Origin of the sequence: Streptomyces sp. NPDC059874 (genome assembly GCF_042731135.1) — a bacterium.
In the GTDB taxonomy this organism is placed as follows: Bacteria; Actinomycetota; Actinomycetes; order Streptomycetales; family Streptomycetaceae; genus Streptomyces.
This window is the reverse complement of sequence record NZ_JBHWJY010000019.1, coordinates 1-113030: the sequence shown is the minus strand read 5'-3', so window position 1 is coordinate 113030 and position 113030 is coordinate 1. Positions and strand designations below refer to the sequence as shown.

At 71.9% G+C, this 113030-nt stretch carries 104 protein-coding genes and 1 riboswitch; of the genes, 65 read left to right on the top strand and 39 right to left on the bottom strand.

The genetic code is table 11. The annotated features are described in order from the left end of the window. Positions 1-40 precede the first annotated feature (40 nt). Positions 41-802: an endonuclease/exonuclease/phosphatase family protein gene (locus ACFV9H_RS14100; protein ID WP_385397440.1), complete on the top strand. Its 762-nt coding sequence runs from the start codon at positions 41-43 to the stop codon at positions 800-802. Positions 803-1152: 350 nt separating this feature from the next. On the opposite strand, the gene ACFV9H_RS14095 is transcribed toward ACFV9H_RS14100, so the two are convergent. Together ACFV9H_RS14095 and ACFV9H_RS14090 are read right to left on the bottom strand one after the other, a co-directional pair. Then, the gene (locus ACFV9H_RS14095) at positions 1153-1719 is read right to left on the bottom strand and encodes a hypothetical protein (protein WP_385397416.1); all 567 of its coding nucleotides are present in this window, start codon (positions 1717-1719) and stop codon (positions 1153-1155) included. Beyond that, entirely contained in the window at positions 1712-2491 is a 780-nt protein-coding gene (locus tag ACFV9H_RS14090) for an alpha/beta hydrolase (RefSeq protein WP_385397438.1), read from the bottom strand. Before ACFV9H_RS14090 ends, ACFV9H_RS14095 begins: the two co-directional genes overlap by 8 nt. Positions 2492-2648: 157 nt before the next feature. On the opposite strand from ACFV9H_RS14090, the gene ACFV9H_RS14085 reads away from it, so the two are divergent. Genes ACFV9H_RS14085 through ACFV9H_RS14075 form a run of 3 tightly spaced genes read left to right on the top strand, consistent with a single transcriptional unit; the run spans position 2649 to position 5347 of the window. Further along, positions 2649-3392 (top strand): lysophospholipid acyltransferase family protein, encoded by a 744-nt coding sequence (locus tag ACFV9H_RS14085; RefSeq protein WP_385397414.1) that lies wholly within the window; start codon positions 2649-2651, stop codon positions 3390-3392. Positions 3393-3452: 60 nt separating this feature from the next. Then, entirely contained in the window at positions 3453-4667 is a 1215-nt protein-coding gene (gene macS, locus ACFV9H_RS14080; protein ID WP_385397412.1) for a MacS family sensor histidine kinase, read from the top strand. After that, positions 4667-5347, top strand: coding sequence for a response regulator (locus ACFV9H_RS14075; RefSeq protein WP_385397410.1), 681 nt, complete (start codon positions 4667-4669; stop codon positions 5345-5347). The genes macS and ACFV9H_RS14075 overlap by 1 nt, the downstream gene beginning before the upstream one ends. On the opposite strand, the gene ACFV9H_RS14070 is transcribed toward ACFV9H_RS14075, so the two are convergent. After that, a complete protein-coding gene (locus tag ACFV9H_RS14070; RefSeq protein ID WP_385397408.1) occupies positions 5344-6744 on the bottom strand; it encodes an RNA-guided endonuclease InsQ/TnpB family protein in 1401 nt (466 codons plus the stop codon). The genes ACFV9H_RS14075 and ACFV9H_RS14070 overlap by 4 nt on opposite strands. A gap of 146 nt (positions 6745-6890) precedes the next feature. Here ACFV9H_RS14070 and ACFV9H_RS14065 point away from each other — a divergent pair, with 146 nt between their 5' ends. Further along, a complete protein-coding gene (locus ACFV9H_RS14065) occupies positions 6891-7919 on the top strand; it encodes a 6-phosphofructokinase (RefSeq protein ID WP_385397406.1) in 1029 nt (342 codons plus the stop codon). Positions 7920-7997: 78 nt separating this feature from the next. Continuing rightward, positions 7998-8990 (top strand): 2-hydroxyacid dehydrogenase, encoded by a 993-nt coding sequence (locus ACFV9H_RS14060; RefSeq protein WP_385397404.1) that lies wholly within the window; start codon positions 7998-8000, stop codon positions 8988-8990. Positions 8991-9140: 150 nt separating this feature from the next. Here ACFV9H_RS14060 and ACFV9H_RS14055 read toward each other — a convergent pair whose 3' ends face one another. After that, the gene (locus ACFV9H_RS14055; RefSeq protein ID WP_385397436.1) at positions 9141-11009 is read right to left on the bottom strand and encodes an anthranilate synthase family protein; all 1869 of its coding nucleotides are present in this window, start codon (positions 11007-11009) and stop codon (positions 9141-9143) included. 329 nt (positions 11010-11338) lie between these two features. Between ACFV9H_RS14055 and ACFV9H_RS14050 the strand changes: the two genes are divergently transcribed. Together ACFV9H_RS14050 and ACFV9H_RS14045 are read left to right on the top strand one after the other, a co-directional pair. Next, positions 11339-12703, top strand: coding sequence for a class II 3-deoxy-7-phosphoheptulonate synthase (locus ACFV9H_RS14050; protein ID WP_385397402.1), 1365 nt, complete (start codon positions 11339-11341; stop codon positions 12701-12703). Between the two features lie 177 nt (positions 12704-12880). Further along, positions 12881-13162, top strand: coding sequence for a bacterioferritin-associated ferredoxin (locus ACFV9H_RS14045; RefSeq protein WP_385397400.1), 282 nt, complete (start codon positions 12881-12883; stop codon positions 13160-13162). A 25-nt stretch (positions 13163-13187) separates the two neighbouring features. Here ACFV9H_RS14045 and bfr read toward each other — a convergent pair whose 3' ends face one another. Continuing rightward, a complete protein-coding gene (bfr, locus tag ACFV9H_RS14040) occupies positions 13188-13664 on the bottom strand; it encodes a bacterioferritin (RefSeq protein WP_272257196.1) in 477 nt (158 codons plus the stop codon). 185 nt (positions 13665-13849) lie between these two features. Between bfr and ACFV9H_RS14035 the strand changes: the two genes are divergently transcribed. Beyond that, on the top strand, positions 13850-14482 hold the full coding sequence (locus ACFV9H_RS14035) for a sulfite oxidase-like oxidoreductase (RefSeq protein WP_385397398.1): 633 nt from the start codon (positions 13850-13852) through the stop codon (positions 14480-14482). 48 nt (positions 14483-14530) lie between these two features. Here the strand turns inward: ACFV9H_RS14035 and ACFV9H_RS14030 are convergent, their stop codons facing one another. From ACFV9H_RS14030 to pknB, 3 genes are all read right to left on the bottom strand, one after another. Next, positions 14531-15139 (bottom strand): DUF4396 domain-containing protein, encoded by a 609-nt coding sequence (locus tag ACFV9H_RS14030; protein ID WP_385397396.1) that lies wholly within the window; start codon positions 15137-15139, stop codon positions 14531-14533. 92 nt (positions 15140-15231) lie between these two features. Continuing rightward, positions 15232-16089 (bottom strand): deoxyribonuclease IV, encoded by an 858-nt coding sequence (locus ACFV9H_RS14025; protein ID WP_385397434.1) that lies wholly within the window; start codon positions 16087-16089, stop codon positions 15232-15234. Between the two features lie 9 nt (positions 16090-16098). Beyond that, positions 16099-18006 carry a Stk1 family PASTA domain-containing Ser/Thr kinase gene (gene pknB, locus ACFV9H_RS14020; RefSeq protein WP_385397394.1) on the bottom strand — a complete coding sequence of 636 codons (1908 nt, stop codon included), beginning with the start codon at positions 18004-18006 and terminating at the stop codon, positions 16099-16101. Positions 18007-19063: 1057 nt separating this feature from the next. On the opposite strand from pknB, the gene ACFV9H_RS14015 reads away from it, so the two are divergent. Beyond that, entirely contained in the window at positions 19064-19237 is a 174-nt protein-coding gene (locus tag ACFV9H_RS14015; RefSeq protein ID WP_385397392.1) for a hypothetical protein, read from the top strand. Positions 19238-20005: 768 nt separating this feature from the next. Here the strand turns inward: ACFV9H_RS14015 and ACFV9H_RS14010 are convergent. The 3 genes from ACFV9H_RS14010 to thiO are packed head-to-tail and all read right to left on the bottom strand — an operon-like array spanning position 20006 to position 22202. Then, positions 20006-20800: a thiazole synthase gene (locus ACFV9H_RS14010; protein WP_385397390.1), complete on the bottom strand. Its 795-nt coding sequence runs from the start codon at positions 20798-20800 to the stop codon at positions 20006-20008. A 5-nt stretch (positions 20801-20805) separates the two neighbouring features. Beyond that, entirely contained in the window at positions 20806-21006 is a 201-nt protein-coding gene (gene thiS, locus ACFV9H_RS14005; protein WP_385397388.1) for a sulfur carrier protein ThiS, read from the bottom strand. Next, positions 21003-22202, bottom strand: coding sequence for a glycine oxidase ThiO (gene thiO / locus ACFV9H_RS14000; RefSeq protein ID WP_385397386.1), 1200 nt, complete (start codon positions 22200-22202; stop codon positions 21003-21005). The genes thiS and thiO overlap by 4 nt, the downstream gene beginning before the upstream one ends. 63 nt (positions 22203-22265) lie before the next feature. Further along, a riboswitch (TPP riboswitch) is annotated at positions 22266-22377 on the bottom strand. A gap of 81 nt (positions 22378-22458) precedes the next feature. Between thiO and ACFV9H_RS13995 the strand changes: the two genes are divergently transcribed. The 5 genes from ACFV9H_RS13995 (at position 22459) to ACFV9H_RS13975 (ending at position 26907) form a co-directional block, all read left to right on the top strand. After that, positions 22459-23679: an NAD(P)/FAD-dependent oxidoreductase gene (locus ACFV9H_RS13995; protein ID WP_385397384.1), complete on the top strand. Its 1221-nt coding sequence runs from the start codon at positions 22459-22461 to the stop codon at positions 23677-23679. Positions 23680-23884: 205 nt separating this feature from the next. After that, positions 23885-24250 carry an Rv2175c family DNA-binding protein gene (locus ACFV9H_RS13990; RefSeq protein ID WP_385397382.1) on the top strand — a complete coding sequence of 122 codons (366 nt, stop codon included), beginning with the start codon at positions 23885-23887 and terminating at the stop codon, positions 24248-24250. A gap of 112 nt (positions 24251-24362) precedes the next feature. Then, a complete protein-coding gene (gene thiE / locus ACFV9H_RS13985; RefSeq protein ID WP_385397380.1) occupies positions 24363-25001 on the top strand; it encodes a thiamine phosphate synthase in 639 nt (212 codons plus the stop codon). A 79-nt stretch (positions 25002-25080) separates the two neighbouring features. Next, complete coding sequence (gene metF / locus ACFV9H_RS13980; protein ID WP_385397378.1) at positions 25081-25995, top strand: methylenetetrahydrofolate reductase [NAD(P)H]; 915 nt, start codon at positions 25081-25083, stop codon at positions 25993-25995. A 42-nt stretch (positions 25996-26037) separates the two neighbouring features. Continuing rightward, on the top strand, positions 26038-26907 hold the full coding sequence (locus ACFV9H_RS13975; RefSeq protein WP_385397376.1) for a hypothetical protein: 870 nt from the start codon (positions 26038-26040) through the stop codon (positions 26905-26907). A 34-nt stretch (positions 26908-26941) separates the two neighbouring features. On the opposite strand, the gene ACFV9H_RS13970 is transcribed toward ACFV9H_RS13975, so the two are convergent. The 5 genes from ACFV9H_RS13970 to ACFV9H_RS13950 all read right to left on the bottom strand — a co-directional run bounded on the left by ACFV9H_RS13970 (position 26942) and on the right by ACFV9H_RS13950 (position 31131). Next, positions 26942-28378: a phytoene desaturase family protein gene (locus ACFV9H_RS13970; RefSeq protein ID WP_385397374.1), complete on the bottom strand. Its 1437-nt coding sequence runs from the start codon at positions 28376-28378 to the stop codon at positions 26942-26944. 23 nt (positions 28379-28401) lie between these two features. After that, complete coding sequence (locus ACFV9H_RS13965; RefSeq protein WP_385397372.1) at positions 28402-29031, bottom strand: DUF4126 domain-containing protein; 630 nt, start codon at positions 29029-29031, stop codon at positions 28402-28404. A gap of 83 nt (positions 29032-29114) precedes the next feature. Further along, positions 29115-29516: a DUF3040 domain-containing protein gene (locus ACFV9H_RS13960; protein ID WP_328790804.1), complete on the bottom strand. Its 402-nt coding sequence runs from the start codon at positions 29514-29516 to the stop codon at positions 29115-29117. A 274-nt stretch (positions 29517-29790) separates the two neighbouring features. After that, on the bottom strand, positions 29791-30549 hold the full coding sequence (locus tag ACFV9H_RS13955; protein WP_385397370.1) for a methyltransferase: 759 nt from the start codon (positions 30547-30549) through the stop codon (positions 29791-29793). A gap of 87 nt (positions 30550-30636) precedes the next feature. Next, the gene (locus tag ACFV9H_RS13950) at positions 30637-31131 is read right to left on the bottom strand and encodes an SAV_6107 family HEPN domain-containing protein (RefSeq protein ID WP_385397368.1); all 495 of its coding nucleotides are present in this window, start codon (positions 31129-31131) and stop codon (positions 30637-30639) included. 194 nt (positions 31132-31325) lie between these two features. Here ACFV9H_RS13950 and ACFV9H_RS13945 point away from each other — a divergent pair, with 194 nt between their 5' ends. The 3 genes from ACFV9H_RS13945 to ACFV9H_RS13935 are packed head-to-tail and all read left to right on the top strand — an operon-like array spanning position 31326 to position 34880. Beyond that, entirely contained in the window at positions 31326-32165 is an 840-nt protein-coding gene (locus ACFV9H_RS13945; protein WP_385397366.1) for an ATP-binding cassette domain-containing protein, read from the top strand. Next, entirely contained in the window at positions 32137-34224 is a 2088-nt protein-coding gene (locus ACFV9H_RS13940) for a YhgE/Pip family protein (protein WP_385397364.1), read from the top strand. The genes ACFV9H_RS13945 and ACFV9H_RS13940 overlap by 29 nt, the downstream gene beginning before the upstream one ends. A 29-nt stretch (positions 34225-34253) precedes the next feature. Next, on the top strand, positions 34254-34880 hold the full coding sequence (locus ACFV9H_RS13935; protein ID WP_385397362.1) for a TetR/AcrR family transcriptional regulator: 627 nt from the start codon (positions 34254-34256) through the stop codon (positions 34878-34880). A gap of 443 nt (positions 34881-35323) precedes the next feature. On the opposite strand, the gene ACFV9H_RS13930 is transcribed toward ACFV9H_RS13935, so the two are convergent. The 4 genes from ACFV9H_RS13930 to ACFV9H_RS13915 all read right to left on the bottom strand — a co-directional run bounded on the left by ACFV9H_RS13930 (position 35324) and on the right by ACFV9H_RS13915 (position 40810). Beyond that, a complete protein-coding gene (locus ACFV9H_RS13930) occupies positions 35324-37738 on the bottom strand; it encodes a transglutaminaseTgpA domain-containing protein (RefSeq protein ID WP_385397360.1) in 2415 nt (804 codons plus the stop codon). Next, the gene (locus ACFV9H_RS13925) at positions 37735-39111 is read right to left on the bottom strand and encodes a DUF58 domain-containing protein (RefSeq protein ID WP_385397358.1); all 1377 of its coding nucleotides are present in this window, start codon (positions 39109-39111) and stop codon (positions 37735-37737) included. Before ACFV9H_RS13925 ends, ACFV9H_RS13930 begins: the two co-directional genes overlap by 4 nt. Then, complete coding sequence (locus tag ACFV9H_RS13920; RefSeq protein ID WP_385397356.1) at positions 39111-40121, bottom strand: AAA family ATPase; 1011 nt, start codon at positions 40119-40121, stop codon at positions 39111-39113. Before ACFV9H_RS13920 ends, ACFV9H_RS13925 begins: the two co-directional genes overlap by 1 nt. Before the next feature lie 137 nt (positions 40122-40258). Beyond that, complete coding sequence (locus tag ACFV9H_RS13915) at positions 40259-40810, bottom strand: beta-class carbonic anhydrase (RefSeq protein WP_385397354.1); 552 nt, start codon at positions 40808-40810, stop codon at positions 40259-40261. A 340-nt stretch (positions 40811-41150) separates the two neighbouring features. Here ACFV9H_RS13915 and rsmH point away from each other — a divergent pair, with 340 nt between their 5' ends. The 16 genes from rsmH to ACFV9H_RS13835 all read left to right on the top strand — a co-directional run bounded on the left by rsmH (position 41151) and on the right by ACFV9H_RS13835 (position 59444). Beyond that, complete coding sequence (rsmH, locus tag ACFV9H_RS13910; protein WP_385397432.1) at positions 41151-42080, top strand: 16S rRNA (cytosine(1402)-N(4))-methyltransferase RsmH; 930 nt, start codon at positions 41151-41153, stop codon at positions 42078-42080. Then, positions 42077-42622, top strand: a complete 546-nt coding sequence (locus ACFV9H_RS13905) for a hypothetical protein (protein WP_385397352.1) — start codon at positions 42077-42079, stop codon at positions 42620-42622. The genes rsmH and ACFV9H_RS13905 overlap by 4 nt, the downstream gene beginning before the upstream one ends. A 324-nt stretch (positions 42623-42946) precedes the next feature. Next, the gene (locus ACFV9H_RS13900) at positions 42947-44902 is read left to right on the top strand and encodes a peptidoglycan D,D-transpeptidase FtsI family protein (protein ID WP_385397430.1); all 1956 of its coding nucleotides are present in this window, start codon (positions 42947-42949) and stop codon (positions 44900-44902) included. 36 nt (positions 44903-44938) lie between these two features. Then, a complete protein-coding gene (locus tag ACFV9H_RS13895; protein ID WP_385397350.1) occupies positions 44939-46645 on the top strand; it encodes a UDP-N-acetylmuramoyl-L-alanyl-D-glutamate--2,6-diaminopimelate ligase in 1707 nt (568 codons plus the stop codon). Then, positions 46642-48066, top strand: coding sequence for a UDP-N-acetylmuramoyl-tripeptide--D-alanyl-D-alanine ligase (gene murF / locus ACFV9H_RS13890; protein ID WP_385397348.1), 1425 nt, complete (start codon positions 46642-46644; stop codon positions 48064-48066). Before ACFV9H_RS13895 ends, murF begins: the two co-directional genes overlap by 4 nt. Continuing rightward, a complete protein-coding gene (mraY, locus tag ACFV9H_RS13885) occupies positions 48063-49133 on the top strand; it encodes a phospho-N-acetylmuramoyl-pentapeptide-transferase (RefSeq protein WP_385397346.1) in 1071 nt (356 codons plus the stop codon). Before murF ends, mraY begins: the two co-directional genes overlap by 4 nt. Continuing rightward, positions 49115-50740 carry a UDP-N-acetylmuramoyl-L-alanine--D-glutamate ligase gene (gene murD, locus ACFV9H_RS13880; protein ID WP_385397344.1) on the top strand — a complete coding sequence of 542 codons (1626 nt, stop codon included), beginning with the start codon at positions 49115-49117 and terminating at the stop codon, positions 50738-50740. The genes mraY and murD overlap by 19 nt, the downstream gene beginning before the upstream one ends. A 70-nt stretch (positions 50741-50810) precedes the next feature. Next, on the top strand, positions 50811-52172 hold the full coding sequence (gene ftsW, locus ACFV9H_RS13875; RefSeq protein WP_385397342.1) for a putative lipid II flippase FtsW: 1362 nt from the start codon (positions 50811-50813) through the stop codon (positions 52170-52172). A gap of 6 nt (positions 52173-52178) precedes the next feature. Beyond that, positions 52179-53273: an undecaprenyldiphospho-muramoylpentapeptide beta-N-acetylglucosaminyltransferase gene (murG, locus tag ACFV9H_RS13870; protein WP_376660691.1), complete on the top strand. Its 1095-nt coding sequence runs from the start codon at positions 52179-52181 to the stop codon at positions 53271-53273. A gap of 16 nt (positions 53274-53289) precedes the next feature. Further along, entirely contained in the window at positions 53290-54129 is an 840-nt protein-coding gene (locus tag ACFV9H_RS13865; RefSeq protein ID WP_385397340.1) for a cell division protein FtsQ/DivIB, read from the top strand. 277 nt (positions 54130-54406) lie between these two features. Next, positions 54407-55612 carry a cell division protein FtsZ gene (gene ftsZ, locus ACFV9H_RS13860; protein WP_385397338.1) on the top strand — a complete coding sequence of 402 codons (1206 nt, stop codon included), beginning with the start codon at positions 54407-54409 and terminating at the stop codon, positions 55610-55612. Continuing rightward, positions 55609-56340, top strand: a complete 732-nt coding sequence (gene pgeF / locus ACFV9H_RS13855; RefSeq protein ID WP_385397336.1) for a peptidoglycan editing factor PgeF — start codon at positions 55609-55611, stop codon at positions 56338-56340. Before ftsZ ends, pgeF begins: the two co-directional genes overlap by 4 nt. After that, positions 56340-57059: a YggS family pyridoxal phosphate-dependent enzyme gene (locus ACFV9H_RS13850; RefSeq protein WP_385397334.1), complete on the top strand. Its 720-nt coding sequence runs from the start codon at positions 56340-56342 to the stop codon at positions 57057-57059. The genes pgeF and ACFV9H_RS13850 overlap by 1 nt, the downstream gene beginning before the upstream one ends. A gap of 149 nt (positions 57060-57208) precedes the next feature. Then, entirely contained in the window at positions 57209-57826 is a 618-nt protein-coding gene (locus ACFV9H_RS13845; protein WP_385397332.1) for a cell division protein SepF, read from the top strand. Positions 57827-57886: 60 nt separating this feature from the next. Next, positions 57887-58183: a YggT family protein gene (locus ACFV9H_RS13840; protein WP_073774433.1), complete on the top strand. Its 297-nt coding sequence runs from the start codon at positions 57887-57889 to the stop codon at positions 58181-58183. A gap of 82 nt (positions 58184-58265) precedes the next feature. Further along, positions 58266-59444, top strand: a complete 1179-nt coding sequence (locus ACFV9H_RS13835) for a DivIVA domain-containing protein (protein WP_385397330.1) — start codon at positions 58266-58268, stop codon at positions 59442-59444. 231 nt (positions 59445-59675) lie between these two features. On the opposite strand, the gene ileS is transcribed toward ACFV9H_RS13835, so the two are convergent. Further along, positions 59676-62822, bottom strand: a complete 3147-nt coding sequence (ileS, locus tag ACFV9H_RS13830) for an isoleucine--tRNA ligase (protein WP_385397328.1) — start codon at positions 62820-62822, stop codon at positions 59676-59678. 616 nt (positions 62823-63438) lie between these two features. Between ileS and ACFV9H_RS13825 the strand changes: the two genes are divergently transcribed. From ACFV9H_RS13825 to ACFV9H_RS13805, 5 genes are all read left to right on the top strand, one after another. Further along, positions 63439-64230 (top strand): TraR/DksA family transcriptional regulator, encoded by a 792-nt coding sequence (locus ACFV9H_RS13825; protein WP_385397326.1) that lies wholly within the window; start codon positions 63439-63441, stop codon positions 64228-64230. A gap of 145 nt (positions 64231-64375) precedes the next feature. Then, positions 64376-64936 (top strand): signal peptidase II, encoded by a 561-nt coding sequence (gene lspA / locus ACFV9H_RS13820; RefSeq protein WP_385397324.1) that lies wholly within the window; start codon positions 64376-64378, stop codon positions 64934-64936. Between the two features lie 17 nt (positions 64937-64953). Then, positions 64954-65895, top strand: a complete 942-nt coding sequence (locus ACFV9H_RS13815; protein ID WP_385397322.1) for an RluA family pseudouridine synthase — start codon at positions 64954-64956, stop codon at positions 65893-65895. A gap of 44 nt (positions 65896-65939) precedes the next feature. Continuing rightward, positions 65940-66362 carry a GNAT family N-acetyltransferase gene (locus ACFV9H_RS13810; protein ID WP_385397428.1) on the top strand — a complete coding sequence of 141 codons (423 nt, stop codon included), beginning with the start codon at positions 65940-65942 and terminating at the stop codon, positions 66360-66362. 274 nt (positions 66363-66636) lie between these two features. After that, positions 66637-68229: a Na+/H+ antiporter gene (locus tag ACFV9H_RS13805; protein WP_385397320.1), complete on the top strand. Its 1593-nt coding sequence runs from the start codon at positions 66637-66639 to the stop codon at positions 68227-68229. A gap of 2 nt (positions 68230-68231) precedes the next feature. On the opposite strand, the gene ACFV9H_RS13800 is transcribed toward ACFV9H_RS13805, so the two are convergent. Further along, positions 68232-68723 (bottom strand): SRPBCC family protein, encoded by a 492-nt coding sequence (locus tag ACFV9H_RS13800; RefSeq protein ID WP_385397318.1) that lies wholly within the window; start codon positions 68721-68723, stop codon positions 68232-68234. Between the two features lie 64 nt (positions 68724-68787). Between ACFV9H_RS13800 and ACFV9H_RS13795 the strand changes: the two genes are divergently transcribed. Next, on the top strand, positions 68788-69375 hold the full coding sequence (locus ACFV9H_RS13795) for a TetR/AcrR family transcriptional regulator (RefSeq protein WP_385397316.1): 588 nt from the start codon (positions 68788-68790) through the stop codon (positions 69373-69375). 44 nt (positions 69376-69419) lie between these two features. Here the strand turns inward: ACFV9H_RS13795 and ACFV9H_RS13790 are convergent, their stop codons facing one another. Continuing rightward, positions 69420-70466 (bottom strand): mechanosensitive ion channel domain-containing protein, encoded by a 1047-nt coding sequence (locus ACFV9H_RS13790; protein ID WP_385397426.1) that lies wholly within the window; start codon positions 70464-70466, stop codon positions 69420-69422. A 64-nt stretch (positions 70467-70530) separates the two neighbouring features. On the opposite strand from ACFV9H_RS13790, the gene ACFV9H_RS13785 reads away from it, so the two are divergent. Next, positions 70531-71100: a dienelactone hydrolase family protein gene (locus ACFV9H_RS13785; RefSeq protein ID WP_365175409.1), complete on the top strand. Its 570-nt coding sequence runs from the start codon at positions 70531-70533 to the stop codon at positions 71098-71100. Between the two features lie 87 nt (positions 71101-71187). Here ACFV9H_RS13785 and ACFV9H_RS13780 read toward each other — a convergent pair whose 3' ends face one another. From ACFV9H_RS13780 to ACFV9H_RS13760, 5 genes are all read right to left on the bottom strand, one after another. After that, positions 71188-72135, bottom strand: a complete 948-nt coding sequence (locus tag ACFV9H_RS13780) for a zinc metalloprotease (RefSeq protein WP_385397424.1) — start codon at positions 72133-72135, stop codon at positions 71188-71190. Positions 72136-72395: 260 nt separating this feature from the next. After that, positions 72396-74057, bottom strand: coding sequence for an alkaline phosphatase D family protein (locus ACFV9H_RS13775; protein WP_385397314.1), 1662 nt, complete (start codon positions 74055-74057; stop codon positions 72396-72398). 128 nt (positions 74058-74185) lie between these two features. Further along, the gene (locus tag ACFV9H_RS13770; RefSeq protein ID WP_385397312.1) at positions 74186-74980 is read right to left on the bottom strand and encodes a DsbA family protein; all 795 of its coding nucleotides are present in this window, start codon (positions 74978-74980) and stop codon (positions 74186-74188) included. 79 nt (positions 74981-75059) lie between these two features. Next, entirely contained in the window at positions 75060-75752 is a 693-nt protein-coding gene (locus tag ACFV9H_RS13765) for a hypothetical protein (protein WP_385397310.1), read from the bottom strand. Between the two features lie 49 nt (positions 75753-75801). Continuing rightward, on the bottom strand, positions 75802-77127 hold the full coding sequence (locus ACFV9H_RS13760) for a DUF2252 domain-containing protein (protein ID WP_385397308.1): 1326 nt from the start codon (positions 77125-77127) through the stop codon (positions 75802-75804). 167 nt (positions 77128-77294) lie between these two features. On the opposite strand from ACFV9H_RS13760, the gene dnaE reads away from it, so the two are divergent. Continuing rightward, positions 77295-80837: a DNA polymerase III subunit alpha gene (gene dnaE, locus ACFV9H_RS13755; protein ID WP_385397306.1), complete on the top strand. Its 3543-nt coding sequence runs from the start codon at positions 77295-77297 to the stop codon at positions 80835-80837. Positions 80838-80919: 82 nt separating this feature from the next. On the opposite strand, the gene ACFV9H_RS13750 is transcribed toward dnaE, so the two are convergent. Further along, on the bottom strand, positions 80920-81084 hold the full coding sequence (locus ACFV9H_RS13750) for a hypothetical protein (protein WP_385397304.1): 165 nt from the start codon (positions 81082-81084) through the stop codon (positions 80920-80922). 207 nt (positions 81085-81291) lie between these two features. Between ACFV9H_RS13750 and ACFV9H_RS13745 the strand changes: the two genes are divergently transcribed. The 4 genes from ACFV9H_RS13745 (at position 81292) to ACFV9H_RS13730 (ending at position 85252) form a co-directional block, all read left to right on the top strand. Then, positions 81292-82602 (top strand): NYN domain-containing protein, encoded by a 1311-nt coding sequence (locus tag ACFV9H_RS13745; protein WP_385397302.1) that lies wholly within the window; start codon positions 81292-81294, stop codon positions 82600-82602. Between the two features lie 28 nt (positions 82603-82630). Next, the gene (locus tag ACFV9H_RS13740; protein WP_385397301.1) at positions 82631-83668 is read left to right on the top strand and encodes an ABC transporter ATP-binding protein; all 1038 of its coding nucleotides are present in this window, start codon (positions 82631-82633) and stop codon (positions 83666-83668) included. Positions 83669-83751: 83 nt separating this feature from the next. After that, entirely contained in the window at positions 83752-84567 is an 816-nt protein-coding gene (locus ACFV9H_RS13735) for an ABC transporter permease (RefSeq protein WP_385397422.1), read from the top strand. A 34-nt stretch (positions 84568-84601) separates the two neighbouring features. After that, positions 84602-85252 carry a hypothetical protein gene (locus ACFV9H_RS13730; protein WP_385397299.1) on the top strand — a complete coding sequence of 217 codons (651 nt, stop codon included), beginning with the start codon at positions 84602-84604 and terminating at the stop codon, positions 85250-85252. A gap of 471 nt (positions 85253-85723) precedes the next feature. Here ACFV9H_RS13730 and ybaK read toward each other — a convergent pair whose 3' ends face one another. From ybaK to ACFV9H_RS13715, 3 genes are read right to left on the bottom strand one after another with little or no spacing between them, the layout of a single operon-like run. Beyond that, positions 85724-86218: a Cys-tRNA(Pro) deacylase gene (ybaK, locus tag ACFV9H_RS13725; RefSeq protein ID WP_385397297.1), complete on the bottom strand. Its 495-nt coding sequence runs from the start codon at positions 86216-86218 to the stop codon at positions 85724-85726. Beyond that, positions 86218-86955 (bottom strand): LON peptidase substrate-binding domain-containing protein, encoded by a 738-nt coding sequence (locus tag ACFV9H_RS13720; RefSeq protein ID WP_385397295.1) that lies wholly within the window; start codon positions 86953-86955, stop codon positions 86218-86220. Before ACFV9H_RS13720 ends, ybaK begins: the two co-directional genes overlap by 1 nt. Before the next feature lie 34 nt (positions 86956-86989). Next, positions 86990-88585 (bottom strand): oxidoreductase, encoded by a 1596-nt coding sequence (locus tag ACFV9H_RS13715; RefSeq protein WP_385397293.1) that lies wholly within the window; start codon positions 88583-88585, stop codon positions 86990-86992. A 124-nt stretch (positions 88586-88709) separates the two neighbouring features. Between ACFV9H_RS13715 and hisD the strand changes: the two genes are divergently transcribed. The 8 genes from hisD to hisF are packed head-to-tail and all read left to right on the top strand — an operon-like array spanning position 88710 to position 94435. Beyond that, complete coding sequence (hisD, locus tag ACFV9H_RS13710; protein ID WP_385397291.1) at positions 88710-90032, top strand: histidinol dehydrogenase; 1323 nt, start codon at positions 88710-88712, stop codon at positions 90030-90032. Then, positions 90029-91141, top strand: coding sequence for a histidinol-phosphate transaminase (locus ACFV9H_RS13705; RefSeq protein WP_385397289.1), 1113 nt, complete (start codon positions 90029-90031; stop codon positions 91139-91141). Before hisD ends, ACFV9H_RS13705 begins: the two co-directional genes overlap by 4 nt. Next, positions 91138-91731, top strand: a complete 594-nt coding sequence (gene hisB, locus ACFV9H_RS13700) for an imidazoleglycerol-phosphate dehydratase HisB (RefSeq protein ID WP_030155936.1) — start codon at positions 91138-91140, stop codon at positions 91729-91731. The genes ACFV9H_RS13705 and hisB overlap by 4 nt, the downstream gene beginning before the upstream one ends. A 2-nt stretch (positions 91732-91733) precedes the next feature. Then, on the top strand, positions 91734-91901 hold the full coding sequence (locus tag ACFV9H_RS13695; RefSeq protein WP_329386683.1) for a hypothetical protein: 168 nt from the start codon (positions 91734-91736) through the stop codon (positions 91899-91901). Further along, a complete protein-coding gene (hisH, locus tag ACFV9H_RS13690; RefSeq protein WP_385397287.1) occupies positions 91898-92542 on the top strand; it encodes an imidazole glycerol phosphate synthase subunit HisH in 645 nt (214 codons plus the stop codon). The genes ACFV9H_RS13695 and hisH overlap by 4 nt, the downstream gene beginning before the upstream one ends. Continuing rightward, on the top strand, positions 92542-93279 hold the full coding sequence (gene priA / locus ACFV9H_RS13685) for a bifunctional 1-(5-phosphoribosyl)-5-((5-phosphoribosylamino)methylideneamino)imidazole-4-carboxamide isomerase/phosphoribosylanthranilate isomerase PriA (RefSeq protein WP_385397285.1): 738 nt from the start codon (positions 92542-92544) through the stop codon (positions 93277-93279). Before hisH ends, priA begins: the two co-directional genes overlap by 1 nt. After that, complete coding sequence (locus ACFV9H_RS13680) at positions 93276-93683, top strand: RidA family protein (RefSeq protein WP_385397283.1); 408 nt, start codon at positions 93276-93278, stop codon at positions 93681-93683. The genes priA and ACFV9H_RS13680 overlap by 4 nt, the downstream gene beginning before the upstream one ends. Then, on the top strand, positions 93680-94435 hold the full coding sequence (gene hisF / locus ACFV9H_RS13675) for an imidazole glycerol phosphate synthase subunit HisF (RefSeq protein WP_385397282.1): 756 nt from the start codon (positions 93680-93682) through the stop codon (positions 94433-94435). The genes ACFV9H_RS13680 and hisF overlap by 4 nt, the downstream gene beginning before the upstream one ends. Positions 94436-94657: 222 nt before the next feature. Here the strand turns inward: hisF and ACFV9H_RS13670 are convergent, their stop codons facing one another. Beyond that, a complete protein-coding gene (locus ACFV9H_RS13670; protein ID WP_385397281.1) occupies positions 94658-95290 on the bottom strand; it encodes a TIGR03085 family metal-binding protein in 633 nt (210 codons plus the stop codon). Between the two features lie 84 nt (positions 95291-95374). On the opposite strand from ACFV9H_RS13670, the gene hisI reads away from it, so the two are divergent. The 11 genes from hisI (at position 95375) to lgt (ending at position 104521) form a co-directional block, all read left to right on the top strand. Further along, positions 95375-95737: a phosphoribosyl-AMP cyclohydrolase gene (gene hisI, locus ACFV9H_RS13665; protein ID WP_385397280.1), complete on the top strand. Its 363-nt coding sequence runs from the start codon at positions 95375-95377 to the stop codon at positions 95735-95737. Positions 95738-95756: 19 nt separating this feature from the next. After that, complete coding sequence (locus ACFV9H_RS13660) at positions 95757-97247, top strand: anthranilate synthase component I (RefSeq protein ID WP_385397279.1); 1491 nt, start codon at positions 95757-95759, stop codon at positions 97245-97247. 14 nt (positions 97248-97261) lie between these two features. Then, positions 97262-97954 carry a TIGR02234 family membrane protein gene (locus ACFV9H_RS13655; protein WP_385397277.1) on the top strand — a complete coding sequence of 231 codons (693 nt, stop codon included), beginning with the start codon at positions 97262-97264 and terminating at the stop codon, positions 97952-97954. A 126-nt stretch (positions 97955-98080) separates the two neighbouring features. Further along, the gene (locus ACFV9H_RS13650; protein ID WP_385397275.1) at positions 98081-98332 is read left to right on the top strand and encodes an HGxxPAAW family protein; all 252 of its coding nucleotides are present in this window, start codon (positions 98081-98083) and stop codon (positions 98330-98332) included. 50 nt (positions 98333-98382) lie between these two features. Then, entirely contained in the window at positions 98383-98862 is a 480-nt protein-coding gene (locus ACFV9H_RS13645) for a DUF2752 domain-containing protein (protein WP_385397273.1), read from the top strand. A 161-nt stretch (positions 98863-99023) separates the two neighbouring features. After that, positions 99024-99833: an indole-3-glycerol phosphate synthase TrpC gene (trpC, locus tag ACFV9H_RS13640; RefSeq protein ID WP_384595552.1), complete on the top strand. Its 810-nt coding sequence runs from the start codon at positions 99024-99026 to the stop codon at positions 99831-99833. Positions 99834-99842: 9 nt separating this feature from the next. Continuing rightward, a complete protein-coding gene (trpM, locus tag ACFV9H_RS13635) occupies positions 99843-100055 on the top strand; it encodes a tryptophan biosynthesis modulator TrpM (protein ID WP_385397271.1) in 213 nt (70 codons plus the stop codon). 196 nt (positions 100056-100251) lie between these two features. Further along, positions 100252-101502: a tryptophan synthase subunit beta gene (gene trpB, locus ACFV9H_RS13630; protein WP_385397269.1), complete on the top strand. Its 1251-nt coding sequence runs from the start codon at positions 100252-100254 to the stop codon at positions 101500-101502. Further along, positions 101499-102329 (top strand): tryptophan synthase subunit alpha, encoded by an 831-nt coding sequence (gene trpA, locus ACFV9H_RS13625; RefSeq protein ID WP_385397267.1) that lies wholly within the window; start codon positions 101499-101501, stop codon positions 102327-102329. The genes trpB and trpA overlap by 4 nt, the downstream gene beginning before the upstream one ends. A 175-nt stretch (positions 102330-102504) precedes the next feature. Continuing rightward, on the top strand, positions 102505-103395 hold the full coding sequence (locus tag ACFV9H_RS13620) for a DsbA family protein (protein WP_385397265.1): 891 nt from the start codon (positions 102505-102507) through the stop codon (positions 103393-103395). 88 nt (positions 103396-103483) lie between these two features. Next, positions 103484-104521, top strand: a complete 1038-nt coding sequence (gene lgt, locus ACFV9H_RS13615; RefSeq protein WP_385397263.1) for a prolipoprotein diacylglyceryl transferase — start codon at positions 103484-103486, stop codon at positions 104519-104521. A 728-nt stretch (positions 104522-105249) separates the two neighbouring features. Here the strand turns inward: lgt and ACFV9H_RS13610 are convergent. From ACFV9H_RS13610 to ACFV9H_RS13585, 6 genes are all read right to left on the bottom strand, one after another. After that, positions 105250-106065: an HpcH/HpaI aldolase/citrate lyase family protein gene (locus ACFV9H_RS13610; RefSeq protein ID WP_385397261.1), complete on the bottom strand. Its 816-nt coding sequence runs from the start codon at positions 106063-106065 to the stop codon at positions 105250-105252. Continuing rightward, positions 106062-107258, bottom strand: coding sequence for a CaiB/BaiF CoA transferase family protein (locus ACFV9H_RS13605; protein ID WP_385397259.1), 1197 nt, complete (start codon positions 107256-107258; stop codon positions 106062-106064). Before ACFV9H_RS13605 ends, ACFV9H_RS13610 begins: the two co-directional genes overlap by 4 nt. After that, a complete protein-coding gene (rbsK, locus tag ACFV9H_RS13600) occupies positions 107255-108166 on the bottom strand; it encodes a ribokinase (RefSeq protein WP_385397257.1) in 912 nt (303 codons plus the stop codon). Before rbsK ends, ACFV9H_RS13605 begins: the two co-directional genes overlap by 4 nt. Then, on the bottom strand, positions 108163-109563 hold the full coding sequence (locus ACFV9H_RS13595) for an ADP-ribosylglycohydrolase family protein (RefSeq protein WP_385397420.1): 1401 nt from the start codon (positions 109561-109563) through the stop codon (positions 108163-108165). The genes rbsK and ACFV9H_RS13595 overlap by 4 nt, the downstream gene beginning before the upstream one ends. Before the next feature lie 437 nt (positions 109564-110000). Continuing rightward, positions 110001-111146, bottom strand: a complete 1146-nt coding sequence (locus ACFV9H_RS13590; RefSeq protein WP_385397255.1) for an ADP-ribosylglycohydrolase family protein — start codon at positions 111144-111146, stop codon at positions 110001-110003. Beyond that, a complete protein-coding gene (locus ACFV9H_RS13585; RefSeq protein ID WP_385397418.1) occupies positions 111143-112321 on the bottom strand; it encodes an ADP-ribosylglycohydrolase family protein in 1179 nt (392 codons plus the stop codon). The genes ACFV9H_RS13590 and ACFV9H_RS13585 overlap by 4 nt, the downstream gene beginning before the upstream one ends. Between the last annotated feature and the right edge of the window lie 709 nt (positions 112322-113030).

Below are 113030 nucleotides of genomic sequence, written 5' to 3'. Positions count from 1 at the left end.
CCCCTTGGGGGAGCGGCGGGCGGCCGCATATCTTGCGGGCATGGACCAGTTGCTGCCCTCGCTGCCGAAGTCCCGTACGGAGCCCGACGGTTCTGCCGTGATCCGGGTCCTCAGCTACAACATCCGCTCGCTGCGCGACGACGAGGACGCGCTGGCCAGGGTCATCCGGGCGTGCGAGCCCGACCTGGTCTTCATCCAGGAGGCGCCGCTGTTCTTCCGGTGGCGCAAGCACGCCGCCAGGCTCGCCGCGAAATCCGAACTGGTGGTGCTGAGCGGCGGGGCGACGGCGGCCGGGCCGCTGCTGCTGTGCTCGCTACGGGCCTTCGTGGAACGCACCGAGGACGTGCTGCTCCCGCTGACCCCCGGCCTGCACCGGCGGGGCTTCGCCACGGCGGTGGTCCGCTTCGCGGGGGCCCGGGTCGGGGTCGTCAGCACCCACCTGTCACTGGACACGGCCGAACGCGGGGCGCAGGTGGAGCTCCTCCTGGACCGGGTCGCGTCGATGGACGTGCCGTACGCGATCGCGGCCGGTGACGTGAACGAACCCGCGGGGGGCCCGGCCTTCAGCCGGCTCTCCGAGACCCTCCAGGACTGCTGGACTGTCGCCCCGTGGGGCGGCGAACAGACCTTCCCGGCGGCGGCGCCGGACCGGCGGATCGACGCGGTGTTCGCGACGCGGGGGGTGGAGGTGCTGGCCTGCGGTGTCCCTGCGGGCCTGCCGGGGATCTCCTCCGCGGACCTCGTCTCGGCCACGGACCACCTCCCGGTCCTGGCCGCCCTCCACCTCCCCGCTGCGCGGTAGCCCCACAGGTCCGGCGCGCCGCCGCTGCGGGGGCGCTGCCCCCGGACCCCCGCGCCTCAAACGCCGGCGGGGCTGGAATTGCCGCTGCGCGGCAACCCAGCCGCGCCGGGCAGGCGGCATCAGCCGAAATCCAGCCGCTCCGGCGTTTGAGGAGCCGGGGGGGGAGCCCCGGTCTTTGAGCCGCGCCAGGCAGGCGGCATCAGCCAAATCCAGCCTCGCCGGCGTTTGAGGCGCGGGGGTCCGGGGCGGAGCCCCAGGGCCTCGGGCGGAGCCCGCGGGTGCTTGCACGGGTCCGGGCGGAGCCCGGGGGGCAATTCCAGCCCCGCCGGCGATTGAGGCGCGGGGCCGGCCTACACGACGGCGCCGCGCCCCGGGTCGTCGTCATCGTCGTCGCCCTGCGCCATCCGCCCGACGAGCGTCGCGAAACCGCCCAGGAAGCCGCCGATGCCCAGCGTCGTCAGCCACCAGGTCATCTCCCACTGCAGCAGCACCGCCAGGAGCAGCAGTACCGGGCCGCCGACCACCGCGAGCCACGCGAACTTCGACGTGGTGTCCGCCTCCGGCAGCTCGGGGTCCGGGGGGACGAAGTGGGCCTCGTCCTCCGTCGGCTCTGCCGGCGTGTGGTCCCGCGGACCCGAGCCGGGGCCCGTGCCCATGCCGACGCCCGGGGCGAAGACCACCGAGCTGCCCAGAGCCGGCGCGGCCGGGGGCTCGGGCTCGGCCTCGGCCTTCGGCTCCGCGTCCGGCGGCAACGGCTTCACGTCCTCCTCCGGCAGCAGCAGGTTCTCGATCGGCCGGAACGGCCTGGCCCCCGGCGGGTCCGGCGGCTCCTGCCCGTACCCGGCGACGATCGCCGCCCACGCCGCTTCCTCGTCCAGCGGCGGAACTCCGCCCGACTGTTCCTCGTGCTCAGCCACCCGCCTCCGCCCCCTCCCTGCCCACGCTCTCCGCCAGCCGGCCGACGAACGCAAAACTGTCCGCGAAGATCCGCTCCGCGTCGTGGTCCAACGTCGCGACGTGGTAGCTCTGTTCCAGCAGGGTCTCGGTGACGTCCCTCGAAGAGATCCGGGCCAGGATCCGCGCCGAGTCGACCGGCGGTACGACATGGTCCCGCGGGCTGTGCAGCAGCAGCACCGGCTGCGTCACCTGCGGCAGCTCGGCGTCCACCATCTGCAAGAACTTCCGCAGCGAGTGCGCGGCGCGGGTCGGGACCCGGTCGTATCCGACCTCCTCCGAGCCCGGCTTCGCGATGTCGCTGGCGATGCCCGGCGTCGACCGGATGAAGTGCTTGGCGACCGGAAGGGCGACGGCCAGCGGGTCGTGCACCTTGTTGGCGGGGTTGACCAGGACGAGGCCGCTGATCGCGTCCCCGTGCTTGGACGCCAGCCGCAGGGTGAGCGCACCGCCCATGGACAGCCCGAAGACGAAGACCTGCTCGCACCGGTCCAGCAGCTCGCGCAGCGCCCGGTCCACCTCCGCGTACCAGTCCTGCCAGCCCGTGAGCTGCATGTCCTGCCAGCGCGTCCCGTGCCCGGGCAGCAGCGGCAGGGACACCGTGAGCCCCTTCCCGGCGAGATACTCGGCCCAGGGACGCAGCGACTGCGGGGAACCGGTGAAGCCGTGGCAGAGAAGGACGCCGACCTCTCCGCCCTCGTGGCGGAACGGCTCGGCTCCAGGGAGGACGGGCACCAGGGTCTCCTTGATCATGATTTACATCAGGTGGGTGCGTTGCTCTGTGTGACTTCACCGTACGCGACCGGGCCGGCACCGACCAGGGTCGTCGGGGCCGCTGCCGGGGGAGCCAGGGGATAAGGTCTGTTCGACAGGACACAGGAAGGTTTTCGAGTTGATCTACGGCGCAATGAAGTTCTCCATCGGCGGGTCCCTGAAGCTCGCTTTCAGGCCGTGGGTGGAGGGCCTGGAGAACATTCCCGCCGAGGGGCCGGCGATCCTCGCGAGCAACCACCTGTCCTTCTCCGACTCCTTCTTCCTGCCGGCCGTGCTGGACCGGAAGGTCACCTTCATCGCGAAGGCGGAGTACTTCACCTCCCCGGGCGTCAAAGGCAAGCTGACGGCCGCCTTCTTCAAGGGCGTCGGCCAGCTCCCGGTGGACCGCTCCGGTGCCCGCGGGGCCGGCGAGGCCGCCATCAAGAGCGGCATCGAGGTCATCGAGCGCGGGGAGCTGTTCGGTATTTACCCCGAGGGGACGCGTTCACCCGACGGTCGGCTCTACCGGGGCAAGCCCGGCGGGCTGGCCCGGGTGGCCCTGGCCACCGGCGCGCCCGTGATCCCCGTGGCGATGATCGACACGGAGAAGATCCAGCCGCCCGGCAAGGTGGTCCCCAAGCTGATGCGCCCCGGGATCCGGATCGGCAAGCCGCTGGACTTCAGCCGCTACCGCGGCATGGACGGCGACCGCTTCATCCTGCGCTCGGTGACCGACGAGGTCATGTACGAGATCATGAAGCTGTCCGGCCAGGAGTACGTCGACATCTACGCGACGGCGGCCAAACGACAGATCGCCGACGCGGAGAAGGCCGAGAAGGCCGAGAAGGCCGAGAAGGGCGACCAAGGCGACAAGACGGAGTAGGGCGGGCGGCGTTACCGCCCGCGGCAAGGGAAACGGCAGCGGCGGGGCGGGGTGGGGAAGATGGCGAAACGCGAACGCGTCGTGCGCATGTCGGTCGAGCAGCCGCTCTGGCGCGCCCTGACGGCGTACCGACTGCTGACCATGCTCTACGCGGTGCTGCTGTTCGCCTCCGCGTACAAGCGGTTCGACCAGCCCCGGGTCGCGATCGGCTACCTCGCCGGCCTCGCCGTGTGGACCCTCGCCACCTCCTCCAAGGTGGCGAACGCCGCCAGTTGCACCAAGCGCTTCCTCTGCGCCGACCTCACCGTCGCGCTCGTCGGGATAGTGCTCACCCCGGTCGCCGACACCCACGCGCGGATCGCGGCGGGCGGCCCCACCCTCCCCAGCATCTGGACCGCAGGCTCCGTCCTCGCCTTCGCCCTCAAGGGCGGCTGGCGTTGGGCCGGCTTCGCCTCCACCTTCGTGGCGGTCGCCAACATCGCCATCCACGGCGGCGACCCCACCCGGGACACCCTGCACAACGTCCTGCTCGTGTGGGTCGCCTCCATCGCCATCGGCTACGTCGTCGAGGTCGCCCGGGCCAGCGAGGCCACCCTGGCCCGCGCCCTGGAGATCGAGGCCGCCACCCGCGAGCGCGAGCGCCTCGCCCGCGACATCCACGACGGGGTCCTCCAGGTCCTCGCCATGGTCCAGCGGCGCGGCACCGAACTGGGCGGCGAGGCCGCCGAGCTGGGCCGGATGGCGGGCGAACAGGAGGTGGCACTGCGCACCCTGGTCTCCAGCGGGCTGGTGCACCCCTCCCGGATCTCCCGCGACGAGTCGCTCGGCGCGCTGGTGGACTCGTACGAGGTGGAGGAGCCCGGCGCCGACGAGGGCGAGGTCGATCTGCGGACGCTGCTCGCCCCGCACGCCGGATCCCGGGTGAGCTTCGCCGAACCGGGCACCCCGGTCGAGCTGCCGGTGCCCGCCGCGAAGGAACTGGCCGCGGCGGTCGGCGCCGCCCTCGACAACGTGCGCAAGCACGCCGGGGAGGGAGCCAGGGCCTGGATCCTGGTCGAGGACTGGGGCGACGAGGTGATCGTGACCGTCCGCGACGACGGCCCGGGCATCCCGGCGGGCCGGCTCGACCAGGCCGAGGGCGAGGGACGGATGGGCGTCGCCCTGTCCATCCGCGGCCGGCTGCGCGACCTCGGCGGCACCGCCGAGCTGGTGTCCGTCCCCGGACAGGGCACCGAAGTGGAACTGAAAGTACCCAGGGGGAGGACGGGCAAGTGATGAACGAGACGAGCGGGCTGCAGGAGATCAAGGTGATGGTCGTCGACGACCATCCGATGTGGCGGGACGCGGTCGCCCGCGACCTGGCCGCTGCGGGCTTCGACGTGGTGGCCACCGCCGGCGACGGTCCCGAGGCCGTCCGCCGGGCCGGAGCGGTCACCCCGCACGTCCTGGTCCTCGACCTCAACCTGCCCGGCATGCCCGGCGTCCAGGTCTGCAAGGAACTGGTCGGCGCCAACCCGGCGCTGCGGGTCCTCGTCCTGTCGGCGAGCGGCGAACACGCGGACGTCCTGGAGGCGGTGAAGTCCGGCGCGACCGGCTACCTGCTGAAGTCGGCCGGCGCCCAGGAGCTGATCGACGCCGTCCGCCGCACGGCCGCGGGCGACCCGGTCTTCACCCCCGGCCTGGCCGGACTCGTCCTCGGCGAGTACCGCCGCCTGGCCACCGACCCGGCGCCGACCGCCTCGGACGACCGGCACGCCCCGCAACTGACCGACCGGGAGACCGAGGTACTGCGACTGGTGGCCAAGGGGCTGTCGTACAAGCAGATCGCAGAGCGGCTGGTCATCTCCCACCGCACGGTGCAGAACCACGTCCAGAACACCCTGGGCAAGCTCCAGTTGCACAACCGCGTGGAGCTCGTCCGGTACGCCATAGAGCGCGGCCTCGACGACGCCTAGCCCGCCGATAGCCGGTCGAACATCGCACTTACTTCCTGTACTTCCCCGTCTGAGTGAACGGGTGTATGCAACGCCTGCGATTCCACCGGAATTGACCCCTCCAGCGCCCTTGCCGTGACCTGCGTCACCACTAGCGTGACTGTCATGGCGAAGGGAGATGCATTGACCTCCTCCCCTCCCTTGAGGAAGGGGATTCCTGCCCTTGCGGGCGGGGCTTCCTGCTTCACCGCGGACTGCCCCGGCCGAGAGGAGGACTCCCGTTGAGGTCTTGCGCCCGCTCCACAGGCAGTAACCGCCAGTCCGGCGGCCAGGAGATTGACTGCGGCGTTCCCATCTCGATCATGGTTCGTCCCGCAGTTCGTGCACATCCACTCGCGGACGTTGAGGGGCATCTCGTCGACGATGGTTCCGCAGACCGAGCACATGCGTGTGCTGGGGAACCATCGGTCGAGGATGATCAGCTCGCGTCCGTACCAGGCGGCCTTGTACTCCAGCATGTTCCGCAAGTCGCGCCACGCTGCATCGGTGATAGCGCGGGCGAGCTTGTGGTTCTTGACCATGTTGCGGACAGCCAGGTCCTCGATCACGAGCGTTTGGTTTTCGCGCACGAGTCGAGTCGTCAGCTTGTGCAGGTTATCCCGGCGACGGTCGGCGATCCGGGCATGGATCCTGGCCACCCGTGTTCGGGCCTTGGCCCGGTTGTTGCTGCCCTTCTCTTTCCGCGACAAGGCACGCTGGGCGCGCGCCAGCTGCGCCCGGTCCGTGCGTTCGGGTTTGGGGTTGGCGATCTTTTCTCCGGTCGAGAGGGTGATCAGGGACGTCAGTCCGGCATCAATCCCAACCGACGCCGTGGCAGCGGGCATCGGAGTCGGAGCGGCGTCGCAGAGCAGGGACACGAACCAGCGCCCGGCGGGGTCGCGCGAGACCGTGACAGTGGTTGGTTCCACACCTGTAGGCAGCGGCCGCGACCATACGACGTCCAAGGGCTCCGCCATCTTGGCGAGCGTGAGTCTGCCATCGGCGTAGCGAAACCCACTGCGTGTGTACTCGGCGCTCCCCTGTGCCTCCCGCTTCGACTTGAAGCGTGGGTACTGCGACCGCTTCCCCCAGAACCTGACGAAGGCCGCCTGCAGGTGCCTGAGCGCCCGCTGGAGTGGAACGGAAGACACCTCAGCCAGGTAGGCGAGTTCATCGGTCTTCTTCCAGACGGTGAGCAGTGCCGATGTCTGGGCATAGCCCACCCGCTTCCGGCTCGCCGTCCACGCGTCGCTGCGGACGGCGAGGGCCAGGTTGTAGACCTTCCGCACACACCCGAACGTTCGCGACAGCTCAACCGCCTGCGCGTCAGTCGGATAGAAGCGGTACCTGAATGCCTGCTTCACGGAGAAAGTACCCACGGCCCGGACGCTAGAGCCGGTCAGGTTTCGAACACAAGCACAGGTCAGAGCATCGTGCAGCGGCACGCCGCCGCTGCACGGCTCCGAATCGAAGATGCGTTTCCTTCCCTGGCCACAGCCGGGGCTTCCACACAAGGAGAGTTGGGATGAAGGTCGGAGTGCTGACCGGCGGCGGCGACTGCCCCGGGCTCAACGCGGTGATCCGGGGCGTCGTCCGCAAGGGCGAGCAGGAGTACGGCTACGGGTTCATCGGATTCAAGGACGGCTGGCGGGGCGCGGTCGAAGGCGCCACCGTCCCGCTGGACATCCCGGCCGTCCGCGGCATCCTGCCCCGCGGCGGCACCATCCTCGGCTCCTCGCGCACCAACCCGTTCAAGGTGGAGCACGGGGTGCGGCGGATCAAGGAGAACCTCGTCAAGTACGAGGTCGACGCGCTCATCGCGATCGGCGGCGAGGACACCCTCGGGGTCGCCGCCAAGCTGTACGAGGAGTACGGAGTCCCCTGCGTCGGCGTGCCGAAGACCATCGACAACGACCTGTCGGCGACGGACTACACCTTCGGCTTCGACACCGCCGTCGGCATCGCGACCGAGGCCATCGACCGGCTGCACACCACCGCTGAGTCGCACATGCGCGTCCTGGTCGTCGAGGTCATGGGCCGGCACGCCGGCTGGATCGCCCTGCACTCCGGGCTCGCGGGCGGCGCCAACGTCATCCTGATCCCCGAGCAGCGCTTCGACATGGACCAGGTGTGCGCCTGGGTGACCTCCCGGTTCAAGGCGAGCTACGCGCCGATCGTGGTCGTCGCCGAAGGGGCCATGCCCAAGGACGGGGACATGGTGCTGAAGGACGCCACCAAGGACTCCTTCGGGCACGTGCGGCTCTCGGGCGTGGGCGAGTGGCTCGCGAAGGAGATCGAGGCGCGGACCGGCAAGGAGGCCCGCACGACGGTGCTCGGCCACATCCAGCGGGGCGGCACGCCCAGCGCCTTCGACCGCTGGCTGGCGACCCGGTTCGGGCTGCACGCCATCGACGCGGTGCGCGAGAGGGACTTCGGCAAGATGGTCGCGCTCAAGGGGACGGACATCGTCCGCGTGCCGATCGTCGAGGCCACGGCGAAGCTGAAGACGGTGGACCCGGCGCTGTACCAGGAGGTCGGCGTCTTCTTCGGCTGAGCCGAGGGCCGGGCGGCGGCCGGGAGCCATGGGTCGTATGGTGACAAACGACCCATGGTCCGACCTGCGGGAGCAAGCGTGGAGATCCTGGCCTTCGGTGTGACCGCCGACGAGAAGCCCCTCCTGGAGGAGGCCTTCGCGGGGCAGCACGAGGTCCGCTGCCTCGACGTCTTCCTGAGCGAGGACACCGCACCGATCGCGGCCGGGTACGAGGTCGTGTCGTCCAGCGTGAACGCCGACCTGAACGGCCGGGTGCTGCGCGTCCTGGCGGCGGGCGGGACGAAGATGATCGCCCAGCGGTCCACCGGCTTCAACAACATCGACCTCGACGTGGCCCGGCAACTGGGCATGACGGTCAGCCGGGTCTCCTACTACTCGCCCTACTCGGTGGCCGAGTTCGCCTGGGCCCTGGCGATGGCCGTGAACCGGCGGATCGTCCGCGCGTCGAACCGGACCCGGGACTTCGACTTCCGCCTGAACGGGCTGATGGGCCGGGACATGCGCGGCCGCACGGTGGGCGTGCTCGGCACCGGCAAGATCGGCGAGGCCTTCACCCGGATCGCGCACGGCTTCGGCATGAACCTGCTGGGCTGGGACGTGGCGCAGAACCCGGCCTGCGTGGAGCTCGGCATGAAGTACGTGGACAAGGAGGAGCTGTTCGCCTCCTCGGACCTGATCAGCCTGCACGTGCCGCTGCTGGAGTCCACGCACCATGTCATCGACGGGGCGGCGCTGCGGCTGATGCGGGACGACGCGATCCTGGTGAACTCCAGCCGAGGCGGTCTGGTCGACACGGACGCGCTGGTCTCGGAACTGCGCGCGGGCCGCTTCGCGGGGGTCGGCCTCGACGTGTACGAGGCCGAGGCCGGGGTGTTCTTCCTGGACAAGTCCCTGGTGGCCGTGGAGGACGACACCCTGGCCCGGCTGGTGACCTTCCCGAACGTGGTGGTGACCTCGCACCAGGCGTACTACACGACGGACGCGGTGGGTCAGATCATCGACACCACGGTCGCCAACGTGGCCGACTACTTGGCGGGCCGCCGCTCCGAGAACACCCTGGTTCCTTCCTGACGCCGCGGGGTACGGGTGCCGCTGCGCGGAGCAGGTCCCCTACCCGCCCTTCCACCGTTCCCCGGGCTCTGCCCGGACCCGGTCCTCAAACGCCGGACGGGCTGGAACATCCAGCCTCGCCGGCGTTTGAGGCGCAGCGGCTGCGCCGGCCTACGCCGGGGCGGGGGTCGTCACGCCGGCCACCAGCTCGCGCAGCAGCTCCGCGCCGCGCAGGGTGAGAACCGACTCCGGGTGGAACTGGACCCCCGCGAACCCGCCCGCCGCGGAGCGAAGGGCGTGGACCTCGCCCGTCACGGGGTCACGGGAGACCTCCACACCATCAGGCTCGGCGCCGGCCTCGCACCGCGCGGTGTACGTGTTGTAGAAGCCGACCACCTCCTCCACCCCGAAGAGATCGATCCGCGTCTGCGCCCCCTGCGCCGGCTCCGCCTTGCGGATCAGCGGCAGTCCCAGCTCCGCCGCCAGCAGCTCGTGGCCCAGGCAGACCCCGAGCAGGCCGCCCCGGTGCGCGGCGAGGAGATCGGCCGCCAGCGCCCGCAGCATCCGCATCTTGGGGTCGGCCGCGTCCGCCGGGTTGCCCGGGCCGGGGCCCAGCACGATCGGGCCCTCCCAGGCCAGGGCCGCGGCCCGAAGGCCCGGATCGTCGTAGCGGCGTACGGTCACCTCCAGCCCCGCCACCCGCAGGACGTGGGCGAGCATCGCCGTGAAGGTGTCCTCGCCGTCGATCACCAGCGCGTGGCCGGTCGGCGCGGAGGGCTGCTCCTGCATCCGCAGCCAGAACGGCGCCAGGTCGGCCCGCCGCGCGCGCAGCGCGGCCTGCACCCGGGGGTCCTCGGCCAGCCGGGCCCCCTCGAAGGCCGGGCGGGGCGCCGCCGGCCGGACCCCGAGCGCCGCCAGTACCCCGGCGGCCTTCGCGTGGGTCTCCGCGACCTCGCCCGCCGGGTCGGAGTGCCGCACGAGCGTCGCGCCGACCGGCACCCGGAGGGTTCCGTCGGGGGCGATGTCGGCGGTGCGGATCAGGATGGGGGAGTCGAGGGTCTGAGAGCCCGCGGGGTCGAGGCCCAGCAGGGCCAGCGCGCCCGCGTAGTAGCCGCGGCCCCCGCTCTCGTACCGCTCGATCACCCGGCAGGCGTTCTGCACCGGCGAGCCGGTCACCGTCGCCGCGAACATCGTCTCGCGCAGCACCTCCCGTACGTCCAGCGAGGAGCGCCCGCGCAGCTCGTACTCGGTGTGCGCGAGGTGCGACATCTCCTTCAGGCGCGGTCCGACGACGACCCCGCCCCGGTCGCCGACCGTGCACATCATCTTGAGCTCCTCGTCGACCACCATCGACAGCTCCTCGGTCTCCTTGCGGTCGCCGAGGAAGGAGAGCAGCGAGTCCACGGTGGGACCGCCGGCCGGATGGCGGTACGTCCCGCTGATCGGGTTCATGACGACCGTGCCGCCGGACATCCGGACGTGCACCTCGGGGCTCGCGCCCACCAGCGTCCGCTCCCCGGTGTGGACCACGTACGTCCAGTACGCGCCCCGCTCGCCCTCCAGCAGTCGCCGGAACAGGGCCAGGGCGTCGGCCCGGCCGAAGCCGTCGATCCGGCCCTCGTAGGTGCGCCGGATGACGAAGTTCGCGCCCTCCCCGCGGCCGATCTCGTCCTCGATGACCCGCTCGACGGTGGCCGCGTACTCCTCGTCGGGGACGTCGAAGCGGCCCCCGTCGACCCGTACGGCGTGCGCGGGCAGCGCGGCCAGCGCCTCGGACAGCGGGATCTCGTACGCCTCGTCGGCGACGAGCACGCTCAGCGGCGTGCCGTCGTCGCGTACGTCGAATCCGCGCTCCCGGATCTGCCGGAAGGGGACCAGGGCGAGGGTGGGCAGCTCCCGGACGGGGAGGTCGGCGAGGCGCTCGGCCTCGTGGACGGGGCCGAGGAGCACCTCGACGGTGGCGTGGTCGCGGCCGGGGGTCCGCCGGCGCAGCAGGGCGAACGGCGGGCAGGAGTCGTCGAGCAGTCGGCTGATTGCCATGGACATGGGGCGGGTCGTCCTTCCGGTGGGAGGAGCGGCCCCGCGTCCCTGAAGAAACGCGGAAGGCCGCCCCTCGGGGCGGCCTTCGCGTCGGTAATGTCGTTTACGTACGCGTGAGGAGTGGGCCGCCGGGAGCGGGCCACCACCAGTTCTGGTTCGAGTGCGCGTACATGGTGGGCACCTTAGCCCAGATCGCCCTCCAGGCGCTGGATGTGTCTCATGACGCGGGATGAACCATGGATTCCGTATTTTTGGGCTCCGTCAACCTTCGAGTCACTTCTGTCTCACCAGTTGGTCGCAAGGCTGGACGGGACGAATGACGCCGTAATGTGTACGAGGTGACCGTGAACGCAGAAACCCAAGCCCTCGCCGCCAAGGCGACCTGGCGAGACCTTCCCGCGGCGCAGCAGCCTTCGTACCCCGATGCCGAGGCACTGCGCGCTGTCGTCGCGGACCTCGAGTCGTATCCGCCGCTCGTCTTCGCGGGCGAGTGTGACCAGCTGCGCGCCCGCCTGGGAGCCGTCGCCAAGGGCGAGGCGTTCCTGCTGCAGGGTGGCGACTGTGCCGAGGCCTTCGACGCCGTGTCCGCCGACCACATCCGCGCCAAGCTGAAGACGCTGCTCCAGATGAGCGCCGTCCTGACGTACGCGGCCTCCGTGCCCGTCGTCAAGGTCGGCCGCATCGCGGGCCAGTACTCCAAGCCGCGCTCCAAGGACACCGAGACCCGCGACGGCATCACCCTGCCGACCTACCGCGGTGACTCCGTCAACGGCTTCGCCTTCACCGAAGAGGCCCGGATCCCGGACCCCGAGCGGCTGAAGCGCATGTACCACGCGTCGGCCTCGACGCTGAACCTGGTGCGCGCCTTCACCACCGGTGGTTACGCCGACCTGCGCCAGGTGCACGCCTGGAACCAGGACTTCGTGAAGTCCTCCCCGTCCGGGCAGCGCTACGAGCAGCTCGCGCGGGAGATCGACAACGCGCTGAACTTCATGAAGGCCTGTGGCACCGACCCGGCCGAGTTCAAGGCCGTCGAGTTCTACGCCTCCCACGAGGCGCTGCTGCTCGACTACGAGGGCGCGCTGACCCGTACGGACTCCCGTACCGGCAAGCTGTACGACACCTCGGGCCACATGGTCTGGATCGGCGAGCGCACCCGCCAGCTGGACCACGCGCACATCGAGTTCTGCTCGCAGATCGCCAACCCGATCGGCATCAAGCTCGGCCCCACGACCACGGTGGACGAGGCGCTGACGTACATCGACCGCCTGGACCCCGAGCGCGAGCCGGGCCGGCTGACCTTCGTCGTCCGCATGGGCGCCGACAAGGTCCGCGACAAGCTCCCCGAGCTCGTCGAGAAGGTCACCGCGTCCGGTGCGACCGTCGCCTGGGTCACCGACCCGATGCACGGCAACACCTTCGAGGCGGCCTCCGGCCACAAGACGCGCCGCTTCGACGACGTCCTGGACGAGGTCAAGGGCTTCTTCGAGGTCCACAAGGGCCTCGGTACCCACCCGGGCGGCATCCACGTCGAGCTCACCGGTGACGACGTCACCGAGTGCGTGGGCGGCGGCGACGAGATCTTCGTCGACGACCTGCACCAGCGCTACGAGACGGCCTGCGACCCGCGGCTCAACCGCAGCCAGTCCCTGGACCTGGCGTTCCTGGTCGCGGAGATGTACCGCGACCAGTAAGCGCGAGCAGTAGGCGCGATCTTCAATACGGAGCTTCGTACGACGATGGGGCGCGGATCGATGTGATCCGCGCCCCATCGTCGTATCCAGGTCTTTTAGGTGACCCTAACTTTGGGTACGGTTAGGTAAGCCTCACCGATCTAGGGGATGGCTGGCCCGACCATTCCGCTCAGGGAGGTGAACCGCGTGTACGTCTGCTCTTGTTTCGGGATCACCGACAAGCAGGTCAAGGACCACGCGGCTGCCGGGGCCTGCACCCCGCGCCAGATCGCCTCGGCCACCAAGGCCGGCACCGACTGCGGCTCCTGCGTGCGCACCATCCAGGGCATCCTCGGCCGCGGCGCGTGCCCGCGTCGGGAACTGCTGGAGAAGGGCAACGCGGCGGCCGTCCTCGCCGCCGACCCGGAGCTGGCGCCCGCGGCGCCGGCGCCCGCGCCGGAGCTGGTGGAAGCCGCCTGACGGCTGACGGTTGCCGGCTCGGCTGCTAGCTGGGCTGCTCGATCAGCTGCGCGATGTACAGCGGCTCGCCCAGGGACTCGATGAGCTCCAGCTGGGTGTCGAGGTAGTCGATGTGGTGCTCCTCGTCCTCAAGGATCTCCTCGAAGAGCCGGGCCGAGGTGACGTCGCCCTTGCCGCGCATGACCTCGATGCCCCGCTTGAGCCGGTCGATCGCCTCGACCTCGACCTGGCGGTCCGCCTGGAACATCTCCGTGATGGTCTGGCCGACGCGGACGTGGAAGAGGCGCTGGTAGTTCGGCAGACCGTCGAGCATCAGGATGCGCTCGGTGATCTTGTCCGCGTGCTTCATCTCGTCGATGGACTCTTCACGCGTGTACTTGGCGAGCTTGGTCCAGCCCTTGTTGTCCTGGATGCGGTAGTGCAGCCAGTACTGGTTGATGGCCGTCAGCTCGCCGGTCAGCTGCTCGTTCAGAAACTCAAGGACCTCGGGGTCGCCCTGCATCGCAGAGGCTCCTTCCAGGCAATGTCAGCTATGTGACGGAGTAGGTTCGCGCATCCTTGCACCGGTGCTGGGGGCCGTCCAGTAAGTGCCTCCTTAGTGGGAGTTACCGTGACTTGCCCGAATCAGCGCGTGCGCGGGCCCGGACCTGGTCATGACCACCCCGCCAAGTCTGTCACCATGGAGTCATGGGTCAGCCGGAAAGCCGGGAATCTCCGGGAGCAGAGCAGCCGGAGCTCCCTCCGGGGCAGCGGCTCCAGCGGGGCTGGCCGGTCACCCACTACGGGCCCGTACCCAAGTTCAAGCCCGAGCGCTGGGAGTTCCGCGTCTTCGGCGCGACGGCCGACGGTGACAAGCACTGCTGGAACCACGAGGAGTTCACGGCCCTGCCGTTCGACTCGGTGGTGGCGGACCTGCACTGCGTGACGAAGTTCAGCATGCAGGGCGCCGAATGGGGCGGTGTGCTCGCCCGTACCGTGCTCGCCCTGGCGCCGCCCGCGCCGCAGGTCACACACGTGATGGTGTGGGCCGAGTACGGCTTCAGCTCCAACATGCGGCTGGCCGACTTCGCTTCCGAGCGGACCGTCTTCGCCACCCACGAGGGCGGTGAACTGCTCACCGCCGAGCACGGTTTCCCGGTGCGGCTCGTCGTCCCGCACCTGTACGCCTGGAAGGGCCCCAAGTGGGTTCGCGGCGTCGAGTACATGACCGCCGACCGCCGGGGCTTCTGGGAGGAGCGGGGTTACCACAACATCGGCGACCCCTGGCGCGAGCAGCGCTACTCGTACCAGGAGGAGCCGGGGGACGGCCCCGAGCTGTAACCGCGCTTCGTCCCCGGGGCTCTCGGAATCGCCCGATGGTGGTACTGCTCAGTGGTGGTACTGGTGGACGACGGCGTGGCCCTTGCCGCGGCCGATCATCCACTTGTTGACCGGGACCGTGATCACGAAGGCGGCCGCGAGCGCGATCGCGAGCACCGTCCAGAACAGCGGCGACGACAGGTGCGCGTCCATCGCGCCCGGCCACAGGGCGATCACTCCGTTGTCGATCAGCTCCATGACGGCGATCGAGAGGGTGTCGGCGGCCAAAGCCACCCGAATGGCCGTACGGAAGTCGACGCCGGCGGCGAGGATCCCGCGCAGGGTGAGCGCGTAGCCGAAGAAGAACGCCAGCACGATCGCCAGGACCATGGTGGGGACGTTCCCCCACCCGAGCGCGGTGCCGATGATCATGCCGAGCACCTCGCCGATGGCGCATCCGGTGAGGCAGTGGAGGGTGGCCTTGGCGGCCATGGCCCAGCTGACCTTGCCGTGGTTGCCGTGACCGGCATGGCCGGCGTGGCCGGCATGACTGCCGTGATCGCCGTGGTCGCCGTGGCCGTGCTCGCCGTGGTTGCCATGACCGTGCTCGCCGGGCTCGCCGGGCTGCTCGTGTCCGTGGTGCTGGTGGTGCTCGTGGTGCGCGTGCGCCTGCTCCATGACGACCCCCTCATGGGAAATGCCGGGTAGCGGTTCCGTCGATCTGACAGAACCGTATACCCCCCTGGGGTATTCCTCAAGGGATAAGTGGATCACTGCGAGCCGCGCAGCTCCTTCAGCAGCGCCACGTCCGCCGCATGCCCTTCCTTGCCGCCGGGCGTCTCGGTGATCAGCGGTACGCCGTCCATCGCCGGGTGCGTGAACAGCTCGGCGAAGGCCTCCCGGCCGATGTGGCCCTGGCCGATGTTGGCGTGCCGGTCCTTGTGGGCGCCGACGCCCTCCTTGGAGTCGTTCGCATGGACCAGCTTCAGCCGGCCCTCGCCGACCGTGTCGACGAGCAGGTCGAGGGTCTGCTTGGTGCCGCCGGGCTCCGCCAGGTCGTGACCGGCCGCGAAGATGTGGCAGGTGTCCAGGCAGATGCCGAGCATCGGATGGCGGTCGAGCGCTTCGAAGTACGGGCCGAACTCCTCGGCCGTCGAGCACAGCGAGGAACCCTGCCCGGCCGTGGATTCCAGCAGCAGGAAGGGGTCGTCCTCGTGCGTCAGCTCGTCCAGCAGCGGCAGCATGTGCTCCCTGACCTGGGCGTACGCCGCCTCGCGCGGGCGGCCTCCGGTCGCCGAACCGGTGTGCACGACCACCCCGAGCGCGCCGATCTCCCGGCCGCGCCGCAGCGAGTGGCGCAGCGACTCCACCGACTTCTCGACGGTCGCCTCGGTGTGGGAGCCGAAGTTGATCAGGTACGGCGCGTGCACGTAGGCCGGGATGGACTCGGCCGCGCACTCCGCCCGGAACCGTTCGTCCTGCGCCGGATTGCCGACCGGGGTGGCCCAGCCGCGCGGATTGGCGACGAAGACCTGGACGGCCTCGGCGCCCATCTCGCGGGCATAGGTCAGCCCGACCGAGGCGAGGCCGCCCGCGACGGGGACGTGCCCGCCCACTGGATTGCGTATCACTGCGGCTTACAGCCCCTTGGTCTTGATGGTGATCGTGCTGCCCTCGGGGGCGGTCTGCCCCGCCGGGACGGACTGGGCTTCCACGGTGTTGCTGAAGGAGAGGAAGGGCCGCTCCACCTTCACCTTGAAGCCCGCCGCTTCCAGCGCCTTGCGCGCCGCGTCCACGTCCTGGCCCGTCACGGCCGGGACCGGGAGCTGGCGGGGGCCCTTGGACACGGTCAGCGTGACCGTGTCGCCGGCCGCGGCCTGAGTGCCGGCGCCGACCGACTGGTTGGCGACCGTACCGGCCGCAGCGGGGGAGTTGACCTGCTCGGGGGCCGTCTCGACCTTGAAGCCGAGGCCCTCCAGACTCGCCTTCGCCTGGTCGACGGAGATCCCCACCACGCTCGGAACCGGCACCGGGCGGCCCTTGCTGACCACGAGCGCGACCGCCGTGTCGGGCGCCCGCTTCTCACCGCCCACCGGGTCGGTGCTGATCACCGAGCCCTGGGCGATGTCCTGGCTGAAGGCCTGCGTGACGATGCCGGGAGCCAGCCCGGCCTTCGTCAGTTCCTCCTTCGCCTCCTCCAGCGGACGGCCCTTCAGATTGGGCACGGCCACCACCTGGGGGCCGCGGGAAATGGTGATCGTCACGGCGCCGTTGCCCCGGATGCGCTTTCCGCCCGGCGGGTCGGTGTTCATCACCGTCCCGCGGTCGAAGGCGTCGCTGAACTTCCGGTCGACGCCCTTCACTCCGAGTCCGGCCGCGGACAGCTGGGAGCGGGCCTCGGCCTCCGTCTTGCCCAGGAGGTTGGGGACCTTGGTGAACTGGCCGGAGTTGATGTACCAGACGCCGGTGCCGAGGCCGAGGGCGAGCAGCACCCCGGCGATGACGAGGAGCACGCCGCGTCGCGGCAGGCGGGTGCCGGCCGGCCGGTGCGTCGGCGGTGGCGGGGGAGACATCTCCAGCCGGGACGTGTGGTGCACGGGCTGTTGCGTGGACACCGGGCGCGGGATCACGCCGGTGCGGTCCTCGGCGGACGACCGCTCCTCGGCCCGCGCCTGCGGCGGTACGGCGTCCAGCTCGGCGTCGCCGAGCAGCGCACGGGTCTCGCGGGCGAGGCCGAGCAGCGCGGCGGCGTCGTGCGGGCGCAGTTCGGGGTTGCGGGCGGTGGCCTGCGCGACGAGCTCGTCGAGCCCGACGGCGAGCCCGGGGACGGCGGCCGAGGGAGGCGGCACGTCCTCGTGGAGGTGCTGGTACAAGACCTGCGCGGGGGTGCCGCCGGTGTGCGGCTTGGCCCCGGTGAGCATCTCGTACAGCACGACACCGCAGGCGTAGACGTCCACGCGGGTGTCGGCGACGCCGCTCTCGATCTGCTCGGGGGCCAGGTAGGAGACCGTTCCGAGGACGGAGCCGGTGGTGTTCGTCACGGAGTCCACGGACCGGACCAGCCCGAAGTCGGCCACCTTGACCCGGCCGTCGTCGCCGATCAGGACGTTCTCGGGCTTCATGTCACGGTGCACGAACCCGGCCCGGTGGGCGGCGCCGAGGGCGGCGAGGACCGGTTCGAGGATGTCGAGCGCGGCCCGCGGCCGCAGCGCGCCGCGCTCGCGGAGCACGTCGCGCAGCGTGCAGCCGGACACGTACTCCATGGCGAGGAACACGTACGGCCCGTCCGTACCCTGGTCGAACACGGCGACCACGTTGGGGTGGGCGAGCCGCGCCACGGACTTGGCCTCCCGGATGAACCGGTCGACGAAGGCCGCGTCGGCGGCGAGGGCCGGGTGCATGACCTTCAGCGCGAGGACGCGGTCGAGCCGGGTGTCGACGGCCCGGTAGACCGTGGCCATGCCGCCGGCCGCGATGCGGGCGTCTACGCGGTAGCGGCCGTCGAGCACGCGCCCGACGAGGGGGTCATCCAGGGTCGTATCCACCCGCCGATTCTACGAGCCCACCGCGGCCCCCCGGCCGGGCCGGGTGGGCTTGAAGCGCAGCTGTGACGTGGGCGGGGGTACGGTCTCACGCGCGTGCGGGACTTCTCCCCCTCGGCCTCCCCGCCCCCGGCCGGAGTTCGCCCACCCGGCAGTCCTGTACGGCGGGGTCGGGGGCTTCGGGTGGCGGGGTCCGAGCCGGGCGGAATCAGAGAAGCCTTGGGGGTTTCCCGTCAGTCCCATAGTCCTTCCGTGTCGGGCCGGCCTGTCAAGGGCGCTCCTTCGTCGCGTCGCTTCGCGATGTCGCTGCGCTCCACCCTTGACAGACCGTCCCGCCACGGAAAGACAAGAGACTGCCGGGAAACCCCCAAAAGAACGGGCCGGTCCGAGATTTCAAGGACGGGGCGGTCAGCGATGTCCGGGCCGTCTGGCGAGGGGCCGATCCCGAGCCCGGGCCCTCCCACCCCACTCCCGGGACCGGGCAGGCGGCCAACCTCCCCCAAACCCCCACCACAAGCCCCTCGGGGGAGGGTGGGCGCGTCAAATCGCTACGCGCTCCTCATTGCTTGGCGTCCGACGATCGTCTGGGGCCGATACCCGCACCAAATGCCGACCACCAGCGCACCGGAACCCGACAAGCGCATCAGATCGCTACGCGCTCCTCACATCTCAGCGACCAACCACCGTCTGGGGCTGAGCACTACCGACACGGATTAAGTCGGCACCTTTGGTGACCGTCGCGATCTGTCAAGTCCCGAAAACCAGGGGCATGACGCGATCGCACTTACCCGGGCTTAATTGAGACTTGGGATCACGCAGAGCAGGTGACCCACCCGCATCGTGCGGGTCCCGCTGCCGAAAGGTCCGTGAACCAACACAGGCCCCATTCGGTTATCCATTTCCCCTGTCCCGCCGGAGGTGAATTCTCATGACTCATGCATCCCGCACACAGCGTCTAGCCATTCTTACAGCCTCGACCGCTCTGGCCGCAGCAGGCGCACTGCTGCCCTCCAACGCATTCGCCGCGCCAGCGGCGGCGCCCGCCCAATCCACAACCGCGATGGCACCCAGTCACGGCGATCACGGCTGGGACTGGGGCTACTGCTATCGGCACCGCCACGGCCAGCACCACAAGTGGGGCTGGGGTTGGGGCTGGCGCTACTGCTACAAGCACCACCACAACCACCACCATGGGCACCACCACAACCACGGCGGCTACGTCCATGGCTACTAAGGTAGACAGGCCAAAAGAAGTGCCAAACAACAATTGAATTCAAGGTCCGGGCTGGGTGGAAAATCCATCCAGCCCGGACCGCCGAATGTATGCGTCTCCTGGCGTGATCTGCCGACCAGCCCCAGACTGTGGTTGGTCGCTGAGATGTGGGGAGCGCGTAGCGATCTGATGCGCTTGTCGGGTTCCGGTGCGCTGGTGGTCGGCATTTGGTGCGGGTATCGGCCCCAGACGGTCGTCGGACGCCAAGCAATGAGGAGCGCGTAGCGATTTGACGCGCCCACCCTCCCCCGAGGGGCTTGTGGTCGGGGTTTGGGGGAGGTTGGCCGCCTGCCCGGTCCCGGGAGTGGGGTGGGAGGGCCCGGGCTCGGGGCTGCCCCCTGCCGCAGCGGGGCCGGACATCCCTGATGCACCCGTCCTTGAAATCTAGGACCGGCCCGTTCTTTTGGGGGTTTCCTGGCAGTCTCTTGTCTTTCCGTGGCGGGACGGTCTGTCAAGGGTGGAGCGCAGCGACATCGCGAAGCGACGCGACGAAGGAGCGCCCTTGACAGGCCGGCCCGACACGGAAGGACTATGGGACTGACGGGAAACCCCCAAGGCTTCTCTGATTCCGCCCGGCTCGGACCCCGCCACCCGAAGCCCCCGCCGCACAGGACTGTCCGGGCCCGCCCCACCCCCGCCCCACCCCCGCCCAGGGGTGTGCCCCGAGGGGGTAAAAGTCCCGCACGCGCGTGGACCCGTACCGCCCCCCGCCCCCCGCCCCCGCCCCCCTCAGAACGCCGGGCGTTCCGGGTCCAGTTCCGCGCGGCCTTCCGTGGGGGACGACGCTTCCGCGAAGCGCCGTTGGGGGATGCGGCCCGCGCGGTGGGCGAGGCGGCCCGCCGAGACGGCGTCGCGCATGGCCGCGGCCATCAGGGCCGGGGAGTGGGCGCGGGTCACCGCGGAGGCGAGCATCACGGCCGCGCAGCCGAGTTCCATCGCGAGGGCCGCGTCCGAGGCCGTGCCCGCCCCCGCGTCGAGGATGACCGGGACGCCCGCCCGTTCCGTGATCAGCTCGAAGTTGTGCGGGTTGCGGATGCCCATGCCCGACCCGATCGGGGACCCGAGCGGCATGATCGCCGCGCAGCCCACGTCCTCCAGCTTGCGGGCCAGCACCGGGTCGTCGTTCGTGTAGGGGAGGACGGTGAAGCCCTCGTCGACCAGGGTCTCGGCTGCGTCGAGGAGTTCGACGCCGTCGGGCAGGAGCGTGCGCTCGTCCGCGACGACCTCCAACTTGATCCAGTCCGTGCCCAGGGCCTCCCGTGCGAGGCGTGCCGTCAGGACGGCCTCGCCCGCGGTGAAGCAGCCCGCCGTGTTGGGGAGGACCGCGATGCCGAGCTTGGACAGGACCGAGAGGACGGAGCCCTGGACCGTCGGGTCCAGGCGCCGCATCGCGACCGTCGTGAGTTCGGTGCCTGACGCGATCAGTGCGCGCTCCAGCACGTCGAGGCTCGGGGCGCCGCCCGTGCCCATGATCAGGCGGGAGGAGAAGGTGCGGCCGCCGAGGGTGAAGAGGTCGTCTGCCATGTCGTTCAGCCCCCCTGCACCGCGGTGAGGATCTCGACCCGGTCGCCGTCGCCCAGCGCCGTGGCCGGCCACTGCCCGCGCGGGACCACGGTCTCGTTGAGGGCGGCGGCGACGCCGGAGGGGGCGGTGGTGAGGGTGGCGACCACCGTGTCGAGGGTGGTGCCGGCCGCGAGCTCGCGCGGCTCGCCGTTGACGGAGATGGTCATGCGTACGACTCCTGACGTGCGGCGGAGAACCGGCGGGGGGTGAAGGGGCGGGCGATCGGCGGTAGTTCGCCGGTGGTCAGCAGATCCGCCAGTACGTCGCCGGTGAGGGGGGTGAGGAGGACCCCGTTGCGGTAGTGGCCGGTGGCCAGGTGGAGGCCCGGCAGCTCGGTCGGGCCGAGCAGCGGGGCGTTGTCCGGGGAGCCGGGGCGCAGGCCCGCCCGGGTTTCGACCAGGGGGAGTTCGGTGATGCCGGGCACCAGCTCGTGGGCGTCGCGGAGGAGTTCGTAGACCCCGCCGGCGGTGACGGTGGTGTCCCAGCCGAGTTCCTCGCTGGTCGCGCCGAGGACGAGTTCGCCGTTCTCGCGAGGCACCAGGTAGACGTGGCTGCCGCGCACGACCGCCCGTACGGTCCGCGACAGGAACGGCCCGTACGCCGCGGGTACCGACAGCCGCAGGACCTGGCCCTTCACGGGGCGGACCGGCACGGCCGCCTCGGGCGGTACGCCCGGCAGCTTGCAGCTCAGCGAGCCGGCGGCCAGGACCACCTGGTGCGCGCGCAGCTCCGTACCGTCGTCGAGTACGGCGCCCGCCGCGCGGTCGGCGGTGACCAGCAGCCGTTCCGCGTTCGCCCGGTGGATGATCACCCCGGCCCGCTCGCAGGCGGCCAGCAGGGCGGCCGCGAGTCGGCGCGGGTCGACCTGGTGGTCGCCGTCGACGCGCAGGCCGCCGCGTACGCCCGGGGCCAGCATGGGCTCCAGGCGGCGGCACTCGCGGCCGGTCAGCCACTCGGACTCCAGGCCGCAGCGGCGCTGCAGGGCGTGCAGCTCGCGCAGGTGGAGCCGGTCGTCGGAGTCGAGGGCGACGGCGAGGGTGCCACAGGCGCGGTAGCCGATGTCCATGCCGCCGCTGGCTTCGGCGAGCTCGGCGGCGAACTCCGGATAGCGCTCCGCGGAGGCGAGGCCGAGGCCCAGCAGGGCCTCCTCGCCGTAGTGCAGCTCGGTGACGGGGGCGAGCATGCCGGCCGCGACCTGGGCGGCGCCGCCGCCGGGGGCCGGGTCGGCGAGCATGGTGCGCAGGCCGCGTGCGGCGGCCCGCCAGGCGGTGACCAGGCCGATGATGCCGCCGCCGATGACGAGGACGTCGGATCCCTGGGATCCCTGGGATCGCTTGGACCCCGTAGGCTCCGTGGATCCCATGGATCCCATGGATCCCGTGGATCCGCTGGGGGATCCGGTTTCGGGTCCCGTTCGAGATGAGTGCATGGGCGTCCAGCCCCTCCCTTCGCCGGCATGACCCGGATCAGGTTCGTACGGTCGGAGGCCGTCCAGCCTCCCTCTCAGCCCGGTGCGCCGGACTCCCGCGATAGGTACGGTGGCCAGACTAACCCGGCCGTCGACGGCGGGTAAGGCGGCACCTATTCCTGACGGACCGTCAGATGATTAGGGTGGCCGGGTGAGCGAGCAGACGGAGAAGAATCAGAGCGGCGTCGTGATCGTCGGCGCCGGAATGGCCGGTGTGCAGACCGCGGTCGCCCTGCGGGAGCAGGGCTTCACCGGCCCCGTGACCCTGCTGGGCGCCGAACCGCACCAGCCCTACGACCGGCCCCCGCTGTCCAAGGCGGTCCTGCTCGGCAAGGCCGAGGACTCGGCCTTCGACGTGGACTTCGAGGGGCTCGACATCGAGCTCAGGCTCGGCACCGAGGTCACCGGGCTGCGGGCCGCCGAGCGCGAGCTGGACACCGAGGCGGGCCCGGTGCCGTACGAGGTCCTCGTGCTGGCCACCGGAGCCGAACCGCTGACCCTGCCGGGTACCGAGGGCGTCCCGGGCGTGCACCTGCTGCGCACCCTCGACGACGCGGCCCGGCTGCGCCCGGTCCTGGCGGAGGCGCCCTCGGTCGTGGTCGTCGGGGCGGGCTGGATCGGCGCGGAGTTCGCCACCGCGGCCCGGGAGGCGGGCTGCGCCGTGACCGTGGTCGAAGCCGCGGACCGGGTGCTGGCGGGGGCGCTGCCGGAGGAGGTCGCCGCGCCGATGGGGCGCTGGTACGCGGAGGCCGGGGCCGAGCTGATCACCAGCGCGAAGGTCGCGGGGGTCGAGGCGGGCCGGGTGCTGCTGGCGGACGGCCGGGTGCTGTCGGCGGGCGCGGTGGTGGTGGGCATCGGGGCCCGCCCCGCCACCGGGTGGCTGGCCGGGGCCGGAGTCGAGCTCGGGCCGGACGGGTCGGTCACCGCCGACGCGTACCTGCGTACGTCCGTGCCGGACGTGTACGCGGTCGGCGACTGCGCGTCCTTCCCTTCGGGGCGGTACGGGACGCGGCTGCTGGTGCACCACTGGGACAACGCGCTGCAGGGGCCGAGGGCGGTCGCGGCGAACATCCTGGCGGGGGAGCCCGCGCAGGTCTACGACCCGGTCCCGTACTTCTGGTCGGAGCAGTTCGGGCGATTCGTCCAGTACGCCGGGCATCACGGCGGGGCGGATTCGCTGCTCTGGCGGGGGGAGCCGGGTGGGGAGACGTGGTCGGTGTGCTGGTTGCGGGGCGGGGCGCTGGTCGCGGTGCTGGCCGTGGGGCGGCCGCGGGACCTGGCGCAGGGGCGGCGGCTGATCGAGACGGGGGTGCCGGTTGACCCCGCCAAGGTCTGCGACCCCGGGACCCCGCTGAAGTCCGCCACTGCGTAGCGGCGCCGGAGTGTGCGGCGGGGGCGGGGTGCCGCTGCGCGGAGCTGCTCCCCGCCCCGCCCTTCCTCCGTTCCCCGGGCTCCGCCCGGACCCGGTCCTCAAGCGCCGGACGGGCTGAAAGATCGGGGCGCTGCCCCGGCAGTGGCCAGACCCGGACGGGTCGTCCGGTTACCGGCGGCGGAGCCGAGATGGCAGGCTTGGGGCTGTGACCGAGATTGACGCAAAGATCGATGCCCTTGTCCCCTCGTGGCTGTACCTTCCCGACATCGCGGAGGTGCTCGACATCGAGGTGACCCGGGTCCGCCAGATGGTCAAGGAAGGTCAGCTGCTCGCCGTGCGCCGTGGCGAGAACCGCTCCCTCCAGGTGCCCGCGCCCTTCATCGACGGCGACAAGGTCGTCAAGGGCCTGGTCGGTCTGCTGACCGTGCTCCGCGACGACGGCTTCTCCGACGAGGAGATCCTGGAGTGGATGTTCACCCCGGATCCGACCCTGCCCGGCACCCCCGCGCAGGCGCTGAGCGAGAATCGCGGCACGGAGGTGAAGCGCCGCGCTCAGGCGCTCGCCCTCTGACCTGATCGACTGATCGACTGATCGACCCGATCCGACCTGATCCGCATTCGCTCCACCGCGGTGTACGGGCCGCGTGTGCCCGTACACCGCCTCCACCACGGGGGGTACACCCATGCAGCAGCTGTCCGACGCCCGGCTCTACCTGTGCACGGACGCCCGCAAGAAGCAGGGTGACCTCCCCGAGTTCCTGGACGCCGTACTCGCCGGCGGCGTGGACATAGTCCAGCTCCGGGACAAGGGCATGGAGGCCGGGGAGGAGCTCGAGCACCTCCAGGTGTTCGCCGAGGCCGCGCGCCGGCACGGCAAGCTGCTCGCCGTGAACGACCGCGCCGACGTCGCCCACGCCATCGGCTCCGACGTCCTGCACCTCGGCCAGGGCGACATTCCGGTGCCGGCCGCCCGCGCCATCCTGGGTGAGCAGGTGCTGATCGGCCGTTCCTGCCACGCGGAGGCCGAGGTCGACGCGGCCGTCGCCGAGCCCGGCGTGGACTACTTCTGCACCGGCCCCTGCTGGCCGACCCCCACCAAGCCCGGCCGCTACGCCCCCGGCCTCGGGCTCGTCCGGTACGCGGCCTCGCTGGAACAGGACCGGCCCTGGTTCGCCATCGGCGGCATCGACGCCACCAACCTGGACGAGGTGCTGGACGCCGGAGCCACCCGCGTGGTGGTCGTCCGCGCTCTGACCGAGGCCGCCGACCCGGGCGCGGCCGCCGCCGATCTGGCCAAGCGCGTTCGGGCCCGTCTGGGCTAGGAGCGCCCGGGTGTCCAAAAACGTGTCCAAAAGACGGACACCACTTCGGGCTGCGCCACGCCCCGTCTAACCTGCCGGTATGGCCTTTGGTACCGCTTCCACCTGGTCGGACCGTGCACACACGGTCCGCGAACTCCTCGCGTCCGGGAGCTCCTACTCCTTCGAGTTCTGGGCCCCGAAGACCGAGAAGGGCGAACGCAACCTCTGGAACGCGCTGCGCCGGGTGGAGGCGGTGGCGCCCAGCTTCGTCTCCGTGACCTACGGAGCCGGCGGCTCCACCCGCGGCGGCACCGTCAAGGCCACCGAGCAGATCGCCTCGGACACCACCCTGACCCCCGTCGCGCACCTCACCGCCGTGGACCACTCGGTCGCCGAGCTGCGCAACGTCATCGGCCAGTTCGCCGACGCCGGGATCCGGAACATGCTCGTCGTGCGCGGAGACCCGCCGGGCGACCCCATGGGCGAGTGGGTGGCGCACCCCGAGGGCGTCCACTACGCCGCCGATCTGGTCCGCCTGGTCAAGGAGTCGGGCGATTTCTGCGTCGGCGTCGCGGCCTTCCCCGAGATGCACCCGCGTTCGACGGATTGGGACACGGACATCCGGCACTTCGTGGACAAGTGCCGCGCCGGTGCCGACTACGCCATCACCCAGATGTTCTTCGATCCGGAGAATTATCTGCGGCTGCGCGACAGTGTCGCGAAGGCGGGCTGCGAGACCCCGATCATCCCCGAGGTCATGCCTGTTGTGGCCATCAAGCAGCTCGACCGGCTGCCCCAACTCAGTAACGCGGTCTTCCCCGCGGACGTGAAAGAGCGCATGCTCGCGGTCAAGGACGACCCGGCCGCTGTACGCTCCATTGGCATCGAGTTCGCCACGGAGTTCTGCGCGCGGCTGCTGTCCGAGGGTGTACCGGGGCTGCACTTCATCACGCTGAACAATTCCACGGCGACTCTCGAAATCTACGAGAACCTGGGCCTGCACCAGCGGGCCTGACCGGCCGTACGCCATGGGCGGCCGTACCGAGAGGGGCCACGCATGGGAATGACGGTCCTCTACATCGCGTTCGGGATCGTCGCGCTGTGGTTGCTCGCCGAGGTCCTGATGCAGTACAAGGCCCGGCTCCGCTGGCGCCTGCTCGCCTTCGCGGGCTTCCTCGGCGTGGTCGCCGGGGTGATGCTGCCGTCGGTGCCGGTCATCGGCGCCGGCGCGGCCATGTTCGCCCTGGGCCAGACGCTCGTGACGCTCTCGTTCCGCAAGGGCTTCGTGGCCGGCTGGGCGCTGCGCCGCGGCGGGGAACCCGTACGGCAGTCCAGGCGGCGCCGGTCCGGCGGCCCGGTGCACCAGGACCCGTCCCTCCAGGTCACCGACCTGGAGTACGAGGGCCAGAGCCGCGGCCAGGACGCGGACCCGGAGGTCTACAGCCCGGAGCCGGTGCCCGAGGACACCGGCTCCTACGGGATCCAGAGCTTCGTGCCCGCGCAGCCCGGCCCCGACCCCACGCAGACGGCGGCCTTCGCCTCGCCGTTCACCACGGCCGAGCAGGACGCCCACCAGTACGCCGCGTACTACGACCCCTCGCAGTCCCAGGGCGGCCAGGGCGGCTACGACTACTCCGGCGGCTACCCGACGGGTGAGCAGCAGCAGGTCTACGCCGCCTACTCGGACCCGTACATCGGCACCGGCGGCGGGGTCGTGCCGCCGAGCGCCGACCCGTACGCCGGCTACGCCCCGTACGGGGACTACGGGCAGCAGCAGTACTCCATGGACACCCCGCCCGGCGGGGTGTGGGTCCCCCAGCAGCGGACCACCGACGAGTACGGGCAGCCGTATCCGGCGGAGGACCAGCAGCAGGGCTACCCGTACCCCTCCCAGGGGACCGGCGAGTACGAGCAGTACCGCTACTGAGGCTCCGCGAGGGGATTCCGCGGCTCGCCGGAGGTCACTGGGAGCCGCGGAACTCCGCGCCCTCCACGATCAGCCCGGCCACCAGGGCCCCCGTCATCCCGGCGTGCGGCAGTCCGCCGCCGGGGTGCGCCCAGCCGCCCGCCAGGTACAGCCCGGGCACGGCCGTGGTGTTGGCCGGGTGGAGCAGCCGGCCCCCGGCACCCGCGAGTGCGGGCGGGGGCACGGAGCCGCCCACCGCGCCCGTGGCCGCCTCGATGTCGGCCGGGGTGCGCACCTCGTGCCACAACAGCCGCTCCCGCAGCCCTGGAACGGCCTTCGCGGCGAGCTCCAGCAGTTCCTCGACCCCGGGCGCCTCCGGCCCGCACACGGCGCTCACGGTGACCGCCTGATGGTCCGCGTCGGGCCGGGTGGCCGGGTCGTCGGGGCACATCACGGTGACGTCCAGGGCGGGCCCGTGGACCGGTGTGCCGTGGACCAGCGTGCGGTGGACGGCGTCGGCCGGGCGGGCCCCGCGCAGCGCCAGCAGCAGCGTGACCCGGCTGGGCACGCCCTCCCCACGGGCCGGGACCGCGTCCGGGGGCCACGGCAGGGACCGGGCCGGCAGCCGCCGCGGGTCGATCCCGCAGACGACGGAGTCGGCCGCGACCTCGGTGCCGTCGGCCAGCAGCAGCCCGGACGCCCGGCCGGCGGGCGCCAGTACCTCCCGCACCTCGGCGCCGAAGACGAAGGCGACCTTCCGCTCCAGACAGCGCTCGTACACGGCGGTGGCCAGCGCCCGCATCCCGCCGCGCACGTACCAGCTGCCGAAGGTCTGCTCCATGTACGGGAGCACGGCCGCGGAGCCGGGTGCGGTGGCCGGGTCGATCCCGTACGAGCGGACCAGGCCCGTCAGCAGCTCCCCGAGCCCGCCGCCCAGCTCGCGCTCGGCCACCTCGGCGAGGGTCGGGGTCCGGCGGCGCAACAGGCCGCTCTTGCGCAGGGCGGGGTACGGGTCGCCGCCCAGCACCCGCCGGGCCTCGCCCGTGCGCAGCGGTTCCTCCAGCAGCGGGCGGCGGGTGGCGTCCCAGGCGTCCCGGGCGCGGCCCAGCACGCCGTTCCAGCGTTCGCCCGCACCTGGGCCGAAGGCGGAGTCGAGGGCGGCGGCGACTCCGCCGCGGGAGGCGCCCGGCAGGGTGACGTCGATGCCGTGGTGGGGGAGGACGTGCCGGACGGCGGGGTCCACCTGGACCATGTCCACGCAGTCCTCCAGGGACCGCTTGCCGGTCTTCACGAACAGGTCGCGGTAGACGGCGGGCAGGTGCAGCAGCCCGGGCCCGGTGTCGAAGGCGAAGCCCTCGCGCTCGTGTCGCCCGAGCGCTCCGCCGTACGTCGCCCCGCGCTCGTACACCGTCACCTGGTGCCCTGCCACGGCCAGCCGGGCCGCCGTCGCCATCGCGCCCATCCCGGCGCCGATCACCGCAATTCGTGCCATGCGGCCGAGCCTATCGAGCCGGGTCAGCGGGGCGGCGGGGCCCCGGTGACCTGACGGGCCTCGGAGGCCAGCCGCTTCTCCTCGCGGCGTTGGGCACGCCGGCGCAGGAAGCGGCGGATACGGGTCCAGAGGAAGATCAGCAGGGCCAGCCCGGTGGCCAGCAGGACGGCCGCGATGATCGCGGCGGCCTCCGGGTTGAACATCGCGAAGGTGATGAGAGCGCCCACACCGAGGTCCTCGGCGATGCTCATCGCCACATTGGTGAACGGCTCGGGCGAGGTGTTGATCGCCATCCTGGTGCCGGCCTTGACGAAATGGCTGGCCAGTGCGGTGGAGCCGCCGATGGCGCCGGCGGTGATGTCGGAGAGCGAGCCGCTCTGCCCGGCCAGCAGCGCGCCGATCACCGCACCGGACACCGGGCGGATCACGGTGTGGACGGTGTCCCATATCGAGTCCACGTACGGGACCTTGTCGGCGACGGCCTCGCAGAGGAACAGCACTGCCGCGACGATCAGCACGTCGGTGCGCTGCAGCGACGTGGGGACCTCGTCGGTCAGGCCGGTCCGGCCGAAGATGCCGAGCAGGAGGACCACGGCGTAGGCGTTGATCCCACTGGCCCAGCCGCTGGTGAAGACCAGGGGGAGCACACTCATTGGATCATCATGCCGCACGCGCAGCAGTAAGGGGACGGCCGCGCGAAAGCGACCGTCCCCTTAATCACGATGTCCGGGGCCTACTACTGCCCCTGCTCGTCACGGCGGCGCTGCCACCGTTCCTCGATGCGGGTCATCATCGACCGACGCTGCCGGTTGCGGCCGTGGGCCGAACCGCCTGCACTGCCGGAGACGGGCTGCTCGCCAGGCTTGGGTGCCTTGCGCCAACCGGTGACCACGAGAACCGTACATCCCAGCATGACGAGGAACCCCACCACGCTGATCCAGAGCACGTTCGGAATGATCACACCGGTCATGAGGAGCGCGATACCCACCACAATGCCTGCGACTGCCTGGTAGACCCGTCGCCGGGTGTACGTACGCAGTCCGCTTCCCTCAAGCGCTGTCGCGAACTTGGGATCTTCGGCGTACAGCGCTCGCTCCATCTGCTCGAGCATTCGCTGCTCGTGCTCCGAGAGCGGCACGGGAGTCCTCCTCATCCGTCGGTCGCGGGGGGTAGCGACCAGGGGTCCCCTTCAGGATAGGCGGGGAACCGCCCCCGTGATACCCGCCCTCTACGCCACGTTCCTAAAAAAGCACTGCCGGAAAGAACTGCGCGAACCGCACGGCTTGCGCGCGGCCACTGAGGCCGTTATTCCCCAGTGATCCGTCCGCCATGCCGGTCGGTGACCCGATCATACGGGGCCGAGCGCAATAGCGGAGGGTGTGTGGCCGACTCCATGCGCGGAAGATCGCAGATCAGGCCTGCTTGTCGCCCAGCACGTGCAGCTGCGTGGCGACCGCGTGGAAGGCGGGGAGCTCCGCGGCGGCCTCTTCCAGGCGCAGAAGGGCCTCCACCGCGCCCGGCTCGGTGTCCACCAGAACGCCCGGGACGAGGTCGGCGAAGATCCGTACGCCGTGCACCGCGCCGACGGCCAGACCGGCCCCGCCGACCAGCTCGGAAAGCTGTTCGGCGGTGAAGCGGCGCGGCACCGGGTCGCCGGAGCCCCAGCGGCCGGCCGGGTCGGTGAGGGCGGTACGGGCCTCCGTGAAGTGGCCGGCCAGCGCGCGGGCGAGCACGGCCCCGCCGAGGCCGGCGGCCAGCAGGCTGAGCGTGCCGCCGGGGCGCAGGGCCGCCACCGCGTTGGCCACGCCCTCGGCCGGGTCGTCCACGTACTCCAGCACGCCGTGACAGAGCACCACGTCGTACGCGTCCCGCTCGACGACCTCCAAGAGGCCCTGGGCGTCGCCCTGTACGCCGCGGACCAGGTCGGAGAGGCCGGCCTCGGACACCCGGCGCTCCAGCCCGAACAGCGCGTTCGGGCTGGGGTCGACCACGGTGACCCGGTGGCCCAGGTGTGCCACCGGCACGGCGAACTTGCCGGTGCCGCCGCCCGTGTCGAGCACGTCCAGCACTTCCCGCCCGGTCGCCTTCACCCGGCGGTCGAGGGCCTCCTTGAGGACCTCCCACACCACGGCGGTGCGAAGGGAGGCGCGGGGGCGGGAATTGTCCGACACGGCTGATGGCTCCTCGGCGCGCTAGGGAAGGGGTGAGCGTCAGTGCCCCACCCGGCCCCACCCTATTGCCTTACGCAGCCCGGCAGCTCATCCCGCGTCCGGACGCTCCGGACGCGGCCCCGGCACGGGCCCCGGGAGGGTCTGCGTCAGGGGTCGCAGGGCGAGCATGCGCTCCACCAGGCGCAGGAACATCGAGGCGGCGCGCACCAGATCGTCCGCCTGCCGGCTGCTCGCCGCGCCCGCTATCCCCGCCTCGGCCCGGGCCCGGCGCTCCGCGCCGGAGGCGAAGAGCGCGCTCCACTCGGCGAGCTCCGGCGCTATCTCCGGGAGCACCTCCCACGCGCTGCGGATCCGGGGCCGCCGCCGCGGGTTGACCGGTTCGGGCCGGCCCCGCGCGGCGAGCACGGCCGCGGCGGTGCGCAGCGCGGCGAGGTGGGCGGTGGCGTACCGCTCGTTGGGCCTGGTCAGCCGAGCCGCCTCGGCCAGGCCGCCGCGGGCCTTTTCGAGCAAGTCGAGCGCTGCCGGCGAAGCCGCCGACTTGCGCGGGACGGGATGGACAGGGGACGGGGACGGTGTGGCCATGACGAACCTCCTGTCAGTCGCGTTGCACGGTGCGTTGCTGCCTTGTCCTCATCGTGACGGGCCCCACTGACAATCGCGCTGACCTGCGCTTTCGCGGTCCTGGGTCGAGTAACTGCCCCCTCCTGCACCGCCGGTGCCCAAAGGGATGCTAGTTTTTGAACTGACCGGTCAGTTCAAAAAGAAGGGGGGACGGCGTGGACAGCCCGCACGGCGCGGCCGTCAAAGCCGAGAACTTCGGACTCAAGGGCCCGCGAGGTTGGGCCTTCCGGGGAATCGGCGTGGACGCGGCGCCCGGCTCGCTCATCGCGGTCGAAGGCCCCTCCGGCAGCGGCCGCACCTGCCTGCTCCTCGCTCTCACCGGACGGATGAAGGCCACCGAGGGCCACGCCGAGATCGGCCGGCACCGGCTGCCGAAGCGGATGACCGCGGTCCGTCGGATCGCCGCCCTCGGCCCGGTCACCGGTGTCAACGAGCTCGACCAGGCCCTCACCGTCGCCGAGCAGCTGCGCGAAGGCGCCCTGCTCCAGCGGCGCTACGAAGGTTCGGTCCGCGCCCTGCTGCGCCCCCGGGAAGAGCGCAGCGCCGCGGCCGGGGCCCGCATCGAGGCCGCGCTGGCCGCCGCCGGGCTCGACCTCGACACGCTGCCCAAGGGCGGGCGCACCTCCGTACGGGACCTGGAACGACTGGAGTCCGTACGGCTGTCCGTGGCCATCGCCCTGCTGGGCGAGCCGCGGCTGCTGGCCCTGGACGACCTCGACCTCAAGCTCTCGGACGCCGAACGCGACCAGGCCTGGGCCCTGCTCCGCGGGATCGCCGCCGCGGGCACCACCGTCCTCGCCGTGTGCAGCGAGGCCCCGGCGGACGCCACCGTCCTGCGGACCTGCCCACCCGACGCCGCCGGACCCGCGGCCGACGGCGAACCGAACACCACCGGTGACGACACCGGCAACGAAGTCGGCGACGACACCGACGAAGAATCCGACGAAGACACGAAGGGGGCGGACGATGCGCTCGCCGAAGCTGGCCGCGCTTGAGCTGAAGCGGTTCGGGCGGGGGAAGCTGCCCCGGGCCGCACTCGTCGCACTGCTCCTGCTGCCGCTGCTCTACGGGGCCCTGTACCTCTGGTCCTTCTGGGACCCGTACAGCCGCCTCGACAAGGTGCCCGTCGCCCTCGTCAACTCCGACAAGGGCGCCACCGTCGAAGGCAAGCGCATCGACGCCGGCGACGAGATCACCAAGAAGCTCCACGACAGCAAGACCTTCGACTGGCGCGAGGTCAGCGCCGAGGAGGCCGCCAAGGGTCTGGAGAACGGGACGTACTACCTGTCCCTCACCATGCCCGCGGACTTCAGCGAGAAGATCGCCTCCAGCTCCGGCGAGGACCCCGCCACCGGCGCCCTCCAGGTCCGCACCAACGACGCCAACAACTACATCGTCGGCTCGATCTCCCGCACCGTCTTCTCCGAGGTCCGCTCGGCGGCGTCCACCAACGCCTCCCGCGGCTACCTCGACAAGATCTTCGTCTCCTTCTCCGACCTCCACGACAAGACCGCCGAGGCCGCCGACGGCGCCGACAAGCTCAAGGACGGCGCGAGCAAGGCCCAACAGGGCGCCAAGGAGATCGCCGACGGCCTCGACACCGTCGAGGAGAAGAACGGCGAGCTCACCGGCGGGCTGAAGAAGCTCAACTCGGCCGCGGCCAAGCTGGCGACCGGCTCCAAGGACGTCGCCGCCGGCACCCAGAAGGTCGCGGACAAGGTCAAGGGCACCGCCTCCCAGGTCCGCCCCTACCTCGACAACCCCAAGGAGATCGCCGACGCGGCCCTCCTCGTCGCGGACACCGCCAAGGTCGTCAACAACCACCTCGACACCTTCGGCAAGAAGGCCCCCGCAGCCGCCAAGGTCAGCAAGCAGGCCGCCGCCCTCGCCGCCGACACCTACACCCGCACCTGCACGGGTTCGGCGCCGAGGCCCCTGCCCGCCGCCTGCGCCGACATGAAGAAGCTGAAGGACGCCAGCGCCGAGGCCGCCCTGCTCACCGGCGACATCGACACCCTGGTCAAGGACTCGGGCGGCGACCTGGCCACCCTGCGCAAGCAGCTCACCGACCTGGAGAAGCAGGCCCGCAAGCTCGCCGCGGGCGCCCCCGGCCTCGCCGGCAAGCTCGACCAGGCCGTCGCCGACGTGAACGCCCTCAACGACGGCGCCCACAAGGTCGCCACCGGCATGGCCCAGCTCCACGCCGGCCTGGGCAAGGCCACCGACGGCTCCGCGGCCATCGGCGAGGGCGTCGGCAAGATCGGCGACGGCGCGCACAGCCTCGACGGAGGCATCTACAAGCTCGTCGACGGCAACGCCGCCCTGGCCGACGGCCTGCACGAGGGCGTCGACAAGATCCCGGACTACGACGACCAGCAGCGCGACGCCCGCACCGAGGTCATGGCCGACCCCGTACGGCTCGCCAACCAGTCCCTGCACAAGGCGCCCAACTACGGCACCGGCTTCGCCCCCTACTTCATCCCGCTCTCCCTCTGGGTCGGCTCGATGGTCGCCTACATGCTGATCGCCCCGCTCAACAAGCGGGCCCTGGCCGCCGGTGCCTCGCCCTGGCGGATCGCCCTCGCCGGCTGGCTGCCCGTGGCGGGCCTCGGCGCGGCGCAGGTGGCCATGCTGATGTCCGTACTGCACTGGGGCCTCGGCCTGGAAATGGCCCACCCGGCCCTCACCATCGGCTTCCTGATGCTGGTCACGGGCTGCTTCGCGGCGATCGTGCAGTGGCTCAACGCCAAGTTCGGCGCGGCCGGGCGGATCCTCGTCCTCGCCGTGCTGATGCTCCAGCTGACCTCGGCGGGCGGCACCTACCCCGTCCAGACCAGCCCCGGCTTCTTCAACGCCATCCACCCGTACCTGCCGATGTCGTACATCGTCGAGAGCCTGCGCCACCTGATCAGCGGCGGGCCGCTCACCGTGGTCTGGCAGGGCTGCGCGGTCCTGGTGGCCTTCACGGTCGGCGCCCTCGCCCTCACCGCGCTCGCCGCACGGGGCAAGCAGGTGTGGACCATGGACCGGCTGCACCCCGAACTGAGCCTGTAGAGAGCTGTTGACCTGTGAGAATCAGCGCCATGGAAAGCAGCACCGGTACAAGCGCGGGCGGCGCCCGACGCCAGGCCACCCGGCAGAAGCTCTACGAGGCGGCCGTGACGCTCATCGCCGAGCAGGGCTTCTCGGCGACCACCGTCGACGAGATCGCCGAGCGGGCGGGCGTGGCGAAGGGCACCGTCTACTACAACTTCGCCAGCAAGAACGACCTCTTCGAGGAACTGCTCCGGCACGGCGTCGGACTGCTGACCGCGTCCCTGCGGGAGGCGGCGGAATCGACCGAGGCACGCGGCGGCACGCGCGTCGAGGCCCTCGACGGGATGATCCGGGCCGGTCTCGTCTTCATCGACCGCTACCCGGCCTTCACGCAGCTGTACGTCGCCGAGCTGTGGCGGACCAACCGGACCTGGCAGTCCACGCTCATGGTGGTCCGCCAGGAGGCGGTGGCCGTGGTGGAGAAGGTGCTGCGGGAGGGCGTCGAGCGGGGTGAGCTGAGCGCGGAGATCGACGTGCCGCTGACGGCGGCGGCGCTGGTCGGGATGGTGCTGGTGGCCGCGCTGGACTGGCAGTCCTTCCAGCGCGAGCGGTCCCTGGACGACGTCCACTCGGCGCTGTCGCTGCTGCTGCGGGGCCGGGTCAGCGGGCGGTAACCCCCCGGTCGGCGGTGCCGTGCGGGCCACGGAGCCCGTACAACTGGTGGGGCCGGCCGCGGCGACTGAGTATCCGTACCTAGAGGCGGATATGAGTACGCGCGCGGATGGGCCCCCACCTGCGCGGACGCCAGACTGGGGGCAACGGACGGAAGACCCGGTCCGCACCGCCGACACGGGGCTGCGGAGCGGGCCGGGTGTCTTCTCGTCCGGTTACGGGGGGCGGCGCGGCGAGGCTCGGGGGGATCGAGCCCCGCCGCGCCGTCGCGTCCGCGGGTCGCCGGGTGCGCGCCGCTCCTGGGGCTCCGCCCCAGACCCTCCCCCAGACTTCGTCCGGGGGGACCCCCGCGCCTCAAACGCCGGCGGGGCTGGAAATTGCTGCGCAAATGGAACGGTGGAAGGGCGGGGAGGGGCAGGCCGCCCGCAGGGCCCGCCCCCGCCCGTCAGCCGCGGCCGCGCAGAGGCAGCCGGAGGCGGACTGCCGTCAGGCGGGTCGAGACCGACGAGGTCACCGCCGTCCAGCGGCGTGACGCCGCCCACGAGAGACGGGCCGCCGAGCGCGGCAGCAGCAGTGCGCGCAGGCGCGAGCGGCGGGACACCGCGGACAGCAGGCCCGCACGGGCCAGGAGGACGTCCGAAGACAGCCCCGGGTACGAGACCTCCGCGCCCGGGGGCGCGTACAGCGACCGTTCCACCGCGCCCGCCACCCGGTGCACGGCGGCGGAAGCCTCCGCGTCCAGCCGCCCGAGGTCCGCCACGCGCGCAGCGGCCCGGCGTGGGGACAGCGCCCCGTCCGGCGCCACGCCCACGTCCCACGCCGCGTCGCCCAGCTCCCGCCAGGCCGCCAGCACCTCACCCGAGCCCAGCCGGCGCGCCCGCAGCCGGGTCCGCCACAGCAGCGGCAGCAGCGGCAGGCCCAGTACCGCAAGCGCGACCACCGCCCAGACCGCGATCGTCGCCGCCGAAGGCCCACCGCCACCGGAGGATCCCGCCGCCGGCGCGGCCGCACCGCACTCGCCGAGCTTCCTCAGCTCCGGCGGGCAGTCGTCCGCCGTCGACGGCGCCGGGGACGGCGCGGGCGTGTTCTGCGAGGGCAGCGGCGCCGGCGCCGACGGCTGGGGCGCCTGCGCCTGCGGCCGGGAGTAGTCCGGCACCGTGAGGCCGGACCGCGGCGTCGGCTCGAACCGGGTCCAGCCCACCCCCTGGAAGTACAGCTCCGGCCAGGCGTGCGCGTCCCGCATCGAGACGTTCACGCTGCCGTCCGCCTGCTTCTCCCCGGGCGTGAAGCCCACCGCCACCCGCGCCGGGATGCCCAGCGAACGGGACATCGCGGCCATCGAGAAGGCGAAGTGGACGCAGAAGCCCTCCTTGTCGGCGAGGAACCGCGCCACCGCGGCCGACCCCGTGCCCGAGGCGGTCTTCGTGTTGTAGCGGAACCCGCCGGTCACCGCGAAGTAGTCCTGGAGCTTGACCGCCCGCGTGTAGTTGTCCTTCGACCCCTGCGTCACCTGGCGGGCCGTCTCGGCGACCACCGGCGGCAGGTTGTCCGGCAGCTTCGTGTACTCGGCCACGATGCCCGCTTCGGGTTCCGGGGCCTTGGAGAGCTGCTGCGCCGTCGGCTTCAGCAGCAGGCTCCCCACGGTGTACATGGCGCCCTGGACGTTCTGGAACTTGTCCCGGCCCAGCTGGTCCCCGACCAGCGTCCGGCCCTCCGGCTCGAACCGCCACTTCCCGCCGATCTCCACCCGCGTCGCCGGGTACGGCATCGGCAGGTAGCGCTGGGTGTACGTGTCCGCCGCGGAGACGCTGGTCCGCACCTCGATCGCGCCCGCCCGGACCGCCGGGCTGAGCCCGGGCGGTGTCGGGAGCGGCTGCGGGACGTCGGTCAGCGCCCGTCCGGAGGCCTCCCACTTGACCCCGTTGAACTCGTCCAGCGCCAGGATCCGCAGGTACTGCTCGCTCTGCTGCGGATTGTCCGTGCGGTACTTCAGCACCACCCGGTTGTCCTGCGCGTTCAGGCTGCTCTGCAGGGACACGAGCGGGTTGACGGCCGAGATCGTCCCGCCCGCCCCGCTGCCGCCGCCCTCTTCGCCCCGCGCGCCCAGCAGCCCGCCGCCTAGCGCGGGCAGCGCCGCCGGCACCGCCAGTGCGATGCCCAGCGCCACCACGCCGATCCGCCGCCCGGTCCGCACCGGGGCCGTCGCCTGACCGCCCTCACCGCCGCCCAGGCCGGAGGCGGCCGAGACCCGCTCGCGCGGGGCCGCGCCGAAGACCCGGCCCCACTGGGCGAGCCGGTCGCGGCCCTCGGCCAGCAGCATCATCAGGAAGCCGCAGCCCGCGAGCAGGAAGGAGAACCAGGAGGCCTTCCCGCCGCCCGACAGGCCCGCGGCCACCGAGTACAGCGCGAGCAGGGGCAGCCCGGCCGCCGCGGCCGTCCGCGCGGTCACCGCCAGGGTGTCCACCAGCAGCCCGATGAGCAGCACCCCGGACAGCAGAAGCAGCCGGATGCCGTCGGTCAGCGGGGCCGGGATCGCGAACTCGCTCACGTCCTGGACGCCCCGCTGGAACAGCCCACCGAAGTCCGTGACCAGGTAGGCCAGCGGGCCCTGCCCGGTCGACTCGCCCTTGCCCAGGAAGAGGAACGCGAGCAGCACCAGGGACACCAGGGCCTGCGCGGCCACGGTCAGCGACCGGGCCAGCGGCACCCGCCGCGCCCCGGCCCCCACCGCGCTCTGCACGGCCAGCAGCAGCGCCGCCTGCAGCAGCCAGCCCGCCGACTGCACCAGCGGGGTCAGCGACCACGAGGTGAGCAGCGTCGCCAGTGCCGCGAACAGCGTCAGTCTCGCCCGCCCGCTCATCCGCGTCCTCCGGAGGTTCCCGTGCCGAGGGGGGTGCTCCCGGCCTGTCGCCACAGCTCGCCGAAGGCCACCCCGGGCGGGACGGCCACCGCCGTCCAGCCCGCGTCGCGCAGTCTGTGCAGCCTTTCCTCCAGGGAGGGCAGGTCGTGACGGAGCGCGGGCTCCCCGGCCCAGGTCGCCGAGTCCAGTACGAAGGCCACCGCGCTCCCGGCACGCTGGCGCAGCTTGGCCGCCAGCTCGGTCTGTACGTCGTCCAGGTCCCCGAAGAAGGCGATGAGGAGCCCGTCACCGCCGGCTCCGCCGAAACCGCCGCCGTCACCGGCGACGCGCACCGCGTCGTAGGCCCGGGAGATCCCCGCGCCGTCGGAGTGCCCGATGACCGCCAGGGTGTCCATCATCAGACCGGCGGCCTCCGCGGACTCCTGGCCGCCGGAGGAGAAGCCTCCACCGCCCTGGCCCGGCACCGAGTTCCCGGTGTCCGTGAGCAGCCGCACCGAGAGGCCCTGTTCCAGCAGGTGCACCAGGGTGGAGGCGGCCGCGGAGACGGCCCATTCGAAGGCGGAGTCGGGGCCCGCTCCCTCGAAGGCGACGTCCCGGGTGTCCAGCAGGACGGTGGCCCGGCTGCGCTGCGGCTGCTCCTCGCGGCGCACCATCAGCTCGCCGTAGCGGGCGGTGGAGCGCCAGTGCACCCGGCGCAGGTCGTCGCCGCGCCGGTAGGTGCGCGGGATCACGTCGTCGTCGCCTGCCAGGGCCAGCGAGCGGCGGCTGCCGTCGCCGTAGCCGGAGGAGTCGCCCGCCAGCCGGACCGGCGGCAGGGGCTCGGTGCGCGGGATGACGGTGAGGGTGTCGTACGTGCTGAACGAGCGGGTCAGCTCGACCAGCCCGAACGGGTCGGTCAGCCGAAGCTGGAGCGGTCCGAGCGGATAGCGGCCGCGCAGGTCGGAGCGGACCCGGTAGGACACCTCGCGGCGCCCGCCGGGCTCGACCCGGTCCAGGACGAACCGTGGGCGCGGGCCCAGTACGTACGGCACGCGGTCCTGGAGCATCAGCAGTCCGGTGGGCACGCGGGACACGTTGTCCATGCGCAGCTGCACCCGGGCCTCGGCGCCCGCGGGCACCCGGTTCGGGGTGAGCCGGCGGCTGCCGGAGACCCGGTGGCGGGTGCGGTGCAGGGCGTAGACGCAGATCAGCGGCAGGGCGGTGAGCAGCAGGCCGACCCGCAGCAGTTCGCCCTGGCCCAGGACGTACGCGCACACGGCGGCGGCGACCCCGGCGGCCAGGAACGAGCGGCCGCGGGTGGTGAGACCGGACAGGGAGGCGCGCAGCCCGCCGACGCCACCGCGGTCCGCGCCGCCGGGGGCACCGGCGCTCATCAGAAGCTCCGGATGCCCGCGCCGGGCGGCATCTCGCCGCCGGAGTGCGCGGCCGGTACGGGGGTGCGCTGCAGGATGTCGGCGACGACCTGCTCGGCGGTGCGCCGGTTCAGCTGGGCCTGCGCGGTGAGCAGCAGGCGGTGGGCGAGGACCGGGGCGGCGAGCGCCTGGACGTCGTCGGGCAGCACGTAGTCCCGGCCGGCGAGCGCGGCGGAGGCCTTCACGGCGCGCAGCAGGTGCAGGGTGGCGCGCGGCGAGGCGCCCAGCCGCAGGTCAGGGTGGCTGCGGGTGGCGGATACCAGGCCTACGACGTACCGCTTGACGGGCTCGGCCACGTACACCTCGCGGACGGCCTCGATCAGCTTGACGATCTCGTGGGCGTGCGCGACGGCCGTCAGGTCGTCGAGCGGGGAGAGCCCGCCGTGCACGTCGAGCATCTGGAGCTCGGCCTCGGGGCCGGGGTAGCCGACGGAGACGCGGGCCATGAAGCGGTCGCGCTGGGCCTCGGGCAGCGGATAGGTGCCCTCCATCTCCACCGGGTTCTGGGTGGCGACGACCATGAAGGGGCTCGGCAGCGCGTAGGTGGTGCCGTCGATGGTGACCTGGCGCTCCTCCATCGACTCCAGCAGCGCGGACTGGGTCTTGGGGGAGGCGCGGTTGATCTCGTCGCCGATGACGATCTGCGCGAAGATCGCGCCCGGCTTGAACTCGAACTCGCGGCGCTGCTGGTCGTAGATGCTGACACCGGTGATGTCGGAGGGCAGCAGGTCCGGCGTGAACTGGATGCGCTGCACCGAGCAGTCGATGGACTTGGCCAGCGTCTTGGCGAGCATCGTCTTGCCGACGCCCGGTACGTCCTCGATCAGCAGGTGCCCTTCGGCGAGGAGCACGGTCAGCGCGAGGCGAACGACCTCGGGCTTGCCCTCGATCACGCTCTCGACCGAGTGGCGCACCCGCTCCGCCGTGCTCGTCAGATCCGCGAGGCTCGCTCGGTCGTCATACGTCGTCACCTGTACTCCTCGGCCCAAAATGCGGGGCCGACGCCCTTGGCGCATGACCGGCCCACCCCAGAAAACGCGGACACCGGCCCGGGAGGTCCCGGGTGGCGTCTCCCCGCATTCTTGACGGCGTTACGGCCTTGTGTCACTCAAGAGCTCGGATCGATCTCCCGCAGGAGCCCGGTGTGTACGTCGAAGACGAAGCCTCGCACATCGTCGCGGTGGGGCAGGAAGGGGTTCGTGCGAACCCGCTGCATCGACTGGCGAACGTCCTGGTCCACGTCCCGGAAGGCCTCGACGGCCCAGGCCGGGCGCTGGCCGACCTCGTCCTCCAGCTCGTGCCGGAAGTCCTCGGTCAGGCTTTCGAGACCGCATCCGGTGTGGTGGATGAGTATGACCGAGCGGGTGCCCAGGGCCCGCTGGCTGATCGTGAGGGAGCGGATGGTGTCGTCGGTGACGACCCCGCCCGCGTTGCGGATCGTGTGACAGTCGCCGAGCTCCAGGCCGAGGGCCTTGTGCAGGTCGAGGCGGGCGTCCATGCAGGCGACGATCGCCACCTGGAGGACGGGGCGGGCGTCCATGCCGGGATCGGTGAAGCCCGACGCGTAGGCACGGTTCGCCGCGACCAGCCGGTCGGTGACGCCGCCTCCGGTGGAAGTCTTGTGTGCGGACTCGGCGGGCAGGGATGCGGAAGTCGTCATGCATACGACGTTAGTGGTCACAGCTTGTGCAGGCATTGGGTGAGGCGGGACAAGTCAGGTCAACCGGGTGTGTTGTGAGCTAATCCACAGGGGTGAGACGGGGGAGGCTGTACGGGTGATTCGCGGCTTTTGCCGGTTCACCGCGAGAGGGGCGCACCGCACCGGGGCGGTTCGTTGACCGCGGCGACCGTTGCACTAAAGTGACGCGAACCGGCCGGAGCCCGGCCCTGACCGGCCGCCCGGCCCCCTGGTAACACTCCGCGTGCGCGGCGCGGCGTATGCCTGCCGCGCCGTTATCTGAGAGGGCGCTTTGACTAGCGAGTCCCGACATGTCCCGGTGATGCTCCAGCGGTGCCTGGACCTGTTGGCCCCGGCGCTGGAGAGGCCGGGGGCCGTCGTCGTCGACTGCACCCTCGGCCTCGGCGGCCACAGCGAGGCCCTGCTGACCCGGTTCCCCGAGGCCCACCTGATCGGCCTCGACCGCGACAAGGAGGCCCTGAGGCTCTCCGGCGAGCGCCTCGCGCCCTTCGGTGACCGGGCCACCCTCGTCCACGCGATCTACGCCGACCTGGCCGAGGTCCTCGACGGGCTGGGCATCCCGACCGTCCAGGGCATCCTCTTCGACCTCGGCGTCTCCTCCATGCAGCTCGACGAGGCCGACCGCGGGTTCGCGTACGCGCAGGACGCGCCGCTGGACATGCGCATGGACCAGACGACCGGCATCAGCGCCGCCGAGGTGCTCAACACCTACGCGCCGGGCGAGCTCGTACGGATCCTGCGCCAGTACGGCGAGGAGAAGCAGGCGAAGCGGATCGTGTCCGCGATCGTCCGGGAGCGGGAGAAGGAGCCGTTCTCGAACAGCGCCCGGCTCGTCGAGCTGATCCGCGACGCGCTGCCGCAGGCGGCCAAGCGGACCGGCGGCAACCCCGCCAAGCGGACCTTCCAGGCCCTGCGCATCGAGGTCAACGGCGAGCTGTCCGGGCTGGAGAAGGCCATTCCGGCGGCGGTGGACCGGATCGCGGTCGGCGGCCGGATCGCCGTGCTCTCCTACCACTCGCTGGAGGACCGCCTGGTCAAGCAGGTCTTCGCGGCGGGCGCCACCTCCACGGCCCCGCCCGGGCTGCCGGTGGTGCCGGAGAAGTACCAGCCGAAGCTGAAGCTCCTGACGCGCGGGGCGGAGCTGCCGACCGAGGAGGAGATCGCCGAGAACCGGCGGGCCGCGCCGGCCAGGTTCCGCGGGGTCGAGCGCATCCGGGAGGCGCGGCTGTGACCAAGGCCGCCGCCGGGACCGGACCGGGGAGGTTCGCCACGCTGACGCGCCGGGCGCTCGGCGGGCGGCCCGTCCGCCCTGCCCGCCCGCGCCCCGGCGGCCAGGCGGCGCGGACGCCGTTCGTGCTGCTGGTCGTGGCCCTGCTCGCCGGCGGCCTGATCAGCCTGCTGCTGCTGAACTCCGCGCTGAACGAGGGCTCCTTCCAGCTGACCAAGCTGAAGAAGGAGACCACCGCCCTGACGGACGAGGAGCAGGCGCTCCAGCGGGACGTGGACGCGTACTCGGCGCCGGACGCGCTGCAGCGGCGGGCGCAGGAGCTGGGGCTGGTCCCGGGTGGCAGCCCGGTCTTCATCGGCCCGGACGGCAAGGTCACCGGCACCGTGGCCGAGGCGGAGCCGCCGCCGGCCCCGTCGCCGCCGCCGTCCGCCGCCGCGGTCGCACCGGGCCAGGCCCCGGCCCAGCCGCCTTCGGCTTCCGCCGCCGCGCCGAACCCGAACCCCGGGGGAGCCTCCCCCGCGCCCCAGCCCACTCCTGGAAGGTGACGCCGTGACGCGGATCCCTGCGGGGCTTTCCCCCACCCCGCCCTTCCTCCGTTCCCCGGGCTCCGCCCGGACCCGTTCCCGGGGGCTCCGCCCCCGTACCCCCGCGCCTCAAACGCCGGCGAGGCTGGATTTGGCTGATCCCGTCCGCCATGAGCGGCTGGGTTGCCGCGCAGCGGCAATTCCAGCCCCTCCGGCGTTTGAGGAGCGGGGTCTGGGGCGGAGCCCCAGGGTGCCCGGGCGGAGCCCGGGGGCGCTTGCGCGGCGGCGCCGCACCGGCAGCGGAACGGCGGTGGCACGGTGAGCCCCGGGCGGGACCCGCGGCGGGTGCCCGGGCCGGGGAGGCCGAGGAGCGGGGCCGGCGCACGGCCGGCCGGGTCGCGCCCGGCGACCCGGAGGCCGCCCGCGCCGCGCAAACCCCACACCATCCGGCTCGGCAGCCCCCGCCCCCGGCTGCGTCTGGTCAGCGTCGGCCTGACACTCGTCATGGTCGCCTTCGTGGTTCGCCTGCTCCAGGTGCAGGCCGTCGACGCCTCCGCCTTCTCCGCCGAGGCCTCCAAGAACCGCTACACCAGCGTCAAGCTGGCCGCCGAACGCGGCGAGATCACCGACCGCAAGGGCGTGGCCCTGGCCACCAGCGTCGACGCGTACGACATCACCGCCGACCCGAAGATGTTCACCCCGCAGGACAGCAAGGCGCCGGACGCCCCCGAGCAGGCGGCCGCCCTCCTCGCGCCCATCCTCGGCGCGGACGCCAAGACCCTCACGGCCAAGCTGAAGACCAAGAACTCCCGCTACGTGATCCTGGCCCACCGCCAGACCCCCCAGGTCTGGAACCAGATCAAGGACCTCAAGCGGGTCTTCGCGGAGAAGGCGGCGGCCGACAAGAAGAACAACGGCCCCGGCGCCAACGTCCTGGCGGGGGTGTTCAAGGAGGACAGCAGCAAGCGCGTGTACCCGAACGGCGACCTCGCCGCCGGGATACTGGGTTACGTCAACGCCGAGGGCGCCGGCGCCGGCGGTCTGGAGTCCTCCCTCGACAAGAAGCTGGCCGGCAAGGACGGCGAGGTCACCTACGCCCAGTCGGGTGGCCGGAAGGTCCCCACGGCCGGTTCCAGCGAGAAGCCCGCCGTGCCCGGCGAGGACATCGAGCTGACCATCGACCGCGACATCCAGTGGGCCGCGCAGAGCGCCGTCGCCGAGCAGGTCGAGAAGTCCGGCGCCGACCGCGGCTACGTCATCGTCCAGGACACCCGCACCGGCGAGGTGCTGGCCATGGCCAACGCCCCCGGCTTCGACCCCAACGACCTGACCCGGGCCAGTTCCGCCGCCATGGGCAACGCCGCGCTCCAGGACGTGTACGAGCCCGGTTCCACCGCCAAGGTGATGTCGATGGCCGCCGTACTGGAGGAGAAGAAGGCCACCCCGGAGACCCACGTCGAGGTCCCCAACCGGCTGCACCGCGGCGACCGGCTCTTCAAGGACGACATCGACCACCCGACCTGGTACCTGACCCTCAACGGGGTCCTCGCCAAGTCCTCCAACATCGGCACCATCCTGGCCACCGGCCGGCTCGGCCCCACCCAGCCCGAGGCCAACAAGGTCCTGTACTCCTACCTGACCAAGTTCGGCATGGGTCAGCCCACCGGACTGAACTACCCCGGTGAGTCCCGCGGCATCCTCGCCAAGCCCGAGGACTGGTCCACCTCCCAGCAGTACACGATCCCCTTCGGCCAGGGCCTGTCCCTCAACGCCATGCAGGCGGCCTCCGTGTACTCGACCATCGCCAACGGAGGTGTCCGGATCGAGCCGACCCTGGTCCGCGGCACCCGGGGCCCCGACGGCCGCTTCACCCCCGCCCCGGCCCCCGAGCGGAACCAGGTGATCAGCAAGGAGACCGCCAAGACCCTCGCCGAGATGCTCGAATCCGTGGTCGACGACCAGGAGGGCACCGGCACCAAGGCGAAGATCCCCGGCTACCGGGTCGGCGGCAAGACCGGCACCTCCAACCGGGTGGATCCGGCCACCGGCCGCTACAAGGGCTACACCGCCTCCTTCGCCGGCTTCGCGCCGGCCGACAACCCGCGGATCACCGTCTACTGCGCCATCCAGAACCCCACCAAGGGCAGCTACTTCGGCGGCCAGATCTGTGGCCCCATCTACAAGAAGGTCATGGAGTTCGCCCTCAAGACCCTCCAGGTCGCCCCCACCGGATCCGCCCCCGCCGGGCTCCCGGTCACCTACGAACCCGGCCCGCAGCCCGCTGCGAAGCCGGGTCAGTGACCGGCCGCCCCGGCCCGAAAGCGTGAGGCACCATCAGTGACAACGATCACCCCGAAACCCAGGAACCAGTCGGCCGCCGGCGCGGAGGCCGGGCCCTCACTTCGCGGGCGGCCCACCGCGCCCGGTACGCTCACCGCCGTGCCCCACGCTGATCAGCCCAGAACCACCCAGAAGGACGCCCCGGCAGCGCCGCCGGGAGCGCCGCGGCCCCAGTCCGTACGCCCGACCGAGCTCGGCGAGCTGGCCGCACTGCTGGACCTGCCCGAACCGGCCGCCACGGCGATCACCGGCATCACGCACGACTCCCGTGCGGTCCGCCCGGGAGACCTGTACGCCGCCCTGGCCGGAGCCAGGACGCACGGCGCCGACTTCGCCGCCCAGGCGGCCGGCCTCGGCGCCGCCGCCGTGCTGACCGACCCCGCCGGGACGGAGCGCGCGGCCGCCACCGGGCTGCCCGTCCTGACCGTCGCCGACCCGCGCGGCCGGATGGGCGAGCTCGCCGCCGCGATCTACGGCCGGCCCGGCGAGGACCTGCTCCAGATCGGCATCACCGGCACCTCCGGCAAGACCACCACGGCGTACCTCGTCGAAGGCGGACTGCGCGCCGCGGGCCGCCGCACCGGACTCGTCGGCACGGTCGAGATGCGCATCGGCGACGAGCGCATCAAGTCGGAGCGGACCACCCCCGAGGCCACCGACCTCCAGGCCCTCTTCGCGGTCATGCGCGAACGCGGGGTCGAGGCCGTCGCCATGGAGGTCTCCAGCCACGCCCTGGTGCTCGGCCGCGTCGACGGCTGCGTGTTCGACGTCGCCGTCTTCAACAACCTGAGCCCGGAACACATGGAGTTCCACTCCGACATGGACGACTACTTCCAGGCGAAGGCGGGGCTCTTCACCCCCCGCCGGGCCCGCCTGGGCGTGGTCAACCTCGACGACGAGTACGGCCGCCGACTCACCGAGGAGGCGACGATCCCGGTCGTCACCTTCTCCGCGACGGGCGACCCGGCCGCCGACTGGCGCGCCGAGGACGTGGTCTTCGGGCCGGCGAGCTCCACCCTGACCCTGCTGGGCCCCGAGGGACAGCGCGTACGGGCCACCGCCCCGCTGCCCGGCCCGTTCAACGTCGCCAACACCGTCGCCGCCGTCGTCACGCTCGCCGCCGCCGGCCTCGACCCGCAGACCGCCGCCGACGGCGTCGCCGCGGTCCCCGGGGTCCCCGGCCGGCTGGAGCGGGTCGACGCGGGACAGCCGTACCTGGCCGTCGTCGACTACGCCCACAAGACGGACGCCGTCGAGTCGGTGCTGCGCGCCCTGCGCGAGGTCACCACCGGCAAGCTGCACATCGTGCTCGGCTGCGGCGGCGACCGCGACACCACCAAGCGCGGCCCGATGGGCGCCGCGGCCGCCCGGTACGCCGACGTGGCCGTGCTGACCTCCGACAACCCCCGCTCCGAGGACCCCCTGAAGATCCTCGCCGCGATGTTCGAAGGCGCCGTGTCCGTACCGCCCGCCGAGCGGGGCACCGTCCTCGTCGACGCGGACCGGGCCGCGGCCATCGCCGCCGCCGTCGCGCGCGCCGAGCCCGGAGACACCGTGCTGGTGGCCGGGAAGGGCCACGAGCAGGGCCAGGACACCGCGGGGGTCGTACGCCCCTTCGACGACCGCGAAGTGCTCCGCGCCGCGATCGAGCGCCAGGAAACCGCGCATCTTCGAGATGGCCGACAGGCCGAGGTGAACCAGTGATCCCCCTTTCCCTCGCCGAGATCGCCGACATCACCGGCGGGCGGCCCCACGACATACCGGATCCGTCGGTGCGGATCAGCGGGCCCGTGGTCATCGACTCCCGTCAGGTGGAGTCCGGCAGCCTGTTCGCCGCCTTCGACGGCGAGCACGTCGACGGCCACGACTACGCCGAGCGCGCGGTGGCCGCCGGAGCCGCGGCCGTCCTCGCGGCCCGGCCGGTCGGCGTGGCCGCCATCGTCGTCCCCGACGTGGAGAAGGCGCTCGGCGCCCTCGCCCGTGCCGTCGTCGAGCGGCTCGGCACCGACGTGGTGGCCCTGACCGGTTCCGCCGGAAAGACCTCCACCAAGGACCTCATCGCGCAGGTCCTCCAAGCCCACGCGCCCACGGTGTGGACGCCCGGCTCCCTCAACAACGAGATCGGCCTGCCGCTCACCGCGCTGAAGGCCACCGCCGAAACCCGCCACCTGGTACTGGAGATGGGGGCCCGCGGGATCGGCCACATCGCCTACCTCACCGGCCTGACCCCGCCGCGCATCGGCGTCGTCCTCAACGTCGGCACCGCCCACATCGGCGAGTTCGGCGGCCGCGAGCAGATCGCCCAGGCCAAGGGAGAGCTGGTCGAGGCCCTGCCGGCGGAGGCCGAGGGCGGCATCGCCGTCCTCAACGCCGACGATTCGCTGGTGCGCGCGATGTCCGCCCGCACAAAGGCCCGTACGGTCCTCTTCGGTGAGGCCGACGACGCCGAAGTGCGGGCCACCGAGGTACGGATGACCCCCGCGGGACAGCCCTCCTTCACACTCCACACACCGACCGGGTGCAGTGATGTGACCTTGCGGCTGTACGGTGAGCACCACGTGTCGAACGCGCTCGCCGCGGCCGCCGTAGCCCATGTACTGGGGATGTCCGTCGAAGAGATCGCCACCGCGCTCTCCGGGGCGGGCACGCTGTCCCGGTGGCGGATGGAGGTCACCGAGCGGGCGGACGGTGTGACGATCGTCAACGACGCCTACAACGCGAACCCCGAGTCCATGCGGGCCGCACTGCGCGCACTTGCCGCGATGGGCGGTTCCGCCAGGGCGAACGGGGGACGCACGTGGGCGGTGCTCGGTCCCATGGCCGAACTCGGTGACGCATCGCTGGCCGAGCACGACGCGGTGGGACGGCTTGCCGTCCGGCTCAACGTGAGCAAGCTCGTCGCAGTCGGGGGCAGGGAAGCGTCCTGGCTGCAACTGGGCGCATATAACGAGGGTTCGTGGGGTGAGGAGTCGGTGCTCGTGTCCGACGCGCAGGCGGCGGTCGACCTGTTGCGCAGTGAACTGCGCCCGGGTGACGTCGTGCTGGTGAAGGCTTCCAGGTCGGTCGGTCTGGAGCGGGTCGCGCTGGCGTTGCTGGAGCGCGAGGGCGAGGTCGCCGACCGATGAGGCAGATCCTGTTCGCCGGTGTCATCGGCATGTTCCTCACGGTCGTCGGAACCCCGCTGCTCATCAAGCTGCTGGCCCGCAAGGGCTACGGCCAGTTCATCCGCGACGACGGCCCGCGCGGCCACGCCGGGAAGAAGGGCACGCCCACCATGGGCGGTATCTCCTTCATCCTGGCCACGATCGTCGCGTACGTCCTCACGAAGGTCATCACGGGCAGCGAGCCGACCTTCTCGGGTCTGCTCGTCCTGTTCCTGATGGCGGGCATGGGCCTGGTCGGCTACCTGGACGACTACATCAAGATCGTCAAGCGGCGCTCGCTGGGCTTGCGCGCCAAGGCCAAGATGTCCGGCCAGCTGATCGTCGGCATCGCCTTCGCGGTGCTCGCACTCCAGTTCAAGGACTCGCGCGGACTCGCCCCGGCCTCCACCAAGCTGTCGTTCGTCACCGACTTCGGCTGGTCGATCGGCCCGGTGCTCTTCGTGGTCTGGGCGCTGTTCATGATCCTGGCGATGTCCAACGGCGTGAACCTGACCGACGGCCTCGACGGCCTGGCCACCGGCGCCGCGGTGATGGTCTTCGGCGCGTACACCTTCATCGGTGTCTGGCAGTTCCAGGAGTCCTGCGCCAACGCGGCCACGCTGACCAACCCCAACGCGTGCTTCGAGGTGCGCGACCCCCTCGACCTCGCGGTCGTCGCGTCCGCCCTGATGGGCGCCTGCTTCGGCTTCCTGTGGTGGAACACCTCGCCCGCGAAGATCTTCATGGGCGACACCGGTTCGCTGGCGCTCGGCGGCGCGCTCGCCGGCCTCGCGATCTGCTCCCGTACGGAGTTCCTGATCGCCCTGCTCGGCGGCCTCTTCGTCCTCATCACCATGTCGGTCGTCATCCAGGTCGGCTCCTTCAAGCTGACCGGCAAGCGCGTCTTCCGGATGGCCCCGCTGCAGCACCACTTCGAACTCAAGGGCTGGTCCGAAGTCCTCGTCGTGGTGCGGTTCTGGATCATCCAGGGCATGTGCGTGATCGTGGGTCTCGGTCTCTTCTACGCGGGATGGGCAGCCGACAAGTGAGCACCACAGATCTGGCCGCAGCGCTCGGCCCCGATGCCCTGGGCCGGTTCGGTCTGCCCGGCCGGATCACCGTGGCGGGCCTGGGCATCAGCGGCATCAGCGCCGCCCGGGCGCTGGCCCGGCTCGGTGCCGTCGTGACCGTCGTCGACAACGGCGACGGCGACGCGCACCGCGCGAAGGCCGCCGAGCTCGCGGAGCTGGGCATCGCGGTCCGTCTGGGCCGGCTGGAGGACGGCGCCAAGGCCGGCGAGACCCTCCCGGAGGGCACCGAGCTCGTGGTGACCTCACCCGGCTGGAAGCCGGACAGCCCGCTCTTCCTGGAGGCCGGCAAGGCCGGAGTGGACGTCGTCGGCGACGTCGAGATCGCCTGGCGGCTGCGCGGGGCCGGCGCCGAACTCCGGGCCGCCCGAGCCGCCGCGGACGCCGGCCCGGCGGACGGTTCCACCGCCGACGCCGCCAAGCCGGATGCGGCCGAGCCCGCCGGCTCCGCCGAGGTGCCCGTACGCGGCGCAGCCGAGTGGCTGGCCATCACCGGCACGAACGGCAAGACCACCACCACGCAGATGCTGGCGTCGATCCTGAAGGCCGCCGGACTGCGGACCGCGGCCGTCGGGAACATCGGGACGCCCATCATCGACGTGGTGCTCGGCGAGCAGGAGTACGACGTGCTCGCCGTCGAGCTCTCCAGCTACCAGCTGCACTGGGCGCCCTCGCTGCGCGTCCACTCCGCGGCCGTGCTCAACCTGGCCCCGGACCACCTCGACTGGCACGGCTCGATGGAGGCGTACGCCGCCGACAAGGGCCGCATCTACGAGGGCAACACGGTGGCCTGCGTCTACAACGTCGCCGACCCGGCCACCGAGAGGCTGGTCGAGGACGCCGACGTCGAAGAGGGCTGCCGGGCCATCGGCTTCACCCTCGGCGCCCCCGGTCCCTCCATGCTCGGCGTCGTCGACGGCATCCTCGTCGACCGCGCCTTCGTCGAGAACCGGCAGAAGAACGCCCAGGAACTCGCGCACGTCGAGGACGTCAACCCGCCCGCCCCGCACAACATCGCCAACGCGCTCGCCGCCGCGGCCCTGGCCCGCGCCTTCGGCGTGGAGCCGCGTGCGGTCCGTGACGGGCTGCGCGACTTCCGCCCGGACGCCCACCGCGTCGCGCACGTGGACGAGGTCGACGGGGTCACGTACGTCGACGACTCCAAGGCCACCAACACACACGCCGCCGAGGCCTCCCTCGCGTCCTTCGAGCCGGTCGTCTGGATCGCCGGCGGCCTCGCCAAGGGCGCGACCTTCGACGAGCTCGTCCAGAAGGCGGCGAAGCGGCTGCGCGCCGTCGTGCTGATGGGCGCCGACCGGGCGCTGATCGCCGAGGCGTTGGCGCGACACGCCCCCGAGGTCCCGGTCGTCGACCTCGACCGGACCGACACTGGGGCGATGCTCGCGGCGGTCCGGGAAGCCGCCCGGCTCGCCGAGCGCGGCGACACGGTCCTGCTGGCGCCCGGCTGCGCCTCGATGGACATGTTCGCGAACTACAACGAGCGTGGGGACGCGTTCGCCGACGCGGTGCGCGAACTGGCCGCCGAGAGCGCCGCGAACACGGCCTAGGCCGAGGGCTCCGGGAGAGGTTCCCTCCGGCCGGCTGCTCGCCTCGTACGAGTGGAGGGGAAGAACACAGATGCCGGCCAAGCAGATGCTGCCGGGGCGGCGGCCTTCCGCCGTGAGGGCGCAGGGCCGCAAGCGCCCCGTGGTGAGCGCGAAGCGTCCCGCGGGGCGCGGGCCGCTGGCCGGGATCCGGCGTACGCAGCGCCGGTTGCGCAAGGCGTGGGACCGACCGCTCACGGCGTATTACCTGATTTTCGGCAGTTCGCTGCTCATCACCGTGCTGGGCCTCGTGATGGTCTACTCGGCCTCCATGATCAAGGCGCTCCAGCTCGGCCTGGGCGACGCCTACTTCTTCAAGAAGCAGTTCCTGGCGGCCCTCATCGGCACCGGACTGATGCTGGTCGCCTCCCGGATGCCCGTCAAACTCCACCGGGCGCTGTCCTATCCGGTGCTCGCCGGCACGCTCTTCCTGATGGTCCTGGTCCAGATCCCCGGGATAGGGGTGGCCATCAACGGCAACCAGAATTGGATCTCCCTTGGCGGTCCGTTCATGTTGCAGCCCAGTGAGTTCGGCAAGCTGGCCCTGATCCTGTGGGGCGCCGACCTGTTGGCGCGCAAGGGCGACAAGGGGCTGCTCAGCCAGTGGAAGCACCTGCTGGTGCCGCTGGTGCCGGTGGCCTTCCTGCTGCTCGGGCTGATCATGCTGGGCGGGGACATGGGCACCGCGATGATCCTCGGCGCCATCCTCTTCGGCCTCCTGTGGCTGGCGGGAGCGCCGACGCGGTTGTTCGTGGGGGTACTGGCCTTCGCTGGTGCGATCGTCGCGCTGCTCATCAAGACGAGCCCGCACCGGATGGACCGCCTGGAGTGCCTCGGCGCGACGGATCCGGGCAAGAACGACCTCTGCTGGCAGGCCGTCCACGGGATCTACGCCCTCGCATCGGGCGGATGGTTCGGTTCCGGTTTGGGTGCCAGTGTGGAAAAATGGGGGCAACTACCCGAAGCCCACACCGACTTCATCTTCGCCATCACCGGGGAGGAACTGGGCCTGGCGGGGACGCTGTCGGTGCTCGCCCTGTTCGCGGCTCTAGGCTATGCGGGTATCCGCGTGGCCGGACGCACGGAGGAGTCCTTCGTACGGTTTGCCGCGGGAGGCGTGACCACCTGGATCACGGCCCAGGCCGTGATCAACATCGGTGCGGTGCTCGGCCTGCTGCCGATCGCCGGAGTCCCGCTCCCGCTGTTCTCCTACGGAGGGTCAGCCCTGCTGCCGACCATGTTCGCGGTCGGACTGCTCATCGCCTTCGCGCGGGAGGAGCCGGCGGCGCGCGCGGCCCTCGCGATGCGACAGCCGAAGACCGGCTGGCGGCGGACCGGGGTGAGATGGAAGTCGATGAGACGGCGCGTCAAGAAGCGTCCGTCCGGAGAGCGGTGAATTTCGGTGCATGTCGTACTCGCCGGTGGGGGGACCGCCGGCCACATCGAGCCGGCGCTCGCCCTCGCGGACGCCCTGCGCAGGCAGGACCCTTCAGTGGGCATCACCGCCCTCGGAACCGAGCGCGGACTGGAAACCCGCCTGGTGCCGGAACGCGGCTACGAGCTGGGCCTGATCCCCGCCGTCCCGCTGCCCCGCAAACCCACGCCAGAGCTGATCACCGTCCCCGGACGACTGCGCGGCACCATCAAGGCCGCGGAGGAGATCCTGATCCGCACCAAGGCCGACTGCGTCGTCGGCTTCGGCGGCTACGTGGCCCTGCCCGGCTACCTCGCCGCCAAGCGGCTCGGGGTGCCGATCATCGTCCACGAGGCCAACGCCCGGCCCGGACTGGCCAACAAGATCGGCTCCCGCTACGCGCACGCCGTCGCGGTCTCCACGCCCGACAGCAAGCTGCGCGGCGCCCGCTACGTGGGCATCCCGCTGCGCCGCTCGATCTCCACCCTCGACCGGGCCGCGGTCCGCCCCGAGGCGCGCGCCGCCTTCGGCCTGGACCCCAACCTGCCGACGCTGCTGGTCTCCGGCGGCTCGCAGGGCGCCCGCCGCCTCAACGAGACGATCCAGCAGGTCGCTCCGAACCTCCAGCGCTCCGGGATCCAGATCCTGCACGCCGTCGGGCCGAAGAACGAACTGCCGCGTGTCGACAACATGCCCGGGATGCCGCCCTACGTGCCGGTACCGTACGTGGACCGGATGGATCTCGCGTACGCCGCCGCCGACATGATGCTGTGCCGGGCGGGTGCGATGACCGTCGCCGAACTCTCCGCCGTCGGGCTCCCCGCCGCCTACGTCCCGCTGCCGATCGGCAACGGCGAACAGCGGCTCAACGCCCAGCCGGTGGTCAAGGCCGGCGGTGGCCTGCTCGTGGACGACGCGGAACTGACGCCCGAGTGGGTGCTCGGCCAGGTCCTCCCGGTGCTGTCCGACCCGCACCGTCTGTACGAGATGTCCCGCGCCGCCGGAGAGTTCGGGCGCAGGGACGCCGACGAGCTGCTGGTCGGCATGGTGTACGAGGCGATCGCGGCGCACAGGAGCCGCTGAGGCAGGAGGCACAGGAGTGGCCGGAGCGACGACCGCACAGCGCGGCAACCCGGGCTCTGACCGGTCCGCCCGCAAGGGCACCGGCTCTCCCAAGCCACCCAAGCCACCCAAGGCCGACAAGAAGTCCGGCCCGCGGGGCCCCGGCGCGCGCCTGCGCCGCGGCCCCGTGCTGCTGGCTTCCCTGGCCGCCGCGGTGCTCCTCGCCGCGGGCGGCGCCTGGGTGCTCTACGGGTCTTCCTGGCTGCGCGTCGAGAAGGTCACCGCCGTCGGCACGGAGGTGCTGACCCCCGAACAGGTCCTCGCGGCGGCGGCGGTGCCCGTCGGCGCACCCCTGGTGAGCGTGGACACCGACGAGATCGCCGGCCGCGTCCGCGGCCGGCTGCCCCGCATCGATTCGGTCGATGTGGTGCGGGCCTGGCCGCACGGAATCGGGCTGAAAGTGACGGAACGCAAACCCGTCCTGCTCATCAAAAAGGACGCCAACTTCGTCGAAGTGGACGCTTCGGGTGTGCGATTCGACACGATCCCGAAAGCACCGGCCGGTGTTCCGGTCCTCGAATTGAACGCGGGAGCCTCCCCGAGCGCCCGCCGCTTCGACGAGGAACGCCTGCTGCACGAGGCCGTACTCGTCGCGGGCTCCCTTCCGGAGCCGATCGCGAAGGAGACCATGCAGGTCAAGGTGGGTTCGTACGATTCGGTCGTACTGGAGCTCACCGGGGGTCGGACGGTGATGTGGGGGAGCGGCGAACAGAGCGAAGCGAAGGGGCGCGCGCTGACCGCTCTGTTGAAGGCCGCGCCCAAGGGCGGTCACTTCGACGTGAGCGTCCCCACCGCCCCTGCCGTGTCCGGGAGTTGACTCCCGGTCGAACAGCGGAGCACCCTGGTTGGCCAGCGATACGGGTGATCACATAGGGTGAAAAGAAAAACGGGAGGTTCGGCGTGTTCGTTGAACACGCGCTACTTGTCGACTTAGTGTCCTGTTCGGAAGAGTCCAAGGAACAGACACACCCCTAACCCTAAACTTCAGGGTGAGGGTTCGGGTCGGCGCGTTCGGACCGTCCCTATTTCGGCATCAGTCGTCGCAACGCAGGCCGCGAGGCGACGACACGTAATCGAGGCGAGAGGCCTTCGACGTGGCAGCACCGCAGAACTACCTCGCAGTCATCAAGGTCATCGGTGTCGGCGGCGGTGGTGTCAATGCCATCAACCGAATGATCGAGGTCGGTCTCAAGGGCGTCGAGTTCATCGCCATCAACACGGACGCGCAGGCGCTGTTGATGAGCGACGCCGACGTCAAGCTCGACGTCGGCCGTGAACTCACCCGGGGCCTCGGCGCCGGAGCAAATCCGGCCGTCGGTCGCAAGGCGGCAGAGGACCACCGCGAGGAGATCGAGGAGGTCCTCAAGGGGGCCGACATGGTCTTCGTGACCGCCGGCGAGGGCGGCGGCACCGGCACCGGCGGCGCACCCGTCGTCGCCAACATCGCGCGCTCGCTGGGCGCCCTCACGATCGGTGTGGTCACCCGGCCGTTCACCTTCGAGGGCCGGCGTCGCGCGAACCAGGCGGAGGACGGCATCGCCGAGCTCCGCGAAGAGGTCGACACCCTCATCGTCATCCCCAACGACCGGCTGCTGTCCATCTCGGACCGCCAGGTCAGCGTCCTCGACGCCTTCAAGTCGGCCGACCAGGTCCTGCTGTCGGGCGTCCAGGGCATCACCGACCTCATCACCACCCCGGGTCTGATCAACCTCGACTTCGCCGACGTCAAGTCCGTGATGTCCGAGGCCGGCTCGGCCCTGATGGGCATCGGCTCGGCCCGCGGCGACGACCGCGCGGTGGCCGCCGCCGAGATGGCGATCTCCTCGCCGCTGCTGGAGGCGTCCATCGACGGCGCCCGCGGCGTGCTGCTCTCCATCTCCGGTGGCTCGGACCTCGGTCTCTTCGAGATCAACGAGGCCGCGCAGCTGGTGAGCGAGGCCGCGCACCCCGAGGCGAACATCATCTTCGGTGCCGTCATCGACGACGCTCTCGGCGACGAGGTACGGGTCACCGTCATCGCGGCCGGGTTCGACGGCGGACAGCCCCCGGCCCGCCGGGACAACGTCATCGGCGCCGCTTCCACGAAGCGCGAGGAGCCCGCCCCGGCCCCCGTCCGCGCGGCGGAGCCGGCCCGTCCGGCCTTCGGCGGACTCGGCTCGGTCACCCCGCGCGAGGAGCCCCCGGCTCCCGTCGAGGCAGCCCCGGTCGAGGCCCAGGCCCCCGCGCCGCAGGTCCCGACGGCCCGGCCGTACCAGGACAGCCCGGCCGAGGAACTGGACGTCCCGGACTTCTTGAAGTGACACCGGAGCAGCACCACGTGGGCGGCGCCCACTTCGCCTTCACCGACAGGTGGGGCGGAGTGAGCGCCGTTCCGTACGAAGAGCTCAACCTCGGCGGCGCGGTCGGAGACGACCCGGCCGCCGTTCTGGCGAACCGGGCGCGCGCCGCGGAGTCCTTGGGACTGGCGCCGGACCACGTGGTCTGGATGAACCAGGTGCACGGGCGGGACGTGGCGGTGGTCCCCGGACCCTGGGGCGCCGACTCGGCCGTTCCCGCCGTGGACGCGGTGGTGACCGCCCGTCGGGGACTCGCCCTCGCCGTGCTCACCGCCGACTGCACCCCGGTCCTGCTCGCCGACCCCGTCGCCGGAGTCGCGGGCGCCGCCCACGCCGGGCGGCCCGGACTGGTCGCCGGAGTGGTGCCCGCCGCCCTGGAGGCGATGGTCGCCCTCGGTGCCGAGCCCGGCCGGATCGTCGCCCGCACCGGACCGGCGATCTGCGGGCGCTGCTACGAAGTGCCCGCCGAGATGCGGGACGAAGTCGCCGAAGCGGTGCCGGCCGCCAGGGCGGAGACCAGCTGGGGGACGCCGGCCGTGGACGTGGTCGCCGGAGTGCACGCGCAGCTCGCGGAGGCGGGGGTGGTGGACGTACGCCGATCCCCGTTCTGCACACTGGAGTCGCGGGACCACTACTCGTACCGCCGTGACCGGGTGACCGGGCGGCTCGCCGGATATGTCTGGTTGGACTGATGACGGATCGTAAGTCGGAACTCGCCGAGAACCTGGAGCGGGTGGAGGGACGCATCTCGTCCGCCTGTGCGGCGGCGGGGCGCGAGCGGGACGAGGTGACCCTCATCGTGGTCACCAAGACCTACCCCGCGAGCGACGTACGACTGCTGGCGGAGCTGGGCATCCGTCATGTTGCGGAGAATCGCGACCAGGATGCCGCCCCCAAGGCCGCGGCCTGCGCGGATCTGCCGCTCAGCTGGCACTTCGTCGGACAGTTGCAGACGAACAAAGTCCGTTCCGTGGCGGGATACGCGCATGTGGTGCAGTCCGTCGACCGGCCCAAGCTCGTGACCGCCCTCTCGGCGGCCGCGGAGAGCGCGGGCCGCGAGCTCGGTTGTCTCGTGCAGATCGCCCTCGACGCGGAGTCGGGGGAGCGCGGGGCCCGCGGCGGCGCGGCGCCGGAGCAGCTGGCGGAGTTGGCGGAGCTCGTCGCGAAGGCGCCGGGGCTGCGGATCGACGGGCTGATGACGGTCGCTCCGCTGTCGGGCGAGTACGCGGGACGCGAACAGGCCGCTTTCGAGCGGTTGATGGAATTGTCATCCCGCCTGCGCGCGGACCATCCTGCTGCCACGATGGTGTCGGCCGGGATGAGCGCAGACCTGGAACAGGCCGTTGCGGCCGGTGCGACACATGTACGCGTCGGCACTGCGGTACTCGGCGCGAGACCCCGGCTCGGGTAACGTCGCGAAGAAAGTCGGACCACAGCAGAAAATATGGTCATTCCCGCAGATGGGCGGGCAGACCACGTGGATCGCGGGCAGTTGGTGACATTCGTGACACGGCGGCACCTGCGACAGGGCGATCCACCACAGAGCGGAGGACTCAGAGAATGGCCGGCGCGATGCGCAAGATGGCGGTCTACCTCGGCCTCGTGGAGGACGACCGGTACGACAACCCGGGGTACGACCCCGACGACGAGTTCGAGCCCGAGCCGGAACCCGAGCGCGTCCGGGACCGGGATCGCAGACAGCAGCCCGTGCACCAAACGCCCATTTCGGACGAACCGGTACGAGCTGTACAGCCTCCGGCGCAGCGCGAACCTACCCCAATTCCGGTTGAAAACGGACGTCCCGCGCGAATCGCCCCCGTGGCATCCATCACACCTGACCGCTCGAACCTGGAGAAGAACGCCCCCGTGATCATGCCCAAGGTCGTCTCCGAGCGGGAGCCGTACCGCATCACGACGCTGCACCCCCGGACCTACAACGAGGCCCGTACCATCGGGGAACACTTCCGTGAGGGCACTCCGGTGATCATGAATCTCACGGAGATGGACGACACGGATGCGAAGCGTCTCGTGGACTTCGCCGCCGGACTCGTCTTCGGTCTGCACGGCAGTATTGAACGCGTGACACAGAAGGTGTTCCTGCTGTCGCCTGCTAACGTCGATGTCACGGCGGAGGACAAGGCCCGCATCGCGGAGGGCGGGTTCTTCAACCAAAGCTAGACCGATCCGTCAGATACGGGACCGGGAACAGAGCGGGAAACGGGGAGAGGGAAGCGCGGGATGGGCGTCGCACTACAGGTGGTCTACATCGCGCTGATGTGCTTCCTCATCGTGCTGATCTTCCGACTGGTCATGGACTACGTGTTCCAGTTCGCACGTTCATGGACACCCGGCAAGGCGATGGTGGTCGTTCTGGAGGCCACCTACACTCTTACCGATCCACCGCTCAAGCTTCTTCGGCGGTTCATCCCGCCGTTGCGTCTCGGGGGCGTGGCACTCGACCTGTCCTTCTTTGTTCTGATGATCATCGTTTACATCCTCATCAGTTTCGTGAGCACCGCTGCGAGAAGCGTGTGAACGATGAACTTCTCCGCGCGCGCGGGGACAGTCCCGATACGGTCTTGCCGACTGCCGACGACTACGTAGAGGTGAAGAAGACATGCCGCTGACTCCCGAGGACGTGCGGAACAAGCAGTTCACGACCGTCCGCCTCCGAGAAGGCTATGACGAGGACGAGGTCGATGCCTTCCTCGACGAGGTCGAGTCCGAGCTGACGCGCCTGCTGCGCGAAAACGAGGACCTGCGCGCCAAGCTGGCTGCCGCCACGCGTGCCGCCGCTCAGAACCAGGCGCAGCAGGGCATGCGCAAGCCGGAACCCCAGGACCAGCGTGGCCCCGGCGCCCCCGTGCCCGCGGCCATATCCGGCCCGCCGCAGCAGCAGCAGCCGCAGATGGGCCCGCCGCAGCTGCCGGGCGGCCCGCCGCAGCTCCCGGCCGGCCCCGGCGGACACGGACCGCAGGGTCCGGGCCCGATGGGCGGCCCCATGCAGCAGCACCCCATGGGTGGACCGCAGGGCATGGGTCAGCAGTCCATGGGCGGCCAGAACCCGCTCGGCCAGCAGATGCAGCCCATGGGCCAGCAGATGCAGCCGATGGGACAGCAGATGCAGGGCATGGGTCAGCCGATGCACCAGCAGCAGCCGCAGCAGCTCCCGCAGCAGGGTCCCGGTGGCGACAGCGCCGCCCGCGTCCTGTCGCTGGCGCAGCAGACCGCCGACCAGGCGATCGCGGAGGCCCGCTCCGAGGCCAACAAGATCGTCGGCGAGGCGCGCAGCCGCGCCGAGGGCCTGGAGCGGGACGCCCGCGCCAAGGCCGACGCGCTGGAGCGGGACGCCCAGGAGAAGCACCGCGTCGCGATGGGCTCCCTGGAGTCCGCCCGCGCCACGCTGGAGCGCAAGGTCGAGGACCTGCGGGGCTTCGAGCGTGAGTACCGCACGCGTCTGAAGTCCTACCTGGAGTCGCAGCTGCGTCAGCTGGAGACCCAGGCCGACGACTCGCTGGCCCCGCCGCGCGGCCCGGCCGGTCCCGCGCTGCCGCCGTCGCCGTCCCCGTCGATGGCTCCGGCCGGCGCCATGGGTCACTCCATGGGTGGCCCGTCGATGGGCGGCCCGTCCCCCATGGGCGGTCCCTCCCCGATGGGTGGCCCCTCGTACGGCGGCCAGCAGCAGATGTCCCCGGCGATGACCCAGCCGATGGCTCCGGTCCGGCCGGCGGCTCCGCAGCCGATGCAGGCGCCGTCGCCGATGCGGGGCTTCCTGATCGACGAGGACGACAACTAAGCGCCGCCGCGTCTGTCGGCAGTCGCCTTTACGGGCCGGGCCCGGTTCCCCTTCGGGGGCGCCGGGCCCGGCCCGTTCGCGTACCCGTGTGGGCGGGCGCGGAGCGCCGTAGGGGTAGGCGGTCCGGGGCGGAGTCTCGGGAAACGGTGAAAGGGCGGGGTGGGGGAAAGCAGAGCGGCCCGTACCGCCCCGGAGGGGGGAGGTACGGGCCGCTCGGGCTGGGGGCCTGGGCTACGCCTTGCGGAGGCGGAAGGTCAGGGACAGGGCCTCGTCCGTGAAGGGGTCGCCGTACGTGGCGTCCGCCTCGGCGGAGGAGAAGTCCGTGGCCAGGACCTCGTCGGAGATCAGCGCCGCGTGGTCCGTCAGGGCCGTCACGACCTCGGCGTCAGAGGAGGACCACCGCAGGGCGATGCGGTCCGCCACGTCGAGGCCGGAGTTCTTCCGGGCCTCCTGGATCAGCCGGATCGCGTCCCGCGCCAGGCCCGCCAGCCGCAGCTCCGGGGTGATCTCCAGGTCCAGGGCGACCGTCGCGCCCGAGTCGGACGCCACCGACCAGCCCTCGCGCGGGGTCTCCGTGATGATGACCTCCTCGGGGGTGAGGGTGACCTCCTCACCGCCCACCGAGACGACCGCGGAGCCCGAGCGCAGGGCCAGGGAGAGGGCCGCGGCGTCGGCGGCGGCGACCGCCTTCGCCACGTCCTGGACGCCCTTGCCGAAGCGCTTGCCCAGCGCCCGGAAGTTCGCCTTCGCCGTCGTGTCGACGAGGGAGCCGCCCACCTCCGAGAGGGAGGCCAGCGAGGACACGTTCAGCTCCTCCGTGATCTGCGCCTGCAGGTCGGGGGAGAGGGCCTCGAAGCCCACCGCGCCGACCAGCGCCCGGGAGAGCGGCTGGCGGGTCTTGACGCCCGACTCCGCACGCGTGGCGCGGCCCAGCTCCACCAGGCGGCGGACCAGCAGCATCTGCTGGGACAGGGTCCGGTCCACCTGGGAGGCGTCCGCCTCCGGCCACGACGACAGGTGCACCGACTCCGGCGCCTCCGGGGTGACCGGGGCGATCATGTCCTGCCAGACCCGCTCCGTGATGAAGGGGGTCAGCGGGGCCATCAGGCGGGTCACCGTCTCCACCACGTCGTGCAGCGTGCGCAGCGCGGCCGCGTCGCCCTGCCAGAAGCGGCGGCGCGAACGGCGGACGTACCAGTTGGAGAGGTCGTCCACGAAGGAGGACAGGAGCTTGCCGGCGCGCTGGGTGTCGTACGCCTCCATCGCCTCGGTGACCTCGGCGACGAGGGTGTTCAGCTCCGAGAGCAGCCAGCGGTCGAGGACCGTGCGGTCCGCCGGGGCCGGGTCGGCCGCGGAGGGCGCCCAGTTCGACGTACGGGCGTACAGGGCCTGGAAGGCGACCGTGTTCCAGTACGTGAGGAGGGTCTTGCGGACGACCTCCTGGATCGTGCCGTGGCCGACGCGCCGCGCCGCCCACGGGGAGCCGCCGGCCGCCATGAACCAGCGCACCGCGTCGGCGCCGTGCTGGTCCATGAGCGGGATCGGCTGGAGGATGTTGCCGAGGTGCTTGGACATCTTGCGGCCGTCCTCGGCGAGGATGTGGCCGAGGCAGACCACGTTCTCGTACGACGACTTGTCGAAGACCAGGGTGCCGACCGCCATCAGGGTGTAGAACCACCCGCGGGTCTGGTCGATCGCCTCCGAGATGAACTGCGCCGGGTAGCGCTTCTCGAAGATCTCCTTGTTCTTGTACGGGTAGCCCCACTGCGCGAACGGCATCGAGCCCGAGTCGTACCAGGCGTCGATGACCTCGGGGACGCGGACGGACTCCAGGGAGCAGCCCTCGTGGGTGCAGGTGAAGGTCACGTCGTCGATGTACGGGCGGTGCGGGTCCAGGGCCGACAGGTCCGTGCCCGTCAGCTCGCTCAGCTCCGCGCGGGATCCGACGCAGGTGAGGTGGTTCTCCTCGCAGCGCCAGATCGGGAGCGGGGTGCCCCAGTAGCGGTTGCGGGACAGCGCCCAGTCGATGTTGTTGTTCAGCCAGTCGCCGAAGCGGCCCTGCTTGACCGAGTCCGGGAACCAGTTGGTCTTCTCGTTCTCCCGCAGCATCGCGTCCTTGACGGCGGTGGTGCGGATGTACCAGGACGGCTGCGCGTAGTAGAGCAGCGCCGTGTGGCAGCGCCAGCAGTGCGGGTAGCTGTGCTCGTAGGCGATGTGCTTGAAGAGCAGGCCGCGCGCGTCGAGGTCGGCGGTCAGCTTCTCGTCGGCCTTCTTGAAGAAGACGCCGCCCACCAGCGGGACCTCCTCCTCGAAGGTGCCGTCGGGGCGGACCGGGTTCACGACGGGCAGGCCGTACGCGCGGCAGACCGCGAGGTCGTCGGCGCCGAAGGCGGGGGACTGGTGGACCAGACCGGTGCCGTCCTCGGTCGTGACGTACTCGGCGTTCACGACGTAGTGGGCGGGCTCCGGGAACTCGACGAGCTCGAAGGGGCGCTGGTAGGTCCAGCGCTCCATCTCCTTGCCCGTGAAGGTCCGGCCGGTGGCCTCCCAGCCTTCGCCGAGGGCCTTCTCCAGCAGCGGCTGGGCGACGACGAGGTTCTCTTCGCCGTTCGTGGCGACCACGTACGTGACCTCGGGGTGCGCGGCCACGGCGGTGTTGGAGACCAGGGTCCACGGGGTGGTCGTCCAGACCAGGAGGGCGGCCTGGCCGGCCAGCGGGCCGCTCGTCAGCGGGAAGCGGACGAAGACCGAGGGGTCGACGACCGTCTCGTAGCCCTGGGCCAGCTCGTGGTCCGAGAGGCCGGTGCCGCAGCGCGGGCACCAGGGGGCGACGCGGTGGTCCTGGGTCAGCAGGCCCTTGTTGAAGATCTCCTTCAGCGACCACCACACGGACTCGATGTACTCGGGGTCCATCGTCCGGTAGGCGTCGTCCAGGTCGACCCAGTAGCCCATCCGCGTCGTGAGCTCGGTGAACGCGTCGGTGTGGCGGGTCACGGACTCGCGGCACTTGGCGTTGAACTCGGCGATGCCGTACGCCTCGATGTCCTGCTTGCCGTTGAAGCCCAGCTCCTTCTCCACGGCGAGCTCGACGGGCAGGCCGTGACAGTCCCAGCCGGCCTTGCGGGCCACGTGGTAGCCGCGCATGGTGCGGAAGCGGGGGAAGACGTCCTTGAAGACGCGGGCCTCGATGTGGTGGGCACCGGGCATGCCGTTCGCGGTGGGCGGGCCCTCGTAGAAGACCCACTCGGGGCGGCCCTCGGACTGCTCCAGGGTCTTGGCGAAGATCTTGCTCTCGCGCCAGAAGTCGAGGACCCCGTGCTCAAGGGCGGACAGGTCGACCTGGGCGGGTACCGGGCGGTACTGCGGCGGTGTGGTCATGAGGCTGAACTCTTCCTCCGGCGGTGTGTCACTTCCGTCCGGAGGGACGAGAGGCATCCCCTGGTTTCAGGGACGTGCTGCTCCCGCGGTACCACCCTCCTTGGCCCCCGGACGCGCCGGTGACCCCCTCATTGGGGTGCGAAGCCGGTTCTACAGGCCCTACGGCTCCCTACGGGGATCCGTGCGGGCTTTCTTCCGGCGGCTCCGGGGTGATCCTTCGCATCGCGCTCGCCCCCGGGCTCTCACCGTCCCCGGGTCGCTCCTGGCTGCGTCCGACGCTACTCGTCCCCATCCATGCCTCTCGCTGGGCCCAGTGTACGGGGCCGGGCGGCGGTCGGCAGACCGGTTTACGGGGGGACGCGCGGGGGCTCGTACGGGCTCTCGCACGGGCGCTCGTACGCGGCCGCCGGAGGTCCGGCGGATGACCCGAACGGGCTGACGCGCCGGTAGGGATCCAGGTGGGGCGGGTGGGGCGGATTACCGGGCCCCCTGCTGGGCACAACGGATGCAGGTTGGCCTCGAAGGAAGCGTGCCCCGTTGCCGCGGGACTGGAGTCGATTTATCGTTCCGGCACGATTCGCGAGCAATGATCACAGTATGTGAAGGGGCCGCGGCCATGGTGGCGAAAAAGACCGCCGGGAGTACTGCCAGGACGGCTGCCGCCGGGGAGGTGCCGACCAAAAAGGCCGCGACGAAGAAGGCCGCGGCCGTGAAGGCGCCTGCCGGGAAGGCCGCGGTCACGAGGGCGAGCGCCGACGGGTCGACGTCCGTCGATGCGACGGACGTCAAAGCGGTCGCGGCCGGCAAGGTGCCGGCCGCGAAGAAGACGACGGCCGTCAAGACGCGGAAGGCTCCGGCCAAGAAGGCCGGAGCCGAGGGGGCGGCGCAGGCCGCGAAGAAGACGGGAGTCCGGAAAGTGGTTGCCAAGAAGAGCACCGGCACGGCCAGGAAGACGGCCGCGGCCGCCACGAGCGGACTGCCCAAGGCGCGGGCCACGGCGGTCACGGAACCCGGCGAGCTCGCCGTACGGCCCGGGGAGGACCCCTGGACCCCGGAGGAGGTCGCCGAGGCCCGCAGCGAGCTGATGAGCGAGGTGCTGAGGCTGCGGGCGGAGCTCGACGCCTCGGAGGTCGCCATCTCCGGCCTCATGCGGGACTCGGGCGACGGCGCGGGCGACGACCAGGCCGACACGGGCACCAAGAACATCACCCGGGAATCCGAACTGGCCCTCGCGGCGAACGCCACCTCGATGCTGGAGCAGACCGAGCGGGCCCTTGAGCGCATGGACGCGGGCACGTACGGGCTGTGCGAGAACTGCGGGAAGCCCATCGGCAAGGCGCGGATGCAGGCCTTCCCGCGGGCGACGCTGTGCGTGGACTGCAAGCAGAAGCAGGAGCGGAGGCACTAGGGCTGCTCGGGCGGCGGCGGCGGGCGGCGGCGGTCGGCCGGCGGTCGGCGGAAAGAGGAGGGCGGCGGGCGGGTGGCCCGGCGTCACCCTGACGTACCCTCGTGTCTGGTCAGAAACCTGGTTCGAGCTAGTTCGAGGGACTCACGTGGCAGAGGCGGAGAGCATCATCGGTACGCCGGAGGTCGGGGACGATGCCCAGCCGGAGTCCGCGCAGCCCAAGGGGCGCCGGCGGATCACGGCGCTGCTCGTGGTGGCGGTGCTCGCGTACCTGCTGGACCTCGGCAGCAAGATGGTGGTCGTGGCGAAGCTGGAGCACCAGCCGCCGATCGAGGTCATCGGCGACCTGCTGAGGTTCGAGGCGGTCCGCAACGCGGGAGCGGCCTTCGGCTTCGGCGAGGCCTTCACGATCATCTTCACCTGCATCGCGGCCACCGTGATCGTCGTGATCGTGCGGCTGGCGCGCAAGCTCTACAGCCTGCCGTGGGCGATCGCGCTGGGCCTGCTGCTGGGTGGTGCGCTGGGCAATCTGACCGACCGGATCTTCCGTTCGCCGGGTGTCTTCCGGGGAGCCGTCGTCGACTTCATCGCCCCGGCTCACTTCGCCGTTTTCAACCTCGCCGACTCGGCGATCGTGTGCGGCGGCATCCTCATCGTGCTGCTGTCCTTCAGGGGCCTGGACCCGGACGGCACGGTCCACAAGGACTGACAAGGCATACTCGACGGGTGAGTACCAATCCCGAGATCCGCACCCTGCCCGTTCCCGATGGCCTCGAAGGCGAGCGCGTCGACGCCGCCATTGCCCGTATGTTCGGATTTTCCCGGACGAAGGCGGCCGAACTCGCGGCCGCGGGGAAGGTAGCGGTCGACGGCAGTGTCGTCGGGAAGTCCGAGCGCGTGCACGGTGGCGCCTGGCTCGAAGTCGAGATGCCCGCGCCGCCGCGGCCGGTCGAGGTCGTCGCCGAGCCCGTCCCGGGCATGGAGATCGTCCATGACGACGACGACATCGTCGTCATCATGAAGCCGGTGGGCGTCGCCGCCCACCCCAGCCCCGGCTGGACCGGTACCACCGTCATCGGCGGCCTCGCCGCGGCCGGCTACCGGATCTCGACCTCCGGCGCGTCCGAGCGCCAGGGCATCGTGCACCGCCTCGACGTCGGCACGTCCGGCCTGATGGCCGTCGCCAAGTCGGAGCGGGCGTACACCTCGCTGAAGAACCAGTTCCGCGAGCGGGTCGTGGACAAGCGCTACCACGCGCTGGTGCAGGGCCACCCGGACCCGATGAGCGGCACGATCGACGCGCCGATCGGGCGGCACCCGAGCGCGGACTACAAGTGGGCCGTGACCCAGGACGGCAAGGCCTCGGTCACCCACTACGACCTGATCGAGGCGTTCCGCGCGGCCTCGCTGCTCGACATCAAGCTGGAGACCGGGCGCACGCACCAGATCCGCGTGCACATGTCCGCGCACCGGCACCCCTGCGTCGGCGACCTCACGTACGGCGCGGACCCGACGGTGGCGAAGCGGCTGGGGCTGACCCGGCAGTGGCTGCACGCGGTGCGGCTCGGCTTCGAGCACCCGTCGGACGGGCAGTGGGTGGAGTTCGAGAGCACGTACCCGGCGGACCTGCAGCACGCGCTGGACGTGATCCGGGCGGAGAGCGAGTGACCGCCGTCGGCGTGGAGGTCCGGGTCGCGACCTCCGAGGCCGACATGGCGGCGTGCTTCGAGGTACGGACCGAGGTGTTCGTGGTCGAGCAGTCCGTACCCGAGTCGATCGAGTACGACGCGTACGACGCGGGCGCGGTGCACGTGCTGGCCGTGGGCGCGGACGGGGTGCCGCTGGGGACCGGCCGGTTGCTGCACGGCGCTGCCGCGCTGGGCAAGACGGGGTCGCCGGACGTCGGCTCGCTGGGGCGGTTGGCCGTACGGAAGTCCGCGCGCGGGCTGGGCGTGGGCGTCGCCCTGGTCCGCGCGATCGAGGCGGAGGCCGTGCGGCTCGGCCTCGCGGCCGTGGATCTGGGTGCGCAGACGCATGCGCTCGGCTTCTACGAGCGGCTCGGGTACGTGGCGTACGGGCCGGAGTTCCAGGACGCGGGCATCCCGCACCGGGCGATGCGGCGGGCTCTGCCGTAGCCGTGCGGGTGCGGCGCCGCTGCGGGCGCGATGCCGCTGCGCGGCACCCTCGGCTCCGCCCAGACCCGCGCCTCAAACGCCGGCGGGGCTGGAATTCCCCTCCGGGCAATCCCGGCCCGGACGGGGTCCGGGGCGGAGCCCCGGGGAACGGTGGAAGGGTGGGGCGGGGAGAGGCCCCGCGCAGCGGCACCCACCGGCCGCCCCCCAAGCCCCGCGGCTGGACGCATCGGCGGGGCTCAGGTGCCCGCAGCGAGCGTTGCGGCAGGGTGGGGGCGTGGATCAGCTTGCTCTGCTGTTCGTGCTGCTGCTCGGGGCCGTCGTCAGCGTGCCGTTCGGTGATCGGCTCGGGCTGCCCGCGCCCGTCCTGATGACCCTCGGCGGAGCCGCCCTCGCGTTGGTGCCGGCCGTGCCGAACGTCGACATCCCGCCCGAGTACATCCTGCCGCTCGTGCTGCCGCCCCTGCTGTACGCCTCCGTGCAGCGCACCTCCTGGCGGCAGTTCGCCGCCAACGTGCGGCCGATCTTCCTGCTGGCCGTGGCCCTGGTGTTCGTGACCACCGCCGCCGTGGGCTTCGTCGCGCACGCCATCGTGCCCGGGCTGCCGATCGCCGCCGCCATCGCGCTCGGCGCGCTCGTCGCCCCGCCCGACCCCGTCGCCGCCACCGCCGTGGCCGGATCGCTCGGGCTGCCCCGCCGGATGGTGTCGATCCTGGAGGGCGAGGGGCTCTTCAACGACGTGACCGCCATCGTGCTGTACCACGTGGCCGTCGCCGCCGCCGTCAGCGGGAGTTTCTCCTGGTCCGACGCGCTCGGGGAGTTCGTGTTGTCCGCGGTGGTGGCCGTGGCCGTGGGGCTGGCGCTGGGGTGGGTCACCAACCGGCTCATGGGGCGGCTCGGCGACGCCACGCTGCAGATCGGCCTGACGCTGCTGGTGCCGTTCGTCGCGTACGTGGTGGCCGAGGAACTCCACGGTTCGGGGGTGCTGGCCGTGCTGACGGCGGCCCTGTTCCTCGCCGAGTACGCGACCGACGCCGACGACGTGCTGGGGCGGCTGGCCGGGCACACCTTCTGGGAAGTCGTCGACATGCTGGTCACCGGGGTGGCGTTCGGGCTGATCGGGCTGGAGCTGCACAACGTCTTCGTCGCGGCGACGGGCCGGCCGTGGGAGATGGCCGGGTGGGCGGCGGCCGTCGTCGCGGTGGTGGTCGGTGTGCGGCTGGTGTGGCTCCTGCCGGCCGGCTGGCTCGCCAAGCGGCTGCACTCGCGGCGCGACCTCGACGAGGAGATCCCGATGAGCTGGCGGGAGAGCGTGGTGATGTGGTGGGCCGGGATGCGCGGGGTGGCCTCGGTGGCCCTGGCCCTCGCGATTCCCTTCAAGACGGATACCGGCGACCCCTTTCCCGCCCGGGACGAGATCGTCTTCATCGCGTTCGCGGTGATCATGACGACCCTGGTCTGCCAGGGGCTCACCCTGCCGTGGCTGGTGCGGCGGCTGGGGGTGGAGGCCGACGCGGACGCGGAGCGCGCGACCCAGCGGCAGCTGGCGATCCGCGCCGCCAAGGCCGCGAAGCGGCGGCTGAAGGAGATCCAGGAGGTCGAGGAGCTTCCGGAGGACCTGGTCGAGCAGCTGCACCGGCGCGCGTACGACGTGGGGGCCAGGATCAGCCCCGACATGGTCGACGAGGAGCGGCGGGAGGCGTACGCGCAGCGGGTGGAGCGCATCCGGGACATCCAGCGGATCCAGCGCGAGATGATGTCGGCCGCCCGCCACGAGGTGCTCTCCGCACGCAGCGAACCCGGCGCCGATCCGGAGATCGTCGACCGGGTGCTGCGGCATCTCGACGTACGGAGCCTGCGGAGTCCCTAGGGTCAGCGCCGCCGCAGCAGGGCACGGAGGAGGCGGACGTACGGGGTCCAGCGGGCGCGGCGGGTGAGGGTGCCGGTGCAGGCGAGCTCCCCGCGGTCCAGGCTGTCCTCGATCAGGGCGTCGTGCAGCGGGCGGTAGACGAGCGGCCAGGTCAGGCGGGCCGGGCCGGTGGTGCGCATCGCGAGGGTGTGGCGCAGGACGGTGCGGTCCTCGTCGACCGGCAGTACGGCGAACTCGTGGAAGCCGTGGAAGCCGCGCGGCCCGGTGAAGGTGAAGCGGACCCAGGTGTCGGGCACGTACGAGGTGACCGTGTAGCGGATCGGGCCGTGGCCGCCGGCCGAGCCGACGGTCAGGCCGCGGTCGAACCTCGCCTCGGGCCAGGCCGCGCCCGGCCAGAGCCGGTCCGCCGGGCCGGCCGAGATCGTGTTGAGGAGGGCCCCCACCTCGCTCGCCTTCGCGGCCAGCAGGCGTTCGTGCACGTTGTAGACGGCCATGCCTCTTCCCTCTCGTAAGTATTGGAGATGGCTCTCTAATAAATTGGAGGGTACTCTCTGATTCATGGCCAGACCACCCCGCTTCGACAGCGACCAGATCCTCGACGCCGCCGTCCGGCTCGCCGCGGCCGCCGGACCGGGCGGCGTGACCATGTCGGCGGTCGCCCAGGCGATCGGCGCGCCCAGCGGATCCGTGTACCACCGCTTCTCCGGACGGCCGGACCTGCTCGCCGAGGTGTGGCTGCGGACCGTCGAGCGGTTCCAGGAGGGCTACTTCGAGGCACTCCGGAGCGATCCCGATCCGCGCCGGGCCGCCCGCGCGGCCGCCCGGCACGTGGTCTCGTGGAGCCGCGCCCACCCGCACGAGGCCTCGCTCCTCCTCTACGGGGCCGAGGAGTTCGGCCAGTCCGCATGGTCCGAGGAGCACCGGGACCGGGCGGACGTGGGCAACCGTCGCGTCTTCGCCTCCCTGCGCGAGCTCGCCGCGGCCCTCGGTGCGGCCGGGCCGCTGGAGCGCGATCGGGTCACCCTGGCGCTGGTCGACCTGCCGCTGACCGTGGTCCGCCGGCACCTGCGCGCCGGCGACATGATGCCGCCGTACGCCGAGGAACTGGCGGAGGAATGCGCGGCCGCGCTGCTCGAAGTCGGCTAGCGCCCATACCTGGTGGCTGAGCGCCACTGCTGGGGCTCCGCCCGTCAGGGGCCCGGCGGCCTCTGGACGGCTTCCGTGGCCGCCACGCGGGGGAGGGCGGACGGGTGGTGGGTGGCCAGCCAGGAGATCAGGCGTTCGCGGATCGTGCAGCGCAGCGTCCAGACGTCGTCGGCGTCCTTCGCGGTGGCCGTCGCGCGGACCTGGATGCCGTACGGGGAGGTGTCCGTCACCACCAGGGCCCAGGCGCGGCCGTCCCACTCCGGGACCTCGGAGAGGAGCTGCCCCAGGTGGTCCCGCAGCAGCGGCACCGGCGCGCTGTGGTCCAGGTGGAGGAGGACCGTCCCGGTCATCTCCGCGCCGCCGCGGGACCAGTTCTCGTACGGCTTGCTCGTGAAGTACGAGACCGGCATCGTGATGCGGCGTTCGTCCCAGGTGCGGACGGTGAGGAAGGTCAGGGTGATCTCCTCGACCTTGCCCCACTCCTTGTCGACCACGACCGTGTCACCGATGCGGACGGTGTCGCCGAAGGCGATCTGGAGGCCGGCGAAGAGGTTGCCCAGCGAGGCCTGGGCCGCGATGCCCGCCACGATGCCGAGGACGCCCGCCGAGGCCAGCATCGAGGTGCCGACCGCACGCATCGGCGGGAAGGTCAGCAGCATGGACGCGAGGGCGACCACGATCACCACCGCGCTGACCACCCGGTGGATCAGCGTGACCTGGGTGCGGACCCGGCGGACCCGGGCCTCGTCCTCGGTCACCGCGGCGTAGCGCGCGTACACCGAGTCGACGGCGGCCGTCGCGATGCGGACCGCGAGCCAGGCCACCGACGCGATCAGGATCAGAGTGAGGGCGCGGCCCACGGCGAAGGCGTGGTCGGGCAGGATTCCGGCCTGCCGGTACGAGCCTCTGAGCAACGAGGTGCACAGCACCACCTGGAAGGGGAGGCGGCAGTGACGCAGCAGACCCCAGAGCGGGGTTTCGGGGTGCCGGGTGTCGGCCCGGCGCAGCAGCAGGTCCGCCGCCCAGCCCGCGATCAGGGTGATCGCCAGAGAGCCGCCGAGGACCGTGACGGGACGCAGGACGTTCTCGATCTCCATGGGGAAGAACGTAGCGGGACGGGACGGGAAGGGGACCGGGCCCTGGCACGATGGAGGCATGAACATCATGCTTTTCCACTCGACGTACGGGCTCCGGCCCGCGGTGCACGCGGCGGCCGACCGGCTGCGTGCGGCCGGGCACCAGGTCCAGGTGCCGGACCTCTTCGAGGGGCGCACTTTCGAGACCGTCGAGGAGGGCATGGCCCACCGGGACGAGATCGGCCGTGACGAGTTGCTCAAGCGCGCGGTGCTGGCCTCCGCCCCCCACTCCGACCAGGGGCTGGTCTACGCGGGCTTCTCCTTCGGCGGTTCCGTCGCCCAGCACTTGGCGATGGCCGACGAGAAGGCGCGCGGGCTGCTGCTCCTGCACGGGACGGCGGACCTGGAGGAGGACGCCTCGGTGGACGAGCTGCCCGTGCAGCTGCACATCGCGGACCCGGACCCCTTCGAGCCGCACGACTGGCTGACCGCCTGGTACCTGCGGATGCAGCGGGCCGGGGCCGACGTGGAGGTCCACAGCTACCCGGGCGCCGGGCACCTGTTCACCGACCCGGAGTTGGACGACTACGACGCCGAGGCCGCCGAGCAGACCTGGAAGGTCGCCCTGGCGTTCCTGGATTCCCTGTAGGGGTCCGGAGAAAACGGTGCGGGGCACGGTCCGGATCGCTCCGGTCCGTGCCCCGCTGCCGTTCACACGGCTTTACGCGGCTGGGGTTCAGCCCGCCCGGTAGGCGGTCCAGCTGCTGCTCATGCGGGCCACCTGGCCGGCGGTGAACTGGTACATGCAGGCGTCGTACGTGTAGTCCATGAAGTTGTGGATCGGGTCCACGCCGGGCTTGCTGGCGCAGGTGTCACGGCCGGTCGGGCACTGGTACGCGGCGCTCTTCTCGGCCGGGGTGTCGGAGACGTAGTCGCCGTTGCCGTTACAACCGCCCTGGAAGGTGTGGTACAGACCCATCCAGTGGCCGACCTCGTGGGTCGCGGTGTCACCCTCGTTGTAGTTGGCCGCGGAGCCGCCCGGCAGGGAGGTGTCGAGCACGACCACGCCGTCCATCTTGGGGGCGGAGGCGTAAGAGGTCGGGAAGGTCGCCCAGCCGAGCAGGCCGCCGCCGAGGTTGGCGGTGTAGAAGTTCAGCGCGCCGGGGCCGCCCTGGCGCAGGGTGTTCTTCATGTCCTTCTCGGCCTGGGAGCCGGAGGTCAGGTTGTACCAGGAGGCGTTGTCCGTGTAGTCGGTGCCCGCCAGGGTGAACTGGAAGTTCGTGTTGACGTTGCCGGTGCCCTGGCCGCCGTAGGCGGCGTTGAGGACCGCCAGCTGGTTGTTGATCTGGGTGGACGTCAGCTTTCCGGTGGTGCCGGAGTGCACCACGTGGAAGTACACCGGGACGCTCACGACGGCCTCGGCGGCGGCCAGGCCGCGCTGCGGCTGGTTCTTGAGGGCCTTGTCGAGCTTCGCCTTGAGGTCGGCGTCCATGGCCTTGGCCTGCTCGTCCGTGACCTCGTTGGGCTCGGCCGCGTGCTGCTCCTTGGGCCGGGCGACGCGGGCGTTGGCGGCGGCCCCGGTGTCCTCGGCGCACACCTCGGCGGGGGTCTTGGCGGCGGCCAGCGTGGTGGGGGCGGCGAGCGGGGTGAACGCCAAGGTTCCGGCCAGCACCGCCGTGCCCATCAGGCGGCGGCGAAGAAGGGGGGATATGCGGGCGACAGCGCGCACGTGTGCTCCTCGCGTGGGGGGTTTGGCGTGAAGGATCTCTTCACGTTGGCGGGAAGCTTATGTGTTTATGACATGTAGGGGTCAAGACTCTTACGTAAAAGATTTGTTGCTTCTGATGACAGAGGGGCGCCTGGTCTGCACCAGACGCCCCTCTGCGGCGTAAAATTGACGGTCAGTCAGTTATTTTGTCCGGAAAGTCTGTGGTGTCGGCCGGGTCAGCGGACCGGCTGCCACACCCGCTCCACCTTCTGGGTCCCGTTCGGGGTCCGGTACGAACGCGCCCATTCGGACGTCGCGTCCTGTCGCCGCTTGTCCGAAACCACGTAGTAGTCCATCTGCGAGCGCTCGGCCGTCACGTCCAGCACGCCGTAGCCGTGGGAGTCCATGTCCAGCCACTTCACGTGCCAGTTGGCGGCCTTGACGGCCGACTCCGCGACCAGGGAGGCGGTGTCCGCCGGCACGTGCAGGATGTCGTCGATGTTGTCGGAGGTCACCGAGGTGACGACGAACTCGGTCGCGGCCGTGCCCGAACCGGGGTACGTGGCCATGTTCACCGGGACCTCGTTCGCCCACGCCATGTGGATGTCGCCGGTCAGGAACACCGTGTTCTTGATGTTCCGGTCCCTCAGGTGGGCGAGCAGTTCCTTGCGGTCGTCCGTGTAGCCGTCCCACTGGTCCACGTTGACCGCTATGCCGCCCTCGGGCAGGCCCAGCAGCTTCGCGAGGGGCCCGAGCAGGTGCGCGGGCAGCGAGGCGAAGGCCACCGGCGAGATCATCACCGAGGTGCCGACCAGCTTCCACGTCGCGTTCGAGCCCGCGAGACCCGACTTGAGCCAGTCCAGCTGGGCGCGCCCGGTGAGGGTGCGCTCCGGGTCGTCCACCGATCCGCTGCCGACCTTGACCTGCTGTGACCGGAACGAGCGGAGGTCGAGCAGGTGCAGGTCGGCGAGGGTGCCGAAGCGCAGTCGCCGGTAGACGGTGCCCGCGATGGAGGCGCGTACCGGCATCCACTCGAAGTAGGCCTGCTTGGCGGCGGCCGCACGGGCCGCCCACTCGCCCTCGGCTCCCGGGGTGTGGTTCTCGGCGCCGCCCGCCCAGGCGTCGTTGGCGAACTCGTGGTCGTCCCAGATGGCGACGATCGGGTGCGCGTGGTGCAGGGCCTGGAGGTCGGCGTCCGTCTTGTAGTTGCCGTGCCGGGTGCGGTAGTCGGCGAGCGTCACGATCTCGTGTTTGGGCTCGTGCGGGCGCACGACGTACTTCCCCTCCGGGTAGCCCCCGGACTGGTACTCGTAGATGTAGTCGCCCAGGTGCAGGATCGCGTCCAGGTCGCTGCGGGCGGCCAGGTGGCGGTACGCGGAGAAGTAGCCGGACTCCCAGTTGGCGCAGGAGACCACGCCGAAGCGGACCCCGGACGTGGTGACGTCGTGGCCCGGCGTGGTCCGGGTGCGCCCGACCGGGGAGACCCCGGCGCCGGCGGTGAACCGGTACCAGTACGGGGTTTGCGGCTGCAGCCCGCGCACGTCCACCTTGACCGTGTGGTCGGTGGCGGCGCTCGTGGAGACGGTGCCACTGGCGACGATCCGGGAGAAGGCCTTGTCCCCGGCCACCTCCCAGCTCACCGTGGTGGCCGGGCCCAGCCCGGAGCCGGGCACGGCCTCGGGGGTCGGGGTGACGCGGGTCCACAGCAGGACCCCGTCGGGCAGCGGGTCACCGGAGGCGACGCCGTGCAGGAAGGCGGGCGCGCTCCCGGCGGCGTGGGCGGCGGACGCGCCCAGCGAGGTCAGCGGGGCCAGCGCGGCCGTGGCCGCGGCGGCGAGGACGACCGTACGGCGGCGGGGAGTTGCCGCGGCGGTGGAAGAGGAGAGATGACTGGTCACGGATGATCATATTACTGGCGGGTATGGCCCCGGGAACAGATGCGGAAACGCAACGGGCGGGCGAACTCTGGGAGTTCGCCCGCCCGTTGGCCCGGCCTGTCCGGAAATGGGCTCCGCAATGGCCAGGGTCAGCCCTGTAGGGCCTTGTCGATCGCCGCCGTGAACTGCTCCGGGGTCCCCGGGGTCTCGATCTTCTTGCCGTCCATCTTCAGGGTCGGCGTACCCGTCACCCCGGACTTGTTGAAGGCCTTCGACATCTCCAGCGCCCACCGGTCGTACGTGCCGTCCTCGACGGCCTTCTTGAACTCGGCGTTGTCCTTGAGCGCCGGGACCGTGTCCGCGACCTTCAGCAGGTAGTCGTCCTTGGCGAAGCTGTCGACGGTCTCCTCGGGGTGCAGGTCCTTGGAGTACAGGGCCGCCTTGTAGTCGAGGAAGGCCTCCGGGCTGACGTTCAGCGCCGCGCCCAGCGCGCTCAGCGCGTTCTTCGAGCCCTCGCCCTTGGCGGCGTTGTCGATGAAGGTGGCACCGAAGTACTGGAGCTTGTACTTGCCGGCGTCGACGTCCTTCTTGACCTGCTCGCCGACCGCCTGCTCGAAGCCGGCGCAGGCCGGGCAGCGGGAGTCCTCGTAGAGCTCAAGGGTCTTCTTCGCGTCGGCCTTGCCGACGACGACCGTGGTGCCGTTCTCGCCCTCGGTGTTCTTCGGCTTGACCAGCGCGGCCTTGGCGGCCTTGTCCCAGTAGGTGGGCTCGTTCGCCTTCATGACCAGGTAGCCGATGCCTCCGGCCAGGCCGAGGAGGGCTAGGACGCCACCGGCCACGATCACCTGGCGGCGCGCCTTGTCCTTCTTGGCCTGCTTCTCGCGCTCGATGCGCAGCCGCTCGCGGGCCGCCGCCTTGTTCGCCTGGCTGTTGCGTGCACTCATCGTGATCTCCGTGGGGTGTGACTTGGGAAGGGGTGGACTGTCCCCCGGCTACCGCTGGGAGGTGCCCCCGGTACGTGCGTCAGGCGCGCGCGAACGCGCCGAGCACGGGAGGTCCCCGCCGTCCCACGGAGTGCGCGGGGAACCGCGTACGGGCCCCCGCGCGCGGCAGCGCCGGACGCGCCACCCGCGGCGTCGGCCGCCCGGTGGCGGTCGCCGGGCCGGCCGCGGCCAGCAGCAGCGGCCGGAACGCGAAGGCGGCCACCGCCCGAAGCATCCGGCCCAGTGCCCGCTCCCCGTGGCGCAGCCACGCGGCGGCCACCAGCCCGATCGAGACGTGGGCGCCGAGCAGCAGCCAGGGAGCCCAGGGGCCGGGGGAGGCGAGCAGCGCGGCCGGATCGGACGCGGGCCCGGTCATCTCGGCCAGCGGCCCGCCGACCGGGGTGCCGCCGCACAGCTCGTCCAGGCCCAGGGCGCGCAGCGGGCCCGCGACCGGGCCGCCCGCGGGGCCGTAACAGACGTGCTGCCCGGCGGTGAAGACGGTGTCGGCGGCCAGCTCCAGCGGCACGAGCAGCCCGGCGATGGGGCCGAAGCCACGCTCGCGGCCCGCCAGCGCGTAGGCGATCGCGAACACGGCGGCGAAGGCCCCGCCGACCATGACGGGCGGCAGCGGAACCCGGGACATCAGGACGTGCGAGCCGGCCGAGAGCAGCACGACGAGCGCGCTGAACAGCGCGGCCCGCAGCCCTCGAAGTCTCACCCCTGATATGTCCATCGCCGCGAGTTTGCCACGTGACCCTGTGAAAAGAGGCTCCTGGTCCCGACTACGGCGTGATGCGGCCGTTGCGGAAGAGGTCCACGAAGATCTGGTGGTCGGCGCGGGCCCGGGCCCCGTAGGCGTGCGCGAAGTCCACGAGCAGCTCCGCGAAGCCCGCCTCGTCGGCCGCGATCGCCGCGTCGATGGCCCGCTCGGTGGAGAAGGGGACCAGCGTCTGGCCGCTCTCGTCCGCGTCCGCCGCCCCGTGCATGGTCGCCGTCGCCCGTCCCAGGTCCGCGACGACCGCGGCGATCTCCTCCGGGTCGTCCAGGTCCGACCAGTCCAGGTCCACCGCGTACGGGGAGACCTCCGCCACCAGCTGACCGGAGCCGTCCAGCTCGGTCCAGCCGAGCCACGGGTCGGCGTGGGCCTGGAGGGCGCGCTGGGAGATCACCGTGCGGTGGCCCTCGTGGTGGAAGTACTCCCGCACCGCCCGGTCGGTGATGTGCCGGGAGACAGCCGGGGTCTGCGCCTGCTTGAGGTAGATCACGACGTCGTTCTCCAGGGCGTCGCTGTGGCCCTCCAGCAGGATGTTGTAGGAGGGCAGGCCCGCGGAGCCTATGCCGACGCCCCGGCGGCCCACGACGTCCTTGACCCGGTAGGAGTCGGGCCGTACGAGGGACTCGTCGGGGAGGGTCTCCAGGTAGCCGTCGAAGGCGGCCAGCACCTTGTAGCGGGTGGCCGCGTCCAGCTCGATGGTGCCGGCGCCGGGCGCGAAGCGGCGCTCGAAGTCACGGATCTCCGTCATCGAGTCCAGGAGCGAGAAACGGGTGCGGGAGCGGGCCGCGCGCAGGGCGCCCAGCAGCGGGCCCTCGGCGGTCTCCAGGGTGAAGGAGGGGATCTCGTCGTTCTTGGCGCCGGTGGCCAGGGCGTGGATCCGCTCGCGGTAGGCGCCCGCGTAGACCCGTACCAGCTCGCTGATCTGGTCGTCGCTGAGCGCCTTCGTGTAGCCGATCAGGGCGACGGAGGCGGCGAAGCGCTTCAGGTCCCAGGTGAACGGGCCGACGTACGCCTCGTCGAAGTCGTTGACGTTGAAGATCAGCCGGCCGTTGGAGTCCATGTACGTGCCGAAGTTCTCCGCGTGGAGATCCCCGTGGATCCACACCCGGCCGGTCCGCTCGTCCAGGTACGGGCCGCCGTGCCGCTCGCGCTCCAGGTCCGCGTAGAAGAGGCAGGCCGTGCCCCGGTAGAAGGCGAAGGCCGAGGCCGCCATCTTCCGGAACTTGACCTGGAAGGCGGCGGGGTCGGCGGCGAGCAGCTCACCGAACGCGGTGTCGAACACGTCGAGTATCTGCTCGGCGCGGTGCTCGTCGGTCGTCTCGGGAACCGCCATGGCGGATGCCTCCTGGTGGTGCGGGGCCGATCTGGGATGGATCGCTTTTCGGACAGTCGTCCATGGTTCTGCAACGCATGACCGTACCCGTCGGTGCCCCGTTTCTGTCACCCGGGAGACGTAGGATTCGTAGCTGCCGCCCCTCTCTCCCCTCGGAGGCCCCCACCGTGACCAAGACGCCGTTCACGCACCTGCACGTCCACACCCAGTACTCGCTGCTGGACGGTGCCGCGCGGCTGAAGGACATGTTCAACGCGTGCAACGAGATGGGCATGACGCACATCGCCATGTCCGACCACGGCAACCTGCACGGGGCCTACGACTTCTTCCACACCGCCCAGAAGTCCGGCATCACGCCGATCATCGGCATCGAGGCGTACGTCGCCCCCGAGTCCCGGCGCAACAAGCGGCGCATCCAGTGGGGCCAGCCCCACCAGAAGCGCGACGACGTCTCCGGTTCCGGTGGTTACACCCACAAGACGATCTGGGCGGCGAACGCCACCGGCCTGCACAACCTCTTCCGGCTGTCCTCCGACGCGTACGCCGAGGGCTGGCTCACCAAGTGGCCGCGCATGGACAAGGAGACCATCTCCAAGTGGTCGGAGGGCCTGATCGCCTCCACCGGGTGCCCCTCCGGCGAGCTCCAGACCCGACTGCGCCTGGGCCAGTTCGACGAGGCCCTGAAGTCGGCCTCCGAGTACCAGGACATCTTCGGCAAGGACCGCTACTTCCTGGAACTGATGGACCACGGCATCGAGATCGAGCGCCGGGTCCGCGACGGGCTGCTGGAGATCGGCAAGAAGCTCGGCATCCCGCCGCTGGTGACGAACGACTCGCACTACACCTACGCGAGCGAGGCCGGCGCCCACGACGCCCTGCTCTGCATCCAGACCGGCAAGAACCTCTCGGACCCGGACCGCTTCCGCTTCGACGGCTCCGGCTACTACCTGAAGTCCACGGACGAGATGTACGCCATCGACTCCTCGGACGCCTGGCAGGAGGGCTGTGCCAACACGAAGCTGGTCGCGGACCAGATCGACACCGAGGGCATGTTCAAGTTCCGGAACCTGATGCCGAAGTTCGACATCCCGGACGGCTACACCGAGGTCACCTGGTTCCGCGAGGAAACCATGCGCGGCATGCACCGCCGCTACCCCGGGGGCATCCCGGACGACCGGATGAAGCAGGCCGAGTACGAGATGGACACGATCATCTCGATGGGCTTCCCCGGCTACTTCCTCGTGGTCGCCGACTTCATCATGTGGGCCAAGAACCAGGGCATCGCCGTAGGCCCCGGCCGAGGCTCCGCGGCCGGCTCGATCGTCGCGTACGCCATGGGCATCACCGACCTCGACCCGCTCACCCACGGCCTGATCTTCGAGCGCTTCCTCAACCCCGAGCGCGTCTCCATGCCCGACGTCGACATCGACTTCGACGAGCGTCGGCGCGTCGAGGTGATCAGGTACGTGACCGAGAAGTACGGCGCCGACAAGGTCGCCATGATCGGTACGTACGGCACCATCAAGGCCAAGAACGCGATCAAGGACTCCGCGCGCGTCCTGGGCTACCCGTACGCCATGGGCGACCGGCTCACCAAGGCCATGCCCGCCGACGTCCTCGGCAAGGGCATCCCGCTCTCCGGCATCCTCGACCCCTCGCACCCCCGCTACGGCGAGGCCGGCGAGATCCGCGGGATGTACGAGAACGAACCGGACGTGAAGAAGGTCATCGACACCGCCCGCGGCGTCGAGGGCCTGGTCCGCCAGATGGGCGTGCACGCCGCCGGCGTGATCATGTCCAGCGAGACGATCACCGACCACGTGCCCGTCTGGGTGCGGCACACCGACGGCGTCACCATCACCCAGTGGGACTACCCGAGCTGCGAGTCGCTCGGCCTGCTGAAGATGGACTTCCTCGGCCTGCGCAACCTCACGATCATGGACGACGCCGTCAAGATGGTGAAGGCCAACAAGGGGATCGACATCGATCTCCTGGCCCTCCCGCTCGACGACCCCAAGACCTTCGAACTGCTCGGCCGCGGTGACACCCTCGGCGTCTTCCAGTTCGACGGCGGGCCCATGCGCTCCCTGCTGCGCCTGATGAAGCCCGACAACTTCGAGGACATCTCCGCCGTCTCGGCCCTGTACCGGCCGGGCCCGATGGGCATGAACTCGCACACGAACTACGCCCTGCGCAAGAACAAGCAGCAGGAGATCACCCCGATCCACCCGGACCTGGAGAAGCCCCTCGAAGAGGTGCTCGCGGTCACCTACGGCCTGATCGTCTACCAGGAGCAGGTGCAGAAGGCCGCCCAGATCATCGCCGGGTACTCGCTCGGCGAGGCCGACATCCTGCGCCGCGTGATGGGCAAGAAGAAGCCCGAGGAGCTGGCGAAGAACTTCACCATCTTCCAGGAGGGCGCCCGGAAGAACGGCTACAGCGACAAGGCCATCCAGGCCCTGTGGGACGTCCTGGTCCCCTTCGCCGGCTACGCGTTCAACAAGGCCCACTCGGCCGCGTACGGGCTGGTCTCCTACTGGACCGCCTACCTCAAGGCGAACTTCCCGGCCGAGTACATGGCCGGCCTGCTCACCTCGGTCAAGGACGACAAGGACAAGTCCGCGATCTACCTGAACGAGTGCCGCCGCATGGGCATCAAGGTGCTCCCGCCGAACGTGAACGAGTCGGAGCCGAACTTCGCCGCCCAGGGCGACGACGTGATCCTCTTCGGCCTCACCGCCGTCCGCAACGTCGGCCAGAACGTCGTCGAGTCGATCATCAAGACCAGGAAGGCCAAGGGGAAGTACTCCTCCTTCCCCGACTTCCTGGACAAGGTCGAGGCCGTCGTCTGCAACAAGCGGACCGTCGAATCGCTGATCAAGGCCGGCGCCTACGACGAGATGGGTCACACCCGCAAGGGCCTGGTCGCCCACCACGAATCGATGATCGACAACGTGGTCGCCGTCAAGCGCAAGGAGGCCGAGGGACAGTTCGACCTCTTCGGCGGAATGGGTGACGAGGGCGCGAGCGACGAGCCCGGCTTCGGCCTCGACGTGGAGTTCTCCGACGTCGAGTGGGAGAAGTCCTACCTGCTCGCCCAGGAACGCGAGATGCTCGGCCTCTACGTCTCCGACCACCCGCTCTTCGGCCTGGAGCACGTGCTCTCCGACAAGACGGACGCCGGAATCTCCCAGCTCACCGGCGGCGAGCACTCCGACGGCGCGGTCGTCACCATCGGCGGCATCATCTCCGGCCTCCAGCGCAAGATGACCAAGCAGGGCAACGCCTGGGCCATCGCCACCGTCGAGGACCTGGCCGGCTCCATCGAGTGCATGTTCTTCCCCGCGACCTACCAGCTCGTCTCCACCCAGCTGGTCGAGGACACCGTCGTCTTCGTCAAGGGCCGCCTCGACAAGCGCGAGGACGTCCCCCGCCTCGTCGCCATGGAGATGATGGTCCCCGACCTCTCCTCGGCCGGCACCAACGCACCCGTCGTCCTCACCATCCCGACCGTCAAGGTCACCCCACCGATGGTGACCCGTCTGGGGGAGATCCTCCGCCACCACAAGGGCAACACCGAGGTACGGATCAAGCTCCAGGGGCCGCGCACCACCACCGTGCTGCGCCTCGACAAGCACCGCGTCCAGCCCGATCCGGCCCTCTTCGGCGACCTCAAGGTGCTGCTCGGTCCGTCCTGCCTGGCCGGATAGCGCCGTTCGCCACCGTCGACGCACACACGTGAGGGCCTGCCCGGCGATGCCCGGGCAGGCCCTTCCGTCACAATCCGGCGCGTCAGTTGTGGCCGAACTTCTTCTGCTTGCTCTTGTGCGCCAGATCCATCGGACTCGGCGACGGATTCATCGACTCGGTCGACGAATCCGTCGAGCTCCGCGACGGATCCTGCGACTGGCGGGACTGCTGCTGCTTGGGCTGCTTCTGCTGCTTGTTCTTGGCCATGGGGGAGCCTCCGTGAGGGTCTAGGGGCCAGGACCGCCTTCACACTCACACAGCGCCAGAAAGCGCGCATTTTGGATCATTACTGCGCGTAGCCGGTAGAACCAAAAGATCCGCCACGCCGATGATCGAGTTCCGGCCGTCAACACCCTTGCGGTCGGGCAGACTCGGGGGACCCGCCGAAGAACACTGAGGATCCCCAGGGAAGAGGTGGAACGCGTGGACCGCTGCGTCGTCCTGGTGGACGCCGGCTATCTGCTGGGCGCCGCCGCGAGCCTTCTCGCAGGGGAGCCCTCACGCTCCCGCATCACCGTCGACCACGCCGCCCTCATCCAGGGACTGCGCGAACGGGCCGAAGCCGACACCGAACAGCCCCTGCTGCGCATCTACTGGTTCGACGGCGCACCCGACCGGGTGCCGCAGCCCGAGCACCGGCGGCTGCGCGTCATGCCCCGCGTCACCGTCCGGCTGGGCGCCCTGACCCGGAGCGACGGCCGCTGGGCGCAGAAGGGCGTCGACGCCGCCATGCACGCCGAGCTCACCGAGCTCGCCCGCAACCGGGCCTGCTCCGACGTGGTCCTGGTCACCGGCGACGGAGACCTGCTGCCCGGCCTGATGTCCGCGAAGGAACACGGGGTCGCCGTCCACCTGTGGGCCGTACAGGCCGCCGACGGGGACTACAACCAGTCCGAGGACCTCGTCGCCGAGGCCGACGAACGCCGCGTCCTCGACCGCGCCTGGATCACCCGGGCCGTCCGCGCCAAGGACCTCACCGGACTCTGCTCCCCGCCGCCCGCGCCGCGACCCGACATCGCCGCGATCCTCTCCGCCCCGCTGCCCGAGGCCGCCCTCGCCGAAGCAGCCCGCAACGGCTCACCCGCCGGTGACCCCGAAGTCGAAGGGGTTCCCGTACCGGCGCCGGCCACCGGCGGGAGCAAGACCGTACCCACGCCCAAGGACCTCGCCGGCGCACTGCGGGCCCCCGGCCAGCAGGCCGGACCGCCGGCCACGGCCGGGCACCCCGGCGCAGGCCCGGCCGGCAGCGCCCTGCGCTGGTCCTCCGACAAGGGCTGGATCGACCGGGCCGGACCGCTCGGCGAGCCCGCCGAGACCGCCTCGCTGCCCACCCTCGCCCAGCTCACCAGCGCCGAACAGCGCTGGGCGGACCGCGAGGAGGACATCACCACCGTCGGCGGCGACCCCTTCGAGGTGGGACAGGTGTTCGCCCGGCGCTGGATGGAACGGCTCCCGGAACCCGTGCACCTGCAGAAGCTCGCCACGATGTACCCGCGCATCCCGCACCGGATCGACGGCGAGCTGCTGCGCTACGCCGCCCGGTTCGGCCTGCTCGCGCACAAGGACGACCAGATCGACGAGCACGACCGCTACGCCATCCGGGCCGGCTTCTGGCGGGAGATCGACGTCCGCGCGGCCGCCGAACACGTGGCCGCCGTACCCTCGGCGGGCCCCCCGGGCGTCTCCCTGGGACCGGCGGGCGCGGCGACCCCGGCGGCCGAGTAGAGGCAGAAGCCGCGTAGGCTGCTCCCTCGTGAGTACGGGCACGGCACAAGAGCAGAGCAGTACGGCGGCAGCCGCGGGAGGGCCCCCCGGCGTCGTTTGCGCGGTGCGTGACCTGGTCAAGACGTATCCCGCGGTCCGCGGCCGGCGCGGGGCCCCCGCCCTGCCCGAGACGCGCGCCAACGACGGCATCTCCCTGGACGTACGGCGCGGCGAGATCTTCGGCCTGCTCGGCCCCAACGGCGCCGGCAAATCCACCCTGGTCCGCCAGCTCACCGGCCTGATGCGCCCCGACTCGGGCACCGTCACCCTGCTGGGCCACGACCTCGTACGCCACCCCGAGCGGGCGGCCCGACTGCTCGCCTACCTGGGCCAGGAATCCACCGCCCTCGACGAGCTCACGGTGGCCCTGGCCGCCGAGACCACCGGGCGGCTGCGCGGACTCCCCGCACGGGCGGCACGGGCCGCGCGGGACGAGGTACTGGAGGAACTCGGGCTGACCGAGATCGCCGGCCGGCCCCTGAAGAAACTTTCCGGCGGGCAGCGCCGCCTCGCCTGCTTCGCCGCCGCACTGGTGGGGGAGCGGCCGGTGCTCGTCCTCGACGAACCCACCACCGGCATGGACCCCGTGGCCCGCCGGGCCGTTTGGACGGCCGTCGACCGGCGGCGCGCGCAGCACGGCGCGACGGTCCTGCTGGTCACCCACAACGTCATCGAGGCCGAGACCGTCCTCGACCGGGTCGCCGTCATCGACCAGGGCAAGGTCATCGCCTGCGACTCCCCGGCCGGACTGAAGGCCACCGTCTCGGGCGAGGTCCGCCTGGAACTCGTGTGGCGCGACGCCGCTCCGCTGGGCGTTCCCGAGGTCGCGGCGTTGCGGGAACGCGCGGTCGAGTCCGGGCGGCGCTGGGTACTGCGGCTCGGGCCGGACGAAGCCCGGGCGGCGGTCGCCTCGGTGACCGGCGGGCCGGCCTTCGCGGCGCTGGACGACTTCACGCTGGCCACGCCGAGCCTGGAGGACGTGTACCTCGCACTCGGCGGGAAGACGAAGGGGCTGGTGAAGCTGTGAGCGACCGTCAGGCAGGCGCTGTCGCGCCGATCGCGGGCACGCCGCAGGCCACAGCGCCGCAGGCCGCAGCGCCGCACGCCGCCGTGCCGCACGCCGACGCCGGGCAGGACGCTGCGTCGCCGGACGCCGTCCGACAGCATGCAGTCGGCCCGCTGGCCCCCAAGGCCAAACTCCTGCCCGCGCTGGCCGCCGTGTACCGGGCGCAGCTCTCCCGGGCCCGGGTGGCGCGGATCCCGCTGCTCTTCGTGGCCACCTTCCAGTCCGTCGGGATCATGATCCTGATGCGCGGGGTGGTGGACGGCGGCTCGGAGGCCCGGGCCGTCGTGGCCGGCTCCTCCGTGCTCGTCGTCGCCTTCGTCGCGCTGAACCTGCTCGCGCAGTACTTCGGGCAGCTGCGCGCGGGCGGCGGGCTCGACCACTACGCCACCCTGCCGGTGCCGCCCGCGTCGGTGGTGCTGGGCGCGGCCGCCGCGTACGCCTCCTTCACGCTGCCGGGGACGCTGGTGACGGCGGTCTTCGGGTGCGTGCTGTTCGACCTGCCGATGGGCGGGCTGTGGATCCTCGCCGCGGTCGTACCGCTCGCCGGGGCCGCGCTCGCCGGGCTCGGCGCGGCGCTGGGGCTGCTCGCGCCGCGGCAGGAACTGGCCACGCTGGCCGGGCAGCTCGGCATGTCGGCGGCGCTGCTGCTGGGGGTGCTGCCGCCCGAGCGGATGCCGGACGTGATCGTGTGGGCGCGGGCCCTGCTGCCGTCCACGTACGGGGTGGAGGCGTTCGTACGTACCTTCGCGCCCGAGCCGGACTGGGCAGCCGTCGCCTTCGACCTCGGGGTGTGCGGGGCCGTGGGCGTGCTGTCGCTGGCCGTCGCCACCTGGGCGTACCGGCGGGCGGCGGTCCGCTGACGCCTCGGTGGCGCGCACCTGGCACGATGTGGGGGTGACCGAAGCCGTGACCCCTCCGTCTCCATTCGACCCGCCGTCGCTCCCGCCCGAGAAGCCGGGCGCCGCCGCCGAGGGCATCACCCCGGCCGACGTCCGCGACGGGGCCGCCGTCGCCCTCGCGGTCGGGCTGGCCGGTCTGCTCCTCGGCGTGCTGTGGGCGTGGCTGGCGCCGCGTGTGCAGTACGTCTCCAACGGGGAGGCCGTGTTCCTGCGCAACACCGAGGGCGAGGCGCGGATCGGGTCCGACGGGACGTTCTTCCTCCTGGCGGTGGGCCTGGGCGTGCTGAGCGCGGTCGGCACGTTCCTGTGGCGGCGGGCGGGCGGAGTGCCGGTGGTCATCGGGCTCGCGGTGGGGTCCGTCTTCGCCGGGCTGGTGGGGTGGCGGCTGGGGCTGACGCTCGGCCCGTCGTCGAACCTGGCCGAGGCGGCCGCGCGGGCGGGGAAGGGCGTGCCGTTCGACGCGCCGCTGCAGTTGCTGGCGTACGGGGTGCTGCTGGTGTGGCCGATGGCCGCGGTCCTGGTCCACTTGGGCCTCACGGCCCTGTGGACCCCCCGGGACCCGGCCCCGGCCCCCGCCTGGTCCGTCTACCCCCCACCCCACGTCCACGCGGACCCCTCCGCCGCCCCGGAGCCCCCGCGCCCCTGACCCGGCCGTGCCCTGGGGCCCCGCCCCAGCCCCCGGCGCCTCAAACGCCGGCGGGGCTGGATGTGGCTGCCCTCGCCTGCCCGGTGTGCCTCAAAGACCCGGGGCTCCGCCCCGTACCCCGCTCCTCAATCGCCGGAGGGGCTGGGGGTTCCGGTGCCGCCGTGCTTCTGCTGCTCAAAGATCGGGGCTCCGCCCCCGACCCCGCGCCTCAAACGCCGGCGAGGCTGGGTGTGGCTGCTGTCGGCTGCCCGGTGCGCCTCGCCGCCGTTCTTCCGCTGTTCAAAGATCGGGGCTCCGCCCCCGACCCCGCGCCTCAAACGCCGGCCGGGCTGGTGTGCCGAGAGGGCTGGAGTGCCCGCAGGGCAATTTCAGCCTCGCCGGCGATTGAGGCGCGGGGTCTGGGGCAGAGCCCCAGGACGCGGCGCCGCAGGCGGATCGGATACGGGCAAGCCCCAGTGGCGGCGCCGCAGGCTACGGGCGGGCCACCGGGGCCAGGACGGCTTCCGTGAGGGTGGTCAGGTCCGCGGGGGACAGTTCGACCTCCAGGCCGCGGCGGCCCGCCGAGACGCAGATGGTGGCATGCGCGGAGGCCGAGGCGTCCAGAACGGTACGCAGCCGGCGCCGCTGCCCCAGCGGGGAGATGCCGCCGAGGACGTACCCCGTGGTCCGCTCCGCCAGCGCCGGATCGGCCATCGCCGCCCGCTTGCCGCCGACCGCCGCGGCCAGGGCCTTCAGGTCCAGTTGGCCCGAGACCGGGACCACCGCCACCGTCAGTACCCCGTCCACGTCCGCGATCAGCGTCTTGAAGACCCGGTCCGGGGAGACACCCATGGCCTGCGCCGCCTCCTCGCCGTACGAGGGGTGCGCCGGGTCGTGCTCGTACGCGTGCGAGGTGAAAGCGACACCCGCGGCCGAAAGGGCGACGATCGCCGGGGTGCCCGCCGCCTGCTTCTGCTTCTTCGCCATCAGTTCGGGCTCGTCGGCGCGCGGGTCAGGTCGACCGCGGGGAGGGACGGCAGGTGGCGGATGACCGCCGTTTCCGTGCGCAGGAGCTTGAGCTCCTCCGCCAGGCGGGTCGCCGTGTCGGGGGCCTGGAGCAGGCGCTGCTTCGCCGGGATGTCCAGCACCGCCGCCGCTGCCACCAAGTAGGAGACCACCGACGGCTCGTCGGGGAGTTCCGCACCCGTCAGGGACCGCTCCCGCGCTCCCGCCAGCCGCTTCTGGTAGTTGCGGAAGGCCCGCAGCACTCCCTCGGCCAGTGCGCCGGCGCCCTCGCCGGCGTCCTCGGGGAGCTCCTCCAGATCCGCCACCAGGAACGGGCCCGACGCGTCCACCGACAGGAGGCGTACGCGGGTGGTGCCCGTAGCCAGGACCTCGAAGCTGCCGTCCTCCCGCTCCCGGATGGTCGCCGCGTCCGCGACGCAGCCCACCCGGTGGAAGGCCTGGATCGGGTCCGAGCCGAAGCCCGCGGCCGGGCCCCGCTCGGGGACGGCGGTCTGGTCCGGCAGTCCGGGCGCGGTCGGGGCCACCTCCCGGCCGTCACGGATCGCGACGACGGCGAAGCGGCGCGGCTCGTCCGCGCCCCCCTTCAGCAGCTCGCGCATCATGGCGCGATAACGCTCCTCGAAGACGTTCAGCGGGAGGACGAGTCCCGGGAACAGCACCGAGTTGAGCGGGAAGAGTGGCAGGCGAACGGTGGTCACGAGGCACAGGGTAATGGCCGGGAGCCCGGCCCCGTCACCCCCGCCTCAGCAGCCGGGAGGCTCCGGCCGCCACCGTCGTGGCCAGGATCCAGCCCAGCAGGACGAGGGTCGCGGCCCCCCACTGCCAGCCGCCCTCCAGCTTCCAGTGGCCCTCCTGGCCGAGATCGATCACCGGGAGGAGGAGGTCCAGCGCGAACAGCGGGGCGTTCCACAGCGGGTGCTCGTCCTCCTTGATCGGCGGCGGATCGTGCCGGGAGAAGAGGAGCGCCCCGGCCGCCCACAGCACCGCCATCAACAGGGCGGCCCGGCCCGGCCGGTACCCGTAGACCACCGTCCAGTCCTGCAGGTAGCCCCACGCCTTCTGCCCCGTGGGCAGCGTGGCCCGGCGCCGCCGCTGCTTGGCCAGCAGCACCTCGCGGGCGTCCGCGTCCTCTCCGCTGGCCCGCAGTACGGCGGCCAGCCGCTCGTACGGCTCCGGCGAGTACTCGGGCGTCGCCGCCTCCACCCACTCCAGCCGGCGGGCGAGGGGGAAGTGACCGCGCGGCGCGAGGTTCTCGTAGACGAAGCCCTCGATGGACACGCCGCCCGGCCCGGGCCAGCTCGTGGAGGTGTCGACGAGCTTGACCACCTTCGCCCCGGACACCACCACCCGCCCCTGCTCCGGCCGCTCGCCCACGAAGCGGAACTCGGGGGTCTGGATCCGGCGCAGGGACACCTCCTGCTCGGCGGTGAGCCCGAACCGGGCGCCGTAGAAGTCGATGGCGTCCCCGAAACGCCCGTCGTCCAGTCGCAGCCCGCCGCGGCACACGAAGCGCTGCGCGCGCTGCCCGCGCGTCGGGGTCAGCCCCAGCCCGTACGGGGGAGTGGAGGAGTTCGTGCCGGGGACGTAGTCCAGCGCGATCGAGGTCAGGTACAAGGTCCGCTCGACCGTCAGCTGCGGGGCGTTCAGCGCGTACTTCCCGTACGGATTGCGCAGGCGGGCCCCGCGCAGGTTCATCGACACGCCGACCTTCGCGCCGCGCAGGCTCACCTCCCCGTACGTCTCCAGCAGCTCGGCCTGGAAGTCCTGCGCCACCGACATCCCGTCGGCGGTGATCGCCCGCCCCTTGGAGTCCCGCTGCACCACGGCCTGGCTGATCAGCAGGTCGGTGCCGATCTGCGCGTCGGTCAGCCGGATGCCGCGCTGCACCCGGCAGCGCGGCAGGTGCAGATCGCCCTCGGTGTGCAGGCGCGCCGCCTCCAGCCGCGGTATCGCGCAGTTGACCAGGCGCAACGTGCCGAAGCGCGTCTCCGAGAGCTGGACCTCGCTGTCGAAGCGGCAGGACTGCAGCTCCACGTACGGGCCCACCGCGCCACCGGACAGATCGAGCTTCCCGACGATCCGCACGCCGCGCAGTTTCAGCGAGGCCACCCGGCCCGGCACCGACGCCGGCCCGTGGAGCAGCAGCAGGGCCACCACCCGGGCGCGGACGCTGCGGTCGGGGCCCCACACCTGGTCGCCGTGCGGATCGTCCCGGTCGGCGGCGCGCTCGCTCAGATCGCAGACGCTGCCCGTGCGGTACGCCTCCCACATGCGGCGCTCGGCGGCGGTCAGATCCGCCGGTTCCTCGCCCGCGCGCGTCTCGGTCATGGCGGCCCCCCTCCGCTCGCACTGCGTGTAGATCAAAGCTATCGGGGGCCTGTGACATCCGGGGCGTGTATCAGCCAGTGATACGGGCGAACGGTGGTGCTGGGCGGTCTGAGAGAATTGGGAGGTGATCTCTCGTATCGACCTGCGCGGTGACGCCCTCCCCGAGGGTGGCGCCCTGCGCGATCTGCTGCCCCGTGCCGAGTTCGACGTAGAAGCTGCCCTGGAGAAGGTGCGGCCCATCTGCGAGGACGTCCATCATCGTGGCACGGCGGCGCTGATCGAGTACGCGCAGAAGTTCGACGGGGTGACGTTGGAGCAGGTCAGGGTGCCCGCCGAGGCCCTCAAGACCGCGCTCGACGAGCTCGACCCTGCCGTCCGCGCGGCCCTCGAGGAGTCGATCCGGCGCGCCCGGATCGTGCACCGCAACCAGCGCCGCACCGAGCACACCACCCAGGTGGTCCCCGGCGGCACGGTGACCGAGAAGTGGGTTCCGGTGGAGCGCGTGGGGCTGTACGCCCCGGGCGGCCGCTCGGTGTACCCGTCCTCCGTGGTCATGAACGTGGTACCCGCCCAGGAGGCGGGCGTCGAGTCGATCGCGCTCGCGTCCCCGCCGCAGAAGGAGTTCGGGGGCCTGCCGCACCCGACGATCCTCGCCGCGTGCGCGCTCCTCGGCGTGGACGAGGTGTACGCGGCCGGCGGCGCCGTCGCCGTCGCGATGTTCGCGTACGGCACCGAGGACTGCCTGCCCGTCAACATGGTGACCGGCCCCGGCAACATCTGGGTCGCCGCCGCCAAGCGCTACTTCACCGGGAAGATCGGCATCGACACCGAGGCCGGCCCGACCGAGATCGCGGTCCTCGCCGACTCCACGGCCGACCCGGTGCACGTCGCCGCCGACCTGATCAGCCAGGCCGAGCACGACCCGCTGGCCGCCGCCGTCCTCGTCACGGACTCCGCGGAGCTCGCGGACGCCGTCGAGAAGGAGCTGGAGCCGCAGGTCGCGGCCACCAAGCACGTCGAGGACCGGATCAAGCCCGCCCTCGCCGGCAAGCAGTCCGCGATCGTCCTGGTCGACAGCCTGGAGGACGGCCTCAAGGTCGTCGACGCGTACGGCGCCGAGCACCTGGAGATCCAGACCGCCGACGCCGCCGCCTGGGCCGCCCGGGTGCGCAACGCCGGCGCGATCTTCGTCGGCCCGTGGGCCCCGGTCTCGCTCGGCGACTACTGCGCCGGGTCGAACCACGTGCTGCCCACCGGCGGCTGCGCCTGCCACTCCTCGGGCCTGTCCGTGCAGTCCTTCCTGCGCGGGATCCACATCGTCGACTACACGCGCGACGCCCTCGCCGAGGTCACCCACCACGTGGTGACGCTGGCCGAGGCCGAGGACCTGCCCGCGCACGGCGCCGCCCTGAAGGCGCGCTTCGGATGGAAGGTGCCGAACCAGTGACCGCCATCGGAATCGACGACCTCCCCATCCGGGACGAGCTGCGCGGCAAGACCCCGTACGGCGCCCCGCAGCTCGACGTGCCCGTGCAGCTCAACACGAACGAGAACCCGTACGAGCTCCCCGAAGAGCTCGTGGCGCGGATCGCCGAGCGCGTCGCGGAAGCCGCCCGCACCCTCAACCGCTACCCCGACCGGGACGCGGTCGAGCTGCGCACCCAGCTCGCCGCCTACCTCACCCGTACGGGCAAGCACCCGGTCGCGCGGGAGAACGTATGGGCCGCCAACGGCTCCAACGAGGTCATCCAGCAGCTGCTGCAGACCTTCGGCGGGCCCGGCCGCACCGCGATCGGCTTCGAGCCCTCCTACTCGATGCACGCGCTGATCTCCCGCGGCACCGGCACCGGCTGGATCTCCGGGCCGCGCCGGGAGGACTTCACGATCGACGTGGCCGCGGCCGAGCAGGCCATCGCCGAGAACGCCCCCGACGTCGTCTTCATCACCTCGCCGAACAACCCCACGGGTACCGCGGTCGAGGCGGAGACCGTCCTCGCGCTCTACGAGGCCGCGCAGGCGGCCAAGCCGTCCCTGGTCATCGTGGACGAGGCGTACGTGGAGTTCAGCCACCGCGACTCGCTGCTGCCACTGATCGAGGGCCGCCCGAACATGGTGGTCTCCCGGACCATGTCCAAGGCCTTCGGCGCCGCCGGCCTGCGCCTGGGCTACCTGGCCGCGCACCCCGCCGTGGTCGACGCCGTCCAGCTGGTGCGCCTGCCGTACCACCTGTCGGCCGTCACCCAGGCGACCGCGCTGGCCGCGCTGGAGCACACCGACACCCTGCTCGGATACGTCGAGCAGCTCAAGGCCGAGCGGGACCGCCTCGTCGTCGAGTTGCGGGCCATCGGCTACGAGGTCACCGAGTCCGACGCGAACTTCATCCAGTTCGGCAGGTTCGAGGACTCCCACACCGCTTGGCAGAAGATCCTCGACCAGGGCGTCCTGGTCCGGGACAACGGCGTGCCGGGCCGGCTGCGGGTCACCGCGGGCACCCCGGCCGAGAACGACGCGTTCCTGGAAGCGGTTCGCGCACTGAAGAAGGAGCAGCACGCATGAGCCGCATCGGACGGGTCGAACGGACCACGAAGGAGACCTCGGTCCTCGTCGAGATAAACCTCGACGGCACGGGCAAGGTCGACGTCTCGACGGGCGTGGGCTTCTACGACCACATGCTCGACCAGCTGGGCCGCCACGGCCTCTTCGACCTCACGGTCAAGACGGACGGCGACCTGCACATCGACAGCCACCACACCATCGAGGACACCGCGCTCGCGCTCGGCGCCGCCTTCAAGCAGGCCCTCGGCGACAAGGTCGGCATCTACCGCTTCGGCAACTGCACCGTGCCGCTCGACGAGTCCCTCGCCCAGGTGACCGTCGACCTGTCGGGCCGCCCCTACCTCGTGCACACCGAGCCCGAGAACATGGCGCCGATGATCGGCGAGTACGACACGACGATGACCCGGCACATCTTCGAGTCCTTCGTCGCGCAGGCCCAGATCGCCCTGCACATCCACGTCCCGTACGGCCGCAACGCCCACCACATCGTGGAGTGCCAGTTCAAGGCCCTCGCGCGAGCCCTGCGCTACGCCGCCGAGTTCGACCCGCGCGCCGCCGGCATCCTTCCCTCCACGAAGGGCGCCCTCTAGCCGTGAACGGGCTGAACACCATCCTGATCGTCGTCGGCCTCTTCCTGGCCGGCGGCGTCTACTCCTTCCAGAAGCAGCAGATGCCCAAGTCGGTCGTCGTCCTGCTCGCCATCGGCTCCGTGATGTGCCTCGCCGCCGGAGTCCTGCGAATCCAAGGGATCTGGGAATGAGCGCAGCCACCAAGAACGTCGTCGTCTTCGACTACGGCTTCGGCAACGTCCGCTCCGCCGAGCGCGCCCTCGCGCGCGTCGGCGCGAACGTGGAGATCACCCGCGACTACGACAAGGCCATGGACGCCGACGGACTCCTCGTCCCCGGCGTCGGCGCCTTCTCCGCCTGCATGAACGGCCTGCGCGAGGTCCGCGGCGACTGGATCATCGGCCGCCGGCTCTCCGGCGGCCGCCCCGTCATGGGCATCTGCGTCGGCATGCAGATCCTCTTCGAGCGCGGCATCGAGCACGGCGTCGAGACCGAGGGCCTGGACGAGTGGCCCGGCACGGTCGGCCCGCTCAAGGCCCCGATCGTCCCCCACATGGGCTGGAACACCGTCGAGGCCCCCGCCGACAGCCAGGCCTTCGCCGGTCTGGACGCCGACGCCCGGTTCTACTTCGTGCACTCCTACGCGGCGCACGACTGGAACCTGGAGGTCACCAACCCGGTGATCCGCGCGCCCAAGGTCACCTGGGCCACGCACGGCGAGCGGTTCGTCGCGGCCGTGGAGAACGGGGCCCTGTGGGCCACCCAGTTCCACCCCGAGAAGTCCGGAGACGCCGGAGCCCAGCTCCTCACCAACTGGATCGAGACCCTGTGATGACTCCGACGCCGAAGACCCTGGAACTCCTCCCCGCCGTCGACGTCCGCGACGGCCAGGCCGTCCGCCTCGTCCACGGCGTGTCCGGCAGCGAGACCTCCTACGGCTCCCCGCTGGAGGCGGCCCTCGCCTGGCAGCGCTCCGGCGCCGAATGGCTGCACCTGGTCGACCTGGACGCCGCCTTCGGCACCGGCGACAACCGGGCCCTGGTCGCCGAGATCACCCGCGCCATGGACATCAAGGTCGAGCTGTCCGGCGGCATCCGCGACGACGCCTCGCTCGCCGCGGCCCTCGCCACCGGCTGCACCCGCGTCAACCTCGGCACCGCGGCCCTGGAGACCCCCGAGTGGGCCGCCAAGGCCATCGCCGAGCACGGCGACAAGATCGCGATCGGCCTGGACGTCCGCGGCACCACCCTCAAGGGCCGCGGCTGGACCAGCGAGGGCGGCGACCTCTACGAGACCCTCGCCCGCCTGGACTCCGAAGGCTGCGCCCGCTACGTCGTCACCGACATCGGCAAGGACGGCACCCTCACCGGCCCCAACCTGGAGCTGCTGAAGAACGTCTGCGCCGCCACCGACCGGCCCGTCGTCGCCTCCGGAGGCATCTCCTCCCTCGACGACCTGCGCGCCCTGTCCGCGCTCGTACCGCAGGGCGTCGAAGGTGCCATCGTCGGCAAGGCCCTGTACGCCAAGGCCTTCACCCTGGAAGAAGCCCTGAAGGTGGTGTCCGCATGAGCAACTCCTCCGACGTACGTCGCATCTCCTCCGGCGGCCCCTACGAGGACGTGATCGCGTACTCCCGCGCCGTGCAGCTGTCGAACGGGCTCGTGCTCGTCTCCGGCTGCACCGCGGCCGACGCCGGCGGCCCGTACGACCAGACCGTCGCCGCCTTCGGCGTCGCCTTCAAGGCGCTCGCCCAGGCCGGTCTCGGACCCGAGCACGTGGTGCGCACCCGCATGTACCTCACGCACGCCCGCGACGTGGACGAAGTGGGCCGTGCCCACAAGGAGCTCTTCGACGCCGTCCGCCCCGCGGCGACGATGCTCATCGTCTCCGGCTTCGTCGACCCGTCCATGGTCGTCGAGGTGGAGGTCGAGGCGTACAAGGAGCCCGACGCTTCCGAAGGAGGAGTCGCATGACCCTCGCCGTACGGGTGATCCCCTGCCTGGACGTCGACAACGGCCGGGTCGTCAAGGGCGTCAACTTCCAGAACCTGCGCGACGCGGGCGACCCGGTGGAGATGGCCAAGCTGTACGACGCCGAGGGCGCCGACGAGCTCACCTTCCTCGACATCACCGCGTCCTCCGGCAACCGCGAGACCACGTACGACGTGGTGCGGCGGACCGCCGAGCAGGTCTTCATCCCGCTGACCGTGGGCGGCGGCGTCCGCACCGCGGACGACGTGGACAAGCTGCTGCGCGCCGGAGCGGACAAGGTGGGCGTCAACACCGCCGCCATCGCCCGCCCCGAGCTCATCCAGGAGATCGCGGAGCGCTTCGGCCGGCAGGTGCTGGTCCTGTCCGTCGACGCCCGCCGGACCGAATCCGGCTCCTTCGAGGTCACCACGCACGGCGGCCGCCGGGGCACCGGCATCGACGCCGTCGAGTGGGCGCACCGGGCGGCCGAACTGGGCGCCGGGGAGATCCTGTTGAACTCGATGGACGCGGACGGCACGAAGGACGGCTACGACACGGAGATGATCGCGGCCGTACGCAAGCACGTGACGGTCCCCGTCATTGCCTCGGGTGGTGCCGGCAAGCTGTCCGATTTCGCACCGGCCATCGAAGCGGGAGCCGATGCGGTGCTCGCGGCGTCGGTCTTCCACTTCGGGGACCTCCGCATCGGCGAGGTCAAGGCCGCCCTTCGCGAAGCGGGCCACCCGGTCCGCTGAGGCCACTGTCCGGCCGGGGGCGCGGGTACCGCTGCGGCGGAGCCGGCCCCCACCCCGCCCCAGACCCTCCCCCAGACTCCGTCCGGGGGGACCCCCACGCCTCAAACGCCGGCGGGGCTGAGATAGCCGCGCCTGGCGGACGGCATCAGGCAAACTCCAGCCTCGCCGGCGTTTGAGGCGCGGGGGTTCGGGAGCGGAGCCCCCGGCAGGCGGCCCGCAGGGTCAGATGCCCAGCTGCGCCGTCGTCAGCTGGGCCACGGCCGCCTTGTCACCCTCCAGCGTCACAGCGGCAGCGTCCTGGCGGCCGAAGCAGAACAGCGTCAGCTCACCCGGCTCGCCCGTCACCGTCACCACCGGCGTTCCCTTGTGGGCAACGGCCGTGCGGCCGTCGGGGCGCCGCAGTACCAGGCCCACCGGGGAGCGGCGGCCCGTCAGGCGGGCCAGCTTCTCCAGGCGGGACCAGAGCGCGTCCGAGAACACCGGGTCCAGTTCCCGCGGCGACCAGTCCGGCTGGGCCCGCCGTACGTCCTCCGAGTGGACGTAGAACTCCACCGCGTTCGCCGCCTCGTCGATCTGCTTCAGCGCGTACACCGACAGCTTCGGCGGGCCCGTCCTGATCAGCTGGATGAGCTCCTCGTACGGCTTGGCCGCGTACTCCGCCATCGCCTTGTCCAGGCGGTCCTTCAGCACGTTCAGCAGCAGCCCGCCCGCCGCGTCCGGACGCCTCTCGCGGACCACCACGTGCGCGGCGAGTTCCCGGCAGGTCCAGCCGTCGCACAGCGTCGGGGCCTCCGGGCCGGCGGCCTCCAACAGGTCGGCCAGCAGCAGTCGTTCACGCTTCGCATGGGTAGACATGCGGCCCAGCCTACGGCTGGAACTCGCCCCGCGCCTGCTCATCAGGCGGACAGAGATCCATTACCGGTCCCATCTCGCGGCACAATGGCACCCATGAGTACGTCCTCCCTCGATCCCGCCATCGCCGCGCGCCTCAAGCGCACCGACGACGGCCTGGTACCGGCCATCGCCCAGCAGTACGACACCGGCGAGGTGCTCATGCTCGGCTGGATGGACGACGAGGCCCTGCACCGCACGCTGACCACCGGCCGCTGCACGTACTGGTCCCGCAGCCGGCAGGAGTACTGGGTGAAGGGGGACACTTCCGGCCACTTCCAGTACGTGAAGTCAGTCGCCCTCGACTGCGACGCCGACACCTTGCTCGTCAAGGTCGACCAGGTCGGAGCCGCCTGCCACACGGGCGCCCGCACCTGCTTCGACGCCGATGTCCTTCCGCTGGCCGAATAGCCGGATTGGGTCCCACGCCATGGATCTCGACACCTTCCGCAAGCTCGCGGCCGACCGCCGCGTCATCCCCGTGAGCCGCAGGCTGCTGGCCGACGGGGACACCCCCGTCGGGCTCTACCGGAAGCTGGCCGCGGAACGCCCCGGCACCTTCCTGCTGGAGTCCGCCGAGAACGGCCGCTCCTGGTCCCGGTACTCCTTCGTCGGGGTGCGCAGCGACGCGACCCTGACCGTCCGGGACGGCCAGGCGCACTGGATCGGCGCCCCGCCCGTCGGCGTACCGACCGGCGGCGACCCGCTCGACGCCCTGCGCGCGACCGTCGAGGTCCTGCACACTCCCCGCGACCTCGCGGGCGGCATGCCGCCCTTCACCGGCGGGATGGTCGGCTACCTCGGCTACGACATCGTGCGCCGCCTGGAGCGCATCGGCGACCACACGGCCGACGACCTCGAACTGCCCGAGCTGACCATGCTGCTCACCTCGGACCTGGCCGTCATGGACCACTGGGACGGCACGGTCCTGCTCATCGCGAACGCCATCAACCACAACGACCTCGACACGGGCGTGGACGAGGCCTACGCGGACGCCGTCGCCCGCCTCGACGCCATGGAGGCCGACCTCGCGCGGCCCGCCCCCTACACCCCGGCCCCGCTCCCCGCCTCCGAGCTGCCCGAGTTCTCGGCCCTGTGGGGCGGCGAGAAGTACCAGGACGCCGTCGAGGACATCAAGGAGCGGATCCGGGCCGGCGAGGCCTTCCAAGTGGTGCCCTCCCAGCGGTTCGAGACACCCTGCGAGGCCTCCGCGCTGGACGTCTACCGGGTGCTGCGGGCCACCAACCCCTCCCCGTACATGTACCTCTTCCGCTTCGACAACGGCTTCGACGTGGTCGGCTCCAGCCCCGAGGCGCTGGTCAAGGTCGAGGACGGGCGGGCCATGGTCCACCCCATCGCCGGTACCCGGCACCGCGGCGCGACCCCGCAGGAGGACCACGACCTGGCGGAGGAGCTGCTCGCCGACCCCAAGGAGCGCGCCGAGCACCTGATGCTCGTCGACCTGGGCCGCAACGACCTCGGCCGGGTCTGCGAGCCGGGATCGGTGGAGGTCGTCGACTTCATGTCGATCGAGCGGTACTCGCACGTCATGCACATCGTGTCCACCGTCACCGGGCGGGTCGCCGAGGGCAAGACGGCCTTCGACGTGCTCACCGCCTGCTTCCCGGCCGGCACGCTCTCCGGCGCGCCCAAGCCGCGCGCCATGCAGATCATCGAGGAGCTGGAGCCCACCCGGCGCGGCCTGTACGGCGGCTGCGTGGGCTACCTGGACTTCGCCGGGGACTCCGACACCGCCATCGCCATCCGCACCGCGCTGCTGCGCGACGGCACGGCGTACGTCCAGGCGGGCGCCGGGGTCGTGGCCGACTCGGTGCCCGAGCTGGAGGACAACGAGTGCCGCAACAAGGCGGCCGCGGTGCTGCGCGCGGTCGGAGCGGCGAACCGCCTCCACGGCGCGTGAGGCCGTAGGGGATAGTGGGGTACGTGAGTGCCGTACCCCCGCCCCGAAACGATGCCGTCCCCGAGCCGGAGCACGAGCCGGAGCGCGAGCCACGGCCCGAGGCGCCGGACAGCCGAGGCGGCCGCCGCAGCGTGGCCGTCGCCCTGCTGCTCGGCACGCTCGGCGCCACCGTCGTCCTGCTCGCCTCCGGCCGGGTCTGGGCCCGGGGCACCACCGCCTTCGGCGGTGACTCGCTCCGGCTGACCGCCGACGGGCAGACCGTCACCGGGTTGCCCGCGGCCCTGGCCATCGTGGGGCTCGCCGCCCTCGTCGCCGTCTTCGCCGTACGCGGCAAGAGCCGGTTGCTGGTCTCCGCCCTGCTGGCGCTCAGCGGCCTGGGCGCGGCGCTGGCCGCCGTCTTCGCCGCCGACGGCCGCAGCGCCCTCGACGCGGAGGCCGCCCGGACGACCGCGGACACCGCGGCGAAGGTGGCGGGAATGACCCAAACGGCCTGGCCGTACGTCACGGCCGCCGGCGCGGCCCTGATCCTGGTCGCCGGGCTGCTGGCACTGCGCTTCGGCCGGAGCTGGCCGGCCATGGGCGGCCGCTACGAACGTGACGGCAGCCCGCGGCCCCGCAAGGCCGCCGTGGTGGATCCGGACCGTCCGGAGGATCTGTGGAAGGCTCTGGACCGGGGCGAGGATCCGACCTCCGATCAGGGGCGCTGACGGGCCCTTCGACCCCACCCCCGTGAGTGCGGCCCCGGCCGGGTGCGGGACAATGTCACCGAGCGTTCGACACAGACCGCGCTTTCCACACACACAGCATCGCGGCAGAGCAACGAGGAGCAACTCATGGCGGGCACAGACCACGGACACACCCCGGCCGCCTGGACCGGTGTCATCATCGCCTTCATCGGTTTCTGCATCTCCGGCGCCTTCATGGTGATCGCGAACGCATGGGGCTTCTGGGCCGGTCTCGTCGTCGTCGCGCTCGGCGGTGTCGTGGGCATGGCGATGAAGGCAGCGGGCATGGGCGCGCCGAAGGCCGCTCACAAGGACCTCGCCGAGGTCATCGCCGCCTCCAAGGTCCCCGCCAAGGTCTGAGCGGTACCGAGGTTCCGAAAGGCGCGGCCCGTCGGGCTGCGCCTTTTGTCATGATCGGCGAGAATCAGCGGGTGGACGCTTCTCGCAATCCCGATCTCGTGCCGTCGTCGGAGCTTCCCGCCGCCCGGGTTTCCCGTGCCCGGCGGCTCGCCGCTCCGGCGATCACCCTGGTCGGGGTCGTCGCGGCGTTTGCGTATGTGGGGGCCGTGGATCCCAATGAACCGGGCCATTACCCGGTCTGTCCGTTGTTCCGGATGACCGGAATCCTGTGCCCCGGTTGTGGTGGACTGCGGAGCGCGCACGCGTTCGCCCACGGCGATCTGCCGGCAGCATTCGGGGCAAATGCCCTGGCCGTCGTCGGCTACTTCGTCTTCGCGGGATTCGCGGCCCTGTGGCTGGTTCGCGCCTATCGCGGCGGGCCCACCCCGAGGCTCGCCCTGCGGCCGCAGTACTGGTGGGGGGTGGGCGTGGTGGCGCTCGTTTTCGCCGTCGTCCGAAATCTTTCTTTCGGCTCGGCGCTGGCCCCCTGAGGCCCGTGCGGGGCCCGTATGAAGCCCGTATTCCGAATGTCCAGTTACTGGGACGGCGTCAACCGGGTGCTCACCTGCGGATACCATTTGATTGCTGACCTTGCAGTTGTACGTGTCTGCAAGGCGGCCGACCGTCATCGACCCGGAAGGGGGCCGCTCGCGTGAGTGTGCTCGACGAGATCATCGAAGGGGTCCGCGAAGACCTTGCCGAACGGCAGGCCCGCGTGAGCCTCGACGAGCTCAAGGAGCGTGCCGCCAAGGCGCCCCAGGCCAAGGACGGCGTCGCTGCCCTGCGCGGCGACAGCGTCAAGGTGATCTGCGAAGTCAAGCGGTCCAGCCCCTCCAAGGGCGCGCTGGCCGCGATCGCCGATCCGGCCGGGCTCGCCGCGGACTACGAGGCCGGCGGTGCCGCGGTCATCTCCGTCCTCACCGAACAGCGCCGGTTCGGCGGCTCGCTGGCCGACCTGGAGGCCGTCCGCGCCCGCGTGGACATCCCCATCCTGCGCAAGGACTTCATCGTCACGGCGTACCAGCTCTGGGAGGCCCGCGCCTACGGCGCCGACCTCGCGCTGCTGATCGTCGCGGCCCTGGAGCAGGAGGCCCTCGTCTCCCTCATCGAGCGGGCCGAGTCCATCGGGCTCACCCCGCTCGTGGAGGTCCACGACGAGGAGGAAGTGGAGCGCGCGGTCGCCGCGGGCGCCAAGATCATCGGCGTCAACGCCCGCAACCTCAAGGACCTCAAGGTCGACCGCTCCACCTTCGAGCGCGTCGCCCCCGAGATCCCGGACCACATCGTCAAGATCGCCGAATCCGGCATCCGCGGTCCGCACGACCTCATCGCCTACGCGAACGAGGGCGCCGACGCCGTCCTCGTCGGGGAGTCCCTGGTGACCGGCCGCGACCCGAAGGCGGCCGTGGCCGACCTCGTCGCCGCCGGCGCCCACCCCGCCCTGCGTCACGGGCGGAGCTGACCCCACTCCATGACCCACAACCCGCCCTCCGTCAGCACCCGACCCGGCCGTCGCGGCCCGGTCGGCGTGCCGACGGCGCACGCGCCCCTGGCGCGCGGCTGCCGCCCCCGCGGCTGCCGCGCCCCGGCCCGGCGCGTCCACGGGCGGCGGGTCCGGTACGTGATCGGCTCCGAGCCCGGTCAGGTCAACGGCATGCGATGGCGTCCCGGAGACGCGCTGTAACGAGGGCTGCCGCGGCCCGGTACACGAGACGTACCGCGCCGCGCCCCGACCTCGTACGGCCTGCGCCCCGGGCCGCCGGCCCCGGGCGCGGTCTCCTCGTACCGACACACCACCGGCCCCCGAGCGGGGCGCGTGTGTCGCGGGCGAGCGGCGCAATACGGTGAACCCACTCGTCGCATCCCGTAGGAGCACCGGCATGTCCAGCCAATACTTCATCCCGGACCCGGAGGGTCACGTTCCGAACGCCGAAGGCTACTTCGGCGACTTCGGAGGCAAGTTCATCCCGGAGGCGCTCGTCGCCGCCGTGGACGAGGTCGCCGTCGAGTACGAGAAGGCCAAGGGCGACCCGGCCTTCGCCGCCGAGCTGAACGACCTGATGGTCAACTACACCGGCCGGCCCAGCGCCCTCACCGAGGTGCCCAGGTTCGCCGAGCACGCGGGCGGCGCGCGGATCTTCCTCAAGCGCGAGGACCTCAACCACACCGGCTCGCACAAGATCAACAACGTGCTGGGCCAGGCACTGCTCACCAAGCGCATGGGCAAGACCCGGGTCATCGCCGAGACCGGAGCCGGCCAGCACGGCGTGGCCACCGCCACCGCCTGCGCGCTCTTCGGCCTCGACTGCACCATCTACATGGGCGAGATCGACACCCAGCGCCAAGCCCTCAACGTGGCCCGGATGCGCATGCTGGGCGCCGAGGTCATCGCGGTGAAGTCCGGCTCCCGCACCCTGAAGGACGCCATCAACGAGGCGTTCCGCGACTGGGTCGCCAACGTGGACCAGACCCACTACCTCTTCGGCACGGTCGCCGGCCCGCACCCCTTCCCGGCCATGGTCCGCGACTTCCACCGCGTCATCGGCGTCGAGGCCCGCCGCCAGATCCTGGAGCGCGCCGGCCGGCTGCCCGACGCCGTCGCGGCCTGCGTCGGCGGCGGCTCCAACGCCATCGGCCTCTTCCACGCCTTCATCCCGGACACCGACGTCCGCCTGGTCGGCTTCGAGCCCGCCGGGCACGGCGTCGAGACCGGCGAGCACGCGGCCACGCTGACCGCCGGCGAGCCCGGCATCCTGCACGGCTCCCGCTCCTACGTCCTCCAGGACGAGGAGGGCCAGATCACCGAGCCGTACTCCATCTCGGCCGGTCTGGACTACCCCGGCATCGGCCCGGAGCACTCCTACCTCAAGGACTCCGGCCGCGGCGAGTACCGCGCGGTCACCGACGACCAGGCGATGCAGGCCCTGCGGCTGCTCTCCCGCACCGAGGGCATCATCCCGGCGATCGAGTCCGCGCACGCCCTCGCCGGCGCGCTGGACCTCGGCAAGGAGCTGGGCAAGGACGGCCTGCTGGTCGTCAACCTGTCCGGCCGCGGTGACAAGGACATGGACACGGCAGCCCGCTACTTCGGGCTGTACGACGGCGAGAGCGCCGAGGGGGAGTCGAAGTGAGCAACGCCAGCGAGAAGACCGGGCGCATCCAGCTTCTGAGCGACACGCTCGCCAAGGCCAAGTCCGAGGACCGCGCCGCCCTCGTCGCCTACCTCCCGGCGGGCTTCCCGACCGTCGACGGCGCCATCGAGGCGGTCAAGGCCGTCATCGCGGGCGGCGCGGACGTGGTCGAGATCGGCCTCCCGCACAGCGACCCGGTCCTGGACGGCGCCATCATCCAGACCGCCGACGACATCGCCCTGCGCGGCGGAGTCAAGATCGCCGACGTGCTGCGCACCGTGCGCGAGGCGCACGAGGCGACCGGGGCCCCGATCCTGGTCATGACGTACTGGAACCCCATCGACCGCTACGGCGTCGAGCGGTTCACCGCCGAGCTCGCCGAGGCGGGCGGCGCCGGCTGCATCCTGCCCGACCTGCCGGTCCAGGAGTCCGCGCTGTGGCGGGAGCACGCGGAGAAGCACGGTCTGGCGACCGTCTTCGTCGTGGCCCCCAGCAGCAAGGACGAGCGCCTGGCCACCATCACGGCGGCCGGCTCCGGCTTCGTCTACGCCGCCTCCCTCATGGGGGTCACCGGCACCCGCGAGTCGGTCGGCAACCAGGCCCAGGACCTCGTCCGGCGCACCCGCGCCACCACGGAGCTCCCGGTCTGCGTCGGCCTGGGCGTCTCCAACGCCGTACAGGCCAAGGAGGTCGCGGGCTTCGCCGACGGTGTGATCGTCGGCTCGGCCTTCGTGAAGCTGCTGCTGGACGCACCGGACGAGGCGGCCGGGCTGGCCGCCGTACGGGCGCTGGCGGGCGAGCTTGCGGAAGGCGTACGCAGGAACTGATCGGCGCGTTCGATCAAAGCGTGGACGCCTGAGCGGGTTCTGTAGCCCGATCGGGTGGAAGTAGGGGCGGGGGGGCACGCGAGTGCCACCCCGCTTCGTTTGGCCGAACGTGAGCGAGAAGAACGACGGTGCGAACCGCGATGCGACGAAACGATCGGCCCGGGAGCGACTCCAGATGGAGCGCGAGCGACAGAAGACCCGGGACAAGCGCCGGCGGACCCTGATCGTGGCGGCGGCGGTGGTCGGCGTGCTCGGCCTGGCGACCGTCGTCGGCGTGATCGCGGCCAACACCGGCAAGGGCGACAAGTCCGCCAAGGCAGGCCCGGTGGTCGCCCCCTCGGGCGCCACGGGCAAGGACGCGCTCGCCATCCAGACGGGCAAGGCGGAAGCCCCGCACACCCTGGTGGTGTGGGAGGACTTCCGCTGCCCCGCCTGCAAGTCCTTCGAGAACAACTACCGCGACACCATCCATGAGCTGGAGGCCAAGGGCCTGCTCAAGACCGAGTACCACCTGGTCACGCTCATCGACGCGAACATGAGGGGCAGCGGCTCGCTGAACGGCGCGAACGCGGCGGCCTGCGCGCAGGACGCGGGCAAGTTCACGGCGTACCACGACGTCCTCTTCCAGAACCAGCCGGAGGAGGTCGACGACGCCTTCGGCAAGAACGCCAAGCTGCTGGAACTGGCCGGCAAGGTGGACGGGCTGGACACCCCCGAGTTCCGCTCGTGCGTCGAGAACGGAACGCACAACAGCTGGGTGGCCAAATCCCAGGAGGCCTTCCGCGCCGGCCAGTTCCGGGGCACGCCGACCGTGCTGCTGGACGGCAAGGACATCTTCGCCGACCAGGCGAACCAGATGACCCCGCAGAAGCTGAAGGAGCAGGTGGAAGGCACGGCCAAGAGTTCCGGCAGCGGCGCGGCGAAGGCGTCCCCGTCGGCCTCCGCGTCCGCTTCCGCGTCTTCTTCGGCCCGGGCGAAGACCTCGTCGAAGACGGGCTCGCCGGCCGCCGGAGGGGCGTCGAAGGGGGCTGCCACGGGCGCGGCCACCGGGGCTGCGGAGGACTGAGCGACCCCCGGGTCGTGTGTGGATTTGGTTTCGGCTTGCCGGGCGGGTTGCGGTCCGCACCGCCCGGCAGGGTAGCGTCATGACTGCCATGGACATTGCTTACATCCCCAGCCCGTCGACCGGCGTGGTCCAACTCGGACCGATCCCGCTGCGCGGCTACGCGTTCTGCATCATCATCGGCGTCTTCGTCGCCGTCTGGCTCGGCAACAAGCGCTGGGTCGCACGCGGCGGAAAGCCGGGCACGGTCGCGGACATCGCCGTGTGGGCGGTGCCGTTCGGCCTTGTCGGCGGTCGCCTCTACCACGTGATCACCGACTACCAGCTCTACTTCGTCGAAGGCCGCAACTGGGTCGACGCCTTCAAGATCTGGGAGGGCGGCCTCGGCATCTGGGGTGCGATCGCGCTGGGCGCGGTCGGAGCCTGGATCGGCTGCCGGCTGCGCGGCATCCCGCTGCCGGCCTGGGCGGACGCCCTGGCTCCCGGCATCGCGCTGGCCCAGGCCTTCGGGCGGTGGGGCAACTGGTTCAACCAGGAGCTGTACGGCCGCGCCACCGATCTGCCGTGGGCGGTGGAGATCAGCGAGGGCCCGAACCGGGTCGCCGGCACCTACCACCCGACCTTCCTGTACGAGTCGCTGTGGTGCGTCGGCGTCGCGCTGCTGGTCATCTGGGCGGACCGCCGCTTCAAGCTCGGCCACGGGCGGGCGTTCGCCCTGTACGTGGCCGCGTACTGCGCGGGCCGCGTCTGGATCGAGTACATGCGGGTCGACGAGGCGCACCACATCCTCGGCCTGCGGCTGAACGTGTGGACCTCGATCGTGGTCTTCGTACTGGCCGTGGTCTACCTGGTCCTGTCGGCGAAGCTGCGGCCGGGCCGAGAGGAAGTCGTCGAACCGGTTTCCTCCGGCGGTGCGGGTGCCGAGGGCTCGTCTCCAGCCGATGCGGACGCTGCCGCCGAGCCGAAGGACTCCGAGGCCGGGGGCAAGCCCTCCGGCACCGCCGAGGCCGAGCGCGAGCCCGAGCCCGAGCCCGAGGCCATTGAGGCCAAGAAGGCGGCCGTCCTGACGAAGGGCACGCCGGCCGAGGCCGAGGCCGAGGCCGAGGCTCCGGAGGCCGGGAAGGGCTGACGGTACCCCGTGTCGTGGCCCGGCTGGTGGGGCTCGGCCGCGTGCCTCCCGGCGGGGCTGGGGTGGTTCCCGCGGGCGGGGTCTCGACCCTCGGGTCCGCCCCGCGCCTCAGTCGCCGGCGGGGCTGGGGGTGGTCCCCCCGGGCGGGATCTCGGCCCTCGGGTCCGCCCCGCGCCTCAAACGCCGGCGAGGCTGGGGGTGGTCACCCCGGGCGGGATCTCGGCCCTCGGGTCCGCCCCGCGCCTCAGTCGCCGGCGGGGCTGGGGTGGTGCCCCCCGGGCAGGTTTCGCTCCTGGGGTTGGTCCGCGGTGTCCCTCCGGGGCGTCTCCTCGTCCTCGCGCACTGAGGGTCATCCGGGCTGCTGAGCCATGGTTGCGCGCTCGTCCTGCGGGGACGCCCCGGAGTGCCCCCGCTCCCCCCGACGGGTAAAACCCTGCCCCTGGGGGGCGGGAGCGTGCAGTGCCCCTGCTCTTCCGTCGGCCAAGGCCCCGCCCCTGGTCGGGAGTGTGCTGTTGGGGTGGGGACACGGCGGAGTGTCCCCGCAGGACGAGCGCGCAACCACGCTCTGTGTCGAAGCACCTGCTCAGTGCGCGAGGACGAGGAGATGCTCCGGCGGGGCACCGCCCCAACCCGGGTCGGTCCTGCCCCAGGAAAATCCAGCCTCGCCGGCGTTTGAGGCGCGGGGTCTGGGGCGGAGCCCCAGCGGCGAAGCCGTGCCCGGCGGCGGATCAGCGGGCGGCCATTCGCGCGGCCAGCGCAAGGGTGCGGTGGGCCGCGGCCACCACGGCCGGGTCCACGAAGCGGCCGTCCGGCAGGGCCAACGCCCCCGGCGTGGCCCGGGCGGCGGTCAGGACCTCCTCGGCGGCCGTGACCTCCTCCGGCGCCGGGAGGTAGGCCCGCTCGATCACCGGGAGCTGGCGCGGGTGGATCGCCGCCCGGCCGAGGAAGCCGAGGGAACGGCCGCGCGCGCAGGAGACGGCCAGCGCCTCCAGGTCGCGGATGTCGGGGAAGACCGACTGGGCCGGGGGAGCCAGGCCCGCCGCCCGGGCCGCGACCACGATCCGGGAGCGCGGCCAGTCCAGCCCCGCCTCCGCGCTGACGCCCAGATCGGCGCGCAGGTCCGCCTCGCCGAGGGACAGCCCGCGCAGGGCCGGGTGCGCGCGGGCGATCTCGTACGCCCGCTCCACGCCCAGCGCCGATTCGAGCAGTGCGTGCAGGCCGACCCCGCCGGTGCGGTCCGCGACGGCCGCGATCTGCTCCGGGGCGCTGATCTTCGGCAGCCGGAGTCCCGCGAGGCCCCGCAGGCCCGCCAGGGCGGTGAGGTCGGCGCCGCCCCAGGGGGAGTCGAGGGCGTTGACGCGAACGTGGACGGGGACCGGCGGCCGCTCCGCGAGCAGCTCGGCGGTGGCGGCGCGGGCGTACTCCTTGCGGGAGACCGGTACCGCGTCCTCCAGGTCCACGATGACGGCGTCCGCCCCGCGGTCGAGGGCCTTGGCGACCACCTCGGGGCGGTCGCCGGGTGCGTACAGCCAGGTCAGGATCACAGCGCTCCCTCCTCGCGGAGAGCCAGGATCTCGGCCGCGGACAGGCCGAGCTCGGTCAGGACGGCCTCGGTGTCCGCGCCGTGCGGGCGGCCGGCCCAGCGGATCCCGCCGGGGGTCTCGGACAGCCGGAAGAGGATGTTCTGCATGCGCAGCGGGCCCAGTTCCGGGTCCTCGATCTCGGTGAGCGTGTCGAGCGCCTCGAACTGGGGGTCCGCCATCACGTCCCGGATGTCGTAGACCTGCGCGACGGCGGCCTCGGCGTCCTCGAAGGCGGCGACGACCTCCTCCGCCTTGTGGCGGGCGATCCAGCTGCCGACGGCCTCGTCCAGGACCTCCGCGTGGGCGGCCCGCCCGGTGCCCGTCGCGAACCAGGGCTCGGCGATCAGCTCGGGCCGGCCCACCAGCCGCATGACCCGTTCGGCGATGGACTGGGCCGAGGTGGACACCGCCAGCCAGCGGTTGTCGGCGCTGCGGTAGGTGTTGCGGGGGGCGTTGTTCGTGGAGCGGTTGCCGGTGCGCGGCTGGACGTAGCCGAGCTGGTCGTACCAGATGGGCTGTGGGCCGAGCACGGTGAGGATCGGCTCGATGATGGCCAGGTCCACGACCTGCCCGCGCCCGGTGCGGTCGCGGCCCGTGAGGGCGGTCATCACGGCGTACGCCGTGGTCAGCGCGGCGATCGAGTCGGCGAGCCCGAAGGGCGGCAGGGTCGGCGGCCCGTCCGGCTCCCCGGTGATCGCGGCGAAGCCGCTCATCGCCTCGGCGAGAGTGCCGAAGCCGGGGCGGTGGGCGTACGGGCCCTGCTGGCCGAAGGCCGTGACGCGGGCCAGGACGAGGCGTGGGTTGGCCGCCGACAGCTCGGGCCAGCCGAGGCCCCATCGCTCCAGGGTGCCGGGGCGGAAGTTCTCGATGATCACGTCGGCGGTGGCGGCCAGGCGCAGCAGGGTGTCGCGGCCGCCGGGAGTGGACAGGTCGAGGGTCATCGTCCGCTTGTTCCGGCCGAGCAGCTTCCACCACAGCCCGACGCCGTCCTTGGCGGGCCCGTGCCCGCGGGAGGGGTCGGGGCGGCCCGGGTGCTCGACCTTGACCACCTCGGCGCCGAAGTCCCCCAGGAGGGTGGCGGCGAGCGGGCCTGCGAAGAGGGTGGCGAGGTCGAGGACGCGCAGCCCGTCCAGTGGCCCCGGGGAGCTCGTCACGAGGCGGCCCCGGGCCGTGCCCCCGCGAAGGAGTCGGTCTCGGCGCGGGCTGGCATCGAGTCCTGGGCGCCGGGGCGCTGGACGGAGAGCGCGGCGGCGCACGAGGCCCAACGCAGCGCCTCCGGCACGGGCCGGCCCTCGCCCAGGGCCACCGCGAGGGCGCCGACGAAGGTGTCCCCGGCGGCGGTGGTGTCCACGGCCCGGACCTGCGGAGCCGGCACGGTCAGCGGCTCCCGGCCGCGGGCGGCGTACAGGACTCCGGCGGCGCCGAGGGTGATCACGACCTCGGGTACGTCGTCCAGCAGGGCCGCGGCGGCCTGGCGGGGATCGGTGAGGCCGGTGAGGGCGGCGGCCTCGTGCTCGTTGGGGACCAGGAGGTCGACGACGGCGAGGAGCTCGGCGGGCAGCGGCTGGGCGGGGGCCGGCGTGAGGATCGTACGGACCCCGTGGGCGCGGGCGGCGAGGGCGCCCGCGAGGACGGCGGCCAGCGGCAGTTCGAGCTGGAGGAGGAGGGAGCCGGAGCCGGCGATCCGTGCCTCGTCGCCCGCCTCCAGGCCCGTGACGTGGGCGTTCGCGCCCGGGATGACGATGATGCTGTTGGCGCCCTCGTCGTCGACGGTGATGTGGGCGGTGCCGCTCGCGCCCTCGACGGTGCGCAGGCCGCCCGTCTCGACCCCCGCCGAGGCGAGCGCGGAGCGCAACCGTACGCCGAACTCGTCGGCCCCGACCGCCCCGATCATCACCACCTCCCCGCCGGAGCGGGCCGCGGCGACGGCCTGGTTCGCGCCCTTGCCGCCGGGGACGGTGCGGAAGGCGCGGCCGGTGACCGTCTCGCCGAGGCGGGGGGCCTTGGGGACGTAGGCGACGAGGTCCATGTTGGTACTGCCGAGCACGGCGATGGCCGTCATGAGCGTGCTGCCTCCTGTGCGGTGAGGTGGGCGAGGGTGTCGAAGCCGACGCCGTCGAAGCCGGGGACGGTGGTGGCGAGGCGGTTCTTGAGGGGGGCGGTCCACCGGTGCGGGACCTCGCCGGCGACGAGGGCCGCGAGGGCGCCGGCGGTGGCCCCGTTGGAGTCGGTGTCCCAGCCGCCGGAGACCGCCCGGCACACGGAGTGGGTGAAGTCCCCGTCGGCATGGGTGAGGGCGGCGGCGATCAGCGCGGTGTTGGGCACGGCGTGCACCCAGTGGTAGTGGCCGTAGCGGGCGTGCAGCCGGTCGACGACGAGGTCGAAGTCGGTGTCCTCCCCGGCCGCCCGGATGCCGAAGCGGACGGCTTCGGCGAGGCGGGAGCGGGGCGGTACGAAGGCCAGCCCGGTCCGCAGCGCCGTGTGGACGTCGGAGCGGCCGGTGGCGGCGGTGGCGGTGGCCGCGGCGACGAAGAGGGCGGCGTAGACCCCGTTCGCGGTGTGGGAGAGGACGGCGTCCCGGTACGCCCGGGCCGCGGCGGCGGCCGGGTCGCCGGGGTTGGTCCAGCCGTGGACGTCGGCCCGGATGAGGGCGCCGATCCACTCGCGGAACGGGTTGTGGTGGGTGGCGGTGAGCGGCGGCTCCAGGCCCTGGAGGAGGTTGCGGTACGCGACGCGCTCGGCCGTGAAGGTCCGCCCGGCGGGCAACTCGTCGAGCCAGAGCCGGGCGACGTCGGCGGTGGTGAAGCCCTTGCCGTGCCGCTGGAGCAGGAGCAGGCCGAGGAGCGGGTAGTTGAGGTCGTCGTCCTCGGGCATGCCGTCGATGTTCTCGGCGAGGGAGGTGGGGGCGGAGCGGCGGTTCCAGGGGTGCGCGGCCAGTACCTCCGGGGGGACGCGGCGGGCGGTGAACCAGTCGTTCAGGGGCCAGTTGCCTGCGGCGCGGGCCAAGGCGCGGACGCCGTGCAGGGGGAGCTTCTCCACGGGCTTCCCGAGCAGGCAGCCGACGGCCCGCCCGAGCCAGGCGGCTTCCAGCCGGGTCGCCAGGTGGGGGTCCCGGCCTGCGGCCGGGGGCTGCGCTCCGCGGGCGGTGGTCCGGGGCGCGGCGGTGGCCCGGGGCTCGGCGGTGGTCCGGGGCCTGGCCGTGGCCCGGGGCTCGGCTTCGGGCCAGGTGGCGCGGATGGACTCCCAGGAGTGCGGTTCCTCCGCGGAGAGCGGGGAGGGGAGGGCGGCGAGCTCGCCGAGGAGGCGGGTGGCGAGGTCGCGGAGCTCCGGCGCGGCCTGGGTGGGGGAGGCGCCGGCCCGGGCGGGGGCCGGGTGGCCGCCGGCCGCCAGCCAGGCGCGGCGGGCGGGCTCGGCGTCCCGGCCGTCCTCCGCGGCCTGCCGCAGCTCGTGCCCGATCAGGTCCTCGGGCTGCGCCCAGGTGAGGCGTACGAGGGCCGGCTCCGGCTCGGTGGGCTCGGTGGGCTCGGGTGGCGCGGCGGGGTGGGGGGTGGGGGCCTGCGGCGCTGTTCCCCTACCCGCCCCTTCCCGAAACCGGGGCTCCGCCCCGGACCCCGGGTCGTGCCCGGTTCCGGGGGCCGGGGCGTGCACGCCGGGTTCCGGGGCGGGCCCGGTTCCGGGGTCCGGGTGGTGCCCGGTGTCGGGTTCCGGGCGGTGCCCGGTGCGGGATCCGGGGCTGTGCCCGGTGTCGGGTTCCGGGGCGTATCCGGTGCCGGGTGCCGGGCTTTGCCCGGTGCCAGGGCCCGGGGCGGGCACGCCGAGTTCCGGGCTGGGCCGGGTGTCGGGTTGCGGGGTGGGCCTGGTTGGGGTGGGTGGGCTCGGGGGCGGGCAGGGGGGGTTCATCGGGGGGCCGTGAGGGTGGTGAAGGCCGATTCGTGGGCTCGGCGGCGGGTGCGGTCCAGGGCGAAGATCTCACGGGCCACGGCGGCCAGGGAGGCGGCCGGGGCGTGCAGGTCGAGGCGGCTGGCCTCGGCGACCTGCTTCGCCCAGGCGGGCGGGATCGCGGCCTCGCCGCCCAGGGCCCCCGCGACGGCGCCCGCCATGGTGGCGATGGAGTCGCAGTCCCGGCCGTAGTTGACGGCCCCGAGCACGGAGGTCTCGTACGCCCCGTCCGCGATCAGCAGCATGCCGAGCGCGATCGGGAGTTCCTCGATGGAGTGGAGGCGGGAGGGGCGCCGCGCGCCGAGGGAGGGGGCGCGGTAGTCGGGGCCCACCGAGTCGTACGGGGCGACCGCCTCCCGGAGCGGGGCCAGGGCCGACTCGAAGTCCCTGTGGCGGACGGCGACTTCCCGGACCGCGGCGATGGCGGAGCGGGTGCCGTCCTTGGCCAGCGAGAGGGCCGTGTCGACCACGGACGAGGCCGTCGCGCCGGGCAGGCAGGCGGCCGCCACCGCCGCCGCGAACACGCCCGCCGCCTCCCGCCCGTACGAGGACTGGTGCGCGCCGGCGATGTCCAGGGCCTCCGCGTACGCCCCCGCCGGATTGCCCGCGTTGGCGATGCCGACGGGCGCCATGTACATCGCCGCGCCGCAGTTGACGATGTTGCCGTTGCCCGCCTCGCGGGGGTCGACGTGCGCGTAGTGGAGACGGGTGACGATCCACTTCTCGGCCAGGAAGATCCGTTGCAGGGGGAGGGCCTCCGCCTCCAGCTCGGGGATCCAGCGCGGATTCGTCATCAGGTCCGGGACCAGGTGCTCGGCGACCGCGTAGGCGTCGAGGTGGTCCCGTACCGCCTCGTAGACCCGTACGAGCGCATGGGTCATCAGGGTGTCGTCGGTGACGTGGCCGTCACCCTTGTGGTACGGGGCGATGGGGCGGGCGGTGCGCCAGTCCTCGTACCAGGGACCGACGATGCCGTGGATGCGGCCGCCGTGCCGTTCCACGATCTGGTCCGGGGTCCAGCCCTCCACCGGGCCGCCGAGCGCGTCGCCTACGGCGGCTCCGACGAGGGCGCCGATGGCCCGGTCCTCCAACGTGAGCATCATGTTCGCATCATTCCTTGCGGGTTGGGTGAGGTGAGTTCCGTACGGGTGAGGAGCGCGGCGAGTTCGACGAGGTCGGTGCCGGCGAGGCGGGGGAGGGCGCAGCCGGAGAGGGTGCGGCAGGCCTCGCGCCAGGCGGCGGGGATCGACTCGCCGCCGCCGAGCGCGCCGGTGAGCGCGCCGGCGAGGGCGGGGGCGGAGTCCGCGACGCGGGACAGACAGGCGGCGGCCGGGACGGCCTCGGTCACCTTGCCGCGGGCGGCGGTCGCGAGGGCGAGGGCCACGGGGACGGTCTCGGCGGCGGCGATCCCGTAGCTGTAGACGTGGTCCACGATCTCGTGTTCGAGGGTGGGGACGATGGCGAAGGCACCGCCGTCGGTGTGGGCGCGGGCCAGCTTGACGGCGTGGCGGGCGTTGCGGCCGATCTCGGTGGCCTCGGGGAGCTGGCCGAGCGCGGCGTCGACGGCGGCGTCCACGTCGGGGGTGGCCAGCGCCGTCGCGAGGGCGGCGGCCATGGCGCGGGCGCCGTGGACGCCGTCGCCGTCCTGGGTGTAGCGGGCGTCGAACTCGGCGAGATCCGCCGCCGCGCGGGGGTCGCCGGGGTGGACGACGGCGAGGACGCAGGCGCGGATGCAGGCGGCGTCGTCGAAGTAGTGCGGGTTGTCGTGGCCGGTGGCGGGCGGGCGCAGGCCGGTGGCGAGGTTGCCGAGGCCGGCGCGGACGGAGATCCGGGCGCGGAGGGGCAGTACGGCGGATTCGACTTCGGGGGCGCGTTCCGCTGCCGCGGCGACCTCGGACGCCAGGGCGTTCCAGGCGAGGTCGATGGCGGCGCGCATGCGGCGTGACCGGCTGAGGTCGGAGAGCAGGACGCCGGCGGCGGTGAGGACGGACTCGGCGACGAAAGCCGCCCACTCGGCGTCGTCGGACGGTCCGAGACGGAGGGGCTCGGGGGGCTGGTTCAGGGCGATGGGGACGGGGAGGGTGGTGGTGGCGTTCTGCTCGGCGAAGGTGTCGAGCTCGCGGGTCAGGCGGCGGGTCCACTCGGGCATCCGGCTCGCGCGGTGGCGGGCGGCGGGCCACCCGGCGGCGTCGCCCGCGGCGAGCCCGAGGAGGAGCCCCTCGATCCGCCGGGGCCCTGCGGAGGGCTCGGCGGGGGCCGCGCTCCGCTCGGCCGGGATGCCTTCCCGGGGGCCGGTCCGGGCGGGGGCTGCGGCTTGCCCGTGCCCGTGCCCGTGCCCGGCGGGCCGCTCTGCCAGGCGTAGCTCCGTGACCCCTGCGCCGGCCGTGCCCGTACGGTGCTCGGCCCGCGCGGTGTCGGCGGCCCCGACGAGCCGCTCAGTGATCCGGGCCCGGTCCTGGGCGGCCGGCGCTGCGCCGGGAGCCCCGTCGGCCACGGCTGTACGGGCTTCGCCGCGTTGGGTGCCGGTGGCGCTGCCGGGCCGCTCCGTGATCCGGGCCTGGTCCTGGGCGGCCGGCGCTGCGCCGGGAGCCCCGTCGGCCACGGCTGTACGGGCTTCGCCGCGTTGGGTTCCGGCGGCCCCCACGGGCTGGTCCGCGATCTGGGCCCGGTCCTGGGCGGCCGGCGCTGCGCCGGGAGCCCCGTCGGCCACGGCTGTGCGGGCTTGCCCGCGTTGGGTTCCGGTGGCGCTGCCGGGCCGCTCAGTGATCCGGGCGCGGGCCGTGCCCGTACGCGTTTCCCCGCGCGCGGGGTCGGCTCCGCCGGCCGGGGGCTCGGCCGGGGCGGAGATTTCCCCCACCCCGCCCTTCCACCGTTCCCTGGGGCTCCGCCCCGGACCCCGCTCCTCAAACGCCGGAGGGGCTGGATTTCGGCTGCTGCCGTCCGCCAAGCGCGGCTGGTTCGCCCGGAGGGCAAATGCCGCCTCGCCG

Excerpts from the sequence above, each read along its gene's own strand:
- ACFV9H_RS13660 (WP_385397279.1), top strand. The coding sequence starts at position 95,757 with ATGGATCTCGACACCTTCCGCAAGCTCGCGGCCGACCGCCGCGTCATC.
- thiS (WP_385397388.1), bottom strand. The coding sequence starts at position 21,006 with ATGACCATCTCCGTCAACGGCGAGCCGCGCGAGCTCGCGGCCGGCACC.
- bfr (WP_272257196.1), bottom strand. The coding sequence starts at position 13,664 with ATGCAGGGCGACCCCGAGGTCCTTGAGTTTCTGAACGAGCAGCTGACC.
- ftsW (WP_385397342.1), top strand. The coding sequence starts at position 50,811 with ATGCCGGCCAAGCAGATGCTGCCGGGGCGGCGGCCTTCCGCCGTGAGG.
- priA (WP_385397285.1), top strand. The coding sequence starts at position 92,542 with ATGACTCCGACGCCGAAGACCCTGGAACTCCTCCCCGCCGTCGACGTC.
- ACFV9H_RS13760 (WP_385397308.1), bottom strand. The coding sequence starts at position 77,127 with ATGGCGGTTCCCGAGACGACCGACGAGCACCGCGCCGAGCAGATACTC.
- ACFV9H_RS14065 (WP_385397406.1), top strand. The coding sequence starts at position 6,891 with ATGAAGGTCGGAGTGCTGACCGGCGGCGGCGACTGCCCCGGGCTCAAC.
- lgt (WP_385397263.1), top strand. The coding sequence starts at position 103,484 with ATGGACATTGCTTACATCCCCAGCCCGTCGACCGGCGTGGTCCAACTC.
- ACFV9H_RS13925 (WP_385397358.1), bottom strand. The coding sequence starts at position 39,111 with ATGAGCGCCGGTGCCCCCGGCGGCGCGGACCGCGGTGGCGTCGGCGGG.
- ACFV9H_RS13750 (WP_385397304.1), bottom strand. The coding sequence starts at position 81,084 with ATGGCCAAGAACAAGCAGCAGAAGCAGCCCAAGCAGCAGCAGTCCCGC.
- ACFV9H_RS13715 (WP_385397293.1), bottom strand. The coding sequence starts at position 88,585 with ATGACCGAGACGCGCGCGGGCGAGGAACCGGCGGATCTGACCGCCGCC.
- ACFV9H_RS13590 (WP_385397255.1), bottom strand. The coding sequence starts at position 111,146 with ATGATGCTCACGTTGGAGGACCGGGCCATCGGCGCCCTCGTCGGAGCC.
- ACFV9H_RS14055 (WP_385397436.1), bottom strand. The coding sequence starts at position 11,009 with ATGGCAATCAGCCGACTGCTCGACGACTCCTGCCCGCCGTTCGCCCTG.
- ACFV9H_RS14035 (WP_385397398.1), top strand. The coding sequence starts at position 13,850 with ATGGGTCAGCCGGAAAGCCGGGAATCTCCGGGAGCAGAGCAGCCGGAG.
- mraY (WP_385397346.1), top strand. The coding sequence starts at position 48,063 with ATGAGGCAGATCCTGTTCGCCGGTGTCATCGGCATGTTCCTCACGGTC.
- ACFV9H_RS13650 (WP_385397275.1), top strand. The coding sequence starts at position 98,081 with ATGGCGGGCACAGACCACGGACACACCCCGGCCGCCTGGACCGGTGTC.
- ACFV9H_RS13845 (WP_385397332.1), top strand. The coding sequence starts at position 57,209 with ATGGCCGGCGCGATGCGCAAGATGGCGGTCTACCTCGGCCTCGTGGAG.
- hisH (WP_385397287.1), top strand. The coding sequence starts at position 91,898 with ATGAGCGCAGCCACCAAGAACGTCGTCGTCTTCGACTACGGCTTCGGC.
- ACFV9H_RS14010 (WP_385397390.1), bottom strand. The coding sequence starts at position 20,800 with ATGGCAGACGACCTCTTCACCCTCGGCGGCCGCACCTTCTCCTCCCGC.
- ACFV9H_RS13850 (WP_385397334.1), top strand. The coding sequence starts at position 56,340 with ATGACGGATCGTAAGTCGGAACTCGCCGAGAACCTGGAGCGGGTGGAG.
- ybaK (WP_385397297.1), bottom strand. The coding sequence starts at position 86,218 with ATGGCGAAGAAGCAGAAGCAGGCGGCGGGCACCCCGGCGATCGTCGCC.
- ACFV9H_RS13670 (WP_385397281.1), bottom strand. The coding sequence starts at position 95,290 with ATGTCTACCCATGCGAAGCGTGAACGACTGCTGCTGGCCGACCTGTTG.
- ACFV9H_RS13825 (WP_385397326.1), top strand. The coding sequence starts at position 63,439 with ATGGTGGCGAAAAAGACCGCCGGGAGTACTGCCAGGACGGCTGCCGCC.
- trpB (WP_385397269.1), top strand. The coding sequence starts at position 100,252 with ATGTCCAGCCAATACTTCATCCCGGACCCGGAGGGTCACGTTCCGAAC.
- ACFV9H_RS14075 (WP_385397410.1), top strand. The coding sequence starts at position 4,667 with ATGAACGAGACGAGCGGGCTGCAGGAGATCAAGGTGATGGTCGTCGAC.
- ACFV9H_RS13780 (WP_385397424.1), bottom strand. The coding sequence starts at position 72,135 with ATGGGCACGGCGGTGCTGGCCGGAACCTTGGCGTTCACCCCGCTCGCC.
- rsmH (WP_385397432.1), top strand. The coding sequence starts at position 41,151 with ATGCTCCAGCGGTGCCTGGACCTGTTGGCCCCGGCGCTGGAGAGGCCG.
- hisF (WP_385397282.1), top strand. The coding sequence starts at position 93,680 with ATGACCCTCGCCGTACGGGTGATCCCCTGCCTGGACGTCGACAACGGC.
- ACFV9H_RS13620 (WP_385397265.1), top strand. The coding sequence starts at position 102,505 with ATGGAGCGCGAGCGACAGAAGACCCGGGACAAGCGCCGGCGGACCCTG.
- ACFV9H_RS13810 (WP_385397428.1), top strand. The coding sequence starts at position 65,940 with ATGGCGGCGTGCTTCGAGGTACGGACCGAGGTGTTCGTGGTCGAGCAG.
- hisB (WP_030155936.1), top strand. The coding sequence starts at position 91,138 with ATGAGCCGCATCGGACGGGTCGAACGGACCACGAAGGAGACCTCGGTC.
- ACFV9H_RS13680 (WP_385397283.1), top strand. The coding sequence starts at position 93,276 with ATGAGCAACTCCTCCGACGTACGTCGCATCTCCTCCGGCGGCCCCTAC.
- ACFV9H_RS13935 (WP_385397362.1), top strand. The coding sequence starts at position 34,254 with ATGGAAAGCAGCACCGGTACAAGCGCGGGCGGCGCCCGACGCCAGGCC.
- ACFV9H_RS14100 (WP_385397440.1), top strand. The coding sequence starts at position 41 with ATGGACCAGTTGCTGCCCTCGCTGCCGAAGTCCCGTACGGAGCCCGAC.
- ACFV9H_RS13795 (WP_385397316.1), top strand. The coding sequence starts at position 68,788 with ATGGCCAGACCACCCCGCTTCGACAGCGACCAGATCCTCGACGCCGCC.
- rbsK (WP_385397257.1), bottom strand. The coding sequence starts at position 108,166 with ATGACGGCCATCGCCGTGCTCGGCAGTACCAACATGGACCTCGTCGCC.
- ACFV9H_RS13950 (WP_385397368.1), bottom strand. The coding sequence starts at position 31,131 with ATGGCCACACCGTCCCCGTCCCCTGTCCATCCCGTCCCGCGCAAGTCG.
- ACFV9H_RS13975 (WP_385397376.1), top strand. The coding sequence starts at position 26,038 with ATGGGAATGACGGTCCTCTACATCGCGTTCGGGATCGTCGCGCTGTGG.
- ACFV9H_RS14015 (WP_385397392.1), top strand. The coding sequence starts at position 19,064 with ATGGCACCCAGTCACGGCGATCACGGCTGGGACTGGGGCTACTGCTAT.
- ACFV9H_RS13765 (WP_385397310.1), bottom strand. The coding sequence starts at position 75,752 with ATGGACATATCAGGGGTGAGACTTCGAGGGCTGCGGGCCGCGCTGTTC.
- ACFV9H_RS13940 (WP_385397364.1), top strand. The coding sequence starts at position 32,137 with ATGCGCTCGCCGAAGCTGGCCGCGCTTGAGCTGAAGCGGTTCGGGCGG.
- ACFV9H_RS13930 (WP_385397360.1), bottom strand. The coding sequence starts at position 37,738 with ATGAGCGGGCGGGCGAGACTGACGCTGTTCGCGGCACTGGCGACGCTG.
- ACFV9H_RS13970 (WP_385397374.1), bottom strand. The coding sequence starts at position 28,378 with ATGGCACGAATTGCGGTGATCGGCGCCGGGATGGGCGCGATGGCGACG.
- ACFV9H_RS13915 (WP_385397354.1), bottom strand. The coding sequence starts at position 40,810 with ATGACGACTTCCGCATCCCTGCCCGCCGAGTCCGCACACAAGACTTCC.
- hisI (WP_385397280.1), top strand. The coding sequence starts at position 95,375 with ATGGCACCCATGAGTACGTCCTCCCTCGATCCCGCCATCGCCGCGCGC.
- ACFV9H_RS13840 (WP_073774433.1), top strand. The coding sequence starts at position 57,887 with ATGGGCGTCGCACTACAGGTGGTCTACATCGCGCTGATGTGCTTCCTC.
- ACFV9H_RS13785 (WP_365175409.1), top strand. The coding sequence starts at position 70,531 with ATGAACATCATGCTTTTCCACTCGACGTACGGGCTCCGGCCCGCGGTG.
- murD (WP_385397344.1), top strand. The coding sequence starts at position 49,115 with ATGGGCAGCCGACAAGTGAGCACCACAGATCTGGCCGCAGCGCTCGGC.
- thiE (WP_385397380.1), top strand. The coding sequence starts at position 24,363 with ATGCAGCAGCTGTCCGACGCCCGGCTCTACCTGTGCACGGACGCCCGC.
- ACFV9H_RS13835 (WP_385397330.1), top strand. The coding sequence starts at position 58,266 with ATGCCGCTGACTCCCGAGGACGTGCGGAACAAGCAGTTCACGACCGTC.
- macS (WP_385397412.1), top strand. The coding sequence starts at position 3,453 with ATGGCGAAACGCGAACGCGTCGTGCGCATGTCGGTCGAGCAGCCGCTC.
- ACFV9H_RS13800 (WP_385397318.1), bottom strand. The coding sequence starts at position 68,723 with ATGGCCGTCTACAACGTGCACGAACGCCTGCTGGCCGCGAAGGCGAGC.
- ACFV9H_RS13965 (WP_385397372.1), bottom strand. The coding sequence starts at position 29,031 with ATGAGTGTGCTCCCCCTGGTCTTCACCAGCGGCTGGGCCAGTGGGATC.
- ACFV9H_RS13645 (WP_385397273.1), top strand. The coding sequence starts at position 98,383 with ATGATCGGCGAGAATCAGCGGGTGGACGCTTCTCGCAATCCCGATCTC.
- metF (WP_385397378.1), top strand. The coding sequence starts at position 25,081 with ATGGCCTTTGGTACCGCTTCCACCTGGTCGGACCGTGCACACACGGTC.
- ACFV9H_RS14030 (WP_385397396.1), bottom strand. The coding sequence starts at position 15,139 with ATGGAGCAGGCGCACGCGCACCACGAGCACCACCAGCACCACGGACAC.
- trpM (WP_385397271.1), top strand. The coding sequence starts at position 99,843 with ATGACCCACAACCCGCCCTCCGTCAGCACCCGACCCGGCCGTCGCGGC.
- ileS (WP_385397328.1), bottom strand. The coding sequence starts at position 62,822 with ATGACCACACCGCCGCAGTACCGCCCGGTACCCGCCCAGGTCGACCTG.
- thiO (WP_385397386.1), bottom strand. The coding sequence starts at position 22,202 with ATGGGATCCACGGAGCCTACGGGGTCCAAGCGATCCCAGGGATCCCAG.
- ACFV9H_RS13770 (WP_385397312.1), bottom strand. The coding sequence starts at position 74,980 with ATGAGTGCACGCAACAGCCAGGCGAACAAGGCGGCGGCCCGCGAGCGG.